The 115,343-nt window shown below is 48.9% G+C and carries 86 protein-coding genes and 3 pseudogenes (1 of these 89 running past the window's edge); 46 read left to right on the top strand and 43 right to left on the bottom strand.

Features of this window, described 5'->3' with window-relative positions; translation table 11 throughout:
- From ACYQ2M_RS06705 to minE, 3 genes are all read left to right on the top strand, one after another.
- Nucleotides 1–644 carry the 3' portion of a septum site-determining protein MinC gene (locus tag ACYQ2M_RS06705; protein WP_459915554.1) on the top strand. It extends 43 nt beyond the left edge of the window, so the window shows 644 of its 687 coding nt (coding positions 44–687); the start codon falls outside the window, past its left edge; it ends in the stop codon at nucleotides 642–644.
- A 111-nt stretch (nucleotides 645–755) separates the two neighbouring features.
- Nucleotides 756–1,553: a septum site-determining protein MinD gene (gene minD, locus ACYQ2M_RS06700; protein WP_459915553.1), complete on the top strand. Its 798-nt coding sequence runs from the start codon at nucleotides 756–758 to the stop codon at nucleotides 1,551–1,553.
- Between the two features lie 13 nt (nucleotides 1,554–1,566).
- The gene (gene minE, locus ACYQ2M_RS06695) at nucleotides 1,567–1,884 is read left to right on the top strand and encodes a cell division topological specificity factor MinE (RefSeq protein WP_459915552.1); all 318 of its coding nucleotides are present in this window, start codon (nucleotides 1,567–1,569) and stop codon (nucleotides 1,882–1,884) included.
- Between the two features lie 47 nt (nucleotides 1,885–1,931).
- Here minE and ACYQ2M_RS06690 read toward each other — a convergent pair whose 3' ends face one another.
- The 4 genes from ACYQ2M_RS06690 to hisS all read right to left on the bottom strand — a co-directional run bounded on the left by ACYQ2M_RS06690 (nucleotide 1,932) and on the right by hisS (nucleotide 6,551).
- Nucleotides 1,932–2,645 carry an HD domain-containing protein gene (locus ACYQ2M_RS06690; protein ID WP_459915551.1) on the bottom strand — a complete coding sequence of 238 codons (714 nt, stop codon included), beginning with the start codon at nucleotides 2,643–2,645 and terminating at the stop codon, nucleotides 1,932–1,934.
- A gap of 192 nt (nucleotides 2,646–2,837) precedes the next feature.
- Nucleotides 2,838–3,419, bottom strand: coding sequence for a xanthine phosphoribosyltransferase (gene xpt / locus ACYQ2M_RS06685; protein WP_459915550.1), 582 nt, complete (start codon nucleotides 3,417–3,419; stop codon nucleotides 2,838–2,840).
- The gene (aspS, locus tag ACYQ2M_RS06680; protein ID WP_459915549.1) at nucleotides 3,416–5,203 is read right to left on the bottom strand and encodes an aspartate--tRNA ligase; all 1,788 of its coding nucleotides are present in this window, start codon (nucleotides 5,201–5,203) and stop codon (nucleotides 3,416–3,418) included. Before aspS ends, xpt begins: the two co-directional genes overlap by 4 nt.
- Nucleotides 5,204–5,279: 76 nt before the next feature.
- A complete protein-coding gene (gene hisS / locus ACYQ2M_RS06675) occupies nucleotides 5,280–6,551 on the bottom strand; it encodes a histidine--tRNA ligase (protein ID WP_459915548.1) in 1,272 nt (423 codons plus the stop codon).
- A gap of 385 nt (nucleotides 6,552–6,936) precedes the next feature.
- Between hisS and panB the strand changes: the two genes are divergently transcribed.
- The 3 genes from panB (at nucleotide 6,937) to ACYQ2M_RS06660 (ending at nucleotide 10,186) form a co-directional block, all read left to right on the top strand.
- Nucleotides 6,937–7,728: a 3-methyl-2-oxobutanoate hydroxymethyltransferase gene (gene panB, locus ACYQ2M_RS06670; RefSeq protein WP_459915547.1), complete on the top strand. Its 792-nt coding sequence runs from the start codon at nucleotides 6,937–6,939 to the stop codon at nucleotides 7,726–7,728.
- A 327-nt stretch (nucleotides 7,729–8,055) separates the two neighbouring features.
- Complete coding sequence (locus tag ACYQ2M_RS06665; protein WP_459915546.1) at nucleotides 8,056–9,060, top strand: MDR family oxidoreductase; 1,005 nt, start codon at nucleotides 8,056–8,058, stop codon at nucleotides 9,058–9,060.
- 238 nt (nucleotides 9,061–9,298) lie between these two features.
- Complete coding sequence (locus ACYQ2M_RS06660) at nucleotides 9,299–10,186, top strand: Rossmann-like and DUF2520 domain-containing protein (RefSeq protein ID WP_459915545.1); 888 nt, start codon at nucleotides 9,299–9,301, stop codon at nucleotides 10,184–10,186.
- A gap of 238 nt (nucleotides 10,187–10,424) precedes the next feature.
- On the opposite strand, the gene ACYQ2M_RS06655 is transcribed toward ACYQ2M_RS06660, so the two are convergent.
- Together ACYQ2M_RS06655 and ACYQ2M_RS06650 are read right to left on the bottom strand one after the other, a co-directional pair.
- A complete protein-coding gene (locus ACYQ2M_RS06655; RefSeq protein ID WP_459915544.1) occupies nucleotides 10,425–13,466 on the bottom strand; it encodes an insulinase family protein in 3,042 nt (1,013 codons plus the stop codon).
- A complete protein-coding gene (locus tag ACYQ2M_RS06650; RefSeq protein ID WP_459915543.1) occupies nucleotides 13,444–13,818 on the bottom strand; it encodes a hypothetical protein in 375 nt (124 codons plus the stop codon). The genes ACYQ2M_RS06655 and ACYQ2M_RS06650 overlap by 23 nt, the downstream gene beginning before the upstream one ends.
- Nucleotides 13,819–14,298: 480 nt before the next feature.
- On the opposite strand from ACYQ2M_RS06650, the gene rsmA reads away from it, so the two are divergent.
- The 5 genes from rsmA (at nucleotide 14,299) to ACYQ2M_RS06625 (ending at nucleotide 20,663) form a co-directional block, all read left to right on the top strand.
- On the top strand, nucleotides 14,299–15,156 hold the full coding sequence (gene rsmA, locus ACYQ2M_RS06645) for a 16S rRNA (adenine(1518)-N(6)/adenine(1519)-N(6))-dimethyltransferase RsmA (protein WP_459915542.1): 858 nt from the start codon (nucleotides 14,299–14,301) through the stop codon (nucleotides 15,154–15,156).
- 313 nt (nucleotides 15,157–15,469) lie between these two features.
- Nucleotides 15,470–16,696, top strand: a complete 1,227-nt coding sequence (locus tag ACYQ2M_RS06640; protein WP_459915541.1) for an LL-diaminopimelate aminotransferase — start codon at nucleotides 15,470–15,472, stop codon at nucleotides 16,694–16,696.
- A 35-nt stretch (nucleotides 16,697–16,731) separates the two neighbouring features.
- Nucleotides 16,732–17,922 (top strand): molybdopterin molybdotransferase MoeA, encoded by a 1,191-nt coding sequence (locus tag ACYQ2M_RS06635; RefSeq protein WP_459915540.1) that lies wholly within the window; start codon nucleotides 16,732–16,734, stop codon nucleotides 17,920–17,922.
- 84 nt (nucleotides 17,923–18,006) lie between these two features.
- Nucleotides 18,007–19,941: a molybdopterin biosynthesis protein gene (locus ACYQ2M_RS06630; protein WP_459915539.1), complete on the top strand. Its 1,935-nt coding sequence runs from the start codon at nucleotides 18,007–18,009 to the stop codon at nucleotides 19,939–19,941.
- A 56-nt stretch (nucleotides 19,942–19,997) separates the two neighbouring features.
- A complete protein-coding gene (locus tag ACYQ2M_RS06625) occupies nucleotides 19,998–20,663 on the top strand; it encodes a thermonuclease family protein (protein WP_459915538.1) in 666 nt (221 codons plus the stop codon).
- An 85-nt stretch (nucleotides 20,664–20,748) separates the two neighbouring features.
- Here the strand turns inward: ACYQ2M_RS06625 and ACYQ2M_RS06620 are convergent, their stop codons facing one another.
- Nucleotides 20,749–21,363 carry a DUF3786 domain-containing protein gene (locus tag ACYQ2M_RS06620; RefSeq protein WP_459915537.1) on the bottom strand — a complete coding sequence of 205 codons (615 nt, stop codon included), beginning with the start codon at nucleotides 21,361–21,363 and terminating at the stop codon, nucleotides 20,749–20,751.
- A gap of 36 nt (nucleotides 21,364–21,399) precedes the next feature.
- Nucleotides 21,400–21,876, bottom strand: a complete 477-nt coding sequence (locus tag ACYQ2M_RS06615) for a GNAT family N-acetyltransferase (RefSeq protein ID WP_459915536.1) — start codon at nucleotides 21,874–21,876, stop codon at nucleotides 21,400–21,402.
- Between the two features lie 584 nt (nucleotides 21,877–22,460).
- Between ACYQ2M_RS06615 and ACYQ2M_RS06610 the strand changes: the two genes are divergently transcribed.
- The 5 genes from ACYQ2M_RS06610 (at nucleotide 22,461) to ACYQ2M_RS06590 (ending at nucleotide 26,258) form a co-directional block, all read left to right on the top strand.
- Nucleotides 22,461–23,807, top strand: coding sequence for a DUF2254 domain-containing protein (locus ACYQ2M_RS06610; protein WP_459915535.1), 1,347 nt, complete (start codon nucleotides 22,461–22,463; stop codon nucleotides 23,805–23,807).
- 144 nt (nucleotides 23,808–23,951) lie between these two features.
- The gene (locus ACYQ2M_RS06605; protein ID WP_459915534.1) at nucleotides 23,952–24,422 is read left to right on the top strand and encodes a GNAT family N-acetyltransferase; all 471 of its coding nucleotides are present in this window, start codon (nucleotides 23,952–23,954) and stop codon (nucleotides 24,420–24,422) included.
- Between the two features lie 71 nt (nucleotides 24,423–24,493).
- Complete coding sequence (locus ACYQ2M_RS06600; RefSeq protein ID WP_459915533.1) at nucleotides 24,494–25,093, top strand: transglutaminase-like domain-containing protein; 600 nt, start codon at nucleotides 24,494–24,496, stop codon at nucleotides 25,091–25,093.
- Between the two features lie 281 nt (nucleotides 25,094–25,374).
- Nucleotides 25,375–25,956 (top strand): GNAT family N-acetyltransferase, encoded by a 582-nt coding sequence (locus tag ACYQ2M_RS06595; protein ID WP_459915532.1) that lies wholly within the window; start codon nucleotides 25,375–25,377, stop codon nucleotides 25,954–25,956.
- A complete protein-coding gene (locus ACYQ2M_RS06590) occupies nucleotides 25,953–26,258 on the top strand; it encodes a hypothetical protein (RefSeq protein ID WP_459915531.1) in 306 nt (101 codons plus the stop codon). Before ACYQ2M_RS06595 ends, ACYQ2M_RS06590 begins: the two co-directional genes overlap by 4 nt.
- 280 nt (nucleotides 26,259–26,538) lie before the next feature.
- Here ACYQ2M_RS06590 and ACYQ2M_RS06585 read toward each other — a convergent pair whose 3' ends face one another.
- Nucleotides 26,539–26,772: a hypothetical protein gene (locus tag ACYQ2M_RS06585; protein ID WP_459915530.1), complete on the bottom strand. Its 234-nt coding sequence runs from the start codon at nucleotides 26,770–26,772 to the stop codon at nucleotides 26,539–26,541.
- Nucleotides 26,773–26,844: 72 nt separating this feature from the next.
- A complete protein-coding gene (locus ACYQ2M_RS06580) occupies nucleotides 26,845–27,705 on the bottom strand; it encodes a LysR substrate-binding domain-containing protein (protein ID WP_459915529.1) in 861 nt (286 codons plus the stop codon).
- A 159-nt stretch (nucleotides 27,706–27,864) separates the two neighbouring features.
- Between ACYQ2M_RS06580 and ACYQ2M_RS06575 the strand changes: the two genes are divergently transcribed.
- The gene (locus tag ACYQ2M_RS06575; RefSeq protein WP_459915528.1) at nucleotides 27,865–28,206 is read left to right on the top strand and encodes a carboxymuconolactone decarboxylase family protein; all 342 of its coding nucleotides are present in this window, start codon (nucleotides 27,865–27,867) and stop codon (nucleotides 28,204–28,206) included.
- Nucleotides 28,207–28,248: 42 nt separating this feature from the next.
- On the opposite strand, the gene ACYQ2M_RS06570 is transcribed toward ACYQ2M_RS06575, so the two are convergent.
- From ACYQ2M_RS06570 to ACYQ2M_RS06560, 3 genes and pseudogenes are all read right to left on the bottom strand, one after another.
- Nucleotides 28,249–28,566 carry a transposase gene (locus ACYQ2M_RS06570; protein WP_459915527.1) on the bottom strand — a complete coding sequence of 106 codons (318 nt, stop codon included), beginning with the start codon at nucleotides 28,564–28,566 and terminating at the stop codon, nucleotides 28,249–28,251.
- Between the two features lie 350 nt (nucleotides 28,567–28,916).
- Nucleotides 28,917–29,639: pseudogene (locus tag ACYQ2M_RS06565) on the bottom strand (methyl-accepting chemotaxis protein); the annotation flags it as partial.
- A gap of 1,294 nt (nucleotides 29,640–30,933) precedes the next feature.
- Nucleotides 30,934–31,614, bottom strand: a complete 681-nt coding sequence (locus tag ACYQ2M_RS06560) for a nucleotide triphosphate diphosphatase NUDT15 (protein ID WP_459915526.1) — start codon at nucleotides 31,612–31,614, stop codon at nucleotides 30,934–30,936.
- A gap of 254 nt (nucleotides 31,615–31,868) precedes the next feature.
- Between ACYQ2M_RS06560 and ACYQ2M_RS06555 the strand changes: the two genes are divergently transcribed.
- From ACYQ2M_RS06555 to ACYQ2M_RS06540, 4 genes are all read left to right on the top strand, one after another.
- Nucleotides 31,869–32,066, top strand: a complete 198-nt coding sequence (locus ACYQ2M_RS06555) for a hypothetical protein (RefSeq protein ID WP_459915525.1) — start codon at nucleotides 31,869–31,871, stop codon at nucleotides 32,064–32,066.
- Nucleotides 32,067–32,077: 11 nt separating this feature from the next.
- Nucleotides 32,078–32,515, top strand: a complete 438-nt coding sequence (locus tag ACYQ2M_RS06550; protein ID WP_459915524.1) for a TetR/AcrR family transcriptional regulator — start codon at nucleotides 32,078–32,080, stop codon at nucleotides 32,513–32,515.
- Between the two features lie 87 nt (nucleotides 32,516–32,602).
- Nucleotides 32,603–33,025 (top strand): hypothetical protein, encoded by a 423-nt coding sequence (locus ACYQ2M_RS06545; RefSeq protein WP_459915523.1) that lies wholly within the window; start codon nucleotides 32,603–32,605, stop codon nucleotides 33,023–33,025.
- 70 nt (nucleotides 33,026–33,095) lie between these two features.
- Entirely contained in the window at nucleotides 33,096–33,656 is a 561-nt protein-coding gene (locus tag ACYQ2M_RS06540) for a NifB/NifX family molybdenum-iron cluster-binding protein (RefSeq protein ID WP_459915522.1), read from the top strand.
- A gap of 137 nt (nucleotides 33,657–33,793) precedes the next feature.
- On the opposite strand, the gene ACYQ2M_RS06535 is transcribed toward ACYQ2M_RS06540, so the two are convergent.
- Nucleotides 33,794–38,707 (bottom strand): PKD domain-containing protein, encoded by a 4,914-nt coding sequence (locus ACYQ2M_RS06535; protein ID WP_459915521.1) that lies wholly within the window; start codon nucleotides 38,705–38,707, stop codon nucleotides 33,794–33,796.
- Between the two features lie 464 nt (nucleotides 38,708–39,171).
- Nucleotides 39,172–39,351: pseudogene (locus tag ACYQ2M_RS06530) on the bottom strand (IS1380 family transposase); the annotation flags it as partial.
- Between the two features lie 181 nt (nucleotides 39,352–39,532).
- On the opposite strand from ACYQ2M_RS06530, the gene ACYQ2M_RS06525 reads away from it, so the two are divergent.
- Nucleotides 39,533–41,596: an ATP-binding protein gene (locus ACYQ2M_RS06525; RefSeq protein WP_459915520.1), complete on the top strand. Its 2,064-nt coding sequence runs from the start codon at nucleotides 39,533–39,535 to the stop codon at nucleotides 41,594–41,596.
- On the opposite strand, the gene ACYQ2M_RS06520 is transcribed toward ACYQ2M_RS06525, so the two are convergent.
- From ACYQ2M_RS06520 to ACYQ2M_RS06510, 3 genes and pseudogenes are all read right to left on the bottom strand, one after another.
- Nucleotides 41,593–42,147, bottom strand: a complete 555-nt coding sequence (locus ACYQ2M_RS06520; protein WP_459915519.1) for a trimethylamine methyltransferase family protein — start codon at nucleotides 42,145–42,147, stop codon at nucleotides 41,593–41,595. The genes ACYQ2M_RS06525 and ACYQ2M_RS06520 overlap by 4 nt on opposite strands.
- The gene (locus tag ACYQ2M_RS06515) at nucleotides 42,129–42,575 is read right to left on the bottom strand and encodes a trimethylamine methyltransferase family protein (RefSeq protein WP_459915518.1); all 447 of its coding nucleotides are present in this window, start codon (nucleotides 42,573–42,575) and stop codon (nucleotides 42,129–42,131) included. Before ACYQ2M_RS06515 ends, ACYQ2M_RS06520 begins: the two co-directional genes overlap by 19 nt.
- Before the next feature lie 346 nt (nucleotides 42,576–42,921).
- Nucleotides 42,922–43,065, bottom strand: a pseudogene (locus ACYQ2M_RS06510) (trimethylamine methyltransferase family protein); the annotation flags it as partial.
- A gap of 447 nt (nucleotides 43,066–43,512) precedes the next feature.
- On the opposite strand from ACYQ2M_RS06510, the gene ACYQ2M_RS06505 reads away from it, so the two are divergent.
- The 6 genes from ACYQ2M_RS06505 to ACYQ2M_RS06480 all read left to right on the top strand — a co-directional run bounded on the left by ACYQ2M_RS06505 (nucleotide 43,513) and on the right by ACYQ2M_RS06480 (nucleotide 52,165).
- The gene (locus ACYQ2M_RS06505; protein WP_459915517.1) at nucleotides 43,513–44,874 is read left to right on the top strand and encodes a glycerate kinase type-2 family protein; all 1,362 of its coding nucleotides are present in this window, start codon (nucleotides 43,513–43,515) and stop codon (nucleotides 44,872–44,874) included.
- A 254-nt stretch (nucleotides 44,875–45,128) separates the two neighbouring features.
- Complete coding sequence (locus ACYQ2M_RS06500; protein ID WP_459915516.1) at nucleotides 45,129–46,592, top strand: sensor histidine kinase; 1,464 nt, start codon at nucleotides 45,129–45,131, stop codon at nucleotides 46,590–46,592.
- Nucleotides 46,589–47,956, top strand: a complete 1,368-nt coding sequence (locus ACYQ2M_RS06495) for a sigma-54-dependent transcriptional regulator (RefSeq protein WP_459915515.1) — start codon at nucleotides 46,589–46,591, stop codon at nucleotides 47,954–47,956. The genes ACYQ2M_RS06500 and ACYQ2M_RS06495 overlap by 4 nt, the downstream gene beginning before the upstream one ends.
- A 265-nt stretch (nucleotides 47,957–48,221) precedes the next feature.
- Nucleotides 48,222–48,671 carry a response regulator gene (locus ACYQ2M_RS06490; RefSeq protein ID WP_459915514.1) on the top strand — a complete coding sequence of 150 codons (450 nt, stop codon included), beginning with the start codon at nucleotides 48,222–48,224 and terminating at the stop codon, nucleotides 48,669–48,671.
- A 70-nt stretch (nucleotides 48,672–48,741) separates the two neighbouring features.
- A complete protein-coding gene (locus ACYQ2M_RS06485; protein WP_459915513.1) occupies nucleotides 48,742–51,186 on the top strand; it encodes an SLC13 family permease in 2,445 nt (814 codons plus the stop codon).
- 166 nt (nucleotides 51,187–51,352) lie between these two features.
- Nucleotides 51,353–52,165, top strand: a complete 813-nt coding sequence (locus ACYQ2M_RS06480; RefSeq protein ID WP_459915512.1) for a cytidylate kinase-like family protein — start codon at nucleotides 51,353–51,355, stop codon at nucleotides 52,163–52,165.
- Nucleotides 52,166–52,358: 193 nt separating this feature from the next.
- Here ACYQ2M_RS06480 and ACYQ2M_RS06475 read toward each other — a convergent pair whose 3' ends face one another.
- The 19 genes from ACYQ2M_RS06475 to ACYQ2M_RS06385 form a co-directional block, all read right to left on the bottom strand.
- A complete protein-coding gene (locus tag ACYQ2M_RS06475) occupies nucleotides 52,359–53,132 on the bottom strand; it encodes an NADH-quinone oxidoreductase subunit B family protein (protein WP_459915511.1) in 774 nt (257 codons plus the stop codon).
- Between the two features lie 91 nt (nucleotides 53,133–53,223).
- Nucleotides 53,224–54,729 carry a hydrogenase large subunit gene (locus tag ACYQ2M_RS06470; protein ID WP_459915510.1) on the bottom strand — a complete coding sequence of 502 codons (1,506 nt, stop codon included), beginning with the start codon at nucleotides 54,727–54,729 and terminating at the stop codon, nucleotides 53,224–53,226.
- 2 nt (nucleotides 54,730–54,731) lie between these two features.
- Entirely contained in the window at nucleotides 54,732–56,234 is a 1,503-nt protein-coding gene (locus ACYQ2M_RS06465; protein WP_459915509.1) for a proton-conducting transporter transmembrane domain-containing protein, read from the bottom strand.
- The gene (locus tag ACYQ2M_RS06460; RefSeq protein WP_459915508.1) at nucleotides 56,234–56,881 is read right to left on the bottom strand and encodes an NADH-quinone oxidoreductase subunit K; all 648 of its coding nucleotides are present in this window, start codon (nucleotides 56,879–56,881) and stop codon (nucleotides 56,234–56,236) included. The genes ACYQ2M_RS06465 and ACYQ2M_RS06460 overlap by 1 nt, the downstream gene beginning before the upstream one ends.
- Nucleotides 56,882–56,885: 4 nt before the next feature.
- Nucleotides 56,886–57,776 (bottom strand): respiratory chain complex I subunit 1 family protein, encoded by an 891-nt coding sequence (locus ACYQ2M_RS06455; RefSeq protein ID WP_459915507.1) that lies wholly within the window; start codon nucleotides 57,774–57,776, stop codon nucleotides 56,886–56,888.
- 13 nt (nucleotides 57,777–57,789) lie between these two features.
- Nucleotides 57,790–59,760 carry a proton-conducting transporter transmembrane domain-containing protein gene (locus ACYQ2M_RS06450; RefSeq protein ID WP_459915506.1) on the bottom strand — a complete coding sequence of 657 codons (1,971 nt, stop codon included), beginning with the start codon at nucleotides 59,758–59,760 and terminating at the stop codon, nucleotides 57,790–57,792.
- A gap of 211 nt (nucleotides 59,761–59,971) precedes the next feature.
- The gene (locus ACYQ2M_RS06445) at nucleotides 59,972–60,928 is read right to left on the bottom strand and encodes a GGDEF domain-containing response regulator (protein WP_459915505.1); all 957 of its coding nucleotides are present in this window, start codon (nucleotides 60,926–60,928) and stop codon (nucleotides 59,972–59,974) included.
- Nucleotides 60,918–64,007 carry a PAS domain-containing hybrid sensor histidine kinase/response regulator gene (locus ACYQ2M_RS06440; protein ID WP_459915504.1) on the bottom strand — a complete coding sequence of 1,030 codons (3,090 nt, stop codon included), beginning with the start codon at nucleotides 64,005–64,007 and terminating at the stop codon, nucleotides 60,918–60,920. Before ACYQ2M_RS06440 ends, ACYQ2M_RS06445 begins: the two co-directional genes overlap by 11 nt.
- Nucleotides 64,008–64,106: 99 nt before the next feature.
- Nucleotides 64,107–64,553, bottom strand: coding sequence for a hydrogenase maturation protease (locus tag ACYQ2M_RS06435; RefSeq protein ID WP_459915503.1), 447 nt, complete (start codon nucleotides 64,551–64,553; stop codon nucleotides 64,107–64,109).
- Nucleotides 64,554–64,588: 35 nt separating this feature from the next.
- Entirely contained in the window at nucleotides 64,589–66,175 is a 1,587-nt protein-coding gene (locus ACYQ2M_RS06430) for a nickel-dependent hydrogenase large subunit (protein WP_459915502.1), read from the bottom strand.
- A gap of 13 nt (nucleotides 66,176–66,188) precedes the next feature.
- Nucleotides 66,189–67,124, bottom strand: a complete 936-nt coding sequence (locus tag ACYQ2M_RS06425; protein WP_459915501.1) for an NADH-quinone oxidoreductase subunit B family protein — start codon at nucleotides 67,122–67,124, stop codon at nucleotides 66,189–66,191.
- 174 nt (nucleotides 67,125–67,298) lie between these two features.
- A complete protein-coding gene (locus tag ACYQ2M_RS06420) occupies nucleotides 67,299–69,659 on the bottom strand; it encodes an HD domain-containing protein (protein WP_459915500.1) in 2,361 nt (786 codons plus the stop codon).
- 40 nt (nucleotides 69,660–69,699) lie between these two features.
- Nucleotides 69,700–72,024 (bottom strand): response regulator, encoded by a 2,325-nt coding sequence (locus ACYQ2M_RS06415; protein WP_459915499.1) that lies wholly within the window; start codon nucleotides 72,022–72,024, stop codon nucleotides 69,700–69,702.
- Nucleotides 72,025–72,676: 652 nt separating this feature from the next.
- Nucleotides 72,677–74,089, bottom strand: coding sequence for a type III glutamate--ammonia ligase (glnT, locus tag ACYQ2M_RS06410; protein ID WP_459915498.1), 1,413 nt, complete (start codon nucleotides 74,087–74,089; stop codon nucleotides 72,677–72,679).
- Nucleotides 74,090–74,659: 570 nt separating this feature from the next.
- A complete protein-coding gene (locus ACYQ2M_RS06405) occupies nucleotides 74,660–77,764 on the bottom strand; it encodes a glutamate synthase-related protein (protein ID WP_459915497.1) in 3,105 nt (1,034 codons plus the stop codon).
- Between the two features lie 2 nt (nucleotides 77,765–77,766).
- Complete coding sequence (locus ACYQ2M_RS06400; RefSeq protein WP_459915496.1) at nucleotides 77,767–78,738, bottom strand: class II glutamine amidotransferase domain-containing protein; 972 nt, start codon at nucleotides 78,736–78,738, stop codon at nucleotides 77,767–77,769.
- 260 nt (nucleotides 78,739–78,998) lie between these two features.
- Entirely contained in the window at nucleotides 78,999–80,528 is a 1,530-nt protein-coding gene (locus ACYQ2M_RS06395; RefSeq protein ID WP_459915495.1) for an ammonium transporter, read from the bottom strand.
- Between the two features lie 153 nt (nucleotides 80,529–80,681).
- Entirely contained in the window at nucleotides 80,682–81,020 is a 339-nt protein-coding gene (locus ACYQ2M_RS06390; RefSeq protein WP_459915494.1) for a P-II family nitrogen regulator, read from the bottom strand.
- Between the two features lie 521 nt (nucleotides 81,021–81,541).
- The gene (locus ACYQ2M_RS06385) at nucleotides 81,542–81,772 is read right to left on the bottom strand and encodes a hypothetical protein (RefSeq protein WP_459915493.1); all 231 of its coding nucleotides are present in this window, start codon (nucleotides 81,770–81,772) and stop codon (nucleotides 81,542–81,544) included.
- 276 nt (nucleotides 81,773–82,048) lie between these two features.
- Here ACYQ2M_RS06385 and ACYQ2M_RS06380 point away from each other — a divergent pair, with 276 nt between their 5' ends.
- The 7 genes from ACYQ2M_RS06380 (at nucleotide 82,049) to hutI (ending at nucleotide 92,133) form a co-directional block, all read left to right on the top strand.
- A complete protein-coding gene (locus ACYQ2M_RS06380) occupies nucleotides 82,049–83,209 on the top strand; it encodes an acyl-CoA dehydrogenase family protein (RefSeq protein WP_459915492.1) in 1,161 nt (386 codons plus the stop codon).
- Between the two features lie 26 nt (nucleotides 83,210–83,235).
- Entirely contained in the window at nucleotides 83,236–84,378 is a 1,143-nt protein-coding gene (locus ACYQ2M_RS06375; protein ID WP_459915491.1) for an acyl-CoA dehydrogenase family protein, read from the top strand.
- Between the two features lie 444 nt (nucleotides 84,379–84,822).
- Nucleotides 84,823–86,007 carry a CaiB/BaiF CoA transferase family protein gene (locus ACYQ2M_RS06370; protein ID WP_459915490.1) on the top strand — a complete coding sequence of 395 codons (1,185 nt, stop codon included), beginning with the start codon at nucleotides 84,823–84,825 and terminating at the stop codon, nucleotides 86,005–86,007.
- Nucleotides 86,008–86,348: 341 nt separating this feature from the next.
- Entirely contained in the window at nucleotides 86,349–87,719 is a 1,371-nt protein-coding gene (locus ACYQ2M_RS06365) for a YjiH family protein (RefSeq protein ID WP_459915489.1), read from the top strand.
- A 131-nt stretch (nucleotides 87,720–87,850) separates the two neighbouring features.
- Nucleotides 87,851–88,828, top strand: a complete 978-nt coding sequence (locus ACYQ2M_RS06360; RefSeq protein ID WP_459915488.1) for a MarR family winged helix-turn-helix transcriptional regulator — start codon at nucleotides 87,851–87,853, stop codon at nucleotides 88,826–88,828.
- Complete coding sequence (gene hutU, locus ACYQ2M_RS06355; RefSeq protein WP_459915487.1) at nucleotides 88,828–90,867, top strand: urocanate hydratase; 2,040 nt, start codon at nucleotides 88,828–88,830, stop codon at nucleotides 90,865–90,867. Before ACYQ2M_RS06360 ends, hutU begins: the two co-directional genes overlap by 1 nt.
- Before the next feature lie 9 nt (nucleotides 90,868–90,876).
- Entirely contained in the window at nucleotides 90,877–92,133 is a 1,257-nt protein-coding gene (gene hutI / locus ACYQ2M_RS06350) for an imidazolonepropionase (protein ID WP_459915486.1), read from the top strand.
- 77 nt (nucleotides 92,134–92,210) lie between these two features.
- On the opposite strand, the gene ACYQ2M_RS06345 is transcribed toward hutI, so the two are convergent.
- Entirely contained in the window at nucleotides 92,211–93,368 is a 1,158-nt protein-coding gene (locus tag ACYQ2M_RS06345; RefSeq protein WP_459915485.1) for an MFS transporter, read from the bottom strand.
- A gap of 211 nt (nucleotides 93,369–93,579) precedes the next feature.
- On the opposite strand from ACYQ2M_RS06345, the gene ACYQ2M_RS06340 reads away from it, so the two are divergent.
- The 9 genes from ACYQ2M_RS06340 (at nucleotide 93,580) to ACYQ2M_RS06300 (ending at nucleotide 107,864) form a co-directional block, all read left to right on the top strand.
- Nucleotides 93,580–93,852 (top strand): DksA/TraR family C4-type zinc finger protein, encoded by a 273-nt coding sequence (locus tag ACYQ2M_RS06340; RefSeq protein WP_459915484.1) that lies wholly within the window; start codon nucleotides 93,580–93,582, stop codon nucleotides 93,850–93,852.
- A gap of 246 nt (nucleotides 93,853–94,098) precedes the next feature.
- A complete protein-coding gene (locus ACYQ2M_RS06335; protein ID WP_459915483.1) occupies nucleotides 94,099–94,872 on the top strand; it encodes a tRNA pseudouridine synthase A in 774 nt (257 codons plus the stop codon).
- A 16-nt stretch (nucleotides 94,873–94,888) separates the two neighbouring features.
- Nucleotides 94,889–95,830 carry a DUF362 domain-containing protein gene (locus ACYQ2M_RS06330; protein ID WP_459915482.1) on the top strand — a complete coding sequence of 314 codons (942 nt, stop codon included), beginning with the start codon at nucleotides 94,889–94,891 and terminating at the stop codon, nucleotides 95,828–95,830.
- 72 nt (nucleotides 95,831–95,902) lie between these two features.
- Nucleotides 95,903–97,591 carry a 4Fe-4S dicluster domain-containing protein gene (locus tag ACYQ2M_RS06325; protein WP_459915481.1) on the top strand — a complete coding sequence of 563 codons (1,689 nt, stop codon included), beginning with the start codon at nucleotides 95,903–95,905 and terminating at the stop codon, nucleotides 97,589–97,591.
- 259 nt (nucleotides 97,592–97,850) lie between these two features.
- Nucleotides 97,851–99,392 carry a circularly permuted type 2 ATP-grasp protein gene (locus ACYQ2M_RS06320; protein ID WP_459915480.1) on the top strand — a complete coding sequence of 514 codons (1,542 nt, stop codon included), beginning with the start codon at nucleotides 97,851–97,853 and terminating at the stop codon, nucleotides 99,390–99,392.
- Entirely contained in the window at nucleotides 99,385–100,362 is a 978-nt protein-coding gene (locus ACYQ2M_RS06315) for an alpha-E domain-containing protein (RefSeq protein WP_459915479.1), read from the top strand. Before ACYQ2M_RS06320 ends, ACYQ2M_RS06315 begins: the two co-directional genes overlap by 8 nt.
- A 251-nt stretch (nucleotides 100,363–100,613) precedes the next feature.
- Entirely contained in the window at nucleotides 100,614–103,988 is a 3,375-nt protein-coding gene (locus tag ACYQ2M_RS06310) for a transglutaminase family protein (protein ID WP_459915478.1), read from the top strand.
- Nucleotides 103,989–104,260: 272 nt separating this feature from the next.
- The gene (locus ACYQ2M_RS06305; RefSeq protein WP_459915477.1) at nucleotides 104,261–107,002 is read left to right on the top strand and encodes a circularly permuted type 2 ATP-grasp protein; all 2,742 of its coding nucleotides are present in this window, start codon (nucleotides 104,261–104,263) and stop codon (nucleotides 107,000–107,002) included.
- Nucleotides 106,992–107,864, top strand: coding sequence for a transglutaminase family protein (locus ACYQ2M_RS06300; RefSeq protein WP_459915476.1), 873 nt, complete (start codon nucleotides 106,992–106,994; stop codon nucleotides 107,862–107,864). The genes ACYQ2M_RS06305 and ACYQ2M_RS06300 overlap by 11 nt, the downstream gene beginning before the upstream one ends.
- A 69-nt stretch (nucleotides 107,865–107,933) precedes the next feature.
- Here ACYQ2M_RS06300 and ACYQ2M_RS06295 read toward each other — a convergent pair whose 3' ends face one another.
- From ACYQ2M_RS06295 to ACYQ2M_RS06285, 3 genes are all read right to left on the bottom strand, one after another.
- Nucleotides 107,934–108,848 carry an ArsA family ATPase gene (locus ACYQ2M_RS06295; RefSeq protein ID WP_459915475.1) on the bottom strand — a complete coding sequence of 305 codons (915 nt, stop codon included), beginning with the start codon at nucleotides 108,846–108,848 and terminating at the stop codon, nucleotides 107,934–107,936.
- 76 nt (nucleotides 108,849–108,924) lie between these two features.
- Complete coding sequence (locus ACYQ2M_RS06290) at nucleotides 108,925–109,263, bottom strand: DUF7990 family protein (protein WP_459915474.1); 339 nt, start codon at nucleotides 109,261–109,263, stop codon at nucleotides 108,925–108,927.
- Nucleotides 109,235–109,669, bottom strand: coding sequence for a hypothetical protein (locus ACYQ2M_RS06285; protein WP_459915473.1), 435 nt, complete (start codon nucleotides 109,667–109,669; stop codon nucleotides 109,235–109,237). The genes ACYQ2M_RS06290 and ACYQ2M_RS06285 overlap by 29 nt, the downstream gene beginning before the upstream one ends.
- A gap of 845 nt (nucleotides 109,670–110,514) precedes the next feature.
- Here ACYQ2M_RS06285 and ACYQ2M_RS06280 point away from each other — a divergent pair.
- Nucleotides 110,515–111,042: a TRAP transporter small permease subunit gene (locus tag ACYQ2M_RS06280; protein ID WP_459915472.1), complete on the top strand. Its 528-nt coding sequence runs from the start codon at nucleotides 110,515–110,517 to the stop codon at nucleotides 111,040–111,042.
- Nucleotides 111,042–112,367, top strand: coding sequence for a TRAP transporter large permease (locus tag ACYQ2M_RS06275; protein WP_459915471.1), 1,326 nt, complete (start codon nucleotides 111,042–111,044; stop codon nucleotides 112,365–112,367). Before ACYQ2M_RS06280 ends, ACYQ2M_RS06275 begins: the two co-directional genes overlap by 1 nt.
- Before the next feature lie 198 nt (nucleotides 112,368–112,565).
- Here ACYQ2M_RS06275 and ACYQ2M_RS06270 read toward each other — a convergent pair whose 3' ends face one another.
- The gene (locus tag ACYQ2M_RS06270) at nucleotides 112,566–113,663 is read right to left on the bottom strand and encodes a TRAP transporter substrate-binding protein (RefSeq protein ID WP_459915470.1); all 1,098 of its coding nucleotides are present in this window, start codon (nucleotides 113,661–113,663) and stop codon (nucleotides 112,566–112,568) included.
- Nucleotides 113,664–114,177: 514 nt separating this feature from the next.
- A complete protein-coding gene (locus tag ACYQ2M_RS06265; protein ID WP_459915469.1) occupies nucleotides 114,178–115,080 on the bottom strand; it encodes a DMT family transporter in 903 nt (300 codons plus the stop codon).
- Between the last annotated feature and the right edge of the window lie 263 nt (nucleotides 115,081–115,343).

Genomic DNA, 115,343 nt, shown 5'->3' with positions numbered 1-115,343 from the left:
GAGACGGTTTCTGGATTACTGTGGACCCCGAGGCACCGGAAAAGGAAATTAAAGAACAGCTGACTCTGCTGTTTCAGCGGCTTCGCCACCTGGCCATCAATTCCCGAATAACGCTGGATCTGGGGGAGGCAACCGGCTGTGAAGAACTGGTGGCCCGTCTGACACTGTTTTTAAAGGAAACCTTCAGCGTCGGTGTGGTGACGCTGCCTCCGGAGAAAAGATCAGTTCCCGTGGAACGTATTCGCCAGAGAGATTTATCCCGGGGCTGGAACCATCATAAAAGTGATGTGCTGATGTTGCAGGGTCGCGTCAGATCCGGGCAGAAGATTGAAGCCAGGAAACATCTTGTGATCATGGGCAATGTTAATCCCGGCGCTGAAATCCTGGCCGGGGGGCATGTGATTGTGCTGGGTAGACTTCGGGGACGGGTGCATGCTGGCAGGCCCGAAGATGAAACGGCCATTGTCATTGCCCTTGAATTTCAGCCGACCCATGTTAGAATCGGCGGAGTGTCAGCTTCAGGACTGGATGATGGTACCCATGAACACACAGAAATTGCCGTTGTTGAAAAAGGACGTATTGTGGTCAGTAACTATCTGGAGACGAATCTTTTTGATGCGTTGCCTTGGCCTGAGGTAATGTAGGATGTGAAGGTAGGTATTAAAGTGGCGAGTGTTTTGTATGTGACTATACAGGGTGGCTGATGCTGTGTTCAGTCCCTTGTTCAATATTATCCGGGTTACATGAGGTGTGAAGTGGAAGGAAGAATTATTGTTGTTACTTCGGGAAAAGGCGGAGTGGGAAAAACCACGGCCACGGCTTCCATTGGAGCTGCCCTTGCAATGGAGGGAAAACGGGTGGCAGTCATTGACATGGACATCGGGCTTCGAAATCTTGATGTGGTCATGGGGCTTGAAAACAGAATTGTATTTAATATTGTGGATGTGGTGAAGGGGCAGTGCAAACTCAGCCAGGCCGCTATCCGCGATCGACGGATTGAAAACCTTTTTCTTATACCTGCCTCCCAGAGCGATAATAAGGATGTGCTCACCCCCGCCGGTGTGGAACGGGTGGGAAAACAGCTCCGACAGGAATATGATTATGTATTGATGGACAGCCCTGCAGGCATTGAACGGGGGTTTGAAAATTCCGTTGTCAGTGCCGATGATGCCGTTGTCATCTGTACCCCGGATGTTTCCTCGGTCAGGGATGCCGATCGTGTCATTGGACTTCTATATGCCCGATCCATTACCCCCAAACTGGTGGTCAATCGCATTGTGTCAGAAATGGTGGCAAGGGGAGATATGTTAAGCCACGAGGATGTCATTGATGTGCTTTCCGTGCCCCTTTTGGGCCTGGTACCCATGGATCAGCAGGTGGTGATTTCCAGTAATGTCGGTCTGCCCCTGGTGATGCAGAATGACTCTGCCGCTGGACAGGCATTCCGTCGCATTGCACGTCGTTTGAATGGAGAGTCCGATCTTCCCATCCAGGTACCCTCCCATAAAAAAGGCATGTGGGGAATGATAACCCGTAAATTTGGTAGAAAATAGTGAGGACGATTTCATGTTTAACGCATTGCTGAGAAAATTTGCAGGCCATAAACCCACCAATAAAACGGCCAAAAAACGGCTACAGTTCACCCTGGTTTGTGATCAGCTGGAGGTGAATGATTCAACATTAAAGCGACTTCAGGGAGATATTATTACGGTTATTTCCCGGTATTTTGAGATTGACCGGGATGCCCTCCAACTTCAGGTGCAACGAGATAAAGATGTGTCTGCCCTGGTGTTTAATACTCCGATTCTTTGCGTCAAAAAGGATGCTGCAATACCCGCCTCTGACAGCGCCGGGCAAAAGAATTACAGGAAAAAGAAAAAATAAATGGCATGCTTCATTTTGGGCGTTTGGACAGGCTGTGTGGCTTGTACTTAAAAGGTATCTTGCTGAATTTCCTTAAAAAGTCGGCTGCCGGTTTGTATGCCGATATTGATGAAATCAGGTCCGAAGCGCCTGCCTGTATCGGTGCGAAAGGTTTTGCTTATTTGTACCATTTTATCCATGCCCGTGGGAAATTTGTTTAGAAAATCCTTGATGGGCATATCCTGGTAAATGACCATGTCCCAGACGGTATGGGTGAAATTGTCAGGTCCCCATCTGAACTTGTCTGCATCATAAAGTGCATTGGAAATCAGGGAGGCGGGCATGGCATCCGGGGGGAGGATCTGGAAGGCTTCGTGCTGTTCAATGGCGGTGCTGATGATATCAATTTCAAGGGGGGGCAGGTCAAAGGACTTTTCTTTTAGCACCTGCCGGGCAAACAGGGCCCCCTTTTCCGCATGGTGGGGCTCTTTTCTTTTGGTATCATGCAGCAGCCCGGCAATCTGAATCAGCTGCATGTTTCGCAGGATTTGGCTTGGCGGGCCGGGGGGCGGTGGCCCCAGGGCCATTTCCACCTGTACAATGGCGGCACCATCCACACAGACCCTTTCTGAGTGGTAAATTCCATGACCGAAATCATTTTCCAGCAGGGGATATACTCTTTTTTTCATGCGCTGGATCAGGGAGTCGTGTTGGAGCATTTTTTGTGAGGCTGCCATCTGGCGGGCAAACATCCCATAAAACCGGGGACGGGGGAGGCCCATCACAATTTGCCTTGCCTGGGTTCGCCATCTCAGGTAGGTTTCTTTCCGACTTTTTTGAAATAATGGATCGATGGCCGCCCCCTTGGCTGATGGTTCGGTTTGATCCCGGCATCGGTGATGTCTTGCCCTTTGTCCGGGAGGAGTGATCCCGGGATCAATTACCGCAAATTCCCTGAATGTTGCTTTTCCGGGTCAGTACACGGTGAAGGATTTTCCCTGGTCTGCAAGATCAATGCGGGCAAGGGAAATGATGGGAATATTAAGATGAGCCAGGTGTTCCCGGCCCCCTTCAAACACCTTCTCAATTATACATCCCACCCCGGCAAGACTGGCCCCGCTGTCTTTGACAATGGAAACAAGCGCCTTTAAGGTGGATGCTGTGGCCAGAAAGTCATCAATGATGATGACCCGGTCCTGTGGATCAAGGAACTGATCTGAAATGTACAGGGTCACCGCCTCTGCCTTGGTCCGGCTCCGGGCGTGGGCAAAAAAAAGCCTGCCGGTCATGAATGCCGGTTTCTTTTTTCTTGCAAACACCATGGGCACATTCATGGCCTGGGCCACCACCAGGCCAGGGGCAATGCCGCTGACCTCTGCGGTGACAATGCGCGTGACACCGGTGACGCCAGCTTCCCGGAACTTTTCGGCAAAGGCATGGCCCATGGCCGTGGTAAGCTCCGGCAGCAGCTGGTGATTGATAAAGGCATCGGCCTTGATGATGCCGTCTCCAAGATAACGGGCATTGTCTTCTATTTCTTTTTTCAGGGCCTTCATTCTTCTATTTTTACCACCTTTATGGCCAGTTCCTGGAGCTGGGCAGATGCCGCCTGGGACGGAGCATCGGTGAGCAGGCAGGCGGCCTTCTGGGTTTTGGGAAAGGCAATGACGTCCCGGATGGAATCTTCCTGGCACAACAGCATGGCCAGGCGGTCAAATCCAAAGGCAAGACCACCATGGGGCGGGGTGCCTGACCCCAGGGCATCCAGAAGGAATCCGAATTTCTCATGGGCTTCTTCTTCACTGATTCCAAGTGTTTTTAATACCTTTTCCTGGAGTTCCGGGGAGTGGATACGAATACTGCCCCCGCCGATCTCCGTGCCGTTCAGCACCATGTCATAGGCCCGTGATCTCACATTCAAGGGGTCCGTGTCAAGCTTGTTCAAATCTTCTTCCAGGGGCGCTGTAAAAGGGTGATGCAGGGCCTGGTACCTTTTTTCCACTTCGTCGTACTCAAGTAAGGGGAAATGGGTGACCCACACAAACCGGTAGGTATTGCTGTCAATGAGCTCCAGCCGTCGGGCCAATTCATTTCTCAGCTGTCCCAGGGCTTCATTGGTGACCTTGGGCGTGTCTGCCACAAAAAAGATGAGATCCCCGGTTTCCATGTTGATGCGTTCTTTCAGTGCCTGTTTTTCTTCATCTGTGAAAAACTTGGCAATGGGGGACTGCCAGCCGTCTTCTTTCACCTTGATCCAGGCAAGGCCCCGGGCCTTATAAATGGCTGCAAAGTCGGTGAGTTCATCAATTTCTTTTCTGGAGAAATTGATGCAGCCCTTGGCATTGATGGCTTTGACCATGCCGCCTTTCTGCACCACACTTGCAAACACTTTAAAGCCTGTGTCCTTTACAATATCAGATACATTGCAAAGCTCCATACCGAACCGCAGGTCAGGTCTGTCCAGTCCGAAACGTTCCATGGATTCTTCATAGGTGATGCGGTCAAAGGGCGTTGTGATATCAATGTCTCTGACTTTCTTAAACACCGTTTTGATGAGACCCTCGGTGATGGTCATGATATCATCTTCCCCCACAAAGGACAGTTCCATGTCGATCTGGGTGAACTCCGGCTGGCGGTCGGCCCTTAAATCTTCATCCCGGAAACAGCGTACAATCTGGTAATATCTGTCAAAACCGCTGATCATGAGCATCTGCTTGAACAGCTGGGGAGACTGGGGAAGGGCATAAAAATTGCCTTGGCTCACCCGGCTGGGGACCAGATAATCCCTGGCGCCTTCCGGAGTGCTCTTTGTGAGAAACGGGGTTTCAATGTCCAGGAACCCATTGTCATTCAGGTAATCCCTGACGGCCCGGGAGGCGGTGTGACGTGCCATGATGTTTTTCTGCAGCTGGGGGCGCCTCAAGTCCAGGTGACGATGTTTCAAGCGGATGCTTTCCGAGGCTTCCAACCGGTCTTCAATGGGGAACACCGGGGTTTGGGCATGGCTGAAGATCTTTAATTCGTCCACCATGATTTCAATGGCACCGGTGTCCATTTTAGGGTTGAGCATGTCATCGGGGCGCAGGATAACCGTTCCCCGGATGCCAAGCACAAACTCACTGCGAATCACCTGGGCTTTTTCATGGGCCGAGGCTGAGTTTTCAGGATTAAAAACCACCTGGGTGATGCCCCCACGGTCCCGGAAGTCTATGAAAATAACTCCCCCATGGTCCCGCCGGCGCTGGACCCATCCCATGAGTATAACCTCTTTTCCAACATCCGTTGCCCGCAACTCACCACAGGTGTGAGTTCTTCTCATATCTCCAAGTAAATCAGTCACGTCTGTCCTCTTATCACTTATATGATTAAATATTAATATCTATGTTCGTAAATTTTCGGGTTGACCGATGGGATGATCAAGTCCGTTTTGAGTTCCCCAGCATTGCTGCAATATCTGTCACGGGGTCATCCATGGAGATGGTGCTCTGGGTCCGGGTCTCCATGTTGCGAAACACCAGTGCGTTGGCTTCCATTTCTGAGTCCCCGACAATGAGCACATTTTTTGCATTGCGTTTGTCTGCCCGTTTCATGAGGCTTTTAAGGCTTTTACCACTGTAGTCCATCTCGGTTTTAAAACCGGACAGGTTCAGCTGTGATAACCATAGATGACAATTTCCCATGGCCTTATCCCCCAGAGCCACCAGAAACAGATCCGGGCCGTCATCTGGTTTTTGCTGGTCCAGCTGTTCCACAATGTGCACCAGACGGTCAAAGCCGATGGCAAAGCCAATGGCTGGAATTTCCGGGCCTCCCAGTTCCTGCACCAATGCATCGTAACGACCGCCGCCGGCCACGGCGCTCTGGGCACCCAATGCGGTGGTCAGGATTTCAAAGGCGGTGCGGGAGTAGTAGTCCAGTCCCCGAACCAGGGTGTTATCCACAATGAAGTCAACATTTTGGGCCTTGAGGGTGGACTGTACGGTGTCAAAATGGGTGCTGCAGCCAGGGCAGAGATAATCCAGGGTGGTGGGGGCACCTTCCAGGGCCTTGCGGCAGGCAGGAACCTTGCAGTCCAGGGTTCGTAAGGGGTTTTTCTCCATGCGCCGGAGGCAGTTGTCACAAAGTGTTTCTTTTCTGGCGGAGAGAAACGCCAGCAGGGCCTTCTGAAAATTGGGCCGGCATTCAGGGCAGCCCAATGAGTTGATGTGGGCCTTGAGGCCTGACAACCCCAGTCGCTGGAACAGTTCGTTGAGAATCTGGATCAGCTGGGCATCGATATAGGGGGATGCGATGCCGAACACTTCTGCATCAATCTGATAAAATTGTCTGTAACGTCCCTTCTGGGGACGTTCCCGGCGGAACATGGGACCCACTGTGTAGAATTTCCGGACAGGGTCTGCTGCATACATTTTGTGCTGGATATAAGATCGTACAATGGATGCCGTGGCTTCGGGTCTCAGGGTGAGTTTGTCACCTTTGCGATCGGGAAATGTGTACATCTCCTTTTCAACAATGTCTGTGGCCTCGCCAATGCTCCTTGCAAAAAGTTCTGTCTTTTCCATGATGGGGATACGAATTTCCTGGAATCCGAAGTTTCTGAAAATCTCGGCAGCTGTGCTTTCAATTTTCTGCCACAGTGGCGACTCTTCCGGTAATATATCCCTGAATCCTCTGATGGTCTGTATCATTTACCTCTTGCCTGCTTGTTTTGGGGGGCTCTGTTCTGATGCCGGTCACATTACGGATGGCATCTTTTTCTGGGGACAAGCCCGTTAAATTAAACCTTTTATATATCTGCAGTGGGGCTTAATAGTCAATCATTAAAATTGATATTTCAGCCCGGTGTCCGGGAACTGTTGCCCGGTGGAAAAGGCTTGAACCCTTGTAAAATCAGTGATACCTTGATTCTTAAATGATCATATGGGCTTTATTGTGGCCTGCTGCTCAGCGCTCATAATTGACGGTTTGTCCAGGTCTTGATTGCAGCACTGCCCAAGGCGGTGAGATATCGGCCGAACGGAGCAGGCGCGCAACGTAAACACGTGTCGAACATACTTTCAGGGGGAAAATAAAATGCCATCGAAAATAACCACCACCACCTTGTACCGGATGAAAAAAGAAGGAAAAAAAATAACCGCATTGACTGCCTACGACTACCCTTTTGCAAGAATGGTGGATGCTGCGGGTATTGAGATGATTCTGGTGGGGGACTCCCTTGGCATGGTGGTCCAGGGAAAGGAAAACACCCTGCCGGTGACCATGGATGAAATGCTTTATCATACCGCCATGGTGACCCGGGCCTGCGAAACCGCCATGGTGGTGGGGGACATGCCTTTCATGTCCTATCAATCTTCTCTGGACCGGGCCGTGGACAATGCCGGTCGATTTTTGAAGGAAGCCGGGGCCGGGGCCGTAAAGCTTGAGGGGGGTGCCGATGTGTGTGATGTGATCAAGGCTGTGGCCGCAGCCGGGATTCCCGTGCAGGCCCACATCGGGCTGACCCCCCAGAGTGTCCACCAGATGGGCGGGTTCAAGGTGCAGCGGGATGAGGACCGACTCATGGAAGACGCCCTGAATGTGCAGTCGGCCGGGGCTTTTTCCGTTGTGCTGGAAGGCATTCCCTCCCCCATTGCAGAAAAAATAACAAAGGCGTTGACCATTCCCACCATCGGTATTGGTGCCGGTCCCCATTGTGACGGGCAGATCCTTGTTCTCCATGATATGCTGGGCATCAATGACAGGCATCTGCCCAAGTTTGTTAAAAAATTTGCAGATCTCAATGCCGTTGCTGCCAAGGGGCTGGAGGCGTATAAAGACGCTGTGCAAAAGGGTGAGTTCCCCAGCTCTGAATTTGAATACAAATAAACAAACCCGGACAGCCTTTGCTGCTGAACACAACGAATAATGGGTCGCAGACGCGGAGCAAAATGGCAATATGCCGCCGCCCCCCCGACGGGCAATGGGCCCGGACCGGAACTGTAGACAGCTCGATTGTCCGGTTCCTATTGCCCATCGGGGGGGGCGGCTCTGCTGAGGTTGCTTTGGAGGCTGCCTTTTCATATAAAACATACATGGCTGCTACCACCAGTCACAACGAAAAATGAAAAAGTAGTTGCGGTTAACACCTAGTACCCAAAACCCAGCACCTTCTTTTTCATATAAAAAAAATTTGCAATCAGGAGGAATACGGGCATGACAAAAAAAGATACCTTTACGGCGCTTGTGGTGGAAAAAAAGGATGATGGGCTGGTACCAGCACTGAAGCAGCTTAAAATTGAAGATTTGCCCGACGAAGATGTGCTGATCCAGGTGGATTATTCCACATTGAATTATAAAGAAGGCCTTGGTCTTGCCAATCGCAATAAAATTTTTCGTATATTTCCCATGGTGCCGGGGGTGGATCTGGCGGGCACAGTGGTTGAATCAAAGTCGGCGGATTTCAAGCCCGGGGACCAGGTGATTTTAAATGGCTGGAGCGTGGGGGAAAGATACTGGGGGGGCTATGCCCAGATGGCCAGGATTAAATCCGATTTCTTGATTCCCCTTCCCAAGGGGATGAATACCAAGAAAGCCATGGCCCTTGGTACGGCAGGTTATACTGCCATGCTCCAGGTCATGGCCCTTGAGGAGGCCGGTGTGACAAAGGACAGCGGACCTGTCATTGTTACCGGTGCATCAGGGGGAGTGGGCAGCAATGCGGTGGCCATTCTGGCCAGGCTCGGCTATGAGGTCACAGCGCTCACCAGATCAAAGGATGAATCCATACACAATTATTTAAAAAAGATCGGGGCAAAACATATTGCCGGGGGTGAAGAATGGACAAAAAAGCCGGCCCCACTTGAAACTCAGAAGTGGGCAGGTGCCGTTGATACCGTGGGCAGTGTGGTGCTTTCCCGGCTTCTGTCCGAGATGAAATATGGCGGGTGTGTGGCTGCCTGTGGACTGGCAGGCGGGTTTGATCTTACCTGCACTGTTATGCCCTTCATTTTGAGAGGGGTCAGTTTAAGGGGGGTGGATTCGGTTTCCTGTCCGACCCCGAGGAGGATTGCGGCCTGGGAACGTCTGGTCACCGATATCTCCGATGAGGCCCTGGATCATATCAATAAAGTAATACCACTTAAAGATGTTCCCCGGTACGCGGCTCAAATCCTGGAAGGCAATATCACCGGCCATGTTGTTGTGGATGTTAATGCCTGAGGGTTTGGTAATAAGATGGGGCATACTGGGGAGGGGGGCAGACATTTTTGTAATGCTTATTTGATCCAGGAACTAAGTTTTTGATGTTGATGGTTATGGGAACAGCATTACGTCATTTCCAATGTGCGTTGTGGGCAATTCGATGGCAGTTATCCACGGCTAAAATTATTTACAGGGAGGAGGCAAGGCTTTCTTTGGGGCTACGTATCCAGGGAATTCTTTGCCGGTATTTTTTTATATGAAACCAGATATTTCCATCATTGGTTGCGGTCGAGTGGGTACGGCCCTGGCCGTATTTCTTTCCCGGGCAGGATATCCCGTTATGGGTCTTTTCAGCAGACACATTGGATCTGCTGAAAAGGCAGCAGTGGCAGCAGACATCGCAGGCATCGGCGGCAAGGTCTATGACGCCCTGCAAGGGGCCGTGGCGGTGGCTGACATTGTTTTTATCACCACACCTGATCAGCTCATTGAAGAGGTGTGTGGAGAACTTGCCGCCATTAAAGGGCTGGTGGACAAGCGCATGATTATGCATTGCAGCGGGGCACTGTCTTCTGAAATATTGTCTTCTGCACGGGTGTGCGGGGCCGATGTGGGTTCCCTTCACCCCCTCCAGAGCTTTGCCCCCTACGTCCCGGAACAAAAATCCCCCTTTAAGGGAATTCATATTTCCGTTGAAGGCGCTGACCGGGCCGTGACGGTAGGAAAAGAGATGGTGGACGCGCTTGGCGGTTCCTGCTTCACCCTCCCCACACATGCCAAAACCCTGTACCACGCATCGGCGGTGGTGGCCTCCAACTATTTGGTGACCCTGGAGCATTTTGCCTTGGATCTGCTTAAGGCGGCCAATGTGTCTGAAAAAGAGGCCTATCTCATACTGGAACCTCTGATCACAGGGACACTGAATAATATTAAAAACCGGGGTGCCCAGGGAGCTCTTACGGGTCCCGTGGCCCGGGGGGATGCCGCCGTGGTGGCGGATCACCTTGTGGATATCGAGAAAAAAATGCCGGAATATGTGGATTTTTATAAGATGATGGGGCGGTATACCCTGGAGTTGGCTAGGCAGGGGGGCACCCTTGATGACAAGGCCGTTCAGGGATTGTCATCGCTTTTTAACCCATGATCAAGATGGGCGGATTTTGTTGAATCGGGGGCAGGCCGGTAACACCGATCTGCCCCTTTTCCATTGAGGTTGCCCAGGTAAGGGGTTCCTTTTGCCAGCTTGATGGGATGCTGGCAAAATATTTGAGTCCAGTTGGGGGCCGTTAAAAAATTAACCATCTATAATACAGTGTTTAGTGCCCCGCTGGAGTGTCTCCGTCAGAGACTTTTGTATCGTTTGTTTTCTGACAGTTCCTTGATTAAATTTTCATAAGTTTCAGAGCTTTGTTGTCCGTTGCCAGGATTTTGTTGGCCGCTTCAAGTTTTTCCCGGCTGGAGATCACAGCGGTTCCTTTGTTTACATCATCTGCCTTGAAATATTTTCTGGCAGCAATGGCCACCTGGTCTTTGGTAACGGCCAGAAGCGCTGCCTTGAAATTCTTTCTGGTTTCATCTGTGAGGCCCACACGGTCTCTGTAAAAGGCCTTGATGGAGGCTGGTCCCGGGGTTTCGGGTTTGTCAATCTCCGAGCAGATTTGCAAAATGGCTTCTTTCACATCTTTATCTGTGACCACATCGCTTGTAATAAAATCACAGGCATTGCGATAGACATCCAGGGTTCTTTCAATGTTGGGGTCCCGGTAAGATCCAAAGGAAAAGGTACCCTCCTCCGGGCTGTAAATGGCAAATCCACCATAGGCACCGCCCTTTTCCCTGATTTCCCGGTGGAGATACATGGACCTTAAAAGCTTGGCAATCACCGAAAGGCAAGGGGCATCTTCATGGGCCATGCGCACGGTGGTGAAGGACTGGGCCACAAATGACACCGATGTGCTGGTGCTCCATCCCTCCCGGGGAAATTCTTTTTTAACCTTTAGATCAATGGATTTCCCTGGTTCTGTATTGTTTTCCGGCACAAGGCTGATCAACCGTGCAATATTTTTCTCCCCGGATGCAAGGCCATGGGTGTCTCCCACAATGGCCGGGGACAGATTTTCTTTCGTAAACAGGGTGGCTGCAATGGTGTCAAGATCCCGGGACAGCTGTTCCAGATGACCGGAGCCGTTTTCAGCATCTTCTATTTTTTCTGTGAGGGCTTTGATGAACTGAAACTGGGAAACCCCATGCCACATCTCCCCCAGTGCGGCCGACGCAGAGAAATTGCGGGAAGCCAGGAGCATTGCGTATCGGTGACCATTGCCCACAATGGACGATTCCAGGCCTGCCCGGTATTGAAAAAGCTGGCTTTTAAGCCGGGTGAGGTCTTTAAAGCTTACCTCGGATATCAGTTCTGCAATGATGTCGAACATGGACCCAATGTTATGGTTCAGGGCTTTTCCCTGGAGAGACAAAAAGGTGATCAATCGATCATCGCCGTTAAACCCGCTGCCGGAAAAGGGAGAAAGGGAAATACCCCCGGTGTAAAGATCCACCAAGGCCGCAAGATCGGCATAATCGCGCTTGGCTGTTCCTGTGCCGGTGAAGGCCATGCAGAAAAAGGGGATCAGGGGAAGCATTGATTCAGGCAGATCCCTGGGAACCACAGGGCAGGTGAAATAGAGGATATCCGAGGTGGCCTTGTTGTAACAGGTGGCACCGGAAATATCACTGATGTGATCGGGGCGGATGATTTCAATGTCCGGCGGTATATCTTCCCGTTCCAGGGTGGGCAGCACCGACAGATCTTCTTCTGTTTCCTGAAGGGTTTTTAAGGTGTCGGCATCCTGTTTGATTTTTTCCAGTTCTTCCGGTGTCAGCCGGGTCTGTATGTCGGCAAGTTCCTTTTGTATTCTTGTTTCTTCCAGGGCTTCCATGCCGGTGTCCGGGGCCAGGGTAAAACGTACCCGGTGGGGATTATCAAGGAAGTATTCCCTTATTTTACCCTCCAGAAAACCTTTTTGGGCTGTTTCTTTTTTCAGGCGGGTCAGATCCTTATTCATGTTCAGGCAGGAGAGGGGAGCACCGCCATGGATCCATGGTCCGGCACAGGCCAGCAACAGCTTTATGCCAAAGGGGTAGGGGGTGTTGGTCATTTCTTTTTTGTTGAATTCAATCTGGTGGATGGCCGACTGCACGGATCGGGGATCAATTCCCTTGTCGGCAATCTCTTGAAGGGTCTCCAGTACAAGGGTTTCCACCTTTTCAACGGAGTTGGCTTCAATTTCCTTGAGACCACAGGCAAACATAGTGTCCCGCAGGTCCAGATCAAATCCGCTGCTGTCACTTAATGCTGTTCCAAGACCGGAATCAATGAGTTTTTGTCTCAGGGGAGAGGATGCATTGCCCAGCAGTACTTCTTCAAGAACGGCGCAGATGAGTACTTCATAGGCATCCCTGATATCTCCGATGAGCCATGCCACACAGGCCTGGTATTTTTTATCCGGTGTCTCGTCCCCGGAGAGGGGATAGCGGGCCGTGAATTGCCGTGATTTATCCCACCGGGGCTGTGATATGACTTCAGAATCCGGGTCAATGGCACTGAATCGGTGCAGCACCTTGTCCTGGATGAACTGGAGATGATCTTTCAGGGGAAGATTGCCATAGGTATAAAAATACGCATTGGAAGGATGATAGAACCTGGCATGGAAGGCCTTTAACTGTTCGTGGGTCAGCCGGGGGATCACCGATGGTTCCCCGCCGGAGTTGAAGTTGTAGGTGGTGTCCGGATAAAGGGCCTGCATCAGTGCCCGGCCCATGACCTGGTTGGGTGACGACATGGCTCCCTTCATTTCGTTGTACACCACCCCTTTGTATTCCAGGGTGGTCTCTCCGGACTCCGATAGCACGGTTTCCAGGCGATGACCTTCCTGCTTGAAGCTTAATTCATTAATGTGGGGAAAAAATGCCGCGTCCAGGTAAACCGACATGAGGTTATAATAATCTTTGCGGTTCTGGGTGGCAAAGGGGTACATGGTCCAGTCCGATGCCGTGAAGGCATTCATAAAAGAAGACAGGCCCCGTTTGAGCATGGAAAAAAACGGATCCCTCACATTAAATTGTTCTGAACCGCACAGCACCGTGTGTTCAAGGATATGGGCAACCCCGGTGGAGTCTGATGGCACCGTGCGGAACATTACTCCGAAGGTGTTTTCTTTGTCTTCGGTGCTGATGTGGATGTGCCTGGCACCGGTGGAATTGTGGGACAACAGGTAGAAAATGGCGTTGATGTCTTCTATTTTTTCCATCTGGAGGACAGTGTAGTCCAGGAGGGAATCTCCTTTTTCGATTCCTGGGTTGTTCTCATCTAGAAGGGAATGTCCCAGGTTTTTTTGTTCGGTGTCATGTTTTTTTGTAGATGCCACGTTTAATCCTTTTTATTTTGCCTGTCTTATCCAGGCGGAAGATGATATTTCGAAGTTTTTTGTCATTGAATCCGGTGTGTTGTCTGATGGTTTTGAAATCGGTTCCATTGGGGTAATTGGAGATAATTTCCAGCACAAAGGTGGAGGCAATCCTGCTTCCCGGAGCGGTCTGGGTGGGTATGCCAGCAATGCATGCCGGATGGCCCGGTGGGTTTTGATAGAGCAGTTTTTCCAGTCTGTCAAGCCTTGCGTTGATGTGCGTAATTTCCTCCTGTGAGGGAATTTCAAGTTTTTCCATGAGGGTCTTGATCAAGTTTTCCAACACAAGACCCGGTGTTACCTGTTGTGCCATGAGTTCCTCCCGATGGGGTTCGGGTCAGGAAATGAAAGATGGCCGGAGGCATAATTAATTTCGGGCAAGATGTCGAAAAGAGCTGCCCTCTGCTTCACAGATGCCTTTTTCGTGGATGGGGAATGAAAGCCTCTGGTTGAAAATATGCCGGGGACATGCTAAGTTCCCTTTCCCTTGTTGATTCAGTTGCTTTAAACTGATATGTGTGCATGGCGCTGCGGTATTTTTTTTATCGGTTTTGATGGAAAGTAAGAGACAGATATGTTTCAGGCATGGCAGATTGAGGAAAAAATCCACACGTTGTTGTGGGGCACCATGGCTATCATTATCATTACACCATAATTACTTGTAGTAAAAGTTAAAGTCAAGTGGTGGTTTGTATTTTTTATATGAAAATGCGACATAAGAGCCCCCAACGCTCACCCGTTCCGGCCCATTCGGACTCAAAGGCTTTTTCATTAAGTGTGGAGAAAAGACGTTATGACTACCTATCCAGGAGTACTTTTAAAATCATCCAGCCTGTTTGCCAAAAAAGAGCTGGGGCAGAATTTCCTGGCTGATCCCCAGGCCGCTGCCATGATCGTTAACCGGGCAGGTATCACAAAACAGGATACCGTGTTGGAGATTGGTCCCGGACTGGGGGCGCTTACTGTGCACATTGCAAAACAGGCCGCCCGTGTGTATGCCGTTGAAAAGGATACCCGCCTGATTCCTCTGATTACAGGGGAGTTGGGGCGGGCTGGGGCCGACAATGTCACCTTGATCAATGACGATATTTTCAAGGTGGATATCGAGGCATTGGCCGGAGAGGGTAAGCTTCTGGTTGTGGGCAATCTGCCTTATAATATTTCTTCCCAGGTACTTTTCAGGCTGGTGGAAAACAGAAGTGTCGTCAGCCGGGCTGTTCTCATGTTCCAGAAAGAACTGGCCCAGAGAATTGTGGCCCCCCCGGGGGGGCGTGATTATGGGCGCTTGTCCGTTGTGATGCAGTACTGCTCCCGGGTGAGCACCGTTGCAGACATTGGCGGCCAACTTTTTTTTCCGAAACCCGAGGTGGAATCCCGGGTGGTGGCAGTTGATTTCTTTGAGAAAATTCAATTCCCAGCGGATCAGGAGGCATATCTTTTCCGGGTGATCAAGGCAGCTTTTTCCAAGCGCCGGAAAACCCTGAGAAACTCCCTTGCCGGGGCGGAATTGTCCATTAATACCACCCAGGCGGCCCAGGCCCTGGAGTCCGCAGGGATTGATCCCACCCGCCGGGCGGAAACCCTCACCGTTGATGAATTTATTGCCCTTTTTAAGGTGTGCCGGGATAGCTTTACAGGAACAACCATTTAATGGGTATTTTTATAAAAAATATACATGGCTGTAACCACCAGCCACAACGAAAAATGAAATTCTAATGATTCCAAATGTCTGGTCGGAGTTTCATATAAAAAACCCACATGTCCTGTCGGACACAACGAATAATGGGTTGTAGACGCGGAGCCAAATGGCATTATACCGCCGCCGCCCCGACGGGCAATGGGCCCGGACCGGAACTGTAGACAGCTCAATTGTCTGGTTCCTATTGCCCATCGGGGGGGCGGCTCTGCTGAGGTAGACTTGAAGGCTACCTTTTCATATAAAATTAAAATCCAGGAAGATAATAATGATACGAGCAAACAGACATTACGCAAAATTAAAGGCCTCTTACCTGTTTTCTGACATTGCCAAAAGAGTGGCAGCCTACCAGAGTGAAAATCCGGATAAGGAAGTGATCCGTCTGGGCATCGGAGACGTGACCCGGGCACTGCCCCATGCCTGCATTGAAGGGTTTCATAAAGGGGTGGATGAGATGGCGGACGATGCCACCTTCCGGGGATATGGACCGGAACAGGGATATGATTTTCTCCGGGAAAAAATTGCAAAATTTGACTTCAACAGCCGTGGGGCCGACATTGCCGGTGATGAGATTTTTGTCAGTGACGGTGCCAAGTGTGACTGCGGTAATTTCCAGGAGCTGTTTGCCCAGGATATCAAAATAGCCATTCCTGACCCTGTGTATCCCGTGTATCTTGATACCAACGTCATGGCAGGCCGAACCGGCATTTTTGAGGACGGCAGATACCAGGGCATTGTGTATCTGGACTGTACCCGGGAGAATAATTTTCTGCCCGAACTGCCAAAGGAACCTGTGGATCTGATTTATCTGTGCTTTCCCAACAACCCCACCGGCACCACCATCACCAAGGCAGGTCTTAAAGAATGGGTGGATTATGCCAGAGATAATAAGGCGTTGATTCTCTTTGATGCAGCCTATGAGGCCTTTATCCGGGGCGAAGATCTTCCCCACTCCATCTATGAGATTGAAGGAGCCAAAGAGGTGGCCGTGGAGTTCAGAAGTTTTTCCAAGACCGCCGGTTTTACAGGTACCCGATGTGCCTATACCGTGGTACCCAAGGAGTGCATGGTCTATGATGAGACCGGAGAGAAAGTTGCCCTGCATGCCCTGTGGAATCGACGTCACTGCACCAAATTCAACGGGGTATCCTACCCTGTGCAGAAGGCCGTGGAGGCTGTCTATTCCCAGGAAGGTCAGATCCAGGTAAAGGCCTTGGTTTCCTATTATCTTAAAAATGCCGATCTCATCCGTCTGTCCATGGCCGAGCTTGGATTTACCTTTGTGGGGGGGGACAATTCTCCTTATATCTGGGTTGACGGTCAGGGCCGGGACTCCTGGGAGTTCTTTGATCTGCTGCTGTCCAAGGCCGGTGTGGTGTGTACCCCCGGGGCTGGGTTTGGAAGATGTGGCCAGGGCTACATCCGCATCAGTGCATTCAACAGCCGTGAAAATGTGGAAAAGGCCATGATGCGCATTGCCGAGGCTCTTAAATGAACCATTTTTTTAAGGTAAAGACCCTGGAGAAAGTGATGGGTATGGTAGGCCGTTTTTCCGCCATGCCCACAGAAACAGTGACACTGGTCCAGGCATCGGAAAGAATACTGGGCCAGGACATCGTTGCCCACCAGGATCTGCCGGGATTTCGGCGATCCACCATGGATGGCTATGCTGTTCAGTCCGCTGCCACCTTTGGGGCCTCCGAGGCTAATCCGGCCTGGTTGAAGGTGGCCAGCACCATTGCCATGGGTGAAACCCCTTGTTTTTCCCTGGCATCGGATGAAGCCGCCCCCATTTCCACTGGCGGCATGCTGCCCGATGGCGCCGACAGTGTGGTCATGCTTGAGCACACAGAAGCCGTTGATGCTGCCACCGTGGAGATCTATAAAAGCGTGGCCCCCCTGCAGCATGTGGTGGACCGTGCCGAAGATTATCGCCAGGGGCAGGAAATTTTAAAGGCAGGCACCCGGATTCGTCCCCAGGAGAGCGGGGTACTGGCGGCCCTTGGAAAGACCCATGTGACGGTGTTCAAACAACCCACCGTGGCCATTATTTCCACGGGAGACGAGATTGTCCCCGTGGGAGATACGCCGGCCCCTGGCAGAATCCGGGACATGAATTCCCACACCCTGGCAGGCCTTATTTCAGAAGCCGGAGCCATTCCCCTGCAGCTTGGCATTGTAAAAGACAATCGAGACGAGCTTTTTGATGCCTGCAGCCGGGCCGTGGCAATGGCGGACATGGTACTTATCTCCGGGGGCAGTTCCGTGGGGATGAGGGATTTCACCGTGGAGGTGCTGTCCGATCTTGTCGATACGGAGCTTCTGGTCCACGGCATATCCATCAGTCCCGGGAAACCAACCATTCTGGCCCGTTCGGGCAATAAGCCCGTGTGGGGACTGCCTGGACATGTGGTGTCGGCCATGGTTGTGTTTAAGGTGGTGGTTCTGCCTTTTTTGCGAAAACGCATGGGGGAAAACGCCTGGGCCAGTCCGGGTGCGCTGCTTCCGGCCACCCTTACCCGCAACGTGGCCTCGGCCCAGGGCCGCACGGATTTTATCCGGGTGGCAATCCAGGAAAAAGAGGGACATTTGTATGCCGCCCCGGTACTGGGAAAGTCCGGTCTGATCCGCACCATGGTCATGGCCCAGGGACTTGTTGAAATCGGTGAGAATGTGGAAGGTCTGAACAAAGGGGCCGTGGTAAATGTTCGATGCATGTAAGACCTGCCACAATCAATAATGGAAAACCAGTAGCTGTTAGTACCCAGCACTTGATTTTTCACATAAAAATACACAGAGAACAAAATGACTGTAAAACGAAATGTATATCTGGACATGAAGCCCGTTGAAACGGCAAAAACCATCCTTTTTGATGCTTTCCCCCTCACCGGGGAGGTGCAGTGGGAGGAGATCAACAGCTGTGAGGCTCTGGGCCGGGTGCTGGCGGAACCGGCCGTGGCCGGGCTTTCTTCCCCCAATTTCCATGCCGCTGCCATGGATGGCATTGCCGTTGATGCAAAAAACACCTTTGGGGCCAGTGAAGAATCTCCTCGTTCCCTGGTACCGGGCAAAGATATGTTCTGGGTTAATACCGGCCACGTCATGCCGGAAAACACCAATGCGGTGATCATGATCGAGCACGTACAGATCATGGATGACAATCTGGTGGAGATTGAAGCCCCGGCATTTCCCTGGCAGAATGTCAGAAAAATGGGGGAGGACATTGTGGCCACGGAGCTTTTGTTCCCCCGGGGGCATCAAATCTGTGCCTATTCTGTGGGAGCGCTTATTGCCGGTGGGGTGTTTTCCGTAAAGGTTCGTAAACAACCCAAGGTAATGGTCATTCCCACGGGTAACGAGCTGGTCTCCTGGGAGACAGCCCGGGACAAGGGCCTTACCCCAGGAGACGTTATTGAATCCAATTCTGCGGTGCTGCTTTCCCTGTGCCGGGAGTATGGCTGTAAGCCCGAACGTCATGCCATGGTGGAGGATAAGCTTGAATGGATCACCACGGCCGTGGATGAGGCCACAAAATCCGATTATGACATGATCATGATCATCGGCGGATCTTCCGCCGGTTCCATGGATTTTGCCCGGCCGGTAATATCCACTCTGGGCGAAGTATTTGTCCATGGGGTCACCATGATGCCCGGTAAACCCGTGCTCTTTGGCCGGGTGAACAACAAGCCGGTGTTCGGTATCCCCGGATATCCCGTATCCGCCATTGTGGCCTTTGAACAGCTGGCAGGGCCTCTGCTTTTAAAAATGCAGGGACGGGGTTCCATGGACCGGGATCTTGTGCAGGTACAACCCGCCCGGAAAATGGCGTCCAAGCTTGGCATGGAAGAGTTTTTGCGCGTGAAAATCGGTGCCGTAGATGATCGCCTCATTGCTTCCCAGCTTCCCCGGGGGGCTGGCAGTATCACCACCATCACCGAAGCCGACGGTATTATCCGCATTCCCACCCATGTGGAGGGTATTTCCGAAGGTGAAACCGTCACGGCCGAGCTTTTGCGACCCCTGTCAGCCATTAAAAACACGGTGGTGATCACCGGGTCCCATGACAATACCCTGGATGTTCTAACAGATCAGATCCGGCGCACCAACCCCGGAGTGAGCATTTCTTCAAGCCATGTGGGCAGCATGGGGGGACTTATGGCCATTAGAAAGGGGACCTGTCACATGGGCGGTGCCCACCTGCTTTGGCCGGAGGATGGATCCTATAATGTGTCGTATCTTAAAAAATATCTTCCTGATATGAAGCTGCATCTGATCAATCTTGTGATGAGAGAACAGGGGCTGATTGTGCCCAAGGGTAATCCCAGGGGGATTAAAGGGCTGTCTGATGTGGCAGACCAATCGCTTTTTTTCATCAATCGCCAGCCCGGCTCCGGCACCCGGATCTTGTTTGATTACCAGCTTGAAAAGCTTGGCCTGACCCGGGATCAGATAAAGGGGTACACCAACGAGGAATACACCCACATGTCCGTGGCTGTGGCGGTTCTGTCCGGCCGGGCCGATGCTGGTCTTGGGATCTATGCGGCGGCCAAGGCCCTTGATCTGGATTTTATTCCGGTGATCACCGAATCCTATGATCTGGTCATTCCCGATCGTTTTATTGCCACGGAAAAGGTACAGGTGCTGCTAAATACCATCTCCACCCGTCAGTTTAAACAGCGGGTGGAGGCCCTTGGTGGCTATGGCACGGAAAAGACCGGAGATCTTCTCTGGAAGTATTGATATCATCCGCCCGTTGGGGGGCTCCTGCTGGATGCCTGGGGCCTTGGGAGGAATGCATGACCAGGCTTTGTCGTAAAATAACAAAATATCTGCTGGTAGCTATTATCTGGGGTGCGGGTGTTGGGGGGGGCCTGGCTGTCGGGGGGATTTTTTCCTGGACGGATGAAGGGGGCATCAGGCATTACAGCAATGTCACCCCCTCCCTCTCCGGGAAAAATGTGGAAACATTTGAGGAGGATCATTCCCGGTATCAGGGGCTTTCCCGCAATTCACGGGAGGGTATTTTATTTAAAGCCGTGAAAATATATGATGGGGATTCCCTGAAAGTATCCGGGGGCGGCTTGACCCTCATGGTGCGTCTGGTGGGTATTGACGCCCCGGAAACCGGCGGGGGAAAGCATGAACCCCAGCCCTTCAGCCGACAGTCCAAAGATGCCTTTTCCCGCATGATTGCCGGGGGGCCTTTTACCCTTAAAAGCTATGGCACCGGAAGTTATAACCGTGTTCTGGCAGAGCTGTTTGTGGGGGGTGAAAACATTAATCTGGCGCTGCTGCATGAGGGACTTGCCGAGGTATACCGGGGAAAGATGCAGGCAGGGCTTGATAAAAAGGCCTATTTAAAAGCCCAGAAAGAGGCCCGGCAACACCGCCGGGGCATCTGGTCTCTTGGCAAGGCATATGAAAGTCCGCGTCTGTGGCGAAAGAAGCATCCCAGAAAGTAATTCTGGCTCTTCGCGGATTATAGTGCGGGCACATGACCCCATTGGCCAGACAAGGGTGATGCCTGGCCCATCTTATGACCAAGCCCTACTTTTTCAAACCACAAATAAGATCCACGATTTTCTTTGATGTATACTCTCCTACATCAGCAAGACCATCAATGGGTAAAAACTGGTTGGCATTGTTGGAAAACAGGCATTTCACCGATGCCGGAAAATCCTCATCCGCTTCATAAAAAATATAACAAAGGGCGATTTTAGGCAGGGGAAACAGGGTAAAGGCAAAATCGCCCCCGGCCTGAACCGGCACATCTTCACCGTTGAAATAGCGGGTGATCAAGGTGGCTGACTTTCTTATGTCTGGGACATGGGGCTCCAATAATTGTTCCGTGTGCGTGGTAAAAGCGCCCACATAGGGCATGCTGTCGGGAAATTCCCGAAAGGACCTGAAGGGAGACAAGAGACAGATTTCCGGGGTGGCATTCAAGGCATAAAGGGAGATTAAAATACCGTGGATGGCAGGGTAGTTCCCTTCTCCCAGGGTGATACCCCGGGGGGTAATGGAGCATTTCTCACCAAAGGCATCAAACATAAATTCCTGGCCATTCCGGTGGCCCGGTAAATTCCTTTCAAGATCCGGGGGAAGTTTCGTGTACAATTTGTATAAATTCTGCTGAACTATTTTTGCGTAATTGTCGCTCAACGATTTTCTCCTCTCTTTTCTGTATACGATGGTGATCTATTGATCAAATTCAGGCTCATATCCCACAGTAAAGGACGTTGTGGCGGTGTTGCCCATGGCTGAAAAATGTCTGTTATCCTTGTCAAAGGGGCAGATGGGCATTGGACAGGGCTTAAATCCGAACTTTCTGTAAAATTCAGGATTACCCAGAACAAATATGGTGCTTTTTTTGATGGCTTCCTGGCGCAGGGTAAACCGTATCAATTCAGCGCCGATGCCCTGGCGCTGGAACTGCGGGGCCACAGCCACAGGTGCCAGGTGCAGGCCGCACACCTGTGTATCATTGTATGCATTGGAAAATGCGATGTAGGCAATGACCTTGTTCACATGGATGCAGACCCATTCATGGATCTGGGTGTTGTTGCGGTGGAAGTTTTCTACGAGTCTGGCCTCGTATCTGCTTTTGGGAAAGGCCGACTTCAGCAGGGCGGATACCTTGCCCTGGGTTTCCTGAGTTGTTTTACGTATTTTCACTGTTTTCTCCATAAGGTCTTGTGTTTCTGGCAATTCTCAAATTTTACCTGGCATCGACCGGGATAAGTCCTCGATTGGAAATCCAAAGATGGTAACTCACGACTGCAAGCGCCGGGGGGCCATGCAGCCCCGGCATTGCCTGTCGATGAAATTTGTGGTTTCTTGAATTTTGTCGTTGTTTTTCATAAGTGGTCATCTTATCCGTCCTACATTAATTTTTCAAGGGATTGGTGCCTCACTTACATTTACCTAGAGGGAGTCGGTTTGCCAGGATTCAACCTTAATATATTATAAAGTTTATTTAACTATTGTTTTACATAATTTTTAAATATTGATATGTCCTTTTTCATATAAGACGGATATGTGGAACTGGATATTACGTTTGTTATCCAGGTTAGGGTCTGTTAAGAAATTAAACATCTATATATAGTATTGGTTGCCCGACTGGGGGCGTCTCCATCAGAGACTTTTGCATAGTTTGTTTTTTAACCGGCCTTTAGATAATTAATTGTGAATGGTATCCAGACCAACATACCAACTTGTTCGGCCCCGCAGGACATGCGAATGAAAGAGGTAGCGTCGTCATGAGAGTACAGGTTTTCAAAACATGGAACCGCGTTCGTTCCAGTTTCTGGTTTCTCCCGGCAGTAATGGCCGGTGGAGCAATGGTGTTGGCCTTCGCAACTGTTGCCTTGGATGAGCCGGTAACGGACTGGGTGACGATTAACTGGGCTTGGACATTCACCGGCGGAGCGGAGGGGGCCAGTTCTTTGCTGGGGGCTATCGCCGGCTCGATGATCACCATAGCTGGGGTGGTTTTTTCAATGACCCTGGTCGCGCTATCGCTCGCCTCGTCACAGCTCGGTCCCCGTCTGCTCCGCAATTTCATGCGCGACACCACGACCCAAGCGGTACTTGGTACGTTCGTTGCTACCTTCCTGTACTGTTTGCTCGTCCTGCGCACTATCCGCCGTACTGAAGAGATCACCTTCGTCCCCCACCTGTCTGTCACCCTCAGTGTGCTGCTCGCGGTGGTGAGTGTGGGAGTGCTGATCTATTTCATTCATCACGTGTCCGTTTCTATTCAGGCCGACGAGATCGTGGCGCGGGTCGGAACGGAGTTGATTGAGGGGATAGACCGTCTGTTCCCCGAAAATATCGGACAGGGAGCACCACCGATTCCGACGGAACCGCCCAACGCAGGCTTTCTCGGCATGTTCGGTCGGGAGGCTATTCCGATTGGTTCTGCTGAGGACGGTTACCTTCAGTTCGTCGATGGGGACGCGTTGATGGCGTTGGCCATGCAAGAGGATGTCGTTATTCGACTGGAGCGACGGCCCGGCCATTATGTCGTTGCTGGTCGCCCGCTGGTCTTGGTCTGGCCGGGAAACAGGGTTACCGATAAGTTTGTGGACCAAGTCAATTCCGCGTTCGCCTTGGGTAACCAGCGAACTCCCGGGCAGGACATTGAGTTCGCAGTCAACCAACTTGTCGAAATCGCGATACGAGCCCTCTCCCCCGGGGTGAATGACCCGTTCACGGCCATGACGTGTGTGGACCATCTGGGATCGGCACTATGCCGCTTGGTTCAACGAGACATTCCGTCGCCGTATCTACATGACACTCAGGATCAGCTTCGGGTCATTACGCCTGTCTTCACGTTCCCGGATGTCACGGACGCGGCGCTCAATCAGATTCGGCAATATGGCCGCACCAGCACTGCGGTAGCTATCCGTCTGCTTGAAACGATTGCCGAGGTTGCGGGATTCGTACATCGACCTGAGGACCGCGCGGCACTGTTACGGCACGCCAAGATGATCGTCCGAGGGGCACGCGACGGGTTGTTGGAAGACGAGGACCGCCAAGAGGTAGAAGAACGCTTCGAATCCGCGAACCAATTGTTGAGCAAGTCGCCTGGTGCTAATCTTTGAAATGCATGTACGCAGCCAGCATTCCGATGCCAAATAGGCCGAACCACTCACTGGTGCGGACGCAAGAAGCAGCATCGCCGTGAATCGCGGTGCTGACTACGTCCAGCACCGCGATTGTGCAAAAAAACAAAGAGTATCATAGAAATGGAAGTTGTTTATTCAAAAGAAACAGATTTTGACGAATGGATCTTACTTGCAAGGGAGGTTGAACCACTTTTCGGTCCTATGGCTGATGAGATAGATTTTCATGAAGCCTTAAGGCAAGCCATTTCTTCAAGTACAGCATTTTGCATCTATTCAGAACTAAATGGAGAGAATTCTGATTTAATTGGCGGTGTTATAATTTCTAAAGAAACAAATGAGATAGCATGGCTCGCAGTATCGCTTCAATATCGTGGTAAAGGTTACGGTCGAAAATTGGTTGAATATGCTATTAATATGCTGAATCAGCAGGAAAAGATGTTTGTTCAGACCTTTGAAGAATCGGTCCCTGAAGGTAAGTCTGCAAGAAATTTATATATGGACTTTGGTTTTACTGATTTCAAAGATGGTGGTCTAAATCCCGCAGGAGTGCCCACTGTAATAATGCAATTAGAAATGACAAAACGTATTTGAGCACTACCAAGTTGTGGAGAAAATTATTGAAAAAATAGGAAGATTTTTCGATTTGTTCTTAAAAAAACAAAATGGAAAAATATCTTGTATCAAGCGAATTCCTTGATTGGAAAAACCCTCTGGTGGTGAAAATGGCCAAAGAACTTTCTCAAGGTTTGACGAAAACAAAAGAAATAACAAAAGCCTGCTTTGAGTATGTCAGAGATGAAATAAAGCACAGTAAAGACTACCAGTTAAATCCGGTGACATGCAAAGCATCAGAGGTGCTTGAATACAAAACCGGGTATTGTTATACAAAAAGCCATTTGTTAGCGGCTTTGCTGAGAGCTAATGGAATTCCAACAGGTCTGTGTTACCAACGTCTGACCACACAAAGTGGCCAACTTCCGTTTTGTTTGCATGGTCTTAATGCTGTATATCTCACTGATATTGGGTGGCATCGAATTGATGCAAGAGGTAATAAAGATGGCGTTGACGCTGAATTCACTCCACCTAAAGAAAAACACGCTTTTCCAATAGTTGTTGATGGAGAGGCTGATCTTTTAGAAATTTGGACGGAACCGTTACCTGAAATTATAAGGGTTCTCACATCTTGTGTATCTTATGAAGAAGTGGCCAATAATTTACCAGATATTGAACTAATTCAGTGTGATTGCTTACCAAAGGTATAAAAATGGCTACCCATACGGCAGTGAAGCACAACCAAACGATGCACGTTGACCCAAATAGCTCGGTTTTTTTGGTATCATGGCGCAACTGATTTTGTTTTAGCTAGAGCACTGACGGTTATTTGGTCAGGTGATCTTCAGCGTTCTAAAACAGGTAAATAAGGAAGAATGAGAGGCAACTATATGGTTGTAAGACCGAAATTATATTGATTAATATGATTAAAGTCCAACCGTTATCATGAGAATTGCGATTGAATAAAAATTGATTTTAAAAAGGAATGAACATGAAAGACATAAAAATTTCTTTGATGGAAATCAGTGACCTCCAGGAATCAGCAAGAGTTCTCAGTGTTGCTATGCTTGATGCGAAGCTTCATGTTGCTGTTTTACAGGGTAAGGGTGAAAATGAACGCCGGGAAATTGAAAAAATGTTTTGCGGCCTTTTTACCCATTTACCCGGCATCGTTTTTCTGGCAAAGGAAAAACAAGACATTATCGGGGTGATGCGGATGAAATCATGTGAGGGGTATAAAACTGTTGATAATCCCAAAGATCCAATAGATGAAAATGATATTGAATGGCGGAAATCTGTCTGGCGCACTGAGTGGGCCCATCACGAGCCAAAGGGTCAACATTGGCATCTTGGTCCGATTGGTGTACTGTCTTCTCATCAGGGATTGGGTATCGGATCTATGTTGATGGAGCGTTTCTGCAAGGAGGTGGATGCCTGTATGGCAAAAGCATACCTTGAGACGGATGTGGATAAAAATGTTCGCTTTTATGAAAAATTCGGGTTCAAAGTTATTTCCGAGTCCAAAATTTTCGGTATCAAAAATCGATATATGTTACGAGATTCAAGAGTTTGATTCAACAGACACGATACTTAAATCCAACAAGAAAAATGCACCAGATTTCACTGGTGATTTACTCGTATGGGGTCGGGCTACACCAACTGTCTGAAATAAAAAAAGATCACCTTTACCCCCCCCCCCCGATTTCGGGTTTATATCCCACTTTTCGGGGTCAAAAAGAGCAATATAAAAAATATCACCTAAATTTAGTACATGATGCTTTAGAAACAGACACAATCAAACGCGAAGCCCGTTGGAGCAAACGCATTGCAATTGGTGAAAAACAATTTGTTTCTAAAATAAAAAAAGAAACTTGACTTTAAAGCATTCGGAAGAAAAACGCAATATTTGGATGAAGGGTTCCAGCTTTGGTAAGAGGTAACGTCCGATATCGCTGATTTTTATGCCGGGAATAGCGATATAGCCCCTAAAAACGGCTACGAATGGAATACTTTTTATTAAATTTCAGGGTATTAGCGTGGCCCGACCCCATATACAGAATGGTCCAGAATTCCGTGGTAATGCAATAGAGGGCAAACCCTGAAAATTCCAGAATACTGCCCAGCACCAGGGAGCCTTTCCGGCCCCAAACATCTCCTATATATCCAGAGGGGATTTCCAGCACACAATGGAAAATGAATACACGGCCTTGAGCAGGAAAAGGTCCTGGGTTGCCAATCCGTTTTCCCGGTAAAAAAAAGAGAGAATGGGCATGGTCAGCATCAGCCATTTGGACAGCTTGATGATGTACAAGCGGATGATATTATTGGTTTCAGCCTGGAACATGAGCCGATCCTGTCCGTTTAAAAGGCCGCAACATAGCATATGCATTCAGAATCCGCCATGATTTAGAATGGTGATGGATTGCTCCATGTCATATAGGAAGGCCAAAAGGGCCAGGGGTCACCTATTGAGCGGCATGGATCGAAATTCTCTGCTGATATGCTTTGCCAAATAAGCCTGGGCAGAATCTTCTCTATGGTTTGACTGATGCAGACTGATCGTGGCTGAAGGCAGGCATGGAAGCCGGTCCTCCCGTAACACCCGGAAACCGGCAGGTGAAATGCTTGCTCCCACCGGTGCAACTGCAAATCCTGCCTTAACCGCTGCTATTATTCCGGAAACACTTGGACTTGAATACGCGATACGATAGGGAATGCCTTGTTCTGACAACGCCTGCAATGTCCATTTTCGGAACAGACACCCGTGATGAAATAAGGCAAGCGGTAAAGGAGATTCCCTTTCTGGTTCGGCATCGGCGGGGGCAATCCAGACCACAGGTTCATGTCGTAAGAACCTGCCGCCATGTTCTCCATGCTCGCTGTTGCAAAGACATAGGTCAATTTCGTTTTTTTTAAACAATTTTAAAAGGTTGTCAGAAATGTCACAATAGAGGTCCACCCGTACCAGCGGGTATTTTTTTCTAAACCTTTTTAATATTGAGGGTAAATGCTGAGACGCGTAATCTTCGGCAGCACCCAGGCGAATCAATCCATTCATTTCCGGTTGAGTCAGTGATCCTATGGCTTCGTCATGTAATCGTAATAACTGCCTTGCATATTTGAGCAATTTTTCGCCATCGGGTGTCAGTTCTACCCCCCTGGTTATTCTCTGGAATAATTTTTTCCCCAGATTTTCTTCTATCCGGTTTATTTGCATACTCACGGCCGATTGCGTCAGATTCAGTTCCTGTGCTGCGTGGGTGAAGTTCCGCGTCCGTGATGTGGCAACAAAAGTACGGAGAATGTCAGGGGTCAGTTGCATGATTTTTATCCATCATAAATATTTATGGATAGCATGAAAAATATTCGTTTGTCAAATGGATCTGAAGGGGGATAAATAACAGATTATATAAAACCGAGTTAAAGGAACAAGCAGTTTTAATCACCTTGAGCAGGGTAACACCATAAGGAGGATATTTTGTTGGAAAAACAAATCGAACTCAAGGAACAAATTCATCAGCATTGGGGAAGATATAAGGCGTTAATGCCTCAAATCGCAAGGGCCTATGAGGATCTGCCCGATCAAGTTTATAAGGATGGGGCCATAGACGGCAAGACGAAAAGGTTGATGGCAATGACGGCTGCGACCATTCACGGGTGCCGGGCCTGTATTCTTTATCAGGCCGAAGCCGCGCTTAATCTTGGGGCATCATTGGAGGAAATGCTTGAATGTATTGGTGTCGCCGTAAGCCTGGGAGGCACCATGGCTGAAGGTGAAGCCACGAGGCTGATAAATTTTCTGGAGGAAAAGGGAATTATTTAGTTGAATGATGGCTGCTCTTTAAACCTTTTTTAGAGCAGCCTTTTACTCGTCAACACGGCGGCGGTTGTCAAGGACGCTCCGGATGGTTTCAGACAATGCTTTCCAGAGTACGGGTTTCAGCATTTCATACGGGAAGATTTCTTCCAGAGCTTCCAAAAAGAACCCAGGTGCCATATGAAAATCACCGTCTTTTGAAAAACAGCCGTCAGAAACGATGGTATGCAGATGGGGGGTAAAATTTAAAAAATCACCGTAAGTCTGTACAGCAATGCTGGCTCCGGGAACAGCGCTGTCATCAGGTACGGTCGATTTCAAATATGCCTTGATAACCTTCCAGGCACAGATGGACAATTTTGCCAACAGTTTCCTATCAAAGAGGAAATAAATCCGTAGCCGTTTGGGGATGCTGAATACCCATTGGCGGTCCCCCTGCGTCAGGATATTACTCCGGCAATTAAATATCCGAAATTTTTTGTCACATAAGTGCTTTATTTTTAAAAACATATTGGCACTACGAAGTTGAGATACTTCGTTGCCGGATTAATAGTTGTCACCTACCGCGTTATTTTATCGACAATTTGATATATAGACAAAACTTTGTTGATAAGGCGCTGATAAGCGCCTATTTGTATCCTGTTGCGCCAAATATTGTGCCACAACATTTGGCGCAATCCCGTTACCCCCTGTCTGGATAAGTTTCCGGTGATTTTTTAAAAATCATCAAAGTAGTCGTCATCCAGTGCAATGGCTTTTTGAGGAGTCTCCCCCTTGGTCAGCCGGGTATTCTGATAGTTTTCAATCCGTGCTCTTCTCTCCTCAATCAGCGCATTATCAGCTCTTTCTGAAGATATTCCGTTGGCATCAAGCATCGTGCCTTCAATATGCCGGATTGCCTGGTTGAGCTGCTCTATTCCTATGGCCTGTTCCTGTGAAGCATTGGTAATTTCGCAGAACATCGTGGCGATATTCTCGATTTTTCCGGACATGTTGACGAATTCGCCATTATTGGTTTCAACCAGGTCATGACCGGATTTTATTTTTTTTACCGTTCCCTCAATGAGCTCAGCAGTGCTCCTGGCGGCTTCCGCAGCGCGCAGGGCCAGATTTCTCACTTCATCAGCAACCACGGCAAAGCCGGCACCTGCTTCTCCGGCACGGGCCGCTTCTACTGCAGCGTTTAAGGCCAGTAAATTGGTTTGAAATGCAATTTCATCAATGGTTTTTATTATTTTAGAGGTTTCTTCACTGGACTTTGAAATATCTTCCATTGAATCGGTAAGAGCTTTCATATTTCCCTGGGCACTATTAACGCTTTCGCTGGTTTCATTCATCAGGCTATCGGCATCTTTCGCCATGGATGCGGTATTTTTGGTAAGGGCCGAAAGTTCTTCCAGGGAGGCAGATGATTCCTCAAGGGACGCCGCCACATTGCTTATCATGCCATGGAGCCGGTGTTCTGCATCTATGTTGGTCACAATTTCAACATGCCCGATCGGGTTGCCCTTGTCATCTTTAATATAAGATGTGTCCACCTGCATATAGGTACTGGGTTGATCCGGATATTCCTGGGTATAATTGGTCCGTGGCTGTCCATCACGAAGGCTGGCAATACCACAATTCTCCGTGCCGCAGATATCCGCCTTCCAGTTCGAGCAATGCTTGCCAAGGCAACTTTTTTTATCAAGGTTTTGAGCGCTCAGCAGGCTTTCCGTCACTTTATTGATAAAAACCCAATTCATATCCATATCCGTCACCGTGATGGGCAGCTGCACGGCGTCCAGGGTTCCCTCAAGATAATTCATTCGTTTGTGATGCTTTGCCGCGGTTTTATATGAAATTATTCCTAGAAGGAGAGTTAATAACAATGCTGAAAAGGAATTAAGATTCCAGTTGTTCCAGCTCATAAGGGATATGGCGACAGCGATAATAAAAAAGTTGATTCCGATTTTCTTTTGTAAAGACATATTGTTTTCCTTTTTTTTAGGGCATGGAAATCTTGAACTGTACCGGGTCAATACAGGATTCCGGCTTGATTTCAAGGCGTGGTAATAAAGTACCCAGATGATTAATCCAGTGCCGGGAAAATGGGAATGCGCACCCATTACATGAGCGGGCCCGGTTTTACCACTGTTCAACCTGGGAGTCCCCTTTTGAATTTTTGATTCAGGAGGGGGTGATCTGACGGATACAGGCATGGTCAGATCGTTCGATCAATACTTTCTCGATAACACATATTCAGTCATCTGAAAATAAAAAATGATGCATAATGGGGGCAGACCGGACCAACTTCATCCGGATGCACCAGCGAGTAAATTCCATGATGCGCCTTACCATTTTTGAGGGTAATGGGTATATTGGGAGGTAAAAACTGCCATAAGAGGTCCTTTTATGTGTCCATAATTAAGTTTAAATTTATTATCGATTGTTTTGATTTGTTGGTCAACAACTGATATCAAAAAATGTCTGCATTGCACTTTATTATTGGCTTTTTTACAATTTAGGAGGGTCGGATTTTATTCCTTTGGAAGGCGATAAACTCAAGTCAACAATCGCCACATGGAGAATGCAAACATATTTTAATCGGTGGTTAATCCAAGATCAAACTTTATTCATTATAAAGTTGAATACCGTGCCCGTTGATATACATAAGCCCAAGATTGTATTGAGGTAAAGCCTCTCCCTGTTATTCATTTTCATACTAACATGTTATGACTTTTCGTGTAGGCACTAACGATTCTCTATCTTGCAAATCTGTTCAGTACAATTCTCTATTATGTCTGCCAATTGTGTATGGGACATATCAGAATAGACTTCATAGGAAATGAAGTTTTCATCCCCTAGCAATACCATTAACTGATTTTCAAACATGAATGCGGCTTCCATCAATTCCTCGTGGTCATAATCTTCAAGGCCTTTTTCACTGTCACCGGAAGTATTAAGTGATACAACCTGTGCTGCCGTCATTTCGTGCAGTTTACCGGGGGGGGGCAGTGCATCCTCTATACAAAAAGGAGAGAATCCTTGCTGCAAGAGATTTTTTAAAGACAAAAATATGGGTTTGGGGAATTCATTCCAGTAAAACCAATCCCATTTTTCACACTTGTCTGGTTCCTTTACTTGGGGGTTTCCATCTTCATGGTCACAGACAACAAACAAGGTCACATAGTGTTTGTTGCTTTGGTGGAAAAGGTCATTGGTAATTGTTGCAAACCGAAGATTTTTAATGGACATGCCCGTTTCTTCAAAAACTTCCCTTTTGGCGCAATCTTCAATGGATTCATTGAACTCCAGATGCCCACCGGGAAAAGCCCATGAGCCAGAACCGTGAGCCCCTTTGCGTTTTCCCAACAATACCTTTCCATTTTTAATGACAATGACTGCCACACCAACTGCCGGTCTTTTTTCCATTTATATTCCCATGCTCATTTCATTAGTTTTGCGTATAGCTTGTCCTTTTCATAATCGTATCCATGAACTCTTGGGATTACAAGCTTTTTGAAAATTTAAAAAATAGCGTGACATCTGAAAGTGATGAGTCCATTCCGGGCTACCAACTCTCCAGTCAAATAAAAACCCTGAGGAAATATTGAAAAACAGTTTTAATCTTCAGTCAGTCAAATGACTGACTGACATTTTTCACCGTTTGAATCCCCAGGAGGCCTATGGACACCTTTATTGAAGGAAAACCCAGCAAAAGAATTTTTCAGCGAATTTATTTTTCCATTATGCTTTGGTTTGTGGGTCGGGCCATCCAGACCCTTCGCAATCTGCTTTATAAGTTGTATGGCTTGAGCCGTGGGATCATGATGCAGGTCTGGATACCGCTGGCGTTGATAAAATTACGTTTGCCCAGATTGTAAAGGCCTCCGGATTGGGTAAGGGTACCCTGTATTATTATGCCAGTAAAAATGATCTGATTTTTGATATTGCAGATTTTCACATGGAGCGAATTTCCACGGAATTGTTTGCCATGATTGAAAATGAGACATCTCTTTCCAGGGAAAGTCTGCTCACAGCATTTTTTGAAATTCTGCTCACTTCTGAAGCCAGAAGTCGGCTTCATCAGTATTTGATACGGGAAGCCGTATCCGGCAATACCTCATTAAAGGAAAGATTTCAAAAAACATATGACCAATGGTTTTCCATGGTTGACCAGGCCCATTCCCACATGCCGGGGCCGCACATTGATGTATCGGAAAAACTCAGATTCATTGTGGCAGTGGTGGATGGATTCATTCTCCAGGTTTTGCTGGAAACAGAGAAAATTTCGGTGGAGACGATTGTCAGACTTATGTTCAAGGTGATATAACATGGAAAACAGGGGGAGGCTTCACTGTAGTAAACCCATAATTTTTAAACCCCTTCATTTTATCACCACCAGGAGAGAACAATGGTCTTGGCCAAACAAATAATCATTATTCTTTGTTCCATCATCGCCTTTACCAGCTGTTCACCACCGAAAATTGAAAACAGTGCCAATGATAAAGACATATCGGGCACCCTTCTCAATGGATATCGAATTCTTGACGTGTCCAGGGAAACCTCACCCTTTCATTTAACGGTGTATCGTGGGGACTATATAAAATTTAAACTGAACCCTTCCGAGCAGGAGGTCCTTGTCTCCATCCCGGCCCTGGACATCAGTGCCACCGTGAATCCCAATGCTGAAAAATTCCCGTTTTTCAAAATGAAAACCGTGGGGATTTTTCCCCTGACCCTGGGAACACTCAAGGGAAAGATCCAAATAATAGATTACACCCAGTCCCATTATACCGAGTTATCAACGGAGTTTTGCGATCAAGTCCCAAAATGGCCATGATACCGGGTGGAATAGATGGCGAAGTGGATGAAGGGATAAGGGATTTAAGAATGAATAAAAGGAGAATGACATGAAACTTTGCATCACAGCAACAGGTAAAAACCTTGACGCAAATACCGATGCCAGATTTGGCAGGGCTCCTTGGTTTTTGATTATCGATACAGACACAGGTGCCATACTTGAGGCGATTGAAAATACGGCTTCCGGCCAACCCCAGGGAGCCGGAATCGCTGCTGCCAAGCTCGTGTCAGATAAAAGTGTGGATGCTATTCTCACCGGCAGTGTCGGTCCCAATGCCACCAGTGTATTTCAAACAGCCGGTGTTGATCTTATTGAAGGGGTATCATCTCAAGACACAGTACAGGAAGCCCTGGCCAAATTCAAACTAGGTGCTTATGGCCAGGCCCAGGGCGGAGCATCAACAACGCCTTTCCCTCAATCGGGTGTAAAAAGAGGGCGGGGCATCGCTGGTGGTGGTCGTGGTATGGGTGGTGGTGGAAGAGGGCGGGGTATCGCTGGCGGTGGCCGTGGCATGGGCGGTGGTGGAAGAGGACGGGGCATAGCCGGAGGTGGTCGTGGCATGGGTGGTGGCGGAGGCCAGGGTATGGGTGGTGGCAGTGGTCAAAAATGAGGGCTGAAGGCGTATTAAATTTTAGAAACGATATATGGCCTGGAAGACAATATCATCACCGGTGAGCATCGTGCCAGGCCATCATCATCCATGGGCAACACTGTCATTTCCTTCAGGTGTTAACACTTGATTTCAAGTCAAGGTTTATTCGGTTTTGAGGTATTCAGTGCGGTTTCATAAAGATCCTTGGCGTCTTTATATTTTTTGTATGCCTCCTGGGCCTGGGGTGTATCTCCCTTGCCTGCTGCCATGAGGCTGGTAAGGGCATTGTAGGCGGCAATGTATTGCTGATACGCTTTTGAGATGGCAGGGTCAGGTGGAGGATTGTCTGTATCAAATTTGTCGTCAGATACGTCCCCCTCAGAGGTGTTATCGGAACTGTTTCCTTGTGGCACTCCTGCATTGAGAGTGATTCTGGACCAGTCAATACAACACCTGCACCCGTCTGATATCCTGAAACCTGAAATCATGGCATTCACTAATACCTGTGCATCCATGGGGGCAACTTCGCTGCCGTTCCTTGAGGAATTTGCCTGGATGCTTTTAACCGTTTCCCATGTATCGTCATCCCGGGTAATCTCCAGTTTTACGGTACTTTGGCAGTTAAATCTTTTTCCGGTGTCAAATTCAGCAAGAACAGTGGTTACATGGCGTGGCTCAAATCGATAGGTGTGAGCCCCCTGGAAGCAGCAGCATCCCTTTTCCTGGTTCTCTTTGTTTTCACAGGACAGCGACATTGTTTCAATATCTGTCACCGATTGGGTGTCAGACTTATCGGTATGGGTGTCCGCTGCGTTATCTCCAGTCTCTTTTTCATTAATGGTTTCTTGTGAACCAGTGATTTTTTGGGTTTTGGCCAGACATTGTCTCAATTGCTCTTCCCGTTCCAACAAAGAGGCCCGGGCCTGATCCAAAGAGACAGATTGGCACCATTTCTGGTGGGTCAACTCTTCCGAGTGCCAGTGTCCTCCAGAGAAACCACAGTTGTTTTGGATATTTTTTTCATTTAATTCAATGGATATGCCTGCATATCCTTCACAAAATTCCCGGGGATCGTTGGGGTCATAGACCAGTACATGACGGGATGACTGATAGGCGTTCCCCCTGCTGTCGGTTACCGTTAAAAGGACGTTGTAATTGCCGGCCCACTGGAAGGTGACGTCCCCCGGGTTCTGTTGCGAGGAGGTGGCGGGGATGGTACCATATTCGCCGAATGTCCACTGGTATGAAAGGGGACCGGCCGCATTGCTGCAGGTGCTGGCAAAGTTAACCGTCTTTCCGGCATCGATAAATGAAATGGTGGGCGGGCTTGCAATTTCACAGGTAAAATCACCTGTTTCAGATGTGGCCTGACATTGGTTGAGTGCTTTTTCTCTGGTTTGTATATTGTCTGCCATCTGGCGCTGATCTGAAGTCCGGCACCATTTTAAATGTCTTTCGCGGTCCGAATGCCACAGTTCTCCGGTATACCCGCATTGCCTGTTGAGGTTCTCTTGGTTCTGCTGGATGGATTTGTCAGCATACTGATCGCAATCCAGGGTGCCGTCCTTTCCCAGAACCGCTATGACAACCGTGTCTGAGCAGGTACTGCCTTTTGTGTCGGTCACAGTAAGGGTGGCGGTATAGGTGCCGGGGGCGCTCCACCTCACTGCATACACCATCCCCTGCCAGCTGTCCCATTTGTCGGGTGTGCCCCCCTCAAAGGTCCAGGAATAGTTCAATTTATCTTTGTCTGGATCAGTTGCCTTTGCGCTGAACCCAATGGTGGTGCCGACCTGAATTGTTTTTCCCGAAACCGGTCGCTGGATGTTACACACCGGTGCCTGGTTGGAGAAATTTTTATATCCTGAACAGGTGATATATTTGAAGCCGGCACAAAAATCACCATCACAAAGGCGACCATCGCCCATAATATATGTGGGGCGGGCCTTTTCAAGTTCCCAGGAGATTGCCTGGGTAAATCCTTTGCCGCTGCAGAAGCTGTCCGCCGCCGGTTTTTCGCAGTTGGTGCCGAAATTGAGGCAATTATCCAATCGATACCCATTGAAACAGGGGGCATAAAAGGTTTTTGTTCCATTGGCAGATAGGGGCTTACATTGGCTGAGCAACGTTTTCCTGGTACTGGTTTCAATGTCCCGGATTTTTTGGGTTTCTTGAAGACACCACTGGTAATGGGCATCAAATGAGGATTGCCATCGCTGACCACAGAATCCACACTCCTTTTGCAGGTTGTCCTGGTTCTGCTTTACGGCGGTTTCCGCATATATTCTGCACGCGTCCTCCCGGTGGGCAAGGCAGTTTTTCAGGGCAACATCCCTTTTGCGGGTTTCAGCATCGGCCTGTTTTCTGGAAACAGTGGCACTCCAGTTGTAATGGCGGCTGTAATCGGACTGCCATGCACTTCCACTGAAGCCACAGTTGTTTCGGAGGTTTTCCTCATTTTGTTCCACCGCACGTTTTGCATAGACATCGCGCCATTCCTTTCCGCAGCGTTCAAGGGCATCAGCACGAAACGTTGTAAGTTCGTTCGCCGTTTGTGCCGAAACGGTCATGCACCACTGTTGGTGTCTTTTTTTGTTCCCGTGCCATTCAGGGCCTTTTAAATCGCAATTTCTACTGATATTTTCCCGGTATTGCGCCACGGCTTTGTCTGCAAAAAGAGTGCACCTATTCAGTTTGTCCGGATCCTTTACAGGATCTGAGCACACCGGTCGTTCCAGTCCGGAATGGGTAAGCATTTTGGAATATTTGAATTTCCACAGCTTGGCACTGCACACGGTTCCATCTTTATTTCCCCAAGTGATGGTGGCAACATTTGCCCGGCATGACAGGGTGATGGTTTCAGGATCTGGTTCGCCGGGGCTGGGTATATCACCGGAATAATGGAGTGTTCCCTTCCATTGGTTAAAACTGAAATGAAACACTTTGAAACTGAGTTTGCCGCTTCCCTTTTTGGAATAGACGAGAAACCCAGTATTATATCCATCTGACTGTTCGCCGGTACAAAGGGCAAATCCGTCAACAGGACCGATGGTGGCAACCTTTGTACACTTTGAAGACCATCTGCCCGTGCCGCCCACCCAGTATTCACTGCAGATAGTCAGGTTTTCCAGTTTTCCCAAGGCTTTAAACCGATTTCTTTCGGTGCCAAGTACCCCGATATTTTTTTCTCCCACGGTGATACTGCGGGTGTGTTCAACTTCGTCAAAGTTGCTGCCAGCCCTGATTCCCAGGGTGATGTCATGGACCCCTTTTTTCTGGAATTGATATCTCATCCGGGGGCCGCTCTGGAAATAGGAACCATTGATGTACCATCGATATTCTGGATGATTGAAAAGATTTTTGCACGTCTGGGTAAAGGTGATAATTTCTCCTACCCGAAGGAAATCTCCTTTGGCAGGTATGGGAGAAATCGTAAAATCAACAGTCACATCCCTTGGGTATTCAATGGCAATGTCAAGGCTGAATTCACTGTTCTCCCTGGGGTCTGTGGAGGACATCATTACTTTTATGTGACGTGTACCGGCGGTTTTGAAGGTGTGCTTCAAGGATTGTCCTTTGCCTGATTTGATTCCGTTGATGTACCAGTTAAATGTGTAGGTGTTATTGGGATTGATATTGGAGACAACCGCTGCCAGGGTATAGGTGGTGTTTACAAGAAACGGCGGTGGCGGGTCCCCTTCCAGTACGATGGCCAGAAGCTGTGCCTGTGGGGTCTGGGGGGGATTCATGGTAACAAAAACGGTGCTGCCGGAATTCACCAGGGAAAATTCCTTGGGTGACTGGATGGTGACGGTATCGGGCAGATATAAAATATTCATTTTAGGAGCCATGGACACCATCATGCTCAATCCAGCCTTTTTCATCGCTTTCTGGGCGGTGGGGTAGTCCATTCCGATCACATCCGGAACCCGGACCTGTTTGCCGGTCATTGGTTGAAAATTGACGGTAACCGTTATGCTGCAGCGCAGATTATTTTTTTTATTCACTGCTGTCATCCGAGTGGTTCCTGACTGTTTCCCGGTCACCGCTCCTTTATCATCCACACTTGCAATTTCCGGGTTATCTGTTTCATAATGGAAGTCACCAGGTTCGGCAGGTACGTTAAGACCGGAACGGTGGAGATAAGACATGGTTACCTGCTCCCTGGGATTGGATCTGTCCAGGGTGATAACGCCGGGATTAATAACACATTGGGCAACGGTTGTGGTTATGCCAAGAATACGGTCAACCTCTTCTGTGACACGCTCAAGTTCATTTTTAATACGATTTTCTGCAATGGCAAGGGAGTTATTCCTGTCTTCTCTCAGGCTGTATTGGATTTCATAGGACAGGTTCCAGCATTTTTTTGCCTGAATCTCTGCGGCATGGACAATGCGGAAGTAGTCTCCTGTATTTTTGGGCTCGGTATACAAAAAGGAATGAAGCTTTTTATGTTCGGTATCAAGCTCTTTACTGATTTGCCCCAGACGTCTGGTGGCGGTTGTTGCCCCAAGGCCGCCCTCGGGCACGAATTTGACTGGCCCTGCTTTATCACTGTACCAGTTGACAATTCGATCGGCAATAAAGTTCCAGCGGTCCAGGGGCAACAACACATAATCAAAAACCAGCTTGCCTGCGTGAAGGATAATCAGTTTATCTCTTTTGGATTGAAGTTTTCTGAACAGGTCCCCATACTTTACATGCACATCGGTGACATCTTTAATAATTGCATTAACGCTGTTCAGGCGTATTTGTCGTTTTTCCACGTGGCGGAGGCCAAGCTCATGCAGGGTATTTTTTAAAGAGATGCGCGGCTGGTACAATTCGACATATTGAAGGGCATACCTTTCAAGGGTGATCAGCTCATTGGAAAAATTCGAGACAATGGGGTCAAGTCCGTCAATTTTCCGAGCCATTTCCCGGTAAATTTTATCGATGTTGTTTTTCATTGTTTCTTCATATTCCCGCTGGGAAGCTGCTGCCTGATGGGGCAATACAATGGGAAAGAACAGGCTCAACAGGAGAATCATGGTAACAGGGAAATGATATAATGTCTTTGTAACGTTCATATGTGCTCCTCATTGAAAAAAACATTCTGGCTGACAGATGATTTTTCCTGTTGACACACTGTTGTGTGGCTATATTTTTTATCGTTAAAGGGTCTTACCTTATTGCAGTACCGCCAGACAGTTTGAAGAAAGATGGCCGTTTTTTCCATTGCCATGGTAAGAGCTTCCCTGATGCATACTGTTAATCATGGATACAATAGTTGGGATGTAAGGGGCTGGGAAGGCCTCCGGAAACGAAAGGCTATATTATAGTTTTATAAGTTAGAGGAAGAAATTCCCTTTTGTCAAGGCAAAATGAAAACGCTGTCGTTGGTATCGTAATTTTTATGTTGTCAACGGGGCAGCTCCTTTTTTGTAAGCAAATGTAGCAAATGGGGACAGACCACGTTTTTTTGCTGATTTTCTCTCAAAATTCGTGAAACGATTTACTAATTCTCTTAATTTGTCAAAGTGAAAAAATCCAGAATTGTTTTTCTGAGGGCAATTAATCGATATGATTTCTGACATTTTCCCGGCTTAAACTTAAATTCAGCGAAGAATTTACATTCTGTTTGAAGATTGTAAAAAATTCTATTTTTAACCACCTGGGCTTTTATGTTTTCCGGTTTTGTACGTTCCTTGATCTTTATCATCCGTGGGGCCTTATCATAAGATGGGTCACCCGTCACAATTGCCAGACACGACCCCAAAGCGGTCGATTTTATGACCAAGCCCTGTATCGTCACCACTGGTCAATCCGGGTATCTATTTTGCACGACATTTATGATGGGGCTGTTAAACTATGACAAGCAGTTTGTCATAAATCATCAGGAGAACAGAATTGTCGTGTCAAAAAATATTGGTTTTGATTTTCTCAAAGGATTTTATCCGGTCACGTTAAGGCATTTTCTTGTATCTATCCTTGTCTTTCTTACGGCCATGGGGGCCTTTGCGCTGCTTTTTATTCCCTGGGAACGGGCTTTTGTGTCGGATGCACCTGATTTGACAAATGAAGAACGCCTGTGGCTTAAAAGCCATGACGGCAAACTTATCCTGGCGCCATCTCCTGATTGGGAGCTTTTGGAATTTTTCGATGAGAACGGACGGTACACAGGCTTGGTGGCCGATTACATTTACTTGATTGAAAAAAAGCTTGATTTCAAGTTTAAAATTATTCGCAATGACACCTGGAAAAAGGTCCTTGACCTTGCAAAGATGGGCCGGGTGGATGTGATCAGTGCAGCCCAGGCCACACCCGAACGCCGCCAATATTTTAACTGGTCGCCGCCATATATTGGTCTGAAAAATACTATTATTGTCCGCACCACGTTCAAGGGTACCCTGAATCTGGATGAGATGCAGGGTATGCGCATTGGTGTGCCGCAGGTCTATGCTGTGGGAGAATACCTGCGCAGCCATTACCCGGAGTTGCACTTCATAGATGTGCTCAATGGGCGGGAGGGCATGAAGAAGGTCTCTTTCGGGGAGTTGGACGTCATGATCATGGAGATTCCCAATGCGCTTTATGTCATTGAGCAGGGAAAACTGACCAATCTACGTCTGGCCGGAGATACTGATTTTATCCTGGAGCTGAGCATTGGAACCAATCCCCGGTGGCCGATATTGGAGAGGATCTTGACCAAAGCCCTCATGAGCCTCAGTGCAGGCGAGAAGAAAGGCCATAGAAAAAAATGGATTCACCTTGAACCTTATCGTTTTTATGAAAGCGTTGTATTTTGGGCAGTCATAATGGGTATCAGCCTGGCTGTCTGCATTGTCACCGGTACCATAGTGATGTGGAACCGAGCACTTAAAAGAGAAGTTGAGCAACGTACAAGAGCCCTGCGTCACAGCGAGAGACAGTTCAGGGATCTGGTGGAATACTCCCCCAACGGGATTTCAATCATTAAAAATGGGATTCCCATCTACAATAATCCGCGACAGCTTGATATCATGGATAATTTCAAGCCCCTTTATTCAGCGGGATTTGAGTTGATTCATGAAGAAGATCTGCCGGTTGTGCGGCAGTTTCACCGGGAAATCAACGAGGATGACTGGCAGTTGTCTGAATTTAATTTCAGGTACTACATTTCTGAAAATTCAGAGGCACCGGGTGGGCTTAGATGGCTTCACTGCAAATTAAATTCCACAAAATATCAGGGAGAGCCGGCCCGGCTTTTGACATCCATTGACATGACCGGGGCAAAGGAGCTGGAACGCCTGCTGATGGTTCAGAAAAAAATGGTCTCCCTGGGACATGTGGCAGCAGGCATTGCCCATGAAATCAGAAACCCGCTGTCTGGCATCAACATATATTTAAGAGCTCTTAAAAAATTGTTTGAAAAAGGAAATGGTGCGGATAAAATTTATGCCACCATGGATGAGATTCAGTCGGCATCCAGGAAAATTGAACGGGTGATCAAACGGGTCATGGATTTTTCAAAACCGGCTGAACCTCAATTTGCACCCATTGACATAAATACCCCGATCCAGGATGCCATTCGTCTTTCCCGGGTGACCCTTGCCGGTAAAAAAATTCTGGTTGAAAAGAGACTTTTCAGAAATCTCCCCCGCTGCCTTGCCGAACCCCAGCTGATTGAAGAGTTGATTTTGAACCTTGTCAGCAACGCTGCAGACGCCATGCCTATTGATCAGGATAATCGGAAAATTGAGGTTACCTCTTTTTTTGAAGGAGATTGTGTCATGGTAAGGGTGGACGACTCCGGGCCAGGTATCGCCCGGGATTTGAGGAAAAAAGTGATGGAACCTTTTTTCACCACAAAATCCTGCAGCACCGGTATCGGTCTTAGCCTTTGCCACCGTATTGTCACTGACCACAGAGGAACCATTAAAATCTCAACTTTCGGACTTCATTTCAAAGTCGGCGTTTTTATACTAGAGTCAGCCTAACCACCGGCGGCAAAGCTCGGCAGTTTGTATTTCTGGGCAAGGGCGGGTGCTGCGGCATTGAGAAGGGCGCACTCGGGGGAGCCCACAGGTGTGGTGGTCAGTTTCAGATCAAATGCCAGAGAAGAGCAGCCATAAATTACAGGAGCGCCTTTGACGGTGAGCTGATGCAGCACAATGGCACCCAGGATTTCACATTTGTGGGTTACAAGGGAACCTGCCAGGGTGATGGGACCTGTGGCACCGGCCATGACCATGGAAATCAGGTTACAGGGAACCCCTGCCCGGGCGCATGTCATGACACCGGTGCAGCAGTTTACATCCAGAGTTAAAGGACTTGTGGGAGAGCAGTTAATGGTGAGGATGGGACGTTCCCGCAGTTCCTCTTCTCCGCCCACAATGGCCTGGCCCATCTTGATGATCTTGCCGGCACGCCAGCCATTGCCTGGGCCATAGATGGTATGCTTTGTGGTGCTGGGAAATACCACCTCAGCCTCGTGGACGGGGGCTACATTGTCCGGGGCATCCCCGGAGGTCAATGAGCGTTCACACACATCCACCTCTTCCATGGCATCGGTGAGAAGGCAGCTTTAGCCACATCTTTCTTCATGGATGGGCGTACCGTGCCATCGGTCTCCATGACGGAAACTCCCTGGCCAAAGGTACAAAAGTGGGTGCGTTTTCCCTCAAGCACGATGTCATGCTTGGATTCACGCCCATATTGAACGATCTGGGGGGGAGCAGAACGGATGCAGTCTTCCACCAGGTAGGCAGGGAATTTTGCAATTTTCTTTTTGCGGTCAATCTTGGCGCCGCCGCCTTCAAGAATATCCAGTGCTTCATCACTTCCCACATAAAGCCCGGTTTTACTCATCACCTCAAGGGTGGCAAGGTGAACTTTTTCAAGCTCACTGTCGGTAAATACATTGAAACCAAACCCGCCCGACGATGCAAAGTCGGCGTATAGATTCCGTGTAACCATTTTATTACCTCCTTGATTAAAGTTTAAGGCTATGCCAGCGTTGTTAACGACCGGCAATTTTATACAGTGTGTCTTTTAAATTTTTTATATGAAAAGGTAGCCTCCAAGGCAACCTCGGCAGAGCCGCCCCCCCGATGGGCAATAGGAACCGGACAATCGAACTGTCTACAGTTCCGGTCCGGGACCATTGCCCGTCGGGGGGGGCGGCGGCATAATGCCATTTGGCTCCGCGTCTACGACCCAATATTCGTTGTGTCCGACAGGACATGCCCGTTTATATGAAACTTCGTCTAAGATGCTGCAATGATTAGAGTTTTGTTTTTCGTTGTGTAAATATTCGGTTTGCTTATACTGAATGAGTGCGCTGCACAAAGGCGGCAAGTTCCTTTTCTGCCTGGGCATCCAGGGTGGATTCCGGAGCGCTGGCCAGGATTTTCTTGTATTTTTCTGCGGCTGCCGTTGTCACATCTTCTGAGCCGTTGCTCTGCCAGCGGTCAAAAGTCTTTCATTTGGGTTTCTCTGGCAGATTGAATATTTACAATATACTTGAAGATATCTCATGTGAACCGAGGCCTGCCCCCTCCTCCAAAAACATAAAAAACTTGAATATGGCGTTTTAGGTGGCATTGCCTTGAATTGACTTTCAATTCTGCATATCCACAGGTATTGTAGAAATGCGGACGAGACGTCCGCGTTTTCGGACAAACCTGCCCGCAGTTCCCGCGCTTTAGACCGGCAGGGCAAAAGGGCCCCCGACGGTCCCGGGCGGATCGGACGGCCGTTGGGGGCGGCATATTACCATTTTCATTATTCGTTGTGTCCGCCAGGACATGTGGGTTATAAGAAACTCCGTCTAAGAGCAGCAATGACTGGTGTTTCAGGTTTTGTTGTGGCAGATGGTTATTGCCATGTATGTTATTAAAGCAGTCGTGAAAAAATGGGAGGAGATGAGACGATGCAGGGGGCAGACAATCTTCAGGCAATGAAAAAAACGGCAATGGCCATTTTTCAGGCCGCCATTGCTGCAGTGGCTCCTGAAACCTGTGTTAGACGCATTCTTACCAGGGTCAATAATCATGTGAGTATCGGGGGAAGCTCTATTGATTTGAATACCATCCGGCACATTTACCTGGTCGGGGCTGGAAAAGCCTCTGCTGCCATGGTGGGGGAAGCTGAGATCATACTCGGGGATTGTGTTCATGACGGTCTGGTGATTACCAAGTATGGCCACGGGGTAACCCTTCGTAAATGTCAGTTGATGGAGGCTGGGCACCCGTTACCCGATGAAAATGGCGTCAGGGCCACCCATGCACTTTTGTCCATGGTTGCCACGGCCGGTCCCGATGATCTGATTATCTGCATGATCTCCGGTGGGGGCTCAGCCCTCACCCCGGCACCTGCAGAGGGTATCACCCTTGCGGACAAACAGCATATCACCCGGCTTCTGCTGGGGTGCGGAGCAACCATTCATGAAATCAATACCATTCGCAAACACCTTTCACGCATAAAAGGTGGGCAATTGTGCCGACATACCAATGGTGCCCGTGTGATTTCATTGATCCTGTCCGATGTCATCGGTGATGATCTGGATATCATTGCCTCGGGTATCACCGCCTCGGACGGCGCCACCTTTGAAGATTGCCGAAAAATCCTTGACAGTTACGACCTGTGGCACAAGGTGTCTGAAACCGTTGCAGTGCATATTGAAGCGGGGAAAAAAGGAAAGATCCGGGAGACCCCGAAGCCCGGGGATGAGCTGTTTGACGTGGTGGATAATCACATTGTCGGCAGTCTTTCCGATGCCTTGGATGCCGCGGAAAAAGCAGGTAGAACATTTGGTTATACCCCTGTTGTACTCTCTTCCAGCATCCAGGGAGAAGCCGGAGAGGTGGCAAAGGTGCTGTGTGCAGTTGCAAGGGAAGTGCAATGGGCAGACAGGCCTGTGAAAAAACCGGCCTGCGTGCTTTCCGGCGGTGAAACCACCGTGACCCTGAAAGGAGAGGGGAAAGGAGGGCGCAATATGGAGCTGGCACTGTCCGCCGGCATTGAACTGGCAGGAATACCCGATATCCTGCTTTTATCAGTCGGTACCGATGGCAGCGATGGCCCCACGGAGGCGGCTGGTGCCTTTGCCGACGGTACCACTTCTGCCCGTGCAAAGGCTCATGGCTTATCAATGGAGAAACATCTTGCCCACAATAATTCCCATGCCTTTTTTGAAAAGCTCGGCGATCTTTTTATCACCGGACCCACCCGGACCAATGTCATGGATCTTCAGATATTTCTGATTGATGGCTGAGCAGGCCTGTGAAGGAAAGCAGGCCATTCCAGATGGTCATGGGGTGCGGCCTTATGGGACTGACCGTTGCGGTCCGGCATGAGAATGGCCTCTGTGGGACACATAGTTCCGCAAATTTCACAGTCGGTTGCTCAGTTTCTCCGGATCACGGGCAGCCCTGCATATCTTTGCTATCATTGAAAAAAACTGGAAACTGGAATATGATAACGTTGGTACCGTTTTTGAGTAGATAGTTATTCAAAATAAGGGGGGCAATGAAGCTTTTTTACAAGATTTATATATTTTTAATCATTACGCTCATAGTTATCCTGGGAAGCTATGGCTATATCGTTTATCAGCGTGAAATCAACCAATTCAGCAATGATATGGAAAGGAATGCTTTTTTACTGGGGCATGCTATCTCTGGTCCCATCGGACATATCTGGGAAAAATCCGGTATGGATATGGCCCTTCAGCTAATCAATGATGTCAACCGAGGTGAAGACCAAATAAACATCAGATGGATCTGGCTTGACAATCGTTCCCATGACCTGCAGACGAGCAGATTACCATCCAATCTGCGAAATAAAATTATAAGCGGTGAAAGCATCTCCCTGACCATGAACGACCTCAAAGGGGAACTGTTCCGGTTCTCTTATATACCTATCAAAATACCCCAAAATTCCATGGGCGCCATTGAAATATCCGAATCTTTAATGGAAATGAAAAAATATACACGGGATTCATTTGTTCATCTTTTTTATACCGGTGCTCTTCTTCTTCTGACGTTTGGTGTCATTCTATGGCATCGATTCAACATCTGGATTCATCAACCCCTCCAGCGATTCATTGAAAAATCGGCGAAGATAGGTGAGGGCGATCTGGAACCTGATCTGGAGCTTAAAGGAAGTGATGAATTCAGCCAGTTGGCTGCCACATTTAATGGTATGTGTGAAAATCTCAATGCCACATTGAACTCCATTCGTGTTGAACATGAGAAACGTATCTGTGCGCTGGAGCAACTGAGACATACGGAAAGACTCGCCACCCTTGGCAGACTTTCAGCAGGTGTGGCCCACGAACTGGGCACACCGCTGAATGTAATATCAGGTCGTTCCAAACTGATACACAATGGGCGGCTTACACCCCCGGAAATTGTGGACAATGCCCGTATTATAGGTGAGCAGTCACACCGCATGACCCAAATTATCCAGAGCCTGCTTGATTTTTCAAGGAGACGGCACCTGAATCGACAATATGAGGATATGACCCTGGTGGTTGATAAGGTTATCGAAATGCTCACCTCAACCGCCGCAAAGGCAAAGGTTTCTTTGGAATGGGTGCAAAAAGAAAAACTGCCCCAGGTCTTCATTGATTTTTCCCAGATTCAACAGGTACTGACAAATTTGATCATGAACGGCATACAGGCAATGCCCCAGGGGGGCACTTTATCTTTATCGATGTTTACGGTGGATACCCACCCGCCTGAAGAAAACTTAGCGGATAAACCGTATCTGGCGGTTCAGTTGGAAGATGAGGGACAAGGCATCGCTGAAGAAAATATGGCGTATCTTTTTGAGCCTTTTTTTACAACCAAAGAAATGGGGCAGGGTAGCGGTCTGGGATTGTCCATTGTCTTTGGTATCGTTGAAGAACATGGGGGGTGGATCAACGTAAAGAACCGGGCTGATCGGGGTGCCTGTATCACCGTCTTTTTTCCGCTGGAGGATTGCTCATGACAGGAAAGGTGTTGATTGTGGATGATGATCAGGCCATGTGTGAAATGCTTGATTCTGATCTGCGCATTCGTGGGTTTTCTCCCACCTGGTTTACCCGGGCCGACAAGGCACTCGTCCACATCAAAGAAACAGAATACAATGTCATTCTAACGGATATCAATATGCCCGGAATGACGGGTATCCAGTTATGTGAGAGGATGTCCCTTAACCGGCCGGAGATTCCGGTTATTGCCATAACGGCCTTTGGCAATCTTGAAACGGCCATATCCGCCATTCGAGCAGGCGCATATGATTTTATTTCCAAACCTGTGGATACGGATATCCTTGAACTGGTGCTGAACAGAGCGGTTTCACACCATCTGCTCCAGGAAAAAATAAAACAACTCAGCAAAGAAAAGGCTCAACCCAATGGCATGGCTGATATCGTTGGGCAAAGTCTGCCCATGCAATCGCTTTTTTCCCGGATTATTCGAGTTGCCAGCAGCAATGCCTCGGTGCTTATTTTGGGCGAGACCGGTACCGGAAAAGAATTGGTGGCAAGAACGCTTCACAGAAACGCAATGGACAGAACTGGCCCTTTTGTGCCGGTGAATTGTTCGACATTGCCTGAGCATCTCCTGGAAAGTGAGCTTTTTGGGCATAAACGCGGTGCCTTTACAGATGCCGGGAAAGATCATTCAGGGCTTTTCCTTGAGGCACAAGGTGGCACTCTCTTTCTGGATGAAATCGGGGAGATCCCCATACGACTCCAACCCAAGCTGTTGCGTGTCCTTGAAGAGAGACGTCTCAGACCGGTTGGCGGAAACAGAGAAATTGCCTTTGATGCTCGAATCATCGCTGCTACCAATCGGGATCTGGAATCTGCTGTAGAGGAAAAGAGGTTCCGGGATGATCTGTTTTATCGTATCAATGTCATTCAGCTGGAGGTGCCACCCCTGCGTTCGCGTGGAACAGATATCCTTTTGCTGGCCAATCATTTTGTGAAATATTTTGCGAACTGCACTGAAAAACAGGTGGATGGCATCTCAAATGGTGCAGCTGAGAAACTGCTTTCTTACTCGTGGCCGGGAAATGTCCGAGAACTTCGCAATGCCGTTGAGCGTGCTGTGGTACTGACCCGCTTCAACAAATTAATTGTTGACGATTTTCCTAAAAAAATCAGAACGTATCCGGCAGATGAACTGATATTGGGAACCGGTGATCCTTCAGAACTTGTTTCCATGGAAGAGATGGAACGTCGTTATATCCTGCATGTGATAAAAATCGTAAAGGGAAATCGAACCATGGCAGCTCGTATTCTGAAACTGGATCGTAAGACCCTTTATCGAAAATTACTGAAATATAAGATTGATCCATCGCAATAGCAGAAATATTCCGTTAAAATAACCTGCCCCAAATAATATCGCCCATCCTTTGTCAGCCTTGGCATCCAGGTGGGGCATTCTTCCCTACTGGGGCATTTTTCCCCGTCCTTGCGAACCTGTTTAGTTGATTGTACACCAAAAGAATGATGGCACAAATTCTGCTTTAATTCAAAATGTGACGGCGGTGTCAATGTGTTGCCGTAACAGAATAAAAGCCGGACAATTCGCCGGATAACTCATGGATCGTCAAAGATGGAGATAAAAAATGAGAGCAAATTCAACTAACCTGAACGTAAGTCCCCAAAGCCTATGTAACACCTTGGAAAAGGATGTGTTTCATATCCTGCTCGCAGATGATGATAAAGAGATGCGCAGGCTTCTGTCCCAGATGCTTCATGCGGCTGGCTTTGCGGTTACAGAATGCATAGACGGCATGGATTTGCTGGAGCATCTGGAATCATTTCTTTTCCCCGAAGAACAAAACCAACATCGGTTTGATCTCATTATTTCAGATATTCGAATGCCTGGAATTACCGGAATGGAAATACTTGAAGGCGTTCAGATGAACAGGGGATTTCCACCCATGATACTGATTACCGCATTTGGTGATGAAGAGACCCATCTTCAGGCGAAAAAATTCAAGGCCGCTGCTATGTTTGACAAGCCTTTTGATATTGATGATCTCCTGGACAAGGTCAGACAATTGCTTTTTTGATACATAAAAACGGCTGAAGTCTTGGTTTTTAAACACGTTTTTCATTTTTCATCAGGGGGGGCTTTTTTTCATGACAACCAGAAAATGGATTGTTATTTCAGTATTGCTGGGTACCATGGCTGTCGTATTTGGAATCCCGAAATTCACTGACACAAAAAAAACGATTCCAGTTAAAGAAAAATCCCACATGACAAAATCCAATAGTAATACCGAGGTTGAGCGATCCCGGCAGCCACATTATGTTTCCGTGGGTTTAAAACAGGGGTTTAAAACCCTGATTGCCGGAGAAACCGGCAGCTTTGAACTTGAAGCCCGGCTGAATGAAACAAAAAACAGTAAAGAAGGCCCCCTGACCTGGAATGCAAATACCGACAGTAACGCGATGATGGTCTGGATTGCCTCCCCACGGGATAGCGGTATTGCCTTCCTTGATACGGATAACCCGGATAGACCCCATTCTCATCTACTGGTGAGGTTTTCGCTACCTGAAAGTAATTTTTCCGGACCACTGACAGCCACGGTTCACTACATTGTGGATTCCAAAACCAAAGCCGGGCACCATTCACTCTGGCTGGATATATTCTCTGAATTGACCGCTCCCAACGGCAAAAAATTATACGATGCAGGTGTCGCCAGTGTGCCATTTGAAGTTGATACTCATCTTTTTACCAAGTTGTTGATGTTATGTGTTGTTGCCATTGCGGTGATTCTTTTTATTTTTGAGTGGGTGCGGGTGGATGTCGTCGGTATCTTGATGATGGTGCTACTTCCTGAATTGGGACTACTTCGGGCCGAGGACACTTTTCGAGGTATCAGCAGCAATGCGGTTATTTCCATCATCGGTGTCATGATCATCAGCTACGGTCTGAATCGGGCAGGTATTGTCAATCGAATTATTCACCCCCTGTTGGCATTCGTTGGTCGCAGTCGTTCCAGATTTGTCGTAAGCTTTTGCAGTATGATTGCCGCCATATCCGGCATCATGCAAAATACCGGTGCAGCTGTGCTCTTTTTGCCGGCCGTTCGTCTTGTGGCGTCCCAAAGACTTAAGATTCACATCTCACGTGTGCTTATGCCCATCGGAATGGCGGCTATTCTTGGCGGAACCTTAACCATGATCGGTACGAGTCCTCTGATTCTGCTCAACGATATCCTGCCGTCGGGTATGCCTAAATTTGGATTTCTGGAACTTACGCCCATCGGCCTGGCGCTTGTTGTGGGGGGCATCGGTTATCTTGCGACTTTTGGTCTTAGTATGCTTGAAAAAAAGTCAATCTCTTTGGATGGTCTGAGTAATAATGCCGATTGTGATGATGCCAACAGCATTATGTGTGCATATCCCGAAATTACCGGGCCTTATGAAATTTTTATTCCCACGACATATCATCCGGGAGAAGGCCCCCAGGAGGTGGTTGAAATCAGACGGCGGTATTTGGTCAACATTGTGGCATCGGCCAAAGACAGCAATGTCCGCAATAATAAGGCCCCTTTACCTGGTAAGAGTATTCAACCTGGTTTTGCATTGTGTGCCTATGGCCCGGAAAAACAGATCCTTGAGTTCGTCCAGGATTACGAGCTGATTCTCAGAAAAGAGGCAGACTGTTTTAAGGATACTATGTTTAACCCTGCTATGGCTGGAATCGTTGAAGCGGTGGTTTCTCCACGTTCCATCCTGATCGGCCGGACCATAAAAGAAAGTAGATTCCGTGAAACGTTTGGCATTACCGCTCTGGCCATCCATCAATTCGGAAAAAACTACTACAGAGAGCTGGCCGATCGTCCCCTGCAATCCGGGGATACCGTTTTAATCCAGGGCACATGGAAACAATTTCATACCCTCCAGGATTTTTATCAGAATTTTATCATTATTTCTCCCTTTGAGGATGAATTTCACAAACCGGAAAAAGCCAAATGGGCTTTAGCCTGTTTTTTTACCTCCCTTGTTTTGATGCTCATTTCAAGTTTTTATTTTCAATCCCGTGGTTATAACCCCATTCCCTTATCGGTCTGCCTCATGGCTGGCGCGTTGGGTATGATATTGACAAACGTTATAACCGTTGGGGAAGCATACCATTCGGTGGACTGGCGTACCGTTTTTCTGTTGGGTGGGCTTATTCCCCTTGGCATGGCGGTTGATCAGACTGGTACGGCAGAATGGATCGCAAAAAGTGTTGTTCTGGGCCTGGGTAATTTTATGTCACCGCTGGTACTCTTAATTGTCCTGGCTGTCATGAGCTGTGGATTTACAATGGTCATTTCCAATGTCGGTGCCTGTGCACTGCTTGTTCCCCTGGGTATTTCACTGGCGAATCAGATTGGCGTTGACCCTCGCGTAGCGGCGATTGTCGTCGGCATTGGTGTTTCAAATTCTTTTATTCTTCCGACCCATCAGGTGAATGCGCTTTATATGGGGCCCGGAGAATACCGAACCAAAGACTATATGCAAATCGGGGGTGTTTTGAGTGTTGTTTATATTGGGATTTTGGTTGCAATGGTATACATATTTTATCTTTAATGGATGAGCAGAGGTTGTGTCTTTCTGTTTTAGATGCTTGTCGCTGATTTTCGTATTATTTTGGCAAGTGATTGGAAAAACGATTTGGTTCTGGCTTGTCGAGTTTAGGTCTCCACGTTTGTCGTTATCGGAGAAAATGTTAATTTTAGACTTAGGGAGGAAAACTATGCCAATTATCACAATATCGAGAGGCTCCTACTGCAAAGGTAAGGAGGTGGCTGAAATGGTCGCCCAACGGTTGGGATATCGCTGCTTGAGTCGTGAGGTGATCCTGGATGCCGGCAAATATTTCAACATTTCAGAAATTAAACTTATCAAGGCAATCCATGATGCACCATCCATTCTGGATCGCTTCGGTCGCAGTAAACGCTTTTTTATAGCCTATTATCAGAGAGCTCTGAGCCTCAGTGTACAGAAAGACAATGTTGTGTATCATGGTTTGGCCGGGCATCTATTGCTGACAGGGGTTCCCCATGTGCTCAAGGTCAGGATAACCGCAGATCTTGACCATCGCGTGGCCCTTGTAATGAAGCGTGATGGCATCCCCATGAATGAGGCCAGAAGGCAGATTTTAGAAGATGACCAGGAACGTCGAAAATGGACACAAAGTCTTTATGGAGTGGATCCATGGGACAGTTCTCTTTATGATCTCACGATCCACGTCCAACGATTTGCCGTAAACGATGCCGTGGATTTCATCTGCCGTTCAGCAAATCTGGAGCCGTTTCAAACCACCAGCCAGTCTCAAAAAATTCTGGACGATCTGGTCCTTTCCACCCAAGTGAAAGTGAGCCTCATGGATACGTTTCCCAATATTTTTGTGAAAAGTGATCATGGCAATGTCCTTATTTATGTTAAAAACGACATGCAAAAGTTGCGTAAATTGCAGACAGCATCTAAAAATCTCATTGATAAGATTCCCGGGATCTACTCAATGGAGGTTCATCCCGGGGGGGTGACTCCACTTGGGGCCGTTTAAATCTAAACCGTATTTCACAGTTGTGGATTTATTTTTGCCGGTTTATCAGTTCGATGTGTCATACCTGTTCGTAATAAAAAGGTGAATTTCAAGTTTATTTGTAAATATTCGGCTTGTAGATGTAAATGTTTTGCCAGTAGTTTATCCCCGTCTGTGACGGGTATCGATTTTGAGCAGATTTTGGTTGGGGAAGTCAGATGTTGCCGGTAAACGAAAGCAGCGCATCCAGTATGGTCAAGGGATGGGGTGGGCAGCCTGGAATATAAAGGTCCACCGGCAGGATATCACCCACCCCATTGTGCTGTTCTTCGTGATCCATATAAGGACCGCCGGAAATGGCACAGGCACCGGTGGCAATGACCACTTTTGGATGGGGTATGGCCGCATAGGTTTTTTCAAGGGCCTGTTTCATGTTCCGGGTCACCGGGCCTGTTACTAGAATGCCGTCCGCATGCCGGGGGGATGCCACAAAATCAATGCCGAACCGGGACAGATCCCAGCCGATGGTGGTAAGAACGTTGGTATCCGCCTCACAGGCATTGCATCCACCGGCACAGACCTGGCGCAGCTTAAAGGAGCGCTTGAACATCCGGTGCGCTTCTTTCATCCGGACATGATTTGCATGGGAGATGTTTTTTTTAACAATCAGACCGTTGCGTTCCACAGCAGCCATCTGATGTTCCCTTGAAAAGGTGATGACCCCTTTGGGACAGACGCTTTCACATTTTCGGCAAAACAGGCATTTTCCGAGATCAAGTGCCGGGGCCTTATGGGATTGATCGTTGCGGTCCGGCATGAGGATGGCCCCTGTGGGACACACCGTGCTGCAGATTTTACAGTCGGTTGCACAGTTTCCCCGGATCACGGGCAGGCCAGCAAATCGTGCCGGAAGTTCCGGTGCCGGACCCTGGGGCCAGGAGATGGTGCGGTATTTCTGTTGGAGCCTGGTTTTTACTATCTTTAACATGTGATCTTGCTTCCTTTTATTGCTTGGACTTGATGGGCCTGTTCCCCCAAAAGTGGCCCATGTTGTGATCAAGGCCTACTTGATCATTAAATTACAGGTCATGACCGCAGTAGGAGAGATTAAAGCTCTTGTTGCACAGGGGAAAATCACTGATCTGCTGATTACGAAGGGCTATGGAGAGTCCAAACCAGTTGTGGAAGGAGGGGTCCACAATTTTGTAAAATGAAAATTTCCCCTGGCTGTCCGTGGCGGCGGTGTGACAGATTTCGCCCCGCCAGCCTTCGGTGAGTGCGGTGGTGGTTTTTCCAGGGCAAAGCCTTCCATCCCAGGATGCGGCAACGGATCCCGGGGGAAGGGATTCAAGCAAAATGCGGACCAGGGCCATACTCTCCTGGACCTCCCGCCAACGCACATGGGCCCTTGCAAAACAGTCTCCACCGGTTTCCACCGTGACGGGCACCGGCCAGGTGCGGTAGATGCCGTAGGGGTGACTTGTGCGTATGTCCCGGACGAGACCCGATGCCCGGGCAGCCACTCCCACAAGCCCCAAGGCGCGGGCGGTTTCTTCCTCAACCTTTCCGGTGTATTCCAGGCGGGCCAGCACCGACGGGGTATTAAACATTAGATCCATGGCCCCGGTGGCATCCTTTTCTATGTCGTTCAGCCGTTTTTGCATCACCGGGATCAGATCCATGGTGATATCCCAGAAGGTTCCCCCGGGAATGACAAGCCCCCGGCCAAATCGGTTGCCGCAGATCAGGGCCGTGAGGTTCAGCACATCCCCCCGGATGCGGCCGCAATAACTCATGGTGGGTAGAAATCCCACATCCCCTGCAATGGCACCCAAGTCTCCGATGTGGTTGGCCATGCGTTCCAGCTCTGCTGCAATGCCCCGGATCATCTGCCCCCTTGGGGGGACATCAATATCTGCCAGGGCTTCAATAACCGTGCATCCTGCGGTGGTATGACCGATGGTGGTGTCTCCGGCAAGGGTTTCAAAATAATGAATCGTACGAAGGTTCGGCCCCCCTTTAAGGGCATCTTCAACCCCCCGGTGCTGGTATCCCAGGCTTATCTCCAGGTGATGCACCGTTTCCCCATGGCATTGAAACCTGAAATGCCCGGGCTCTATGATGCCGGCATGCACCGGCCCCACGGCCACTTCATGCACCTGTTTCCCCTCCATGGCAAAAAAGTCCATCACTCCTGCAACGGTCTGGTTGTCCATGGATTTTGTTTTGTCCAGGGGAAATCGCACCGGCTTGAGCCAGGGATGGTCCGTGGGGATAACTCCCCATTGTTCATGGCGTTCACGTTCAAACAGATGGGCCTGGGGACAATCCGCAACAAGGCTCTCACAGGCGTTTGTCACCCGGGTGGTGAAGGTTTCCAGGGTGCCGGTGTCATCGTGGGCCAGAACCACCTGTAGATTTGTTTCTCCATCACTGCATGAAATACCGCAATGGGAGCTGATACGTCCCCCGGCTTTTACCCGGTCCAGAACCCGGGAGCGAAACGCCTTGATATCAAGCTCCGGCACATCACTTGATTCCATGCTTTTTCCGGACAGACATACCCCATTTTTTTCTTCAGTCATTATTATTGTCCTCCAAGGGAGCGGGAAATCCCGTCCAGAAGTCCGGACAGCCATGGCGGCATGTAGATGCCCAGTACAAAAGATAGAAAGCCGAAAAGGGCAAGGGGGGCAATGGACCACAGCGGTTCTTTTTCAGCACATGGGGCGTCTTCCTTTTTCCCAGGTGCCACCTGAGGCGGGTCCAGCGGCGGAGAAAATATCATGGGCAGCACCTTGGCGGTGAAGGCTGCAAAGATAATGCCCAGGGCCAGCAGGTAAGCCCCGGCCACAAAAAAATGTCCGCTGTCAAGCATGGCACCAAGGATGGTCAGCTCACTTAAAAAAGTCCCGAAGGGGGGCATGCCCACAATGGCCAGGCCACCGGCAAGCCACAGCATGGCAGTCAGGGGTCGGGTGTAGATAAGACCCTTTACATCAACAATGGTTTTTGTCTGATGGGCGCTCATGATATTGCCGGCCGTCATGAAGAGCATGCCCTTTATAAGGGAGTGGTTAACGGCATGGAACAGACTGCCGGTGATGCCCATGCCGCCGATGCCAAGACCAAGGGCAATGATGCCCATGTGCTCCACACTAGAGTAGGCCAGCATGCGCTTGAAATCTTTCTGGCCGATGATGAACACAGCTGCAAAGGCAAGGGAGACAAGGCCCAGAAGAACAAAGAGCATGCGACTGGTGTCTCCGAGGCCTGCGGCGATCATCACCGTATGAATTCTTAAAAGCACCAAGAAGGCACAGTTTAAAAGCGCGCCAGATAATAGGGCCGATATGGAAGAGGGGGCCTCGCTGTGGGCATCTGGCAGCCAGTTGTGCATGGGGGCCAGCCCCATTTTGGTGCCATATCCCACAAGGCACAGAACAAAAGCCGCCTTCATCCAGGCAGGATTGAGTTCCGGGGCATGGTGCAATAAATCGTCCAGGGCCATGAGGGGGCCCGCCCCATTAATATGGGTTCCGGCCACAACAATAAAGAAATTGCCCAGCATGGCAAGGGCGATACCCACGGAACAGATCAGAATATATTTCCACACGGCCTCAAGGCTTCTGTGATGGCGGTGGTAATAGATCAGGGGGGCACTGGACAGGGTGGTGGCTTCTATGGCCACCCACATCAGCCCCAGGTGTCGGCTCACCGTCACAAGGGTCATGGTGGCAAGGAAAAAGAGCATGCAGCCCACAAACACCGCATTGTGGCTGTTTTTAAAGAAAAAGTGCTCCTCCATGTCCTTTATGGGGCTCTCCCCTTCTGCTTTCAGGTATCCGAAGGTGTAAATGGCGGCTCCGGAAAACAGCAGGCTGGTAACGCACAGAAACAGAAAGCCTGCATCGTCAAGCCCCATCCATTTTGAGGGCAGTGCCAGTTCCCGGTGAAAGGCCAGAAAAACCACCATGGCGGAATGACAAAAGGCGCTGATCACCAGCAGATAGCGGCACAGGCTGCTGCTGCGGGATAAAAGACAAAACAGGCCAAGACTTGCCGGAAGGAGTAGAAGTGCCCAGATCATCACAGGTCCCTCAGAAGACTCAGGCGGTCCGTATCAATGTGATTAAATTCCCGGCTGATGTGAAAAATGGCAACCCCCATGATCAGAACGGCCACAAACACATCCAGCAGCACACTCAATTCCACGATGAACGGTTCATGGATGGCCATGGCCACGCCAAAGGTGTAAATCCCGTTTTCCATGACCATATATCCCAACACCTGGGTGATGGCTTTTTTACGTGCAATGATCATGAACAGTCCGGAAAGCAGGGTAAACAGGGACACCGGCAGAAAAAGATCCTCCACCAGGGTGTGGGAAAGGGAAAGGGGGCGGGAAATCAGTACACTGACACCCAGCAGCACCGCCCCGATGATCAGAGATGCGGTATACCCCACAAAGGGATCAAGTTCCCTGGCGACGATGTTTTTCTGAACCACCCGGGTGAGCATCCAGGGCAGTACGGCGGCCTTTAAAAAAACATTCACCGCCAGCATGAAATAAAGATGCACAGACATGTGACCCTGATGGGTCATCCATGCCACCCCCGAAAGTATCACCGCCTGGATGATCAGAATGTGAATGCAGGGCGTTAAGCGGCTTGAGCTGATGAGTCGGAAGTTAAGCAGGATCAGCAGAATTACCAGAAAATTAAAGATGGTGTTCATTTTTTTACCTTATGATCAGAATCAAGCTGATAAGAGACAAGATGGCGGCACCCACCAGAAGCTGGGGAATCCGGATCAGTTTCAGGCGGGCCATGATGGATTCCATCAGCCCCACCAACACGGTTACGCCTGCCAGTGCCAGAAACCCGGCCCCCATGGAGCCCCAGGCATTGACAATTTCCTGGGGGACGATCAGGCTGGCGGTAAGTGAGGCATAGGCCCATAGTTTCAGGGCAGATCCATATTCGATGAGGGCAAGGTCCGGTCCACTGTGGTCTAAAATCATCACCTCATGGACCATGGTCAGCTCCAGATGGGTGGTGGGATCATCAAAGGGGATTCTTGCGTTTTCAGCCAGAAGAACAATAAAGATGGCACAGGCCAGCACCGGCCGGGTTCCGGCCTGGAGGGAAGTGAACATGGTGTTCATGGATGTTTCGCCGCTCAGAGCACTCAATGCGCAGAGTCCCAGGAGCAGGGCCGGTTCTGCCAGCAATGAAAATTGAACTTCCCGGCTGGCCCCCATACCCTCAAAGGGTGAACCCGTGTCCAGGGCCGCAAGCACCGTAAAAAATCTGGAAACACCGAACAGATACACCAGAAGGATATAATCCCCGGAAAAGGCCAGCATTCCCGGTGTGTTTCCCAAAGGGACCAGCATGACCCCGATGATGCCAACGGCGGCAGTGACAAGGGGAGATGCCTGGAATATCCATGTGGTGGTCCGGCTGTACACGGTCCCTTTCTGCACAAGCTTTGCAAGATCATAATACATCTGCAGAACGGGTTTTCCCTTTCTTCCGGCAAAAAAGGCTTTAACCTTATTAATTATACCCGGAATCATGGGCGATAAAATAAATGCAGCAATCACGTGAAAAAAAATGGTGAACTTCATCACATCCCCTTTCTTAAATCCACAGCATCCAGAACAATAATGCCAGAAGTGTTACAACAATATAGAGGACATAAAGCTGGTTGTATCCCCGCTGCAGCCAGTGCAGGCTCAATGCCACGGTTTCAACCATGGAAAACAGCGGACGGTATACATGGTACATGAAAATATCCTTTGAGCGGGACTCATAGGAAAAGGCCCTGGGAAAAAAGCTTTTCTCCGTCTTGAGATCTTTTTCCGGATAAAGCGTTGTATCAAACATCGATACGATGGGATCGGCAAAGGAGGAGGCCGTGTACTGAATTCTTGGGCTGGATGCCACATATCCGCAGTCCCAGGTGCTGCTTCTTTCCACAATTTTATCCTGCATCCACCTGCGTTTCAAAAAGCCCAGCACAAAAATCAGCAAAATAAGCCCCACACCCACCCGACTGATCATGGTAAGGCAGACAAGAGCCGGTGCAAGGCTAGCCTCTCCCAAGGGGTGACCGGCAACGATGGTGTCAAACACAGGTCCCAGAAAATCAATGATCTGGGGACTGAAAACACCGATACATCCGCAAAGGGCCGCCAGTATCACCATGGCTGTTGTCATGAATACACCGGACTCTTTTGCCTGGGCGGCTTCCCGGGTCCGGGGTTCGCCTGTGAAGACAATGCCGGCGGCTTTGGTGAAACAGGCAAGTGCCAGTCCGCCGATGAGGGCCAGGGCAATAATCACGGTTACTGCGGCCAGAACGCTGAAGGTACCTTTGCTGCCGTAAAGGGAGGAAAAAGAGCCGAAATAAATCAGGAATTCACTGATAAATCCGTTTAATGGAGGCAGGGCACAGATGGCACCAGCGGCAATCACAAAGGTGGTGCCCGTTATGGGCATCCTTTTCATGAGGCCCCCCATTTTTTCCATGTCAAGGGTGTGGGTGGCATGCCGCACGGCGCCGGCACCGAAAAACAGCAGACTTTTGAACAGGGCATGGTTCATGATATGCAGCATTCCTCCGGCGATGCCCAGAAGCCCGATAACCGGATGGTGGGTGGCAAATCCCAGAAATCCCAGGCCCAGGCCAATGGCGATGATGCCCATGTTTTCCACACTGGAGTAGGCCAGAAGCCGTTTTAAATCCTGCTGGGACAAGGCACTGAGCACACCGAAGATACCGGTGAGGGCACCTATGATGATCAGGCTCCACCCCCAGGAGGCCTGGAAGGGGCCGGTGAGGATGGACATGCGAAGAATGCCGTAGATGCCGGTCTTGATCATGGCGGCACTCATCACGGCAGATACATGGGAGGGTGCCGCCGGGTGGGCGTCGGGCAGCCAGACATGAAAAGGCAGAAAACCTGCTTTGGTGCCGAACCCGATGAGGGCCAGGACAAAGACAACTGTGGGCATGGGACCAGAGGGATGGATGACATTGAAATCATAGCAGTGGTTGTCTCCCAGCATCATGAACATCACCATCAAAAAGGCGGTTCCCAGATGGGTGGCCACAAGATAGGTCCATCCGGCGGACAGTACTCCGGGGCGATGGGATTCAAAGATTACCAGGAAAAAAGAAGAGAGGGACATGATTTCCCATGCCACCAGAAACAGCACCCCATTCCATGCGGTGATGACCAGCAGCATGCTGGCAGACAGCAACAGAAACATGGACCAGGAAATCCCCAGGTGTTTTTTCCCGGTATAGGGTTTGAGGTAGTCCCTGCCATAGAGGGCGGCAAGTCCACATACAATGGCGATGACCATGGCAAAGTACCCGGACAGGGGGTCCATTTTTATATGCACCGCGCCCAGCTGATAGTTCCATGGCGATATGAGATCAAATCCCCCGGTGCGGATGGCATCAAAGCCTGCTGCCAGTGCCAGTCCGGCACCGGTAACGGCAAATGCGGGTCCTGCGGTATTGGCTGCATTGCCCCTGCCGGTGAAGGGCAAAAGAAGTGCTCCTGTCAGTAAAACCATCATGGAGGCTGTAAAAAGAACCATTATCTCTCCCTGCCTTTGTTTTGAATATGATGCTCGATATTCAAGCTTTTAACTGGCCGGGTTGTCGATAACGGGGTCAGGCTTGTGTTATCATCGAGTGATAAAATTTCACCTAAAAGTTGCATTCAAATATTCCACGCGCGGCGAATATACGCCCGTGGGAAATGGACGTCAAGGCAATTATGGAATTAAGGGTGCCATGGGGCGGGATTTAATAGATCTGATTCCGGCCGTTTTGTTTTGCTCTGTATAGGTTCTGGTCTGCCATTTCCAGAAGTACTTCGGGAGTGAATTCAGTGGGGGACGTTGAAATTTCGGATGTTTTGGCGGGAAAAGTCAAGGCATTGTGCAGGGGGAATTCAACGGTGGCAATGCCGATGCTCACCGAAATATGGGGAAATACAGTGGAATCAATGTGGGGGATTTTTTCGTTCAGCACGGCCTTTCTTGCCATTTCTCCCACCTGACGGGAGGCCAGGCGGTCTGTTTCCGGAAGAATCAGCGCAAATTCTTCGCCCCCGTACCGGGCCACCATATCGGCGGGGCGTTTTAAAATACTCACAAGGGCCGACGCAATGCGGTATAATGCTCGGTCTCCCATGGCATGGCCATAATGATCATTGTATTGTTTGAAAAAGTCCACATCCACCATGCCAAGGGACAGGGGGGTGCCGTTTCGTTTGGCCCTGGAGAATTCATTTTGCAGGACCTCATCAAAGCGGCGGCGATTGGGGATTTCCGTCAGGGCATCCAGGTAGGCCAGCTTATCGAGCAGTTTATGCTGATGGACAAAGCGGATGTAATTGTGGATGCGCATTTTAACAATGGGGGGAGAAAAGGGTTTGGTAATATAATCTATGGCACCGAGTTTCAGACCGTGCTCCTCATCTTCCACCGAGTTCAGGGCTGTGATGAAAATAACGGGGATATCTTTGGTCTTGTCGTTTTCCTTGAGGTGTTTAATGACATCGTACCCTCCCATTTCAGGCATGATAACGTCCATTAATATCAGGTCCGGACGAGGGTCCACAAGGGCATAACTGAGGGCCTGTTTTCCGTTTTTGGCCAGTACCAGCGTATATTCATCCTTTAGAAGATCCGCCAGGACTTTAAGATTCATTTTCTCATCATCCACGATGAGCAGGCGTGCTCTTTCTTTATTTATCATGTGAAGTTCCATGGGTATTTGCCATTCCTGTCAGTAATGCCATCCTTTCGGCAGCCCGTTCAAATTCAATGTCATCCATAAGGTCTGCAATGACGGTCAAATCCTCTTCACAGCCCGATTGGATAAGAATTTTTTTCACATCAGGTAAAAGATCCATGGCTGTAAATTCGCCTTTTGTCAGAAGGTTCGTGAATTCCTGAAGAACTTTAGTTTGTTTTTCATTAAGTACTGTCAGTTGGCGGGGGAATCTTGCCATGGGCACCCCCGGGAGGGGATTGTGGTCAAGGCAATGCTTTGTCTTTATTTTTGGCAGATGCTCCAGAGTGTTGAGCAGTTGGTTTATTTCATCAATAAATTTTTGTACCAGGGGATTGATGTTGGGCTTGTCCAGGGCTGTTGAACCAAGAATTGATTCCATGGGGAGCTTATCTGGTATGGCTTTGAGACGATTTTCCAGATCTTCGGCGCTTTTATAAAGTCCATCGGCCGCCATGTAACCGGATATGCCTTTAATGGTGTGGGCACATACCTTTATTTTTTCTGTGTCGTTTTGCGCCAGCAGCTCCTGCAGATATGCCGGGTGATTTTGATATGTTTCCTTAAAATCATGCAGGAGCGTTAGAAGAAGTTCCGGTTTATGGTTCAGCCGGGACAATGCCCTGACCTGGTCGATTCCCTTCAGGGCGGGCAGTACCGGTGTTGGGGAGGGATTTAAATCCTGGCTGGGTGCGGGATTGCCAAGAACCTTTTTCGTCATGGTCGACGGGGTGCTTTCACAGGTTTTCCCGGAAATATTTTTTCCCTGTTTTCCTGGGATGAACTGTTGCAGAACTTCGTAGAGTCTGGCGGGATTCACCGGTTTGTTCAGGTGCCCGTTCATGCCTGCCCTAAGGCTTTTTTCCTGATCCCCTGCCATGGCATGGGCCGTCATGGCAATGATAGGAAGATGGGGTCGCTTTTTTTCATTGCGGATAATGCGGGTGGTTTCCAGACCGTCCAGCACCGGCATCTGAATGTCCATGAGAATGAGATCAAAGGTTTTCTTATCAATAATGTCAAGGCAGGCCTGGCCATTGTCCGCGATGTCCACCACCATGCCGACATCTTCAAGAAATGCCCGTGCCACCTCCTGGTTGATGGCATTGTCTTCCACAAGGAGAATATTAGCCCCCCGGATATTTTCCATGGCGGTCGACAGGGGGACGTCTGTGCGGGCTCCTGGTCCCAGCGGGTCTACGGGGGAGGCTGGGGCAAGCCCCATGCTTTCCTGGAGGGTGTTGTACATAACCGATGTATACACCGGTTTTAAGAGAAAGGCTTTTATGCCTGTTTCTGTGGCAGCCATTTGTACCTCTTCCCTGGCCTTGGCCGTTACCATGAGCATGGTCGGGGTTCTGTCAAGGCCTTCATGGGACTTAATGCGCCGGGCAGTTTCTATACCGTCCATTCCCGGCATGATCCAGTCCAGAAGCACCACATCATAGCAAGGGGGGTGCTCAAGGCTGTTTTCAAGCAGATCAATGGCGGTTTGTCCATCCGGGGCACTGTCCACTTCCATGCCAAAGGATTTCAGCATGGATACCAACAATTCCCGGGCGGTCCTGTTATCATCCACCACCAGTGCATGCTTTCCATGGAAGGATCTGAGCTCCTGATCAGGGCTGGGGGCAGGGGGAGGAAGCGAACAGGCCAGTTTTGCAGTGAAAATAAAGGTGGAACCCTCATTGGGGGCGCTTTCTACCCATATGTTTCCCCCCATCATTCGGGTCAGCTGGCTGCAGATGGAAAGGCCAAGTCCTGTGCCTCCATATTTCCGGGTGATGGAATCGTCTGCCTGGTTGAAGGCCTCAAACAAAGAGGTGATCTGGTCGGCATGCAGCCCCACTCCACTGTCCTTGACAGAGAATTTTAACATTGCCTGCCGGCTGTCGGGGATATCATGACAGGATGTTTTGTTGCCCTGGGTTGTGTTTTTAAAGTCAGATTTATGTTTTTTTCCCGGCATGACTTCCGCAGGGCAATAATTAACATCAGAAGGGTCATGGAGGCTGACGGCAATAACGATTTCTCCTTTTTCCGTAAACTTGATGGCATTACCGGCCAGATTCAATAAAATCTGCCCCAGTCTTAAGGGGTCCCCCCTTAGCTTTGAGGGAACCTTTTGATCCACCTGGAACAAAAATTCCAGTCCCTTGTCTTCTGCCATGAATCCAATGGTGTTAACCACATTGGCCAGGACATCTTCCAGTCGAAAATCTATGCATTCCAGGGTGAGTTTGCCAGCATCAATTTTAGAGAAATCAAGAATATCGTTGATTAGGGTCAGAAGGGTTCTGGCGGAACTTTGAATTCTATCAAGAAAATTTCTCTGGAGATCGTTCAGGGGGGTCTTTTCCATGAGATGGGCCATGCCGATGATGCCGTTCATGGGGGTTCTTATCTCATGGCTCATGCGTGCCAGAAAATCGCCTTTGGATGCATTGGCGGCTTCTGCATCTTCCATGGCCAGAATCAGTTCCTGTTTCATCTGTTTCTGGCTGCTCATGTCCATGGCCGTGAACAGATACCCCCGCATGATGCCCCGGGCATTGTAAAAAGCGGTGATGGACAGATTTACGGGAAGCAGGGTTCCGTTTTTGCAGACATAAGTCCATTCATGGGCCTGGAAAACATGCTGTTTGACATGCTGGGCAAAGATATCAATGGCATTGGGTTCCATGGGCATGACACCGGTCAGCACATGGGCGTATTGTCTTAATTCTTCTTTTACATGGAGGATGGAAATATTTTGTTTGTCCACCATTTCTTCCCTGGAAAAACCCAACAGATAACCCGCCCCGCTATTGAACAGGGTGATTTTGCCTTCAAGGTCCGTGGATATTATGGACAGCTGGGTGGCGGCGTTTAGCACCGCCCGGCGCTGGGCATTGGCAGCCTCCAGATGACGCAGGGTCCGGTCGGTTTTTTCAAACTGTTTTACCACCAGCCTTGCCGTTATGGCGGCAGCCTCCCTGGCAACTTTGATTTCCTGGCGCAGCATTTTGTTTTCGGCCTTAAGCTCTGCGCTGGTTTTTTCCATTTCCGAGTCCATGCAGTACATGTGTGTCAGGCAAATCCTTTTTATGTGTTAATCAGATTTTGGGGTTGGGCATAACCTTGGACCGATGTTATTATCATATCAGCCGTTTTGAATCAGTGACAGGGACAGGGTCGCGGCATGTTCAATGGCGGATTCTCTGGCCGGAGTTTCCAAGCCCACCAGAAAAATTTTCCGGGGTAACGGAGTGTCACATACATCGGGCAGCACCTCCAGAACATAGGGGATACCGGTATTGTGGTCGTAATGAAGTTCTGGGCATGCAGTTTTTATCTGCGTTTTGTTCAGAACCACCACCCCTCCGGGGGTGGTAAAGCCGGAGACCGTGTCCACAAATACCACGGTTCCCGCATTTTCAAGAAAACAAAGCAGGTTCAGCCCGGATATGCCGCCTTCTATCAGTTCGGTGTGGGTTGGCATTGTTTGCGCTGCCAACAGGTCATACACCAGTACGCCTGCCCGGTCGTTTTCAATGAGGCGGTTTCCAATGCAGATGATTCTATTTTTCATGGGTTTCAACGATGGCATGGTCAAACTCAATGTGATGAACACGTTCCTGAAAATTAAAAAGACCACCCGGTATTGAATTTTTTTTCCGTACCGTTTTTCTGAAGGGTGTGCACGGCACACACCATGCAGGGATCAAAGGAGCGGACCACGTGGCCTGCCTCCACGGGGTTCTCAAGGTCTTTTAAGGTCAAGCCCCTTAAGGCTTCCTCCCAGGGGCCACGATTCATGCCAGCATCCCGGGGGGAACCGTTCCAGGCCGTGGGAGTGATGATCTGGTAATGGCTGATCTTTTTATTTTTTATGCTTACCCAGTGTCCTAATGCTCCCCGGGCTGCCTGGATCATGCCTACCCCCTGGCCATCTGGTATGCGTTTCACAGAGGTGTAAAAAGGTTCTGTCCGGTGGGTCAGAAGTTCGTTCAGCCAAGTTCCCATGGCCGGGAGCAGTCTGGAGGCCCGGGTGATCCGAGCCAGCTGACGCACCAGGGCACTGGCCCCTTTGTGCTGTATCATATCCTGAAATAGTGGTATCCCATCCATGATGGTCTCCGCCAGGGGGCCGGTTTCTGTGGGCAGGCCATCATAGCGGGGTGCCTTGACCCAGGAGTATTTATTGCCGGTGGTCCCCGATGCATAGGGCTTGGTTTCAGCGTCAAAGGGATGGGTAATGCAATTTTTTTGATCAAACCAGGCCGCTGAAATATCTTCAGTTATCTTGGTGGAATCCATGTCCTGGCAGACGATGCCCTTTGCAAATCCCGCTGCTGTGAGGCACTGGCCCTGTTTTCCCCCCGGGTATAAGGTGCAGTTATGATTTAACGGGGTGACACTGGTGTGTCGTGGAAATGGAAAATTGCCAAAGGAAATATAATTGTCCGTTCCCTTTCCAAAGGTGTCAAGCCCGGCTTTAAAGGCAAAGCGCAGAAAAAATCCAACTTCGCTGTTCTGGTGTGATGGATCTTCATCCAGCCATACGTAAAGATCCTTCAGCGTGGTCACCGTCTGCCATCGTTCAATGGTACACCCCAGAATTCGGGATTCATACCAGCTTCTGAATTGATCAATTATGACCCGGCATTGCATGAGCTTGGGGGTATCGGGAATGGAGGTAACGCCCCCCGGAACCATGAACGATGTGTGGGGCCACTGGCCACCGATTATGGCAATGACTTCTATAAGATGTTTGGTTTTTCTGATGACATCCAGCACGCTGCTACCCTTTAACATCTGATAGCGGTCCACGGCCTCTTTAAAAAGATGATGGTGCCGGTAGGTCTGGGGGGTTGTAAAGTCTGCCATGTACATGAGAATGGTCTGTCTCATATCACTCTGGATGGTTTCCGCCATCAAGGCAATATTGCGAAGACGGATGGCATTGTCCGGTGGGGTGACTCCCACAATGATGTCCAGAGCATTCACCGCTGCAGACAGGTGGGTCAGGCTGCAGATGCCGCAGATGCGGGGGGTGATGACAAGGCCGTCAAGGGGGCCTCTTCCCACCATCATGTTTTCAAATCCCCGGAACATGGTACCAGAACTCCAGACGTCTTCAATGCGGTGATCGTTGACATCCACCCGGAGTTCAAGATCTCCTTCCACCCGGTTCACGGGGATGTTAAGAGCTTTAATAATTTGGGGCATATTGCTTTTATCCTCAGACCTTGGATGTTCGTTTTTTCAGGCGATCTGGTGCCGCCTCGGCAGCCATTCCCTTGTAGACCATATAATGTGCCCGGTTAACCCCCCGGGGAAGTTCCAAGGGAATCCCCTCTATGTTGGGGGTGTGAAAAAACGGGATGGACCTGGGGAAATCCGGATCCGTGCATCCAAAGCAGGGAACCCCGGCCCGGGGTTTAGATGAATGCCGATTCCAGAGCAGCTTGTTGCAGGGGCCGGGAACCAGAGGGCCGGCGCAGCCCATGTGAAAAAAAAGGCACCCCATTTCACCAAAATCTGACTCTTCAATGCGATATTCATGGTATTCATTTCGCGTACATCCCTGGTGAACCATGGTGTTGTACCATTCCTGGGGCCGTTGGAATTCGTCCAGTTCCAGGGGGGTATCACCGGCCAGGGCCATGAGGGTACCAGCGATGACGTCGTGGTGACAGGGGCAGCCTGCAAGATTGATTACCGGCAGCCCTGATTTTGCGACGAAGTCTGCACCCAGTGCACCGCCTTTGTCTCTTTTTTGAAACTGAAGGCCCGTGGCCTCAATGGCATGGTCCACACCAAATCCGCCAAAGGCGGCGCAGGTGCCCACGGCCACTACCACCTGGGCCTGGTGGGCAAGGGTATGAAACAGTTCTTTCTTGGCCCTGCCGTTGATGGTGTCAAACATGCCGGTCCCGGCTGGTCCGCAGATGATGGACCCCTCCACCATGAGAATATCGAGGGAGGTGTCGCCGGATATGATTTTTTCCAGCATTTTTTCATGGGATGTATGGGACATGGAGGACAAAGATGGGTGCCACAATAAATCAAGGTTAAGGGTGCTATAAAGTGCCGTGATATCTAAAAAATCACTGCTTAAAAGCGAATAAGTGTCTCCGCCGCATCCGCCCCCTTGAAGCCAGTATACTGTTTTCACTGATAACCTCCACTTTTTATAAAATGGGCCCCGCCCCGGACATGTTTTTCTATAGCATGTCGCATCATCCAAGTCACGGATTAAAACCGCGTAATCCAATAACCGTGGTGCCTGCAAGGGCGGACATCCATCATGGAACGTCTGAATGCATGAGTGCCGGGGTGGGATTGCCCATCACTGATTCGCGACTTCTGTTGACCTTTTTCGATGCATCATTTTTTTCATGCTGTCAATTTCTGCTCCAGTTATATCCAACAGATTGTTTTCGATAACCGTATCTAAAAAGAAATCAACAAGGACAGGGTCAAAGCGGGTGCCTGCGTTTTTTACGATTTCTAAAACAGCTTTTTCATGGGACAATCGTTCCCGGTAATTTCTGTGTGAAGTCATGGCAACAAGGGCATTGATGATGGCAAAAATTTTTGCCTCTAATGGCATTTCATCCGTGTTACCTTCTTTTTGATGTCTACTTCCATCATACCATTCTTGATTATGACGCAGTATCTTTTTTTCATCCGTAAAGAGTTCCAGCTGGTTGAGCATTTCAACCTGCAGATGCGGAAGCTGCTCAATGTTCCTTTTCTCTTCTTTTGTCAGTGCATCTTTTTTCAGCAAAAGTTCATCCCCAAGCATTATTTTGGAACAATTGCTCAGGGACGCAGCATTCTGAATGGAATGGATAAAAGTTTCGGGAAGGTCAATTTTTTTACAGAGCAATGAGATATATATTTTAATTCGCTGGGTTTCATTTTCCAGCTCCTGGCCACAGGTTTCCCGGGTAAGTAATTCCAGAGAATTGATCATCATCTTTTTTGTTTTTGTCAAAATATTGGAGAGCTCTTCCTTGAGGAATGTAAATCCTTTTCCCGTATGAATCGGGTCAAAATGCTGTGCTGATTGGTTTTCTTTGTTAAAAATACGCAGGCAGTTTCTGCCATCCATCTTTGCCCGGTACAAGGCCTTGTCTGCAAAGCCCAACAGCTCTTCAGCACTTTTGGGTTTGCAGTCAATAAAAGTTGCAATGCCAAGGCTTATCGTAACAATAAAAGATTGATTGTCATAGGTATAGCGATGATTCCTGCATTTCCGAAGAAGGGTTTCCCCCATCAGACGGGCCGCTTTGATGTTTGTTTGGGGCAATAAAATGAAAAATTCTTCCCCGCCGTATCGAAAGGCAAAATCGGATTTCCGTTTGTTCTGCATGATGATTAAGGCTAGTTCTTTTAACACAAAATCCCCGCAGGCATAGCCGAATTGATTGTTAACCTCTTTAAAATAATCCAGATCAAAGAAAATACAGGATAATTCAGTCCCATACCGCCATGCCCGACAGAATTCCTGCTCCATCACTTCATGTAGATGCCGTCGATTACTGAGCCCGGTTAATACATCACGGGTGGACATGTCAGCCATTTTTTTCAGGGCAAGTGTAAGATCGTTTTTTAAACGAAATTTTTCTAAAGCACCTTTGATGGTACCGATGAGGATGTCTTTGTCCAGATCTGAGTTTGACAGATAGTCGTATGCTCCGCTGCGTAACACCTTGGCGGCAACTTCCTCACGCCCTCTGTCTGTAATGCAGACCACAGGCGTAGGAATCTGCCGATTATTGATCTCTTTTATAAGATCCAGAGCTGTCCCCTCCGGAAGATAGAAAGCGAGCAGTATGACATCAAAGACCTGCTCTTGAAGTTGCTGAAATGCCTCTGCAATGCTCTTTCCCCAGAATATCTCCGCGTGGGTGTTACCTTTTAACATGAGTTCTACGGTCTTATAGTTATCCGCATTATCGTCGACATAAAGAATTCGGATTTTATTGTCGAAATCCATGATGTAGGTGTGCTCATCATGTTTTTTTGTTTTATAATTGTCAATGGCCTGAATTTTTTTTACCGTATCTGACAGGCGTTGTGCGGATTCTTTGATTCTTGGAGTAAATTTTTTTACGGATTCAGGATCAAAATTATCCATCTCAAGCAGTTCAATATTTCCCAGCATTATCATCAGTGGTTGATTCAATTCATGGGCCGTGGCACCTGCCATTTGAAGGATAATTTTTAAACGCTCTTTTTCTATCTGCGTGTTCTGCTGGTAAATAATTTTTTCTTTCTGAATCTCAATAAGTTTTCTTTGATGATACAGGTTGATGAAAACCGTTACCTTACTTTTCAGTATGATTGAATCAACGGGTTTAAACAAAAGATCAACCGCACCGTATTCATAGCCTTTGAAAATGGTTTGTCTATTCTCATCTGCCGCTGTGATGAAAATGATGGGTACTTGTTTTGTGTCGGCATTTCCCCTGATTAATTCGGCAGTCTCAAAACCGTCCATGCCCGGCATCTGAATATCAAGTAAAATCACTGCAACCTCATGTTCCAGTAATTTTGACAGTGCCTGCTCTCCGGAGAGAGCCTTGATAATCTCCACATTCAGGCCGTTCAGGATTGATTCAAAGGCAAACAGATTTGCGCTTTTATCATCAACAATGAGAATTTTGGCTGAGAGTGTTTCTTTTGGAAAAATTGTGTCCATTAATCAATGCCTTTTTCTTTCCTTTCCAAAAACAGGGCAGTTATTTCGTGTCACCCTTGTACATCAGTTTGTCCATTTCCTTTAGAAGCGTATGGATGTCAACAGGTTTTGATACATACCCATCTATCCCGGCCTGAAAGCATTTTATCAGATCTGTTTCATGTGTCATTGCGCTTACTGCGATGATTGGAATATGCTTACTCTCTCTGGCGGTTTTGAGGTTTCTTATGAGCTCATATCCGTCCATTGTCGGCATCATGATATCCATAAGAATTATATCCACACTGGATGCAGCCTTAATCATTTGGAGTGCCTTTAAACCGCTGGTTGATTTTTCAACATGGATTTTGTAGTCTTCCAGAATTTTAGCCATGCCATACAGGTTTCTCATATCATCATCCACAAGGAGAACTCGGGTTCCGGCAAATCGTTCTGAAAAATTTTTTGAAATTTTTACTAAACTCTGTTTTCTGGATGTAGGTGGCTCTGTTTCCTGATTTTCCGGCATATCAACGGTTTCAGGAATGTACAGGGTGAATCGTGAACCGTTTTGGGGTTTGCTTTTTATCACAAGATTTCCTTGTAAAAGATCTGCCAGTTTTCTGCTGATGGAAAGGCCAAGGCCGCTGCCCTCATATTCTCGGGAGGTACTGCCGTCAATCTGTCGAAATGCTTGAAAGATGAAATCCTGATCTTCTTCAGCAATACCGATACCCGTATCAATAACAGATATGGCAATATATTTTTTTGAATTAATCCAGGGCATCTTTTCCAGATCCGCTTTTACGTTTGGGCGGTGGATCATCACTTTTATGCTGCCATTGGGTGTAAATTTTAACGCATTTGAAACAAGATTGCGAATGATTTGTCCTAATTTCTGATGGTCGGTTGTAATCTGTTGGGGAAGTGACTGGTCCATTGAGACGTTGAATGCAAGTCCTTTTTTAGCGGCAAGCTCCCCATAGGCAATATCTAAGTTCCGTGCCCATTCCTGCAGTTGGATTTTACTGAATGAAACAGTCATTTTACCGGCATCCAATTTTGAAAAACTCAGTATTTCGTTGATGAGTTCAAGAAGTTCTTTTCCACTTTTGTAGATGATTTTTGCATATTTAACCATTTGAGGGGGCAAAGCGTTTTCCTGATTTTCATACATGCCTTCGGAAAGAAGTATGATGCTGTTCAACGGGCTTCTCAGTTCATGGGACATGTTGGCCAGGAATTGGCTTTTGAACATGCTTTCTTGTTTCAAGGCCTGGGTTTTTATTTTTAACAATGCTTCAGAAGCTTTGATTTTCTCATTGCGAACGATCAGCTCCAGATTTTTCTGTTCCGTCTTTCTGCGGGCGGTTATATCCCGAAGGGATGCAAGATAGAGGCTATGGTTATTCATTTTAACCCAGGTGGCACTTAATTCAACCGTCTTTGTAATGCGCCCTTGTCGTATTAATTCGATTTCCACAGGTTTCTTTTCTGAAACAGAGAAAGCAAACTGTGAGCCAATCAGTTTTTCAGACGAAGCACCAAGCAATTGCTCTGCGGCTGGATTGGCAAACCGGATCACACCGTTTTTGTCCATCAGAAGAATACCATCCGTATGTTTTTCAATAAGAAGAGCGGTTTTGTCCTGACTTTCCTTGAGTTCTTTTTTTATTTTCATCCGTTCAATGGCATATCGAATGGATCGCCTCAATAAATTGCCGTCGATTTGCCCTTTAACCAAATAATCCTGGGCACCTTCGCGGAGTGAATCCAGTGCAATTTTTTCATCAGATAATCCGCTTAAAATGATCACTGGGATATGATTAACTATTTTTTGCAGCGCTCTGAAGGTGTCAAGGCCATTGCTGTCCGGCAGGTGCAAGTCCAGAAGGATGATATCAACCGTCTGTTTATCCAAAAATTTCATACCGTCTGACAATGTTTTTACTGCGGTAAGGTCAATGGCGGCAAATCCATCACTTTTGAATGTTTCTTTTAATAAAACGACATCGTCAGGATCATCCTCGAACAATAAAATTTTCAAGATATCTTGTCGGGAAGGATGTCTGTTTTGAGCCGGTTTGATGTCCTTATCACCTTTCTGAATGTCAGAGGGATAAAGGCCCAGACTGGATATAACCTGATTTGCATCAGAGAAATCACCGATAATCCGGATAGCCGGAGTAGGTGATATCATTATCAGAGTTGGTGATGCCACTATTCTTTGCTCCTCGGCAAGCCTGGAATTTTCAGTGACATCAATAATATTTAGTTCATAATTGTTATGCAGCTTGGATTTGCAAATTCTCTTAAAATTGTTGATTGCCCGTGTTGCATTGGAAGATTGTCCGGCAATGAACATTAAAAATTTGTATTGAATCATCAAAAACGCCTTTGTCCGGTTTGTTTTTTTTAAAAAATGCCTGTTGCAAAATGCAATTGGAACTCCATGATTAAATGGAAAAGAAACGGGACTTGGTTACAACTTCGGTCACCTTGGTGTGGGTTCAGACTTGCGTTAATTCATGAGTCCATCATGACCAACCTCAGATGATCAAAAGGAGATGTCCTTATCATTTTAATGTCATTATTTAAGCGGAAAGGATCGGGTAAATAGATGAGATTAAAGTTTAAGAAATTATCACTCACCAAATTTAAACAAAATATGAGAGAGATGCGTTTGTTGCAGGAGTGGCTCCCTTATGTTGCGACTTACTTTTAAAACTAAATCGTGTAAATATACTTGTTAAAAGGGAAATAATCAATAAGTTTCATTTGAAATTCGATGATCAAGTTTTTTTATATTGATATATAATGGGGAGGCTCAGGCTTTTGTTATGGGCATTATCGGTGGCGTATTGGGTTCGCTCCGGCTTTGGTCGATAGCTCCAATAACACAAGCTTGACGTAGTTCTCATAACATAGGTAGACAAAATTTGAATATCGAGTGAAAGCAGATTAATGCTGCAGGGAAGGAGGCGTCATAGGGGGGACGCACCGCCTTGTGGGAGCGGCGGTGCGGTTGTTAGGGAAGTTTACAGCAAGGTCAACGAGCGATCCACCTCCCAGGGGGTCACATGGCGCATGAATTCACCCCATTGGGCTTTTTTTAGTTTGATGTATTCCCCGGCGATGGGGCCTAATCCGTTCTGTATCACCTCATCGGCTTCCAGGGCCTCCACAGCTTCCATAAGGTTCTGGGGCAGTAGGATCATTCCAAGATCCCTTCGTTCCTGGATGGACAGATTCCATATGTTTTTACCCATGATGGCATCTCCAGGGTCAATTTCATTTTTAATACCGTCCAGACCGGCGGCAATGTTCACCGCCAGCAGCAGATAGGGGTTGACCATGCCCGAAGGAGATCTGTCCTCCATGCGGTTACTGGCCGGACACCGGTACAGCTGGGTTCGGTTGTTATCGCCATAGGATGCAAAGGATGGGGTCCAGGTGTATCCCGATGCCGAAGAATAGACAAATTCACCGCTCTGGATACGGCGGTAGCAGTTGATGTTGGGGGACGCAATGGCAGTGATGGCCCGGACGTGCTTTAAGAGCCCCCCGATGTAGTGAACGGCGGTCTTTGAGATGCCAAGACCCTTCCAGTCTTTTTCTCCCGGTTTAAGAGGAAAGCGGTTTTCCCCGGTGATGGCATCGGCAATGTGGAAATGCAGGTGGGCCCCCGAGCCACTAAGGTTCTCAAAGGGTTTGGCCATGAAGGTGGCAGTGGCCCCATATTTCTGTGCCACCTGACCTGCCATCATGCGGAAATGTACCAGCCGGTCCGATGTATGAACAGCATTGGTCCAATCAAAGTTGACTTCATACTGACCATTGGCGTCTTCATGGTCACTCTGGTATACCCCGAACCCCATTTCATTGCCATATCGCATGAGATCCTGCAGGTATTCCATGCTCTGGGACATGCCCCTGAAATCGTAGCAGGGCTTGGTCTGGTTATCAATGGCCAGAGGGTCCCAGGGTTTTATTTTGCCGTCCGCTTCCCTGGTGACCAGAAAATGTTCGGGCTCAAACCCACCGTTAAGGGAATATCCTTGTGCCGCCATTTCCTGTAGCATGCGTTTCAGGTTGTTTCTGGGGCAATAGGGCCAGGGCTTTCCATCCACATAGAGATCACTGCTGGCCATGGCCACGTTGGGCTGCCAGGGCAGTTTTACAAAGGTGTCCAGATCTGTTCTTGCCATGAGATCATGGTCTTCGGGTCCCATGCCCATGCCCCACACGGCGGCCCCTGCAAATCCTGCACCCTTTTCCACAATGTCGTCAAAGGCGTTCAGGGGAACCTGCTTTACCCGGGGAGCCCCGTGGATGTCCACAAACTGGGCCAGGAGAAATTCTATGTTCTGTTCCTTTAAGGATTCAAGTACCATTTCTTTTTTGTCGATGTCGTATGTCGGATCTTTTTTGCACATTGCTATGGCGGTCATGGTGGATTCCTTTGTTTCTATTTAAAGGTATTGGGTACTGGGTACTGGGTTTTGGGTGCTGGGTGTTTACAGCGACTGCTTTTTCATGATTCGTTGTGCCTGGTGGCTACAGCCATGTCGGTTTTACATAAAATTCCGTCCAACGTGCTGCAATGATGAAAGATTCAATTATAGTTGTGGCAGGTGTTTATTGCCATGTATGTTTTTTATATGAAACGCCGTACAACAGACTGTAATCGTAGGGGTTTCATTTTTCGTTGTGGCTGGTATTTACAGCCATATGGGTTTATATGAAAAGGCAGCCTCCAAGGCAACCTCAGCAGAGGCCCCCCCCGATGGGCAATAGGAACCGGACAATTGAGCTGTCTACAGTTCCGGTCCGGGCCCATTGCCCGTCGGGAGGGTGGCGGCATAATGCCATTTGGCTCCGCGTCTACGACCCATTATTAGTTGTGGGCTTGGTCCCAACATGGCCCACCAATTGTGACGGGTGCCCCAGGTTGTGACCAAACTCTTAGTTGTGTCCGTCAGGGCATGGCTGTTTATCTGAAATTTCCATCGCGTTACAGATTAAAACCGCTCCCGTTTGACAGCCCCTGATGTCAGGGGGATGCCAAGGGCTTCGGAGGTGGCAATGGAGATGGATCTTATATCTTCTGGTTCCAGGTTGTGGATGTTGGTTTTGCCGGCACATCTGGCTATGATGGCCGCCTCCTGGGAGGAACCCTTGATCCAGTTGACAGCTGCCTGATACAGGATATCTTCCTGATCATCCGGGTCCGGGGCTACATCTGTCCCGGCGGGGGAGAGATCCGGAAAAATAATGGATCCTTCATTTATCTGTCCTCCCATGGCAATGGCCATGGCTGTTCCAAACATAGATGCATTGCAGTTCAATGCCAGGGCTTTGGCCACATCCGTGCCGGATCGAAGACCGCCGAAATTGATAAGGCAGATTTCTTCTTCCATGTTTCTGGAGCGAAGGCGCAGGATGGTATCCCTTATCACAGTGAGATCAAAATGGCCGTCAAGCTCCGGCCAGGTTCCTGAAATGTCGGTGGTGGCATCCAGGACCAGGAGGTCCAGCTTTTGATTCAGCGCATGGGACAAGCCCCGGGGAAGGCTGTTGCCGTCCAGGCATAGTCCCACCAGCTGATCGGGATGCAATGGGTTTAGATCCAGACCCTTCATGAGTTCCAGGTTTGTCTTATCAATGATGTAGACAATGCCATCAGCACTTGATGAGGGGGGCTCTCCAGGCTTTAAAAGCTGAAACCAGGTGGCTGTTTTCTCATCTGGTGCTGTTTGCTCCTGCAGGGGGTGTTGTCCCATATATCCACATCCGCAGTGGGAAATGGCCCGGGCCAGTGCCCGTTTGACGGGGGGCGGTGCCGTGTCAAAGCCCGTGAATAAAAAGGGCTGTTCCAGATCCACCCGGGGGGCTTTGGAAGTTATGGATCCTATTTCAATGGTTCGGGTGATGCGGGTTTGTGTGCTGCAAGCTTCCCTGTAGGGATCAATGACCAACCGGGTTAGGGCCGCAGAAAGAAATACCACATCATCCAGATGGGCATCCCGGTGGGAAGGAAAGGGATTTTCCCGTCCCTGGAGGGCAAGATTCATTATCTCCTGCTGTGCTTCCAAATGGGTCACCGGTGTGCTGCGCATTTTTCTGATGATGTCCCGAGATTTTTTAGGATAGGTGGCAGATCCCGTTTCTCGGACCTTATCAGAAGCACTGTCCCCGTTTCCGGTGGCATATTCCGGTGCGTAGGGAAGGCGTGTCAGGGCTGCGGCCTCCGGGGTAAGTGCCACCAGATCCTCCCGGGAAATATCGTGAACATTGGTGTAGCCCAACGATGCGGTGATGCTTTGCAGCTGACATCGAAAGGATTCCAGATAGGTGTGCATGTTCATGGCCTGCTTGTTTACATCAAATCGATCCACATATTCCGGGGTTTGGGTGGTCAGCCCCAGGGGGCAGTTGCCTGAACTGCACTGCATGCAGCCGGTGCATCCGGCGGCAATGAGCATGGGGGTGCCAAGACCCACGGCCGTGGCACCGAGGGCAATGGCTTTGGCTGCGTCCACACCGGTTTGAATGCCTCCCATGAGTACGATGGGAAGTTCCCCTGATGCATCAATTTCATCCAGACCGTCCATGGCTTCCATGAGGGCAGACAGGGTGGGTATCCCCACATATTCAATGACTTCACTGCCCCCGGCCCCGGTGCCGCCCTGGAGACCATCCAGTTCCACAAAATCAAGACCGTCCTTGTATGCGATCTTTACATCGTCCCGGGTGCGGCCCCCCCCCAGCTTAAGGCTTACGGGCAAACGCCATCCCACGGCTTCTTTTAATTCCATGACCTTCATGATCAGGTCATCACCCCCCAGAACGTCGGGATGACGGGAGGGGGATCGCAGATCCATGCCGGCGGGGATGCCCCGCATGTCTGCAATTTCCTTTGTGAGTTTGGCGGCCATGAGCTGCCCCCCCAGTCCAGGTTTTGCCCCCTGGGAAATATAGAGTTCCAGGGCATCGGATCGTTTCATGTCGTGGATGTTCCAGCCCAGTCGTCCGGAAAGACATTGTGCAATGAGCTGCCTTGCTTCGGCCCGCTCCACGGAATACATGCCCCCTTCTCCGGTGTTTTCACAGATGCCGGAAAGGCGCGAGGCAATGCCAAGAGCGGTCTTTACCCTGGGGCTTAATGCCCCCAGGCTCATGGGGGCAATGAGTACCGGCATGCTTAAATCCAGTGCCTTACCCTGGGTGCGGTCGCCGATAAAGGTTCTCATGTCAATGGCTGATGGCGTGTCCGAATTATCAATGGATATTTCCTTTTTAAAGGCGATGTCATTGAAATGCGGGATATGCCGGGTGGTGCCGTATCCCCTTATTCGGTAACGGCCGATGTGGCTTTTCACCTTTATGTCATCCAGGACCTTTTCATTCCAGAAGGGGGTGTTTTCTCCGGAAAATTGCGTGAAGGGAGTGGCCTTTAACGGGGGCTCCGGTGTGCCGCAGGAAAGATCTCTGCCTGCACACACCACCTTTGTGAATTTACCGGTAAAGGAAATATCATACTTGGCCAGAAAAGCCATGACCCATGCGGTTTCTTCCGGGGAAGGGGAGCTGATCATGGCGTCGCTGCCAAGGGATTCAATGCCTCCTCCCACATAGATTTCACCCCCTGCCATGTTTTCCCCCACTTTTTCTCCGGAGTTTCCAAGGATGATCATTTTGCCGCCATACATCATGTATCCAGCCATGAAGCTTGAATTGCCACAGCAGCACAGGGTGCCTTTTTTCATCACCTGTCCGGCCCGGGAACCCATGTTGCCCCGGATGACGATTTCTCCACCCCGCAGGGCTTCTCCGGCAATGGCACCGGCATTGCCCCCCACGACGATGCAGCCTGACAGCATGTTATCTCCCACACCCCAGCTGACATTATTGTTAACATTTATGTGGGGACCATCACTGAGCCCGCCGCAGAAATAACCGGCAGATCCCTTGATGGAGACATTCACCGGATGGGTCAGCCCCACGGCGATGTAATGCTTTGCATCGGGATTTAAAATATCTATGTCCTGGTGTGTGGCCCCATACCCCCTTATCACTTCATTGGCGGTGCGCATGGGGATACTGGCTAAATCAATGGTTGCCATGATTAACTCTCCTTTGTCCATAGTCCATAGGTGAAGGGGGCAGGTTCACTGGTTGCCAGGGCCTGGCCCGGAAAGAGGCGATTTAAGCCCACCTCTTCCGAGGAAATGGCAATCATTTCGTCGTTTTCGTATTTCACCATGGGTTTTGCCGCCAGTTTATCCTTGGCATAACCGATGGCGTCCCTTGTGGCAACCAGATAGGAAAAAGTGCCGTCCAGATCATCTAGGGAGGCCTTGAGTGCATCTTCCAGGGTTGCCTTGCGGCTCATCTGATAGGCCAGATACACGGCAATGAGTTCGGTGTCGTTTTCCGTCTGAAAGGTCATGCCCTTTCGTTCCAGGCGACGGCGCATGATCCAGTAGTTGGTGATCTGACCATTATGCACCGTTGCAATGTCTGCAAATCCGCAGGCCCAGAAGGGGTGGGCCGTGTCGGGGTGTACTCCTGATTCCGTTGCCAGTCGGATGTGGGCAATGCCGTGGCTGCCGTTAAAGCTTGAAATGTCGTATTTTTTATCAAGCTCCCGGGGGACTCCCACGTCTTTAATAATATCCAGGCGGGCACCCATGGAAATGGGGGTTAATTTTTTCTCAATACTCCGGGTTAAAGAAAGGATATCTCCACCATAGGCTGCATGGATGGCAAGGGAGCAGCCTTCCACGGCTTGTTTTACAATGGTGACCCCAAGGGATTCAAGTTCCTGTTCAATGGTTTTAATTTGAAGGGCGGTGGTGTCGTTTCCAGTTTCCAGCATCCCTTTGTTGTCAATGGTATACGCCGCTTCCTGTGACTCCGGCAGGAGAAACCGCATGCGAAAAAGGTTTTCCAGCGGCTCTCGATAAAGAGCCCAGCCTGCGGAATCCGGTCCCCGGTGCAGGGTGGCGTCCAGAATCTCCGTCAAGGCCTGTCCTGTGGTCATGGCGAAATTTCGTTTCACATTTTTTTTAAATAATAGGCCTGCGATGGCGCACATATCTTTTTCCTTTGCAAGGGCAAAAAGCCATTGATGTATTTTCTGGCCGCCCGATGGTATGTACGGGAGACAACTCCCTTGGTGAAATTTGTTTTTGGATGATTTGGATGTGCCTGACCCCATTCCCAGGTAGATGAAGTTGGAACAAGGCCCGTTTTGATAAATTCCGGGGAAAGGCGATGATACCCGTGGCATGTCTGATTCAGTTCAAAAGCTGGATCATTGCCCTGGGGCATCACCGACCCTTTTAATTATGACGATTATGCATGGTTATCGATGGGAAATCCGCAGTAAGCTTCATTGCCATGCTCTGTGATATCAAGCCCTGTGACTTCTTCTTCCTCGGTGGCTCTAAGACCAATGGTATGCTTGATGGCAAGAAACAGGATCATACCGGTGCCAAAGGCCCAGACAAAACCCATGCCGATACCGATGAGCTGTGCCATGAGAACGGTGGTGCTGAAACTTTCCACACCAAAGAATGCATAGGCAAGGGTTCCCCAGGCACCACACACGCCATGGACACTGATGCAGCCCACGGGGTCATCAATTTTCAGCACACGTTCGATGAATAGAACGCTGTAGACCACAAGAACTCCGGCCACACCGCCGATGATTATGGAATCCCAGACACCCACCACATCAACTGCGGTACATATGGCCACCATGCCAGCCAGGAATCCATTAACGGTCATGCCCACATCGGGTTTTTTAAAGGCGAACCACACGGCTGTCATGGCAGCAATACCACCAGAGGCGCCTGCAATGTTGGTCATGACGGCAATGCGGGCAAGGTTTCCATCAAAGGTGGTGGTACTGCCAGGATTGAATCCGAACCATCCAAGCCATAAGAGGAATCCGCCGATGACGGCAAAGGGAAGGTTATGTCCTGGGATGGCCCGGGGTTTACCATTGGCGTCAAATTTACCAATTCTGGGACCAATGACAATGGCACCGGCCAAGGCCAGCCACCCGCCAATGGAGTGTACCACGGTGGAACCGGCAAAGTCATAGAAGCCCACCCCAAGAATGCTTTCCAGCCATCCTTCACCGTCCAGAAGACTGCCCCAGGCCCAGCCACCGAATGTGGGGTAAATAAAGGCACATATGATTACGCTGTAAACAAGGTATCCCGTAAATTTGGTCCGCTCGGCAACCCCGCCGGAGACGATGGTGGCGGTGGTGGCGGCAAATACACACTGGAACAGCCAGAAGGCAAATCCCCACTGGGTGGCACCGGTGCTACCAAGGAAAAACAAGGACTCATCGGGGCCGGCAAACATGATGTGAAAACCCACGGCCAGAAAGGCGATGGTACCCATGCAAAAGTCCATGATATTTTTCATCATTATGTTTACGGCATTCTTGGCCCGGGTAAAACCTGATTCCACCATGGCAAAACCTGCCTGCATTAAAAAAACAAGAAAGGCCGCCATGCAGGTCCACAGCACATCACCCCGGTACTGAAAAATTTCCATGTCTGTCAAGTAACGTACGATGGATGTCTTGACAGGGGTTCCGTTCATTGTGATTTCCACTTCTTCTTCAATGGGGGTGGTCTCATCCCGGTAAGCACCGGAAATGGGCAGTTCCCTGCGGATCTCTTCCTGGGTTTTTCCCTGGAACAGGGTGGTCGGGTAGCTGGACACGGCTTTGTTTAAAATTGCTGTATCATCTGCACCGGCCATGGGGACGGATGGGCCGGACCATAGAATGCACAGCCAGAGACTCATAAGAAAAAAGACAGTCTTAAATGTTGGGGGGGATGGGGTGTGGGCCTTGGTTTTCATGTTCAGATTCTCCTTGTATAAATTGCTGCTAAATGTGAATTGCTTTATGTTTTAAACTCTTATTGGGTTCTGGGTTCTGGGTTTTAGGGGAATTGGCTTGATTCTTTTTTTGCGTTATGCCGGTTTCCGCTGCCTGAAGTTTTCATGGAAAGTTTATATGGCTGATGCGCCTTTTTCACCGGTTCTGATACGGATGGCATCATCCACCGGAAGGATAAATACCTTGCCGTCTCCAATTTTACCGGTACCTGCTGTTTCAAGTATGGTGTCAACGATTTTTTCCACCATGTCCGATGCGGTGACGATGGTGAGTTTGATTTTGGGAACAAAATCCACCTGATATTCAGCACCCCGGTAAATTTCCTTGTGGCCCTTCTGCCGTCCGAATCCCTTGACCTCGGAAAGGGTCATACCGGTTACGCCGAGTCCATTGAGAGCTTCTTTGACTTCATCGAGTTTAAATGGTTTTATGATTGCCTCAATTTTTTTCATGTGTTTTTCTCTCCCCTAATGTTTATCTGCGTTAAAAATGTGTTCGTTTCCAACCCGTCAGGCCCAAACAATGGTTTTTGCCGTATTGGCCTTGAAAAGGCTTTTTGATATTACCCTTTCTTTGTGTTTGTGGAATTTAAATGCATAATGAATGCCATTTTAATATTTTTTTATTTTTTATTCCTTTAAGTATTTGAAAATATTTTATTTTGAATAATTTTTATTAGAATTTGACCTATATGTGTTGGGCTTTTTTTGTTAATACCAACCATTAAAAAAACAAAAAAGCAATTTATTGGTAGTGTAAATTCTTTTTTGTAATTTTTATTTGCAGGGGCATGCCCAATACTAAAATTAAGGGTGAGCCGACCATGGAGTGTTGCCCGTGGCATTATACAGGATGAGCTTGCTCATAACGTCGGCAAGACGTCATGATTGGTTGGGTCATCGGGGTCAGGGTTGTGCTTTTGACAATGACCTGTGTCGCAAGGTTAATTTTAATAAAAACGTAATAATCCAAGTCAGACTCCACCCCAAAGTGCAAGTCCTACAGGATCAACTATCTGAAAATTAAGTAATGACAGTGCACTACAGAAAAAGGCATCCTTTCTGCTCTCATTATTAAAAATAACTTGACAAAATTCATATCTTGTTTGATAAACACTTATGTAAGCTCTAATATAACTTGCGTGAAAATATGGGGATTGAAGGAAAGCAGGTTTCGCCACTTCAGCCATATCTGTTTGTTGCATACCAGGTTCTTTCTTTTTTCTATAAGAAACTCGTAAGTTCTAAATAGGTTCGGGCCTTTGAAAATGAAAAACTGGTCGTGAAAAGGTAAGCAGGCTTTTCCACCCCGAGTTATTGAGAACTTAAAGGAAATTTACCTAAAATCCTTTAATGATTGAAGTTTCAATTTTCGTTCTGGCAGGAGCTTCGTGTTATGTGGGTGTATGAAACATGTCTTTTTTTCCATGCCGTTGAAATTGCATGGGCAGTGTATTTATAAAAAATGATCTAAGGAGATAATGATGGATCTCTCTCAATCGGAACAACTAAAAGAACTTAGGATGGAGATCAGGCAGTTTGCCCGGGAAGAACTGGCTCCATTTGAACAGATGGTTGAAAAAAACAATCAAATTCCGGAATCTATTTTAGAAAAAATGAGGCAACGTGGATATTTTGGATTAACCATTCCCAAAGCGTACGGCGGTAAAGGGATGGGGAAAATGGCGTTTTGTACAGTGGAGGAGGAGCTTGCCAAAACCCATTTCTCCTTTATGGATATTATCAGCCTTAACAATGGTCTTGGCTCCAGAAGTATCGTTTTGGACGGCAACGAAGCGCAGAAACAAAAATATCTTCCCAAACTTGCCAGTGGAGAGTGGATTTCCGCTTTTACCCTCACAGAACCCAATGCCGGATCGGATGCAGGAAGCATAACCACCACTGCCACGAAACAGGGGGATGTTTACCTGCTCAACGGCATGAAGCATTTTATCACCAACGCTCCCATTGCAGATGTTTTCATTGTCATTGCCGTCACTGACCCCGCCCTTGGTGCCAAGGGAGGGATTTCTGCTTTTATTGTTGAAAAAGATTCTCCAGGCCTTTCCATTGGTAATGTGCATCAGTCCATGGGAATGCATGGTTCTCACAAGAGTGAGGTTATTTTTAAAGATACCCCGGTACCGGTGGAAAATCTCATCGGCATGGAGGGTAAGGGCCTGGCCGTGGCCCTTAGAACCGTTGATGAGGGTCGTATGGGGGTTGCGGCAACCTCTGTGGGCATGGCCACGCGGGTCCTTGATATGGCAATTGAGTTTGCAGGGTCCAGTACATTTAACGATAAAACCCTGAACAGGTATCAGGCCTTTGAGTGGCTTCTGGCAGACATGGCTACGGAACTTTATGCCGCAAGGACCATGCTGTATCAAACGGCTGCCAAAATGGACAGAAAGGAAGATGCTCAGCTTGAAGTTGCCATGTGTAAACTCTTTGGGTCGGAAATGGTGGGACGAGTGGTTGAAAAGGCCATGGAGATTTTCGGCAAGGAAGGCTGTCTTTTTACAAATGTGGTGGAACGTATTCTCCGGGATGCCCGGATTTTAAGAATTTTTGAAGGCACTGCGGAAATCCACAGAATTATCATCGGCCGTAAATTATTAAAGGGACAGCGCCCATTCTAAAGCACAGTATCAAGGGGAGATAAGTCATGAAATTCCATTTAACGGAAGAACAAAATTATATACAAAAGGCCACATGGGATTTTGCAAGGGGGGCATTCGATGCTGAGCAGATCCTGGAACTCATGGAAAAGCGGTGTTTTCCTGAAAAGATATTTAAGAAGGCCTGCAAACTTGATCTCATCGGGATGACATATCCGGAAAGTGCAGGGGGGCAGGAATGCGGCATGATGGAGCATGTCCTGGTGATCGAGGCTTTGTGCCGAAAAGATTCTTCCCTGGGCATCGCTCTTGCCAGCGCTGACATGGGAACGGAACTCATTTCCCGGTATGGAAATAAACAAGCCATCAAAAATTATGTTACCCCCCTGCTCAAGGGAAATAGGGTTGCCTCTTTGATCTGTCCTGAAGTCGGAGAAGAACAGTCTCCTGTGCGTTACCGGGAATGCGATGACGGCATAGTGCTAAACGGTGGTGCGTCTCTGGTGTTAAATGCCGGTATCGCCGGTTATTTTATTATTGTCGCCGATGCCGATCTTCCGGATCAATCCCCAGGCGGTAAAAGAATCATGGCCGTAGTGCCAAGGGATATTCCGGGTCTTGGAGTGACAGAATCCTGTGATAAACTTGGGCTTGATATGCTTTCCTGGCATGGGGTGAAGCTGGAAAACGTTAAACTCACCGGGGATCATCTGCTGTCATCTGAGGGCGAACTCATTGATTTGTCCATGGAACTGCAACACAATAATCTATTGAAGCTTAGTGCCATGTTTCTGGGCATTGCCCAGGGGGCCTTTGATCTTGCCCTGGGTTATGCAAAGCAGCGGGAACAGTTTCAACGGAAAATAGTGCGGTTCCAGGGGATCAGTCAGAAAATCGCCTCCATGTATGTCAAACTTCAGGAAGGCCGGGCCGGCGTTTATAATGCCGCCCTTCTCCATGATAAAAAAGCCATTGATCTGCACGATCTCATCGCCGTAAAACTTTCCATTGAGGCCGCAGCCGAGATGATCACGGATGAAGCCCTTCAAATCCATGGAGGGGTGGGCTATATGGTTGAATTTCCCATCGAACATTTTTTTCGGGATGTTAAATGTTTGCGGACGTTTACCGGTCGAAAGATATGCCATTTGGATCTTATCAGCCGGAAGCTTATTGGAAAACTTAAATAAAAGTGTCAATACCCCCAGCCGGGCTTGGTCATAAAGTGGTCCACTTTGGGGTGGGGTCAGGCTTGCGTTATTGACGTTTTTGCTTAAAATCTTCTTTATGCAAAGGTACTTATCAAAAACATAGAGCCTTATAAAAACTCAGGCTCTAATACCACATAGCCTGACCCCGTTGGCCCACCAATTGTGACAGGTGGCCCAAGTTATGACCAAGCCCCCCTAGCCCAAAGTGGTCGATATTGTGAGTAAGTCTCCTTGGCCGAACATTTCACTGCCCTTCCCCTGAACAATTGGCGGGTCAAGGCGTTTGGGGGGATAAAAATCAGGGCTGGGGGAAATTTTCACCAGAATGGCCAGCAAGCCAGGTCGTTCCCCCTGTGTTTAACATTTGACTGAGTCGTGATCGAGCCTTTGCGGGCTTGTATAATAGTGATGGGAGAGAAAGTTTTGAAAGCATTAGAAAATGTAAAAGTTCTTGATTTGACACGGGTGTTGAGCGGGCCTTTTTGTACCGCAATGCTTGCGGATATGGGTGCCAGTGTCATTAAGGTGGAGCATCCCCTGGGAGACGGTGCAAGGGAACCGTCTGCCTCCGTTAATGGGGAGAGCCTTTACTTCATGTCTTTAAATCGGGGGAAAAAAGGGATCACCCTTAATTTAAAGGATGAAAAAGGCCTGAAAATTTTAAAGTTACTGGTTGAAAAAACAGATGTGATCGTTGAAAATTTTCGTCCGGGGGTGATGGATAAACTGGGGCTTTCTTACAAAGAATTGAAAGCGATTAATCCCGGTATTATTTATGCGTCCATTTCAGGATTTGGACAGTACAGTCCCATGAAAAATCTGCCGGCCTTTGATCTGGTGGCCCAGGCCATGGGGGGGCTTATGAGTGTAAACGGTCAGCCAGGAGGCCCCCCCACACGGGTGGGGGTTTCCCTGGGAGATACTTCCACTGCTCTTTATACCGCCTTTGCCATAGTTACCGCTCTTTATCATAGACAGAAAACAGGTCAGGGACAGGCCATTGATGTATCCATGGTGGATTCGGTCTTTTCTCTTCTGGAGATGTCTCTTTTTAAATATCTTGGGGATGATGGCGAGATCCCCGAGCGTATCGGCAGTAGACATCCCACAAGTTATCCATATGACGTGTTTGAGGCCAAAGACGGGTATTTTACCATTGCCACCTTTGACAATGTAGGATTTCAGCGGCTTTGTGCGGCCATGGGCAATGAGGTCTTGCCATCGGATGAGCGGTTTGTTTCCGACACCGTCCGGGGAAAAAACGACGCGGCCCTCAAGGAAATCATCCATGAATGGTCAAAGCCGCTTGGCGTTGATGAGGTGCTGGCAAAACTTGAGAAGAACAGGGTTCCGTCTTCTCCCATATATGATATCGCCCAGATCGCAGAGAGTGAACACATCAAGGTCAGAGAAATGCTTGTTGATGTGGAGCATCCTGCCGCCGGAAAAACAAGACTGCCTGCACTGCCCGTAAAATTTTCCGAAACGCCGGCACAGATTCAGTCAGCATCACCCTTGCTTGGTGAGCATACAAAGGAAGTATTGAGAGATATCCTGGGATTGGACGTCCATACAATAAAAGAATTGGAGGTGTCCGAGGTTATTTGATTGTATCCATTATTGTCGCTTGTCCGGGCCTGGTTCTATGACCAGTAGTATGGCCAGGTCCATTAAGTTTAATCCCTCGATTTGCTTAGTTTTTTATAACTTATTGAGTAAATATTCGGTCAGCACCCCATTTTCACTCATTTGGGCCTGCTCACATAGCAATAGTATACTACGCAGTCCCAACTAAGCGAATATGGGGCACTGACAAGACATTTACAGAATCAAGCTGAATATTTACAAAAAAGCAGGGAGACATTCTGTTATAACTACAGGTTATTATAAAAATAAGCGAAAAGTGGGTTTAATATTAAACCATAAATGAGAAAAGGAGTGGGAGCAACATGGAAGTCAATCTGGAAAAAGATATGGTGGTTGCTGAAGAAATGACAGGTAGAACGGGAAATGTTATCAAGTCCGTCGTCGGCAGTTTGCTGGGAGTTATTCTGTTTTTTGTGCCATTTTCCACAGCTTCGGGACAGTCAAAAATTCCTCTTATTATTATCATCGATTATATCAAAGGCATATTGGGACATACTCTGGATTATATAACCCTTGGTATTGTGTTGCTTTTGTGTATAACCTGGATTCTTTCAAAGGTTACCCAGGTGGCGATATTCAGGAACCATCACATAAAAGACGGCAATATGAACGGTTTTCTGTTTGGACTGGCGGCTATTTTTGCTTTTATGCTGGTGTTTAACTTCGGGCCTGAATGGCTTTTACATAAAGACATTGGAGGGCTTGCCCTTCACATTGGCAGCAGTGTGCTCTTGACAGTTTCCTTTGCAGGTACTCTGGTTTTGTTTTTAACGGAGTTCGGGTTTCTGGAGTTCATCGGGACACTGATGGCTCCCTTGATGCGTCCGCTTTATCGTCTGCCGGGACGATCCGCCGTGGATGCGGTTACCTCTTTTGTGGCAGACCCCGCAGTGGGTATCTTTATCACCAACAAAATCTACAAGGACGGTCGATATACCCAGAGAGAGGCTGCAAGCATTGCCACTAACTTCAGCATCTGCAGTCTTGGTTTTTTCGCCCTGCTGACCTCCATCGGAGGCATCATGGAATATCTGCCCCAGGTGATTCTTTCTTCGTTTATCATTACCTTTACCCTGGCGGCCATTGTAACCCGAATTCCGCCACTGTCCTTGAAAAAAGACATCTATTTTGATGGAAGCCAACAAGAGGTTGAAGAACGGCAGCCTGCGCCATTCAGCAGGGCAACCCTTTCAGCCGCCGTTGATGCCGCCGTTGAAAAAGCCTCTGAAACCAGGATGGATGTTTTTTACAAAGGAGCCTTTGAGGCTGTAAAATTTGCCCAGAAAATTGTAGCCTATGTGGTATCCATTGCAACAATTGCGTTGATGCTGGCCAGTTATACCCCTGTGTTTGATTGGCTGGGGGTTCCCGTGGCACCTTTACTGAACCTTCTGGGGCTTCCCGATGCCGATGCCATTGCCTCCACAGTTCTTGTTTCCATTACTGAAATTGCACTTCCCATCATAATTGCCTCCGGAGCCAAGGTTTCGACAATGAGTCTTTTCTTTGTTTGTACCCTGTCCACGGTTCAGGTGATCTTTTTTACCGAAAGTGCCAATGCCATGCTTGAGGCGGATATCCCTTTAAAGCTTTGGGAACTTGTTGTGATATTTCTGATTCGAACGTTGCTTGCCATTCCACTTGTTGCCATTGCTGCTCATATTGTATTTTAGGCTACCCTTATAAAGCGATGAAATCGGCACACATCGGGAGAGGGTATTCGAATCCGTGTGAGAAAAGACTTGACGAAAATCCATTGGTTTTTAATATAAGGCTTATATTATATATAAATCAAAGGATTAATATGTCTATTTATAAAAAAACAGGTGCTTTACTTTTTGGAACACGTTTGAAACGAATGAGTGATCAGTTTCTATCTGATCTTTCAGCCATTTATAAAAATGAAGATATTTATTTTGAAGCCACTTGGTTCCCGGTGTTTTATCTGCTTGATACAAAACAGGACGTGACCATATCAAGTATTGCCAGACAGTTGGAAATAACACATTCCGGAGCAAGTCAGATGGTGACTTCTCTGAAGAAAAAAGGATTTGTTCAAATATCTCAGATTTGTGAAGATAAACGTTTGAAAACGGTTAGTTTTACTGCGAAAGGATATAAAAAACTCAAAGAAATTAAGCCGATTTGGTACGCACTCCAGGAAAGTATGGATGAAATGCTCTCCTCAAAAGGTGAGCATTTCAGAATCCTGGATCTTCTGGAAGCATTGGAAGAGGACATGGCCCGGATAAATCTGGTTCAGGCAGTTCAGGAAAGATTGCAGTTTAATCAATTTCTGGCGCGGATTGAGGTTATTCCTTACAGAGAGGAAATGCATGATCCTTTCATGTCCCTGGTGCTGAAATGGCTTTCAGAAAACCCTGAGACCATCCCCCGGGAAATTGGGTGGATCAATCATACACAGCAGGAGGTTGTTGCACTAGGAAACACCCTTATCTTCATGGCGGTTCATTCAGGGGAGATTTTAAGTGCCTGTATCGCTACCCTTGATTCTTTGAACGCTTGTGCCGAGATTTCTTTTGTTTTTGAACAGAGCCGGGTTTCAAATGATTTGATCCAGGCGTTGATGGATAAAGTTCTTGGTGAGTTGGAAGAGAAAGATGTTGAAAATGTTACAACAAGGGCCAATCTTACCCATTCGAATGTGTTGAAAATATTGCAGAAAAACGGGTTTAAACTCATGGAAATAGAAAAAAATAGTGTGCGGGATAATACCTGCACTCATTTATCCAGAAAATTAAAAAAGGAAGAGGAAATATAATGGAAAATATCAATGTATCCAATGCAATGACCATTAAAATGGACGAAATTTTTACAGAGCTCCCGGAGATGCCGGATTTTGTGGAAGGCATCAGAAGAGCCCCCAAAAGACCCATGCATCTGAACAAAGGGGAGATTGAACTGGCCCTGAAAAATGCCCTTCGATATCTGCCGGAAGCCTGGCACAGTACCCTGGCTCCGGAGTTCCTGGATGAACTTTTGACCTATGGGCGCATCTATGGATATCGTTTCCGACCGGCGGGTCGCATCTTTGGTAAACCCATAGACGAGTACAAGGGAAAATGCGTTGAGGGAAAGGCATTCCAGGTGATGATCGAAAATAACCTGGACTTTGAAATCGCCCTGTACCCCTATGAACTTGTGACCTATGGGGAAACCGGTCAGGTGTGCCAGAACTGGATGCAATATCGCATCATCAAAAAATATCTTGAAAATGTCACACAGGATCAGACCCTGGTAGTGGAGTCGGGTCATCCATTGGGTCTGTTTAAATCATCTCCCACATCCCCCCGGGCCATTATCACCAACGCCATGATGATCGGACTTTTTGACGACCAGGAAAACTGGGAACGGGCCATGTCCCTGGGGGTTGCCAATTATGGACAGATGACTGCGGGGGGCTGGATGTACATCGGACCCCAGGGCATTGTCCACGGCACCTATGGTACCCTTTTAAATGCGGCCCGCATGGAGCTTGGGGTGCCCGAAGACGGGGATCTCACCGGGAAACTCTTTGTCACATCGGGCCTTGGCGGCATGAGTGGTGCCCAGGGCAAGGCCATTGAAATTGCCAACGGGGTGGGCATTATTGCAGAGGTGGATGCCTCCAGAATCAAGACCCGTCATGATCAGGGCTGGGTGAGCCAGGTAACTTACGATCCGGCAGAAACATTTGCGGCGGCACAAAAAGCCGTGGCAGAGAAAAAGGCCCTGGCCATCGCCTTTCATGGCAATGTGGTGGATCTTTTGGAATATGCCGTGGACAACAATATTGGCATTGAGCTTTTGTCCGATCAGACATCCTGCCATGTGGCCCATGGCGGTGGGTATTGTCCCCAGGGGCTGACCTTTGAACAGCGCACCGACATGCTCAAGAATGATCCCGAAGGGTTTATAAGAAAAGTGGACGCATCCCTGGTGCATCATTACGCACTGATTAAAACCCTTGTGGATCGGGGAACCTATTTCTTTGATTACGGCAATGCATTCATGCGCTCTGTTTTTGATGCCGGGGTAACCGAGATTTGTAAAAACGGTCAGAACACCCTGGACGGATTTATCTTTCCCTCTTACGTGGAAGATATCATGGGCCCGTTGATGTTTGATTATGGCTATGGCCCCTTCCGGTGGGTGTGTTTGTCCGGTAAGGAATCCGATCTTTTAAAAACCGATCATGCGGCCATGGCCTGCATTGACCCGGACAGACGATCCCAGGACCGGGATAACTATATCTGGATCAGGGATGCCCAAAAAAACAAACTGGTGGTGGGCACCCAGGCCCGGATTTTGTACCAGGATGCCATGGGGCGGGTGAATATTGCTCTGAAATTCAACGACATGGTCCGAAAGGGTGACATTGGGCCGGTGATGTTGGGAAGGGACCACCATGATACTGGCGGTACGGATTCCCCTTTTCGGGAAACGGCCAACATTAAAGATGGCAGCAATATCATGGCGGACATGGCCATCCAGTGTTTTGCCGGTAACTGTGCCCGGGGTATGAGCCTTGTGGCTCTGCACAACGGTGGTGGCGTGGGCATCGGCAAAGCCATCAACGGTGGATTTGGTCTGGTGTTGGACGGCAGTTCCCGGGTGGATGACATTATCCGTAAGGCCATGCTCTGGGATGTCATGGGAGGGGTGGCCAGGCGTTCCTGGGCCCGGAACGAACATTCCATGGAAACCTGTGTGGAGTTTAACGAGATGTGGCAAGGACAAGCACACATCACCATCCCCTATCTCACCGATGAAAAGATGATTGCTGATCTGGTGGATAAAAAATATAAAAAACAGGGGTAGGAGAAGAATATGGATGGAAATCTGATTGTTAAGAATGCCTCCCAGGTGGTCACCTGCAGCGGCTTCAAGGCAAAACAGGGACAGGAAATGTCCGATCTTGCCATTGTTGAAAACGGGGCTGTGATCATTGAGGCGGGTAAAATAAAAGCTGTGGGTAACTCATCGGAGCTGTTAAACGGGTTTGATACACGGGGCTTTGATGTGATTGATGCCGCCGGAAAGGCCGTGCTGCCAGGGTTTGTGGATTCTCATACCCATTTTGTTTTTGGGGGATACCGGCCTGACGAATTTGCCTGGCGACTTCGGGGGGACAGCTACATGGATATCATGAACCGAGGCGGTGGGATTGCCAATTCTGTAAAGGCCACCCGAAACGCCTCCCGGGAGGAACTCATGGGCGTGGGAGAGAAACGTCTTGATTCCATGCTCTCCTTCGGGGTCACCACCGTTGAAGGTAAGAGCGGGTACGGCCTGGACCTGGAAACCGAGGTAAAGCAGCTGCAGGTGATGAAAGCCCTTGGAAAAACCCATCCCATGGACATTGTTTCCACTTTTTTGGGGGCCCACGCCACGCCATCTGAATTCAAGGGAAGGGCAGATGATTTCATTGATCTTGTCATGGAAATGCTTCCTGAAATTGCCCAACAGCAGCTGGCGGAGTTCTGTGATATTTTCTGCGAGAAAAATGTCTTCTCTGTGGAGCAGTCCCGGAGACTGCTTTCAAGGGCCAAGGATCTTGGTTTTCAACTTAAGATCCATGCCGATGAGATTGTGCAGTTCGGTGGCGCAGAGCTTGCCGCAGAGCTTGGGGCTGTATCTGCAGATCATCTTCTCCAGGCATCGGATCAGGGGATAGAGAATATGGCCCGGGCCGGGGTGGTGGCTACCCTTCTGCCGGGCACGGCCTTCAGTTTAAAGGAAGACTATGCCCGGGGGCGGTACATGATTGACCATGGATGTGCCGTGGCCCTGGCAACGGATCTTAATCCCGGCAGCTGTTTTTCAGAATCCATTCCTCTTATTACCGCCCTTGCCACATTATACATGAACCTGACCCCCGAAGAGGCCATCACTGCCCTTACCATCAACGGGGCCGCCGCCGTTAATCGTGCTGACAGAATCGGGAGTATTGATCCAGGAAAGCAGGGGGATCTTGTGATTCTGGAATTTCCCTCCTACCGGTTCATCCCCTACCATGTGGGGGTTAACACCGTTGAGACGGTTATCAAACGGGGGGAGAGGGTTTTTACGAAAAATATGCCATAAGGCACTTAGGGCTTGCTTACAAGATGACCCCTCGCCAAAGTGGCCCATGTTGTCGGCAAGCCAAAGTCCAACCTCAATCATTGACTGGCGGAATTGATGGACAGCTGCCCGTTGATCTTCTGAACCAGCATCAAAGAGACAAGACTCATGGCAGCCCCACCGATGAAGGGAATCCGGTAATCCACAAGCCACAACAGCCCGCCGATTACCGGCAGTATTACGGCGGCAATGTGGTTGATGGTGAACCCCACGGCCATGCTCGGAGCAATGTCCTCCGGCGAAGCGATCTTCTGGAAAAAGGTGCGGATGGCAATGGCAAAATTAAAAAAGATGTGATCTGCAATATAAAGAAACGCCACCACTATTTTTGAATCCACCACGGCGTAGGCCACAAAGATGATAATCAAACTCAAGTACTCCAAAGAAAGCACCTTTTGTTCTCCAAATTTCACAATGCATCTGCCGATGAACGGGCTTAAAAAATAGTTGATGATATTGTTGAGCATGAACAGGATGACTATCTCCCTGATGGAGAACTGAAACTTCTTTACCAGCAGAAACACGGCAAAGGATGTGAAGATCTGACGTCTGGCCCCGGCCATGAAGGTGAGGAGATAAAAGAGCCAGTATCTTTTTTTAAAGATCATCTCTTTTCGTTGGGGGGGCATGAATTTATCCGTGGGATTCTGGGTCAGGGCATAAATGCCGATGGCCAGCATGCCGCCACCGGCAATCAGATAGAGTCCGGTGTAGGAAAAATAGGGGGCCGCCAGAAATACCATGGCCCCAGCCCCGATGTTACTTAATGCCGCAAGACTTCTGAGCTTCCCAAATACAATGGGGGCGGTGGCCGTATCAAAATATTGCAGGGTCAAGGATTGATTGGTGGTTTCAAAGTAATGAAATCCAAAACTCATCAGTAAGGTGGTGAACATCAGCCCATAAAAGGTGGGAAAAAGGCCTGTGGCACCCACCCCTAGCCCCATGATAACTACCGAAAGGGCCGATAGCCGATGTTCTTTTATGATTAAAAGTATGTATACCACCAGAAGAGAGAGAAAGCCTGGAAGTTCACGCACAGACTGCAAAACCCCCACATGCCCTCCATCCAGATGGATGATATTAACGGCAAAATTATCAAAAAGGGAGCGCCAGACGTGAAGGCCTGCGGTGGAGGCAATTACGAGAAGCATCAGATAGATGTACATGGGGTTTTTGCTCAGTTCTGTTTTCATGGGCCTTTCCTTTTTTTCTATGGGGATTTTTATCCTATACAAACGTCTGGACTTTTCGATCTTAGTTTTTTAACATGGACAACATAGGCATTGTGACGATTTGTTCAAGAATGATGCAGGCGAAAACGAGGGAACAGGGTGGTATGTTTTTTGATAGAAATGCCCTTGGTTCTTGGGATGGACCAGCAGTAAATAGAGACAGGAGTAAATTATGGCTGTGGGATGGGCCCGTGACGGGGCGGTACAGGAACAGATAGACGCAAGTGTTAATGATGCAGTCAAGCTTGCAAGAAGTCGTTTGCCAGAGGCTGGTGAGGAAGAGGTAACACATTGTGAGGCCTGCGAGGAATTGATTCCCGATGCCCGGCGAAGAGCAGTTCCCGGCGTTCGCCTGTGCATTAAATGCCAGTCAGAGCTGGAAAAACAGCAGACAAGGTTCTCTGGATTCAACCGCCGTGGCAGCAAAGACAGCCAGTTGCGCTGAGATGCTGCGGAAAAAATCCAAGCTCCTATAGCGTACAACATGGAATCTGATGGATAAAAACAGTGGGCCACTTTCTGTGACGGATGGGTTTAATGATGGTTTGAGATCTTTCAATAAACCGGACGGGATTGCGGCTGTCCGGGCATTTAAGGAAGTTGTCAGGATAAATCCTGTTTATCTCCACGGAGATGACGATAACACCTATAACCGATGCGGGATCGTCTTCAATTGCCGCCTGAATATGGCATGAAGAAATATTACTATCTGATCCATATTCAATATCTGGGATTCCGCTACCATGGTTGGCTGAAACAGCCGGGAGTAAAAACCGTGGAGGCCATGGTTGAAAAGACAACCTCATTCGTCCTGGGCCATTCCGACTTTAAAATTCTCGGAAGCAGCCGTACCGATGCAAGAGTCTCTGCAAATCATTTCGCCTTTGAACTTTTTGTCCATGAACTGCTCAATGTCGAGCAGTTGGTGAACGATTTTAATCAAAACCTGCCCAACGATATTCGGGCTATAAAGGCTGAAGCGGTTGATGGAAAATTCAGCATCATTAACGCCCCAAAAACCAAGGAGTACATCTACCTGTTCGCCTTTGGAGAAAAATGCCATCCGTTTTGTGCGCCGCTCATCTCTTCATTTTCCCATTGGCTTGATATTGACCTGATGAAGCAGGGTGCCCTGTTGTTCCAGGGCAGGCATAATTTCAGAAGCTATTGCACCAAACCCGGCACCCGGACAACCTTTGAAAGGGAGGTGCTGGTCAGTAAAATAGAAGAGAACCAAATTTTTAAGGCCAATTTTTTCCCGGCAAAAAGTTATGCCTATCATATCCATTCAAAGGGGTTCATGCGGTATCAGGTCCGGTTGATAATGGGCCAGCTGCTCAGCCTTGGACGGGGTGAAATCGGCCTGGACGATATTACAATATCGCTCAAGGGAATCAGCCATACCCCTTTACGACATATTGCTCCTTCGTCCGGGTTGATGTTGAACAAAATTGAATACCAATGATCTTAAAGGAGGTACCATGGAAGATTTTGATAACAGAAGAAATTTTTTGAAAAAAAGTGTCACCCTGTCAACACTTGCCGCCGGTACCCTGATATTCGGCGGTATTGACAGACTGTGGGGCCAGACCAACACCATTCCTGCGGCCCTTCCAGATCTTGTGGCCGTGAAGGACGGCGAACCCGGTCCCATGTTTGATGCCGCCATAGCAAAGTTTGGTGGGATGGGCCACTTTGTGAATCCCGGTGATACCGTTGTGATAAAACCCAACATCGGGTGGGACCGGGAACCCGATTCCGGGGCCAACACCCATCCCGGGCTGGTAAAGCGCATAGTATCCCATTGTCTTGATGCCGGGGCAAAAAAAGTCTATGTTTTTGATCATGCCGTGGACAGTGGCCCCAAATGTTATGAAAACAGCGGCATAGAATTTGCCGTGAAATCTGCCAAGGGCATCATGGTACCGGCCACCCATGAAAAATATTATCAGTCTGTGGACATCTCCCAAGGGAAAAAGCTTAGATCCACCAAGGTCCATGAACTGATTCTCTCATCGGATATCTATATCAATGTACCGGTGTTGAAGCACCACGGCTCATCGGGGCTAAGCCTTGCCATGAAGAACCAGATGGGGGTGGTGTGGAACCGGGGGATTTACCATTTTAAAGGGCTGCACCAGTGCATCGCCGATTTCTGCCATGTTAGAAAGCCGGATTTGAATGTTATGGACGGGTATCGCATCACCCTTCGTAACGGTCCCAGCCGGGCAGGCAAAGACGATGTGGTGGTGCGCAAGACCCTGTTACTTTCAACGGATATTGTGGCCATTGATGCCGCTGCCACCCGGATGTTCGGAAAAGATCCCCGGGAGATCAACCATATCCTCTACGCGGAGGAAGCCGGTCTTGGCACCATGGATCTTGCAAAATTAAACATTCAAAAAATTGCATTAAAGGGATAAGATTTTCCATCAGTCATCATTGGTGAGGCAAAGGGATCAGCACTTATCGTTCTCAATGGTTGGGAGGAACCGGTGAAAGTTAAAAAAGGCGCTGTTCGAGCGCTGGCTGCAGGCATCTTGATGATCCTGTTTCTTGTATTTTTTCTGGATTTTTATCCGCCCCTCACCGATTTTCTGGGGCAGGCCATGGCATGGATTCAATTTTTCCCGGCCCTGATCATTGCCATTTCAGGCAGCCACAGGGGTGTGATGGCGTTTCTGCTGCTGGTGCTGCTCTGTCTTGTGTTTGGTCGAATCTACTGTGCCGTTCTCTGTCCCCTGGGGATTTTTCAGGATGCCGTGATTTTTCTTTCCCGACGTCGGGGAAAACCGCAACCCAGGGGAAAAATGGTAAAAGATCGATCCAGACCCCGGGCTAAAAATGATCACGGTGATAATCCAAATCATTCTATGACACCAAAGCCTTCTGACATCAGCCCATTATCGGGAAACTCCGGTGTCTGTGCTTTTTTGTGGTACGCCATCCTGACGTTCACCACAACGCTTCTTCTGTCCGGCTCTCTTTTTTTCGTTAACCTTCTGGACCCTTTTTCTGTTTTTGGACGATTTTTGAGTCAGTTGGCCCTGCCAGTGGGGGCCACCATAAATAATTTGATGGTAAGCCTTGCCGAATCGGTTGGGCAATATGTTTTTTTTCCTGTAAATCTCCGGCCGGTGCTGTGGCCGGTGTTCTGGATCACCTATGGGTGGTTTGTCCTGGTGATTTTCATCTCCTTTTACCATGGCAGGCGCTACTGCAATTCCCTTTGTCCGGTGGGGGCGTTTTTCAGCCTGCTTTCCAGGCATTCCCTGTTTGGATTTGTCATTGACAGGCAAAAATGCACCACCTGCGGAAAATGCCAGCGCATGTGCAGAAGCCACTGCATGGACCCTGCCACGGGAAAGATTGACAATGCCCGGTGCGTATCGTGTTTTGACTGTGTGGATGTGTGCCCGGAACATGCCATCACATATACAATTATTTCTGAAAAGTTCAAAGCCGGAAATGAAAGATGGCAGAAAGATTTGTCTCCATCTGTGGAAAAGAGAAAATTCATTTTAACGGGCGTGTCCCTCTGCGGTGGTGTGCTGGCAACGGCATTGCCATTAAGACCATTGCTGGCACGCATGGCCCTGGTGGGAACGGTTGCCCATGATCCCATCACCCCGCCTGGCTCCCTGGGCATTGATCATTTTTCCCATACCTGTCTGGCCTGCCATGCCTGTGTTAATGCATGTCCTGAAAATGTCCTCATGCCCGGTGTCGATGAATATGGCCTGACAGGGGCACTTCAACCACGCCTTGACTTTTTCGTAAGCAGGTGCGCTTATAGTTGTAATGCCTGTACCCTGGTGTGTCCCTCCGGGGCTATTTTATCCCTGTCCCTTGAAGAAAAACAGCGCACCCGCATCGGAAGTGTTCATTTTGAAAGGGATAAATGCCTGGTGTATACCCAGAAAAGAGATTGTGGTGCATGCGCCGAGGTGTGCCCCACCCATGCCGTTCACACGGTCCTGGAAAACAATATTCACCATCCCCGGATCAGGTCGGATGCCTGCATCGGGTGCGGGGCCTGTCAGCTGGTATGCCCCGTCACACCCAAGGCCATTTATGTGGTGGCAACGAGGGTGCACGAGACGGCCGGGCCACCGTTTTTTCAACAGGACCCGCCAGCTGCTCCCACAGGTGTAATGGGTTCCGATGCGGATTTTCCCTTTTGAAGTACCCTTGTGCAGATCTGTGCTGAATTGCACATGGCGTATGCCTGATCCCACCAGTACTCAGAGCGGAGAATCCACTGCCCTTGTTGTGATGAAACGCGGTTTATGTTATTGTCTTTTCGTATAGGGGCGCAATATAAAGGCAAGATCCAATAAAAATGACATCCCTTTACATCGCCCCACCCACCGGATACATGCAAGTAGAAAAAACGCTGTTATCGTCTGATAAACTAGCTATGAACTCACGGAAGGAATTGCCATGAAATTTTCAAACTACGATACCGAGGGCTTTTATGATGAGTTGTTCGATGAAAAAAATCTTCCCCGCCCCGGTGCAAAACTGCTCATTGACAAGATTGAGTCGCTGCCGGCAAATGACCTGATACATAAACAACGTTCCGCTGAAACGGCCCTGCTCCAGTTGGGCAATACCTTTGCCGTGTACGGCAGTGAGGAGGGAACTGAAAAAATACTTCCCTTTGACGTCATCCCCAGGATCATTGATAACAAAGACTGGCGAGAGATTGAGCTGGGACTGCAGCAGCGCATCTATGCCATGAACAAATTTATCCATGACATTTACCATGACCGTAAAATTTTAAAGGACAAGGTGGTCCCGGAAGATCTCATCATGACCTGTGCCGCCTACCGGAAGCAATGCGAGGGCTTGAATCCCCCGAAATCCATCTGGTGCCATGTCACGGGAACGGATCTTATCCGGGATAATGATGGGCGCTTTTATGTCCTGGAAGACAACATGCGCTGTCCATCGGGGGTTTCCTATGTGCTGGAGAACCGCCAGGTGTTAAAACGTACCTTTCCCCATGTGTTTGCCGATTCCGGGGTTCGACCGGTGGATGAGTACCCCAACAAGCTTCTGGCTACCCTGGAAAACCTGGCTCCGGAAAGTATTGCAGAACCCAAGATCGGGGTACTCACCCCGGGCATGTATAATTCTGCCTATTTTGAGCATTCATTTCTGGCCCAGCAGATGGGTGTGGAGCTGGTGGAGGGCCAGGATCTGGTGGTGTCTGATGGATTTGTCTATATGCGCACCACAAAGGGCCTCCAGAGAATTGATGTGATCTACCGTCGACTGGATGATGATTTTATGGATCCCAAAGCCTTCCGGGCCGATTCCATGCTGGGGGTTCCCGGCATCATGGACGTCTATCGTTCAGGACGGGTGGCCATGGCCAATGCCCCTGGCACCGGTATTGCCGATGACAAGGCCGTATATGCCTATGTGCCTAAAATTATAAAATATTATCTGGATGAGGATGCCATTTTACCCAATGTCCCCACCTTCATCTGCCGAGAGGACAAGGCAAGGAACCATGTCCTTGAAAATCTCGATAAACTGGTGGTGAAAGCCGCCAATGAATCCGGTGGTTACGGCATGATGATCGGCCCCCATGCCAGCAAGGAGGAGCGGGAGAAATTTGCACTGCTCATCCAGAAAAATCCCCGCAACTATATTGCCCAGCCCACCATTTCCCTCTCCCGGGTGCCCACCATTGTGGGGGATCATTTTGAAGGACGACATGTGGATCTAAGGCCTTATATCCTCTATGGAGAGGAAATTTACGTAATGCCCGGCGGACTGACCAGGGTGGCATTAAAAAAAGGATCCCTGGTGGTGAATTCCTCCCAGGGCGGCGGTACTAAAGATACATGGGTAACGGACCGCAGCGGAGAAGGGGATCACAAACAGTCTCTGTCAGAGCAGCCAGGTTTAAGTTCCCAATCACAATCCCAGACCTCAATTTCCGGTGACACCACAGGAGGTACCCATGCTTAGTCGCGTTGCAAGTTCTGTTTACTGGATGACAAGATACATTGAAAGGGCCGAAAACATTGCCAGGTTTATCACGGTGAACCTGAATCTGACTCTGGATTTCCCCGCCGAAGCCACCCGGCAGTGGCAGCCCATTGTCATGGCCACCGGGGATCACCTGTTGTTTGAAAAAAAATATGGAAATGATTATTCGGGAAAAAATGTGATCCATTTCCTTGCCCTGGATCAGGCGTATGGCAATTCCATTATTTCATCTTTGAGGGCGGCAAGGGAAAACGCCCGATCGGTTAGGGAGATCATCTCCTCTGAAATGTGGGAGCAGGTCAATCGCTATTACCTTGAACTTAAAGAGGCCAGCACCACGGATTATGCCAGCCGCAATCCCCATAAATTTTTCAAGATCATCACCATGCGTGGCCATATGTTCACCGGTCTTTTGTACTCCACCATGTCCCATGGGGAGGCCTTTCAGTTTGCCCTCACCGGGCTTTTGCTGGAGCGGGCGGACAAGACGTCCCGAATTCTGGATGTGAAATATTTCATGCTGCTGCCCCGGGCCGGGGAGGTCAATACCCCCTATGATTCCATTCAGTGGGCGGCTGTGTTGAAATCTGCCAGTGCCCTGGAGATGTACCGCAAGCGCTTCCACCGCATCATTCCGAAACAGGTGTGTGATTTTCTGATTTTTGACAGTGAATTTCCACGCTCCATCCGCTATTGTCTCAAAAAGGGGGAGCAGGCATTGCATAAGATTTCCGGAACCCCGGTGGGAACGGTGTCCAACCTGGCGGAAAAAAGCCTGGGACGGCTCTGTGCAGACCTGGATTACTCCGACATTGACGAAACCATTGCCATGGGTATGCACGAGTATCTGGATGATCTGCAGATCAAGGTCAACACCGTGGGCAGCCATATCCATGATGCTTTTTTTAAGATGACCTCCACCTCCGGTAATGGCGGGGCTTCCCAGTAATTCATTTTCATGCTTCATTGTGTCGGCAGACCGACATGACCGTTATATGGAAAGGTAGCCTTCAAGCCTACCTCAGCAGAGCCCCTCCCCCGATGGGCAATAGGAACCGGACAATCGAGCTGTCTACAGTTCCGGTCCGGGACCATTGCTCATCGGGGGAGGGGCGGCATAATGCCATTTTCAATATTCGTTGTGTCCGTCAGGACATGGCCGTTATATGGAAAAACAAGTTTAAACATGGAGACACATTTATGGCCATTAAAGTGGCGCTGTATCATAAAACTGATTATGCCTATGACCGGAAAATTCAACTGGGACCCCAGGTGGTACGGCTGCGACCGGCCCCCCATTGCCGTACCCCCATTTTGAGTTATTCCCAGACCATCGAACCTGCCGATCATTTCATCAACTGGCAGCAGGACCCCTTCAGCAATTACCTTTCCCGGTTGAATTTCCAGGAAAAGACTGATCATTTTTCCATTGAAGTGGATCTGGTGGCGGAGATGATCATCATCAATCCCTTTGATTTTTTCCTGGAACCCCATGCGGAACAATGTCCCTTTAGCTATAAACCAGAGCTTGCCAAGGATCTGAAACCCTTTCTGGAGGTGGAGCCCCCGGGGAAAAAATTAAAAGCGTACCTGGCATCCATTGACCGCAGCAAGATGGATACCAATAATTTTCTGGTCATGATCAACCAGGGCCTGGAAAAATTGATCAGTTACAACATCCGCATGGAGCCAAACGTCCAGAGCTGTGAAGAGACCCTGACCAAGTTGAGCGGTTCCTGCCGGGATTCAGCCTGGCTCCTGGTGCAGATCCTTCGGCACATGGGGCTTGCGGCCCGGTTTGTTTCCGGGTATCTCATTCAGCTGGCACCGGACGTGAAATCCTTGGAAGGACCCTCGGGACCGGAGCAGGATTTTACAGATCTCCATGCCTGGACCGAAGTCTATCTGCCCGGAGCTGGATGGATAGGCCTTGATGCCACATCGGGTCTTCTCACCGGAGAGGGCCATATTCCCCTTGCCTGCACCCCGGACCCCCGAAGTGCAGCCCCGGTTACCGGTGCCCTTGAAAAATGCGAGGTGGCGTTCAGCCACACCATGAAGGTCACCCGTATACACGAAGATCCCCGTTCCACAAAACCCTATCCCCATGAGATCTGGACAGAAATTGAAACCCTGGGGCACCGGGTGGATGAAGAGATCCGGCAGGAAAACATCACCCTGACCATGGGCGGAGAACCCACCTTTGTGTCGGTGAAGGACATGGAAGGCGATGAGTGGAACACAGGGGCCGTGGGGCCCACCAAAAAGCCCCTGTCCGTGGCCCTTCTCAAACGGTTGCGTTCCCAATGGGCACCGGGCAGCCTGCTCCACTTTGGCCAGGGCAAGTGGTATCCCGGTGAATCACTTCCCCGGTGGGCCTTGAGCTGCCTGTGGAGAAAGGATGGAAAGCCGGTGTGGCGGGACGATGCCCTGCTTGCCGATGAAGAAAAGGACTATGGGTTCGGCCCGGATCAGGCCCGGAAACTCATGGACACCATTGCCGGGGTGCTGGGGGTCAACACAAAATATGTCATGCCCGCCTACGAGGATATTTTCCACTGGTTGTGGAAGGAGCAACGCCTGCCCGTCAATGTGAAACCCACGGACCCGAAACTTAAAAATGCCGAGGACCGTGCCCGTATGGCCATGGTGTTTGAAAAAGGTGTTGGCGATATAACCGGTTTTGTTCTGCCCCTGCAGAAGGGGTCCTGGAAGAGCGGACCCTGGCATCTTAAAAATGACACCCTTTTTCTTATTCCCGGCGACTCCCCCATGGGGCTGCGTCTGCCCCTGGATTCTCTGCCCTGGGTGACGGAAAAAGAGTATCCCCATGTGGTGGAAGAGGATCCCATGGGAAAAAGGCAGCCCCTGCCGGACCCCTTGACCTCCGAGGCAGATAAAGAAAAAATTAAGACCTTGCTGGAAGAACGTAAGTCCCAGACCCACCTTGAAGGAAAACCCGAAGAGGAAACAAGGGCAGACGTGGTGCCCCAGCCCCGGCCTTTTGCCGACCCCAAACCCGCCGTGGGAGAGTCCGCGGCCTGGATTATCCGAACGGCCCTTTGCATCCAGCCCCGGGGGGGACGGCTTTATGCGTTCATGCCCCCCATGGAGCGGGCCGTGGATTATTTTGAGCTTATCACCGCCATTGAAGATGCCGCCGCCATCACAAAGATGCCGGTGATCATAGAGGGATATACGCCACCCTTTGACCATCGCTTCAACCGGTTCAGCATCACCCCGGACCCCGGGGTCATGGAGGTCAATATTCATCCGGCCCACAGCTGGAAGGAGATGGTGGAGACCACCACGTCACTCTACGAAGAGGCCCGGCAGACGGGGCTTGGAACGGAAAAATTCATGCTGGACGGCCGTCACAGCGGCACCGGGGGCGGCAATCATATCATCATGGGCGGTGCCACCCCCGCCGAGAGTCCTTGGCTCAAACGCCCGGATCTGTTAAGAAGTTTTCTCACCTACTGGAACAATCATCCCAGCCTTTCCTATCTTTTTTCCGGACTGTTCATGGGACCCACCAGCCAGGCCCCCCGCATTGACGAGGCCCGGCATGATACCCTGTATGAACTGGAGATTGCCTTTGATGAGCTGAAAAATCAGACCGGTAATTTCGATCTGCCCTGTCCTCCTTGGCTGGTGGATCGGCTATTCAGGCATCTGCTCACCGACCTCACCGGTAACACCCACCGGGCCGAGTTCTGCATTGACAAGCTGTACTCCCCGGACAGTGCCACCGGACGTCTGGGCCTGGTGGAGTTTCGCTCCTTTGAAATGCCCCCCCATGCCCAGATGAGCCTGGCCCAGCAACTGCTGCTTCGTATTTTCATGGTGAAATTCTGGAAAAAACCCTATGAAGAAAAGCTGGTTCATTGGGGCACCACCCTGCACGACCGGTTCATGCTGCCCTTTTACGTATGGCAGGATTTCCGGGATGTGCTTGAGGCACTTACCCGGGACGGGTACCCCATGACACCCGCCCATTTCCATCCCCATTTTGAGTTCCGTTTTCCCTTTGTGGGTCATGTGACCCATGCCGGTGTGGAGATGGAATTGAGGGTGGCCATGGAACCCTGGCATGTGCTGGGTGAAGAGCCCGGTGGTGGCGGAACGGCCCGGTACGTGGATTCTTCTTTGGAAAAAATGCAGGTGCTGGTGAAAAACATGACCGATTCCCGGCACATGGTGCTGTGCAATGGCCGTCCATTGCCCCTGCAGCCCACGGGTACCCGGGGAGAATTTGTGGCAGGCGTCCGGTACCGGGCCTGGCAGCCCCCGTCGTGCCTGCATCCCACCATCGGGAGCCATGCCCCGCTGGTCTTTGATCTGGTGGATACCTGGAGTAAACGCTCGGTTGGGGGGTGCACTTACCATGTGGCCCACCCCGGTGGCAGAAGCTATGAGGTGTTTCCCGTTAACTCCTATGAGGCTGAGGGGCGTCGGGTTTCACGCTTTTTCAGTTTTGGCCACACCCCGGGGCACCTGGATCAGATACCAACGAAATCCGTGAACAAGTCGTTTCCTCATACCCTTGATCTGCGAACACGACCGCAAAGCTAAATATTCGGCGCTGGCCAAACATTTTCATTGGCAACCCGAATATTGACGAGAAAAGATAGCTTGCGCAGGTTTTCTTTCTCTGGTAAGACTTTCGTTTCCTGTTTTGGCATCCTTTATTTCTGGCTTTGTACTTTTCGGATAAACATTCCCGATCTTGGGGATTTGCATTCAAAAAAGTGTAAGGTCCTTTTGAGAGTATATGAAGGATGCCTCTGATTTAAGGGGCGCTTTTTTTGCCTATTATTTAACCATGGTACACCCAAGTTATCATCATGACATCAGATTTACCCACTTCTTTGGAAAATCCTCCCCGGCAAAATGCTGTTCTTTTTCAGCAGCAGAGCAGCGGCATGCTGCCCAATACCGCCATGCAAGGCGATTCCTCCACGCTTGATCCCGTATTTCCCAGGGCTTTTTTATTTCCCGAAACCTGCAGCGGAATTGTGGCCTCGGACGGCACACCCCATCCCCACTGGCAGGGGGTCTTTACCTATTTGAACAGCCTTGGCAGCCGTGAACTGGAACGCCGCTGGCAAAAGGCCCGTCAGATCATGCACGAACACGGAGTGGCCTATAATGTGTTCAATGATGATCAAGGGCAGGAGCGGCCTTGGGAACTTGACCCCATACCCCTTCCCATTGCGGCCCAGGCATGGCCGGATCTGGAAAAGGGGGTGGCCCAGAGAACCCGGCTTCTGGCTGCCATACATGCCGATATTTATGGTTCCCAGACCTTGATTCATCAACACCATCTGCCGCCGGAACTTTTCTTTGCCAATCCGAAATTTCTTCGCCAGTGCCATGGTATTTACCGGGAGGATGCCCCGGCCTTTCACTTCCATGCAACGGATCTGTGCCGGTTTTCCGACGGGGTGTGGCGGGTGGTTGCTCATCGGACCCAGTCGCCTTCGGGTGCGGGGTATGCCCTTGAAAACCGTATTATTCTTTCCCGGATTCTGCCCCGGATGTTTCATTCTGGCAAGGTCATGCGCCTTGCCCCTTTTTTTAAATCATTCAACCATGCCCTCATGGAGATCTCCGGCCTGAAAAAACGGGAGCCAAGCATTGTCATGCTCTCCCCGGGGCCTTCCTGTCCCACCTATTTTGAGCATGTCTTTCTCTCCCGGTACATGGGCTTTACCCTGGTGGAAAGCAGTGACCTCACCGTGCGAAATGATGCGGTGTTTTTAAAAACCCTTAAGGGTCTGCATCCGGTGGATGTTATTTTAAGGCGTCTCCAGGATACGGCCTGTGATCCCCTGGTTTTCGGGAATGCATCACTCACCGGTATTCCAGGACTTGTACAGGCTGTTCGATCAGGAAATGTGGCTGTGGCCAATCCCATTGGCAGTGGTGTCCTGGAAACACCTGCCCTGGTGCCATTCCTGCCGGGCCTGTGCCGCCTGCTTCTGGGGGAATCATTGTTGCTTGAGGACGTGCCCACGGTGTGGTGCGGTCAAAGAAATGTTCTTAATACCGTCCTTTCCCGGATATCAGACCCTGCGCATCCCATGATCATTTCTTCGGCCTTTGCATCCCCGGAGATTGGCGTGGAAGATACCCGGGCAATGTCCCCTGAAAAAATTGCGACTCTTACGGCAAAAATAAAAGCCATGCCCCATGCCTATGTGGCCCGGGAACCCATGACCCCCTGCACCCTTCCGGTGTGGGAGAAGGGCAATCTTATAAATGCAAGTGCCACTATGCGGCTGTTTTCCACCCTGGTCACCCATGGAAGCGCCCCTTCCACTGAAACGGTTTTATCTGTGGAGGATGCTGTCTTTGTGATGCCAGGGGCACTGACCCTTGTATCCCGGGATGCCGGGGGGATTGTGAATTATGGCATTGCTCCCCAGGGCGGAAGCAAGGATACCTGGTGCTTCACCGACGACGTTGTGGAGCATAAGTCCATGATGACACACTTCATAGAACCCCTGGAGATCCACAGGGGAAGTGATCTGCCAAGCCGGGTGGCGGATAATATGCTGTGGCTGGGCCGTTATGTGGAGCGCACTGAGGGTATGCTCCGGGTGATTCGAAGTGTGCTGACGAGATTAAACAGTGAAACCCGCCTGGATATCATGGAAGAATTTCCCTTTCTGCTGCGGGCCATGGCTGCTCTGGAGATCATAGCACCCAACTTTTCTCCCCCCGGTGACACCTACTCCATGCAGATCATAGAAGCGGAAATTCTGGCCTGTCTGTTTGATGCCAAGCGTCCCGGCAGCATTATCAGCTCTCTTTTAAATGTCAAACGGGTGGCCGCAAGTGTCCGGGACAGACTCTCCATTGATTCCTGGCATATTCTGGGACGCATGGAAAAGGAGATGGCCCAGTTTTCTCCCCACCGTCACAGTCGTATCAGTGAAGCCCAGGAGTTGGTCAACGAGATGATTCTCACCATGTCCGCCTTTGCCGGTCTTGCCCTGGAAAGCATGACCCGGGCCATGGGCTGGCGGTTCATGGATATGGGGCGACGTCTGGAACGATCCGGATATATGATTTCTCTGTTACAGAGCCTTTTTGCATCGGACCGGGAACCCATTAACCAGGAGCTGGAAGCCCTGCTGGAGGTGGCGGACAGCACCATCACCTATCACACCCGGTATCGCACCATCCTCCAGGTGGAACCCATTGTGGATCTTCTTTTGCTTGATGAATTGAATCCCCGGGCTGTGGGCTTTCAGATGGCGGCCCTGTTTGACCATGTGGAAACCCTGCCCGGCAGTGAGGTAAGAGCCTTTAAAACCAAAGAAGAGAAGATTACGCTGGATCTGACCACCCAGCTGCGGCTCACCGATATCCGGGAACTCATGGAAAAAACCCAGGAGGGTAAGCTGGGCCGGCTCACCCAGCTGCTTGATCATATGGACAAGGGTATTATCTCCCTTGCCAACCACATCACACAGCATTATCTAAGCCGTATTGAAACGGAAAAACAGCTGGGGAATTTTGGAAACCCCACGGTTTTGAAAAATGAATTTTCCCAGGCCGGAGTTCCCTATGCAGTATAATATATCTCATATCACCCGGTACAGCCACGGCGATGTGGCCTCTTTATCCCACAATGAGCTTTTTCTGACTCCCCGCCAGACACCCACCCAGAACTGTGTGAAAACCACCATCACCCTTCTACCTGCCCCGTCCACCTTTTCCCAGCGGGTGGATTTTTTCGGCAACACCGCCACCACCACCACCATCCAGGGGGGGCATAATGCCCTGGAAATAACTGCCAGAAGTCAGGTGATCCTTACCCCGGCAGCCCCCATAAACCCGGAGCAGACCCCGGCCTGGGACCAGGTGAAGGAGATGGTGTGGCAGCATGCCGTCCCCGAAACCCTGGAGGCCTTTCAATTTGTGTTTGCCTCTCCCATGATACCGGTGCATGAGAAATTTGCCGCATGGGCCCGGGATCTTTTTCAGCCGGGGACGCCCATTCTAAAGGCAGCTCTGGCATTGACGGATAGAATTTTTACCCAGTTTAAATATGATCCCGGTGCCACCACCACCACCACATCGGTGGATGCGGCCTTTGACATGAAACGGGGGGTGTGCCAGGATTTTGCCCACATTGAAATCGCCTGCCTGCGTTCCCTGGGGCTTTGCGCCCGTTATGTCAGCGGTTATCTTCATACCTTGCCGCCTCCGGGCAAGGAAAAGCTTGTGGGGGCAGATGCCTCCCATGCCTGGCTTTCCATCTTCATTCCGGGCATGGGCTGGGTGGATCTGGACCCCACAAATAATGTCATACCAACGGATCAGCATCTGACCCTGGCATGGGGACGGGATTACAGTGATGTCACCCCGGTGAAGGGAACAGTGTTGGGGGGGGGAGAGCATCGGTTGAGTGTTTCTGTGGATGTGGCTGCTGTGTAGGTGCAGATGTCGTCAGGAAGAAATGTGTCTGGCCCCTCCCCAAAGTAGCTCATGTTGTCACAAAGCCCCTTATTTCCATGACAACCTTGCGCAGTCCTTGCTGTCAAGAGCGTTCAGATAGGTTTTTAAAGCTTTGATACCTGTCAGTTGCTGTTTTGTCCTGGGCAGGCACAGGTGGGAAGGGCCTTTAAAAGACAGGGGTAGGGTGGGGGCTGTTGTGGTATCGTCGGTCCGGTTCCAGATGATGCCGGAAAGAGAGATCCCCGCGGTTTCAAGGTTTCTGTATATCCGTTCCGTTTCAGACAGCGCCAGGGGATTGGGGTTGAGGACCACCGTTATGGAGACCTGTTCCTGATCCTGAAATTGTTTTTCCAGTGCCTGGTAATTTGCCTTCATATCATTTATTTTTTTTAAAATCTTATCCCGTTCATAGGTTTTTCCAGCAAGTTTCACCCGGTTGACGATCTCCTTTTTTCGGTTGATTTCTTCCCTAAGGGATTGGAGCTGGCTCATCCACCGATGGGAAAGGGCGGGCAGGTTGAAAAATTTCACGGACAGGGCTGTGGGAGGCATGTCAAAGATGATAAGATCCATATGATCCCAGGTCTTTAATGTCTCTTCAAAGGCCATGATCAGGGCATGTTCTTCAAGGCCGGGGGAGAATTTCAGGATATCAAAATGTTTTTCCAGATTAAAGGCAGTGAGATAGGAATAGTTTTTTTTAAGAGAGTGCTGTGTCTCTTTTAGAAATATCTGAATCATGCGCTCCTGGTCAATTTCTCCAGCAAACAGGCCTGGGCTGACCTCCTTTGGGGTATGATTCAGCGGTGTTTCAAAAATATCTGACAGGTTATGGGCAGCATCCATGGAAACCACCAGGACTTTTTTGCCCGTCATGGCGGCACCAAGGCCTGCCAATGCAGACACAGTGGATTTCCCGGTGCCCCCCTTTCCCATGTAAAAAACGATGTCAGGTTGTTTCATCTGTGATCCTTTGGCTTGTGTGTGGTGCGTGTCTGGAATCATTGCCTGCCAGTGCATTTCAGTTATGCGGGGCGTATTACGAGACATCAAAAATGGAGAAAAGGTGGGAAAGGGGTTCATTGGCCGTGTCAATTTTTTTCATCATGAGCATCATTTCCCTTTCCATAAGAGGTAAGAGTTCAAGGGAGATCTGCATGGGAGGAGAGGGAATACCCACAAAGGCTCCCTGGACCAGCAGGGCAAATATGTGTTCCAACTCTTCCAGTTCCGGTTCCAGGGCCTCCACGGCCTTGTCCCTTGCCACGGTGTCGGCCGTTTTCCACAAGGTGACCAGATGGGCTTTTACCTTGTCGGCGATGGATTTGATGCTTTTTTCAGGTGTGTGTTTATCTGGCTCTGAAGATCCGTTTGTCAAAGTCGATTCTCCTGTGGGAGGGGTAATAGTAGTAAACGGCATAGAGCGCCATGAGAAGCGTGGCGGAGACATAAAATTTTTGAAGTTCCAGAATAAGGGCCGCTATTCCGAGATAGGGTGTTACCATGGCACTTATGAGCAGTTGTTTCTGGAATTTAAAAAAAGAGGCCGTGCTCACCTTGTTTGCCTGGGCCGCCTTTCTGGCAAACAGCGTTCGCAACAGCAGGGGGAGGGCCAGGGCAGTTATGGTGGCGGTCATGAAAAGGAGGGGTGAAAAGTACATGGGCACTGTCACCAGATGAGGCAGGGGGATGGAAAATCCTTGATCAAGAATGCCCATGATTCCCACACACAACACCACGGGGGCCAGGGCTGCAAGATATATTTTTTTTAATGAATCGGTCACAGCGCTCACTATTAAAACACGGTCTGGTTTAAAAGGGGGAACCCGAAAGTTATGAAATACAATAAAAATTCGGGCTTGGTCACAGCATGGGCCACCTTGGGGTGGGGTCAGGCTTGTATTATTGGCATTATCGGTGCTTTTGGCCTTTGCACAGTCTGTGGTCGATAACGCCAATAGCACAAGCCTGACCCCGTTGGTCTACCAAATGTGACGGGTGGCAGATCTTGTGATCAAGTCCTGCACAGCCAATACTGGTCGCCAGTTCTTAGTGGAACGTATTATTAAAATTCCCACTGAATTTTGCAACCCTTTTTCTAAATATTATTCCGGGTCAAGTACGTAAAGTACTTTTAAAAAAATCTATCTTTTGACGGAATAAGAATGATATGCTTTATCTTAAAAAAGGGGCTTAATTAATACTTTCGCCAATTATATTTTTAATCAGTTTACCAGCCATAGGATTTGCTTTTTAAATCATAAATGCACAATATACAGGGCCTTGTGATCCTGATAATAAACACATTCTAAAAATTGGCGAAGCTATTGTTAATGACATCTGGGTTTATATGACAAGGTAGCCTTCAAGTTTACCTCAGCAAAACCGCCCCTCGACGGGCAATAGGAACCGGCCAATTGGGCCGTCTACGGTTCCGGGCCGGGCCCATTGCCCGTCGGGGGGGCGGCGGCATGGTCGCATTTTCAATATTCGTTGTGGCAGGTGGTTACTGCCATGTATGTTTTATATGAAACGCCGTACAACAGACTGGAATCGTAGGGGGTTCATTTTTCGTTGTGGCTGGTATCTACAGCCATGTGGGTTATATAAAATGGGGGATGATGATTTTATGCAAATTCTTGAAAAATTTGTCAATTTCGTTGACAGCCTGAGTGATAAAATAGGGCATCTTGTGGGCTGGATGACAACTCTGATGGTCCTTACCGTGTTTTATGATACGGTGATGAGATATACCTTCAATAAAGGAAATGTTGCGCTCCAGGAATTGGAATGGCATCTTTTTGCCATTGTCTTTTTAATCGGCGCTGCATATACCCTGAAAGAAGATGGGCATGTCCGTGTGGATATCCTCTATGTGGGGCTGTCGAAAAAAACCAAAGCCTGGATTGATTTTTTAGGGATTTTTGTTTTTTTGATCCCCTTTTCTATTATGGTCATCATCGCCACCAAGGGCTTTATCATGAATTCCTGGGCAATCCGCGAAATTTCACCCGACCCGGGAGGGCTGCCGGCACGGTATATTTTAAAAACAATGATTCCTTTGGGATTTTTCCTTCTCATTGTGCAGGGATTATCCCAAGCCGCTAAAAATTTTATGATCATCAGGGGATACAAACGACAGGGGGATAAAGCTTAATGGAATTTATCACTGAGTTTTTACCGCTGATCATGTTTGCCGTTGTTTTTGCGTTGTTGCTTTTGGGATTTCCAGTTGCCTTCACCATTGGCGGCGTTGCCATGATGTTCGGTCTTTACGGATTTGGCCCGGGTTTTTTTGATCTATTGCCCTTGAGAATCTGGGGGACCATGGAAAACTTTTCCCTCATGGCTGTCCCCTTGTTTATTTACATGGGGGTCATGCTGGAAAAGTCCGGCCTGGCTGAAGAATTACTGGAAGCGATGGCCCTTGTTTTCGGCAGACTCAGGGGGGGACTTGCGATTTCTGTTGTTTTTGTCGGCGCACTCATGGGGGCATCCACCGGCATTGTCGGGGCCACAGTTGTGACCATGGGACTTCTTTCCGTGCCCACCATGCTTCGAGGCGGCTACAATAAGAGCCTGACCACAGGAACGGTTGCGGCCTCCGGAACACTGGGGCAGATCATTCCCCCCAGTATTGTCCTTGTTCTCCTGGGGGAAATCATGAATGTTTCGGTGGGGGATCTGTTTCTTGCGGCCATTATTCCGGGATTAATCCTTGTGGGTCTTTATATGCTGTATATATTGATTATCGCCCAGGTAAAACCGGAATGGGCACCCCCCATTGATCAGGAAATACTTGATCAGATGACACGAAAAGAACTTCTGGGAAAAGTTTTCAAGGCCCTTATTCCGCCCCTGGCATTGATGATTTCTGTGCTGGGTTCCATTTTTGCAGGTATCGCTTCCCCCACGGAGGCAGCATCTGTGGGTGCGGTGGGCGCAACGATTTTAACGGCCATGCACGGGAGATTCAGTTACCAGATTGTAAAAGATGTGATGAATACAACCACCAAACTGACCTGTATGGTCTTTATTATCCTGGTGGGGGCCTCCACCCTGGGTCTTGTTTTCAGGGGACTTGGCGGGGACAGGCTGCTCCGAGAGCTGATCTTAAGCCTTCCCTTTGGAAAATGGGGAATTCTTTTTATAGTCATGTCCATCATCTTCATTGCTGGATTCTTTCTGGATTTCATTGAGATTACCTTTATTCATGTACCGGTTCTGGCACCGATCATGATTCACCTGGGGGTTGACCCCATATGGTTGGCAATACTTATTGCGGTAAATCTCCAGACCTCTTTTCTGACACCGCCATTCGGGTTTTCACTCTTTTATTTAAAAGGGGTCACCCCGCCTGAAATTTTAACCATGGATATTTACAGAGGCATTATTCCCTTTGTGATTATTCAGATTATCGGACTTTTAATTATCTGCCTGTTTCCCGAAACGGTTACCTGGCTGCCCAAAGTTCTTTCATAGTTAAAATTACAAAAGGGGCCGGAAAATATTTTCGGCCCCTTTTATTTGTCAATACCTTCGCCAAATTAAAAACATGGTTGTAAATATAAAAATATCAATACCCAATGTTGCGCTTTGAGTTCAGCAAAATCACCATATATATGGCGTTGGTTGGATCGGCGTAAAATTGGCGAAGGTATTAATTGTATAGATCCTATTTTAAATTCCTTTCAACTCCTGGTAAGGTTCTTCTGATAATTTGTTCCAGCCATAAATATTTTTCTGGAATGCAAGAAAGGCATCATACACCTTCTTGAACATGGGATCAGAAGCGGCAACTTCCTCCAGTACTTCCTGGGATAGTTTTCTTAGCTCTTTAATAACCGGTTTGGGGAATTCCTTGAGCTGAACCTTGTGGACATCGACCAGCTCCCTTAACGCGGCATTATTTTTTGCTTCAAATTCAGATAACATCCATATGTTGCTCTTGTAGGTGGCCGCATTCACAATGGCTTTCAGATCATCTGGCAATGTGTTCCAGGCATCCTTATTCACCATCAATTCAAAAGCTGTTCCAAACTCATGCCATCCCGGATAATAATAATATTTTGCGGCTTTGTAAAAGCCCAGTTTCAGATCATGAAAGGGTCCCACCCATTCGGTTGCATCAATGACCCCCCTCTCAAGGTTGGTATAGATATCTCCGCCAGCCATGAGAATCGCGCTTCCACCTGCTTTGGCCAGGACCTTGCCTCCCAGGCCCGGGATTCTCATTTTAAGGCCTTTAAAGTCTTCCATGGAGTTGATCTCTTTATTGAACCAGCCGCCCATCTGCACACCGGTATTTCCAGCAAGGAATGGTTTTAGATTGAATTTATCATAAACTTCTTCCCAAAGTTCCATGCCTCCGCCGGATAAAATCCAGGCATTGATGGACTGGGCATTGAATCCAAAAGGAACCGCAGCAAAAAATTGAGCCGCAGGCACTTTCCCTGCCCAGTAATAAGATGCCGCATGCCCCATTTGAACCGTTCCCTGGCTGACGGCATCAAATGAACCCATTGCCGGCACAAGTTCACCACCGGCATACACATCGATTTTCAATCTTCCGGCGCTCATTTCCTCTACCCATTGGGCGATTTTATCCGCACTTTCCCCCAGCATGGGGAAGTGGGGTGGCCAGGTGGTAACCATTTTCCATCTATAGGTTTTCTCCTTTGCCAATGCTGGAACCGCACTGGCGGCAATACCTGCACCAACAGCGGCGGCCCCAGCCCCCACATTTTTGATGAATTCACGTCTGTTGTTTTTTTTCATGCGGTATCTCCTTTTTCAGTTTAATGTTACTCATATATTACTACAAGTACAGGGAAGAACATCTTGATAACACTGGATGGATTACTTTAAGGATGAAAAGCGCAATAGTGTAAGCTTGAACCCTTCACATATCAATCAAGGCTGAAAGCTGAGGTGCATTAAAATTTGGGCATTCTTCATATGCCCTTAAAAATAGGTTGCACTTTTTAAAAACGACCTTCGACAAAAGGTGGGCTTGGTCGCAACCTGGGCCACTTTCGGGTGGGGTCAGCAATTGTGACGGGTTGACCATGCTGTGACCAAGCCCAAAAAAGGGCATGCACCAGGAGAAAGTGTAAAATATAAATGAAGAATGCCAAAATGTGTTGATTTTAAATGGTGAAGAATATTAATTTACTAAATATGTTTTAGGCAAAACCTTTTAGCAAGTCAAGCGATAATCCTTAAAAACTTGGCTTATGTTGTATTTTGGGGTCTTCGTCTAAGTAGGCCTGGGGAAAAAGGCATCAACTGTTTATTGGCGGGACGACAGGAACAGCCCTGAAAAAATAAGTAGTCCTCCTGTCATGTGAAAAGCAAAAAGACGTTCATCTAAAAAAAAACAGGCAATGACAGAGGTAAAGACGGGGATCAGATACATGAAGACAGACGCTGTTTCGGAACCAACGATTTTAACCCCGTAGTTCCAGAATATATAAGATAAAATAGAAGGGAAAATTCCCAGATACACAAACATCCAGACAATGGCGGCATTGACCTCAAATTTGCTGTAAAAAAAATACTCACATAGATAAAACGGCAGGATGCACAGGGTGCCAAAAATGATGGTCATGGTTAAAAAAGAAACAGAAGATATGGGGATTGTTCTTCTTTTTAACAGCACGGAATAAAGTGCCCATGATGTAATGGAGAGCAGAATTAAGAGATCTCCCGGGTTAAACTCAAATCCTGCCAGTCTGGCCAATGATCCTTTGGAGATGATAACTATTAGCCCGGCAAGGGAGATAAGTATACCAATTGACTGGGTCAATTGGGGTTTCTGGCGGTTAATGAGCCAGGCAAACCCCAGGGTAATGGCCGGCATGGCTGCAACCACCATGGCAATATTGGTGGCTGTTGTATATTGGGCGCCCAGGTAGAGCACTGAATTGTAAATCGCCACACTGGGGATAGATAAGAGAAATAGAAATCTCCAATTTTCCCGGATGGGCGTTCTATCTTTTTTAAGTTGTTTGAATGCAAAGGGAAAGATAAAAATAAGGGCTGTGATCCACCTGAAAAAAGACAGAGCCATGGGAGGAACCTGGTCGATCACCCCCTTGGCAACCACTGTATTGATGGCCCAGAACAGCACAGCGAAGCCAAGCCCCAAAAAAGCCCAAATAGCCTTACCATTAGTGGATGATCTTTTTTCCATTTTTCTCCGTATAGATCTCTGGGGCTTGTTTGTAAAACGCTTCATTGGTCATAATAGATGCGATAAAGGGGCGCTGGTCAGACAGTAATATTACCAAGGCGAATATTGACATATTAGAGCATGAATTTTTAACATGTTCTATGCTTTTGTCAACAGACTGTGTTAAATAACGATAAAACAAAATAACCGTGTCAATAAATCAAGACAGACTTCACCCCAAAGTGGTCCATGTTGTTACCGAGCCCTCAAAATATTATTATTCA

Source organism: Desulfocicer niacini (assembly GCF_054657595.1).
Note: the sequence above shows the minus strand (reverse complement) of the source record. Positions and strands in the feature narration are given on the sequence as shown.

Excerpts from the sequence above, each read along its gene's own strand:
- minE (WP_459915552.1), top strand. The coding sequence starts at position 1,567 with ATGTTTAACGCATTGCTGAGAAAATTTGCAGGCCATAAACCCACCAAT.
- ACYQ2M_RS06690 (WP_459915551.1), bottom strand. The coding sequence starts at position 2,645 with ATGGGCCTCCCCCGTCCCCGGTTTTATGGGATGTTTGCCCGCCAGATG.
- xpt (WP_459915550.1), bottom strand. The coding sequence starts at position 3,419 with ATGAAGGCCCTGAAAAAAGAAATAGAAGACAATGCCCGTTATCTTGGA.
- hisS (WP_459915548.1), bottom strand. The coding sequence starts at position 6,551 with ATGATACAGACCATCAGAGGATTCAGGGATATATTACCGGAAGAGTCG.
- panB (WP_459915547.1), top strand. The coding sequence starts at position 6,937 with ATGCCATCGAAAATAACCACCACCACCTTGTACCGGATGAAAAAAGAA.
- ACYQ2M_RS06665 (WP_459915546.1), top strand. The coding sequence starts at position 8,056 with ATGACAAAAAAAGATACCTTTACGGCGCTTGTGGTGGAAAAAAAGGAT.
- ACYQ2M_RS06660 (WP_459915545.1), top strand. The coding sequence starts at position 9,299 with ATGAAACCAGATATTTCCATCATTGGTTGCGGTCGAGTGGGTACGGCC.
- ACYQ2M_RS06650 (WP_459915543.1), bottom strand. The coding sequence starts at position 13,818 with ATGGCACAACAGGTAACACCGGGTCTTGTGTTGGAAAACTTGATCAAG.
- rsmA (WP_459915542.1), top strand. The coding sequence starts at position 14,299 with ATGACTACCTATCCAGGAGTACTTTTAAAATCATCCAGCCTGTTTGCC.
- ACYQ2M_RS06640 (WP_459915541.1), top strand. The coding sequence starts at position 15,470 with ATGATACGAGCAAACAGACATTACGCAAAATTAAAGGCCTCTTACCTG.
- ACYQ2M_RS06635 (WP_459915540.1), top strand. The coding sequence starts at position 16,732 with ATGGGTATGGTAGGCCGTTTTTCCGCCATGCCCACAGAAACAGTGACA.
- ACYQ2M_RS06630 (WP_459915539.1), top strand. The coding sequence starts at position 18,007 with ATGACTGTAAAACGAAATGTATATCTGGACATGAAGCCCGTTGAAACG.
- ACYQ2M_RS06625 (WP_459915538.1), top strand. The coding sequence starts at position 19,998 with ATGACCAGGCTTTGTCGTAAAATAACAAAATATCTGCTGGTAGCTATT.
- ACYQ2M_RS06610 (WP_459915535.1), top strand. The coding sequence starts at position 22,461 with ATGAGAGTACAGGTTTTCAAAACATGGAACCGCGTTCGTTCCAGTTTC.
- ACYQ2M_RS06605 (WP_459915534.1), top strand. The coding sequence starts at position 23,952 with ATGGAAGTTGTTTATTCAAAAGAAACAGATTTTGACGAATGGATCTTA.
- ACYQ2M_RS06600 (WP_459915533.1), top strand. The coding sequence starts at position 24,494 with ATGGAAAAATATCTTGTATCAAGCGAATTCCTTGATTGGAAAAACCCT.
- ACYQ2M_RS06595 (WP_459915532.1), top strand. The coding sequence starts at position 25,375 with ATGAAAGACATAAAAATTTCTTTGATGGAAATCAGTGACCTCCAGGAA.
- ACYQ2M_RS06585 (WP_459915530.1), bottom strand. The coding sequence starts at position 26,772 with ATGCATATGCTATGTTGCGGCCTTTTAAACGGACAGGATCGGCTCATG.
- ACYQ2M_RS06580 (WP_459915529.1), bottom strand. The coding sequence starts at position 27,705 with ATGCAACTGACCCCTGACATTCTCCGTACTTTTGTTGCCACATCACGG.
- ACYQ2M_RS06560 (WP_459915526.1), bottom strand. The coding sequence starts at position 31,614 with ATGGAAAAAAGACCGGCAGTTGGTGTGGCAGTCATTGTCATTAAAAAT.
- ACYQ2M_RS06555 (WP_459915525.1), top strand. The coding sequence starts at position 31,869 with ATGGACACCTTTATTGAAGGAAAACCCAGCAAAAGAATTTTTCAGCGA.
- ACYQ2M_RS06540 (WP_459915522.1), top strand. The coding sequence starts at position 33,096 with ATGAAACTTTGCATCACAGCAACAGGTAAAAACCTTGACGCAAATACC.
- ACYQ2M_RS06535 (WP_459915521.1), bottom strand. The coding sequence starts at position 38,707 with ATGAACGTTACAAAGACATTATATCATTTCCCTGTTACCATGATTCTC.
- ACYQ2M_RS06515 (WP_459915518.1), bottom strand. The coding sequence starts at position 42,575 with ATGGTTACACGGAATCTATACGCCGACTTTGCATCGTCGGGCGGGTTT.
- ACYQ2M_RS06505 (WP_459915517.1), top strand. The coding sequence starts at position 43,513 with ATGGGAGGAGATGAGACGATGCAGGGGGCAGACAATCTTCAGGCAATG.
- ACYQ2M_RS06500 (WP_459915516.1), top strand. The coding sequence starts at position 45,129 with ATGAAGCTTTTTTACAAGATTTATATATTTTTAATCATTACGCTCATA.
- ACYQ2M_RS06495 (WP_459915515.1), top strand. The coding sequence starts at position 46,589 with ATGACAGGAAAGGTGTTGATTGTGGATGATGATCAGGCCATGTGTGAA.
- ACYQ2M_RS06490 (WP_459915514.1), top strand. The coding sequence starts at position 48,222 with ATGAGAGCAAATTCAACTAACCTGAACGTAAGTCCCCAAAGCCTATGT.
- ACYQ2M_RS06485 (WP_459915513.1), top strand. The coding sequence starts at position 48,742 with ATGACAACCAGAAAATGGATTGTTATTTCAGTATTGCTGGGTACCATG.
- ACYQ2M_RS06480 (WP_459915512.1), top strand. The coding sequence starts at position 51,353 with ATGCCAATTATCACAATATCGAGAGGCTCCTACTGCAAAGGTAAGGAG.
- ACYQ2M_RS06475 (WP_459915511.1), bottom strand. The coding sequence starts at position 53,132 with ATGTTAAAGATAGTAAAAACCAGGCTCCAACAGAAATACCGCACCATC.
- ACYQ2M_RS06470 (WP_459915510.1), bottom strand. The coding sequence starts at position 54,729 with ATGACTGAAGAAAAAAATGGGGTATGTCTGTCCGGAAAAAGCATGGAA.
- ACYQ2M_RS06465 (WP_459915509.1), bottom strand. The coding sequence starts at position 56,234 with ATGATCTGGGCACTTCTACTCCTTCCGGCAAGTCTTGGCCTGTTTTGT.
- ACYQ2M_RS06460 (WP_459915508.1), bottom strand. The coding sequence starts at position 56,881 with ATGAACACCATCTTTAATTTTCTGGTAATTCTGCTGATCCTGCTTAAC.
- ACYQ2M_RS06455 (WP_459915507.1), bottom strand. The coding sequence starts at position 57,776 with ATGAAGTTCACCATTTTTTTTCACGTGATTGCTGCATTTATTTTATCG.
- ACYQ2M_RS06450 (WP_459915506.1), bottom strand. The coding sequence starts at position 59,760 with ATGGTTCTTTTTACAGCCTCCATGATGGTTTTACTGACAGGAGCACTT.
- ACYQ2M_RS06445 (WP_459915505.1), bottom strand. The coding sequence starts at position 60,928 with ATGATAAATAAAGAAAGAGCACGCCTGCTCATCGTGGATGATGAGAAA.
- ACYQ2M_RS06440 (WP_459915504.1), bottom strand. The coding sequence starts at position 64,007 with ATGGAAAAAACCAGCGCAGAGCTTAAGGCCGAAAACAAAATGCTGCGC.
- ACYQ2M_RS06435 (WP_459915503.1), bottom strand. The coding sequence starts at position 64,553 with ATGCCATCGTTGAAACCCATGAAAAATAGAATCATCTGCATTGGAAAC.
- ACYQ2M_RS06430 (WP_459915502.1), bottom strand. The coding sequence starts at position 66,175 with ATGCCCCAAATTATTAAAGCTCTTAACATCCCCGTGAACCGGGTGGAA.
- ACYQ2M_RS06420 (WP_459915500.1), bottom strand. The coding sequence starts at position 69,659 with ATGGACACAATTTTTCCAAAAGAAACACTCTCAGCCAAAATTCTCATT.
- ACYQ2M_RS06415 (WP_459915499.1), bottom strand. The coding sequence starts at position 72,024 with ATGATTCAATACAAATTTTTAATGTTCATTGCCGGACAATCTTCCAAT.
- glnT (WP_459915498.1), bottom strand. The coding sequence starts at position 74,089 with ATGACCGCCATAGCAATGTGCAAAAAAGATCCGACATACGACATCGAC.
- ACYQ2M_RS06405 (WP_459915497.1), bottom strand. The coding sequence starts at position 77,764 with ATGGCAACCATTGATTTAGCCAGTATCCCCATGCGCACCGCCAATGAA.
- ACYQ2M_RS06400 (WP_459915496.1), bottom strand. The coding sequence starts at position 78,738 with ATGTGCGCCATCGCAGGCCTATTATTTAAAAAAAATGTGAAACGAAAT.
- ACYQ2M_RS06395 (WP_459915495.1), bottom strand. The coding sequence starts at position 80,528 with ATGAAAACCAAGGCCCACACCCCATCCCCCCCAACATTTAAGACTGTC.
- ACYQ2M_RS06390 (WP_459915494.1), bottom strand. The coding sequence starts at position 81,020 with ATGAAAAAAATTGAGGCAATCATAAAACCATTTAAACTCGATGAAGTC.
- ACYQ2M_RS06385 (WP_459915493.1), bottom strand. The coding sequence starts at position 81,772 with ATGCAACAAACAGATATGGCTGAAGTGGCGAAACCTGCTTTCCTTCAA.
- ACYQ2M_RS06380 (WP_459915492.1), top strand. The coding sequence starts at position 82,049 with ATGATGGATCTCTCTCAATCGGAACAACTAAAAGAACTTAGGATGGAG.
- ACYQ2M_RS06375 (WP_459915491.1), top strand. The coding sequence starts at position 83,236 with ATGAAATTCCATTTAACGGAAGAACAAAATTATATACAAAAGGCCACA.
- ACYQ2M_RS06365 (WP_459915489.1), top strand. The coding sequence starts at position 86,349 with ATGGAAGTCAATCTGGAAAAAGATATGGTGGTTGCTGAAGAAATGACA.
- ACYQ2M_RS06360 (WP_459915488.1), top strand. The coding sequence starts at position 87,851 with ATGTCTATTTATAAAAAAACAGGTGCTTTACTTTTTGGAACACGTTTG.
- hutU (WP_459915487.1), top strand. The coding sequence starts at position 88,828 with ATGGAAAATATCAATGTATCCAATGCAATGACCATTAAAATGGACGAA.
- hutI (WP_459915486.1), top strand. The coding sequence starts at position 90,877 with ATGGATGGAAATCTGATTGTTAAGAATGCCTCCCAGGTGGTCACCTGC.
- ACYQ2M_RS06345 (WP_459915485.1), bottom strand. The coding sequence starts at position 93,368 with ATGAAAACAGAACTGAGCAAAAACCCCATGTACATCTATCTGATGCTT.
- ACYQ2M_RS06340 (WP_459915484.1), top strand. The coding sequence starts at position 93,580 with ATGGCTGTGGGATGGGCCCGTGACGGGGCGGTACAGGAACAGATAGAC.
- ACYQ2M_RS06335 (WP_459915483.1), top strand. The coding sequence starts at position 94,099 with ATGAAGAAATATTACTATCTGATCCATATTCAATATCTGGGATTCCGC.
- ACYQ2M_RS06330 (WP_459915482.1), top strand. The coding sequence starts at position 94,889 with ATGGAAGATTTTGATAACAGAAGAAATTTTTTGAAAAAAAGTGTCACC.
- ACYQ2M_RS06320 (WP_459915480.1), top strand. The coding sequence starts at position 97,851 with ATGAAATTTTCAAACTACGATACCGAGGGCTTTTATGATGAGTTGTTC.
- ACYQ2M_RS06315 (WP_459915479.1), top strand. The coding sequence starts at position 99,385 with ATGCTTAGTCGCGTTGCAAGTTCTGTTTACTGGATGACAAGATACATT.
- ACYQ2M_RS06310 (WP_459915478.1), top strand. The coding sequence starts at position 100,614 with ATGGCCATTAAAGTGGCGCTGTATCATAAAACTGATTATGCCTATGAC.
- ACYQ2M_RS06305 (WP_459915477.1), top strand. The coding sequence starts at position 104,261 with ATGACATCAGATTTACCCACTTCTTTGGAAAATCCTCCCCGGCAAAAT.
- ACYQ2M_RS06300 (WP_459915476.1), top strand. The coding sequence starts at position 106,992 with ATGCAGTATAATATATCTCATATCACCCGGTACAGCCACGGCGATGTG.
- ACYQ2M_RS06295 (WP_459915475.1), bottom strand. The coding sequence starts at position 108,848 with ATGAAACAACCTGACATCGTTTTTTACATGGGAAAGGGGGGCACCGGG.
- ACYQ2M_RS06280 (WP_459915472.1), top strand. The coding sequence starts at position 110,515 with ATGCAAATTCTTGAAAAATTTGTCAATTTCGTTGACAGCCTGAGTGAT.
- ACYQ2M_RS06275 (WP_459915471.1), top strand. The coding sequence starts at position 111,042 with ATGGAATTTATCACTGAGTTTTTACCGCTGATCATGTTTGCCGTTGTT.
- ACYQ2M_RS06270 (WP_459915470.1), bottom strand. The coding sequence starts at position 113,663 with ATGAAAAAAAACAACAGACGTGAATTCATCAAAAATGTGGGGGCTGGG.
- ACYQ2M_RS06265 (WP_459915469.1), bottom strand. The coding sequence starts at position 115,080 with ATGGAAAAAAGATCATCCACTAATGGTAAGGCTATTTGGGCTTTTTTG.